We start from the raw sequence: 115343 nt of genomic DNA on the forward strand, positions 1-115343 counted from the left end.
ATCGATGCCGCCCTAGGTGCGCTTCAAGGCGCGTTGGGGGATTGGGGCGCGTAGGGGAATTGCAGGGCTCAAACGAATCTCGTCGGAACGTATGAAAGAAGTCGCTGTTACGCTTCAAGTCTCGCGGCAAAGGTCGCCAGCCCGGCCTTTTTCAGTCCAGCATATTCTTCGGTCATAATGCGCGGTGGATGCTTCTTGCGCGCTGCCATCCGTGTTATTGCGCGACGAACGGCTTCGGGTGATTCGTCGTAGACTCGTGAGAGGAACGCGTCGGGATGCTCTGCTCTGATGCCGTACTTTTCCAGTGTTTTCGGTGGAAAATCGGCAAGGTTGATGGTGGCGATAATCGTAGCTCCTCCCGCTCGTGCCGCAGCGAGCACATGCCTGTCATCCGGGTCGGGAAGAGCGAGGTCGTCCAGGTGATTTCGCCAATCCGGTACTTGGGCATAAGGATAGGCTTCATTCACTGTACCGAGGAACGCGTCAATCTCGGATGTTGTCGCGTGCTTCCACGCTTTGGGCAGATTGCGTCTGATTTCCGCCATGATTTCATCCGACCAGAGCGGCTCGAGCAGGCTGTCGTCGGCTACGGTGAGCAGCGCGTCCAGAATCCATATATGGAAGAAGATGTTGGCATCGAGCACGGCGGTTTTCATGCGAATGATTCCTTAGTCGCTATGAGGCGTGCCGTACAGACCCATGTCTTCGGCCAGGTCACGCATGGCGTCAAGGGCCTTGCGCCGGTCAGAGCGCATGGCATCGCGATAGGCGATGACGTCGGACTCGCGCATCATATGATTGCCTGCCTCGCCGTTGCGGCGGAACGGGATCTTGCCGTCGTCAAGCATGCGCTGGACCGTCTTGCGTGAAACGCCGAGAATGCGGGCCGCCTCGCCGGTGCCTATAGTGCGGCTGTGCCCGGATGCGGCCATGGCAGCATCTACGGCCGCATTGAACGCCGCCTCATCCAATTGGTAGGTTCGTCCGTTGCCCTGCAGAATGAACGATGCGTCGTCAGCCACCGGCCTTGCCTCAATCATCGCGATGCTCATCATTGGCCTCCTCTACAGAAATGTCCAATATGACCAATTCTATCATTATTTGGTTGTGTTGTCAGACTATAGTTTGAACGGCTTAAATCCCGCGCGTCTTATGAGAAATTTGGTGAAGGCATGATTTTGTTGAATGATCCGCGTGTGCGCGAGGTGCCGGTCAACGATTGCGGCGAGCAGATGGTTTCGGTGGACGGAATCGATGAGCGGATTGCGGTTGACCGGTCGCGCAGCGAGATCGCCAGCAATTATGATCGCTTCTGCTATGCCCGCGAATCCGTTACAGGTATGTTGCGCCGAGCTGTTGCGTTCTTGCCTAGGGACGTCGACTTTCTTGTCAAGGAAATCTATCGGCCATATTCTAGGCAGGTTCGTTCGTTCGAAGAGGGCCTTGAGTTCTATCGTGAATCAAATCCGGAGTTAAACGAAGAGGCGCTGCGGGAGCTGGCCTGCCAGTATGTCGCTCCGCCCGAAGTCGCTGGTCACCCAACTGGCGGCGCAGTCGATATCGTGCTGATTCAGGACGGCAAAGAGCTTGACATGGGCACGAAGTTCAACGATGAACCAGTTGCGCCGGAGAACCTGACCTATACGGATTGCCCGTTCATCGCACCAGAGCAACGGGCGAACCGTCAGATGCTGTCGCGGGCAATGGAATCCGCCGGATTTGTGAACTATCCGGCCGAATGATGGCATTTCTCGTATGGCGATCCCTACTGGGCACTGATCACTGGCAATGCTGCTTGCTATGCGCCGGTTGGAGACGAATAAATTGCAGACTCTGCACTAAGCAGGGTTGTCGTGTTGCGGTTTTTGATGGATTTTCCGATAAATGCATGTATCTCGCTTATGTGTGGCGTTATTTGCAGGCCGCAGAGGTCTATCTGCGTTATGTGAGGCGCTATTTCTTGGAGAGTCGGGTATCAGGTGGCCTAAAACCGCCGTTTTTGGTCAACGCTACTTGGAGTGATATGGGATTGGTGCCTCACATAACGCAGATAGACCTCCGCGAGACCAATTTAGCGCCTCACATAACGCAGCTACATGATTATTCCAACCACTTTTACGCAGTTTCCGTGCTGTGGGCAGGGAAAGAGGCCGGGAGCTTCATCGCGCATACCCAAGCACAATGAAGCTCATGCGCAAGAGGGGTTTGTTGCGGCGGCTGCGAGGAATCCGCCTACCCGTGCGGCGCGAATGCTGTCCACTAGAGAACACCATCAGCTTGGTGTCAGCCCAAGATTTGCTCGTCGGGCGCAACGAATCTTAGTCTTATTGTTAGCTTTCCAGTCCGAGTCCGCGACGGGCGGCGACGTGGGCGAGCAGACGAGTCGTGTCGACGAATGGCAGGGGCGACTCGGCCTCGCTCGTAATCACCACCGGAATCTCGGTGCAGCCGGCGATGAAGCTGTCGCAGCCGGCGTCCACTAGGTCGCTGATGAGATTGACCATGTGCTCATGTGTTGTCGGGGTCTGCGGACCGTTGATGACCTCGTCATGCAGCAACGTATCCAGCTCGTGTTGACGCTCGGTCGAGAGCCGCACTGGTGCCATGCCTGCTGCGCGCAGCGGTGCCTCATACAGACCATCTTCGACCGTCGTGTTCACGCCCAGCACGCCTACGGTGCGGAAACCGCGACGCACGCACTCGGCAACCGTCACCGCCACGATGCTCACCACGGGAATCGTCGCCGCCTGCTGAATGCGGTCGATGGCGAAATGCGGCGCATTCGACGGGATTACCACGAAGTCGGCGCCTGCCCGTGCCAGCACATCCACGGATTCGAGCATCAGCGCGGCTAGGCCATCCCAGTCGTGGGCAAGCATCAGCTCTTCGTTGCGCTCGTGCTCCGGGTTCGTCATCGTGATGCGCGGGTGTGCGCCCGGGCGGCTCTGCAGGCGCACGCACTCGGCCACGATCTCCTGCACGCACAGCAGCGTGCCCGGAATCGTCACGCCCGCTACGCCGATATGCCCGAGGGCGGTGTCGTCCGCTGTAGATGCAGGTGTGGTTGAGGTCAGTTGCGAATCGCCATCATTCATGCGGCCAGTGTATCACCGTGCGCGTTTTGTCCAATCGCACCTTTCGGTTCTTAACAGAAGCTGGTGGGAGCGGACCGGACCATGTGCTTAGGCAAAAAATGTTATTGATCTTTGTCAACAGACTGTGCAGCGTCTTTCTGTCTGTTATCCCGTGGTATTCGACGTCTTAGAGTTCTCGGGAGATTGCCTTGAAACGCGGCTTAAGCGCCCTTGCCTCTATCGGTGAGGGAAACGATGGTGATGTGGCTGCCCCGCTCGTCTTTGCGGCTCTGCGCAAAACCCCGCTGCTTGAGCTTGTTCACTAGTGTCGGCCCGTCGAGGGATCGCGGAAAACGGCGCTGGAAAGCTGGTCAATCGAGATTTCCTTACATCTGAACAGATTGGCGATAACGTCGCCGTGCGAAGGCGCTAGGCTGGCCAAGCCGATTTTGCTCATCTTCCGCATGAGATATCGGTTTGGCTTCTCGCTGATTCTGTCTATCAGGAAGATAGTGTTATCCGTCTGCGTACCTGCAATATACTTTGATGTCAATGCTATGCAGAGAGAATTGCGGGTATAAACGTGGCATGGGCAGAGGGCTTAACAATCGGGCATTGCTTCAATGCAATACGCATGCGTCAAAAATAATCTTTTGCGATATGCGTTTGCCATGCTGAGATACCGACGCATATGGGGCACTTGGGATCGATATGTGAAGACGTGTCCATTCCGGTGAGTTATCCACATTGCGTTACTTGCGGCACGCCGGAGACCCAAGCGTTCGACCACATAGCCCTGTTTCGCTTGCATGGGCACAAACCCGGCCAATAGCGTAGATGGCAACTATCACCTATGCTTGGAAGCATACGAAAGGAACCCGGCCATGAACACGCTCATCAATAGCATCCCCACCATCGCGGCATTTCTCGCTGTCAGCGCGGTTTTGGCCAGGCTCGTCCTGACCGGCAACCGAAGCTTGCCAAGCGCATCGATGACACGAATATCCGTATTGACGGCGTTGAAAGCGGCCTCACTGGGCAGATTGACGGTGTCGAGAACAGTCTTACTAGGCGTATCGATGGTGTTGAGAAGAGCCTGACCGCTCGTATCGACGGCGTTGAAAAGAACCTCACTGCTCGTATTGATAGTGTCGAGACTAATCTTGGCAAACGCATCGACAGTGTTGAGACTAATCTTGGCAAACGCATTGACGAGAACAGCAGCGAGATACGGGCTATGGATGCTAAATTCAGCAACGAGTTCATCGCCGTCAATCAACGCTTTGATTCCGTCAATCAGCGTATCGACAAGGCGCTCGACCTCGCGATTCGATGACGGTTCTTCCGTCAGGAAGCCACGTTTAGCCGTGAATAAGGAGACTCCTCGTCGTCTGCCGGGAGAGTGCCGCATTCATTCGTCGCCGTCTTCATGAAATTTGGCGGAAGAAGGGGTGACGTTGCTGATTAATGCCTGAACAAGCGGACTCCAAGGGCGGTTTGATGGCCCGCTGAAGATCAGCTTTCGCTCCTTGGCCGGAGCGAGCGGAACCATTCTGGTGTTGGCCGCGAGCATGCCCATGCCGATCGAGGGGAAAACCGTCACTCCCAATCCGGCTGCGACGAAATTGAGCAGTGCGGCGTTGTCATACACTCGTTGCGCCGGGACGAAACGCTGATCCTCGGCTCGGAACATCGCGGTGACATCGGAGCCGCATCCGCCGCCGGAAATCAGAATCGGATCGTCAAGGAGATCGCGAGCGGTGACGCTCTCGGCTGCGGCCAGCGGGTGGTCGTCGCGCAAAACTGCGCAATAGCGGTCTTCGCCGACCGTCACGGCTCCGGCGGGGACATGGTTCGGGTTAACGAGAATGGCGGCATCCGCAGCACCGTCGTCAAGCCATTCGACCAGTTCCGGGTCATCGCCCTCGAAGACGCTTACCGTGATGGCTGGGAACGCCTGTTGCCAATCGGCGAGAAGCTTCGGCAGCAATCCGAAACAGACCGTAGAAGGGGCTGCCAATCGCACTGTTCCGGTGAGATTGCCTGCTGCGCGCGCTGCCGTAGCCACGAGGGCGTCGGCTGAGGAAAGCGTCGAACGCGCGTAGGGGAGGAGTTCGGAGCCAAGCGCGGTGAGTGCGATTGCCGGCCTGCGAATGACCAATGTCGCTTCAAGCTCGGCTTCCAAGGTAGTGATGGCATGCGAAACCGCCGATTGGGAGACTCCCATTTCATCCGCTGCTGCGGCGAAACCCTCGAAATCATGCACGGCAACGAGCGCACGGAGCTGTGCAAGCGTGACTGCCATGAGCATCCTTCATGTTTAGGTGAATTCGATTGATTTGATTCATGTCAATAATACGCGCAATCTGAAACACATGAAGAACCATATGAAAAACCGTATGAAGCGCCATAAAACACCTACTGTCATAGTGTTCGGCCTGCTCGGGCTGCTGTGGGGCGCGAGTTTTCTGCTGATCAAGATCAGTCTGCGAGGGCTCAACCCGGCCCAAGTGGGGCTGTGTCGCCTGGCGCTTGGCGCTGCGACGCTGACCGTTGTCATGCTGGTGACGCATCGCCCTTGGCCTCGGGACGCGAATATTTTCAAGCATCTTGCGGTCATCGCGGTGTTCATGTTCGTGCTTCCAGTCGCGCTCTACTCTTGGACCGGGCAGTTTCTCTCGCCCAGTCTTTCCGCGGTGCTCAACGCGACCACGCCGTTGATGACGCTTATCATCGGCGCAATCGCATTGCGCAGCGAGCGTCTTACCGCCAGGCAGATAGGGGGTGTCCTGCTCGGGGCGGCCGGAATTATTCTGGTGCTGGCGCCGTGGGAAAAACAGCCCGGCGGAGAACGGCTGACGGTGGCAGCCGGTAGCCCCCGGTTCTGGCTTGCGGCGTTGGCATGCCTCGCTGCCACATGCTGCTATGGATGCGCATACGTGTGGATGCGTCGTTTTCTCGTGCCGACCGGCGAGGCGCGCGATCCCGTCGGGCTCACCGCCATGCAGCTGCTCATCGCCGCAGCGCTGGCCGCAGCAATCTCGCCGTGGAACGGCGTGTTTGGCTCAATCCCTCGGCTCAGTATTCCGGTAATCATCGCAATACTCATACTTGGCGTATTTTCCACTGGCCTCGGCTATCTGTGGAATACCGACATCACCGCGCAATGGGGTTCGCTGCGCGCCTCGCAGGTCACCTACCTGACGCCGCTCGTGGGAATCGCCCTCGGAGCCATCATCCTGCACGAACCCATCGCACTTCATCATCTCGCGGGAACGGCAGTCGTGCTGATAGCCATTGCCTGCAGCCGGTAATGAATATTAGCCCTGTGCTCCCTCAGCCTAGCGACTGGGTGTGCCGGCCGAGGCGCAGAATGAGCAGGACTCCGGTCATGCTCAGGAGGAAGCCGGCGATCTCGAAGGGGCGGGGTGTGGTGGCGGTGAGCAGGTGTGCCAGGACGAGGTCGCCGCCCGGTCCCGGGCATGCAGACGCGGAAACCCGCCCCAGAGCAGGAGGAGCGCCGAGATGCAGCCCAGCAGCAGGTAGCGCCCTGCCGTCAGCATGGGCACGTCCAAATTCGGCAGCAGAATCGGCACGGCCACAGCCAGTGTCCAGCACAGGTTCGCGCCGACTCCCGCGATCAGCCCGTCGGTCAGCGGGAGGCGTAAGACGAGTGCATCTGCATGGGTTCCCCTCATGTAACTGTCATATAGGCAACCATAACGTTACACCACTCCTGTATCGCGTCTTGCATGATGTGCTTCGTCGGGAAGCATACCAATATGCGGCTTGAACGGCTTTGACGATTCTGGTGATTACTGGGATGATGGTGATGGCCCCGAACGCGATGAATGCGACGGCGCTGGCGGCCTCGATCGTGATTGTTGCAAACATGCTGCACCGTGTCGAGGGAAGACAAGGCCTATTCGGCATCGTGAAAGACCTGTGCCAGGAAGAGGTTCGCGCGGGAGGCTGTGGGCTTATGGCCTAAGCAGGAGCATCAGCAGATCTTTCAATTGCGCTCGCTGCTCGGCGGTGAGCTGGCGGCCAAACGCTGCGTCTCCGGAGACGGCTGCCGCCAACCGCGTGCGTAAGGCCACACCGGTGTCCGTGGCGGAGATGAGTTTGACCCGGCGATCGCTCCCTGTTGTGCGAGTGGCGAGGCCGTATTTGGTAAGTTGATCGACCAGCGATGTGACGTACGAGGGGTCGCAGCCAAGCTGCTCGGCGATATGGCGCATCGAGCGCGGCTCGTCAAGCAGCAGGAGTGCGCGGCACAGTGTGATGGGGATGCCGAAGCCGCCCGCTGACTTCGCGAAGCCCTGCCGCGCATTCGTTGCCGCCTGCACGACGAGTCGGGCGAGCTCTCGCGATTCCTGAGGTTTTGGAGCATTTTCCGTGCGTTGCGCAGTTGTCATGTCTTGATACTATTCAAAATATCAATAATTGACTAGTCAAGTTTTGACTTATATAATATTGAGTACTGTTGAGTTCGATATTGCTGAATCAAATCAGGCATTGGCGAATTAAGCGCTGTTGTACGAGGCACTGCTGAAATAAGCACTCTTGAAATAGGCAACATTGAATGTGAACGTGCAGCAGGCGACGGAAGGAATCCACCATGACAGCAAGCACTGCGCCCACGAATTCTCTGACCCCGAAGCGTTCATTCGGCCTGCTTCGGCTTATTGCCGCAGCGGTTATCGCGGCCATCGTCAACCTCATCGTGTTTTTCCTCGCGAGTGCAACCGGCACCACCATTACGACTTTCGGGAAGCCCATGGGTGCCTACGAGCCGATTGTCGCATCCCTTGTTCCCATTGTGATTGTCGGGCTGATCGTCTGGCTTGTGCTGCCTTACTGGCGTTGGATCGGCGGCATTGCCCCGGTGGTCGGAGGCATCGTGGCGGCGCTCACGGCCATTGCGCCGCTGGTTATCGTGGGCGGCGCATCCGGCCTGTGGCTTGCGCCGATGCACATCATCGCCGCAGTCGCTTGGTACTTCGGCACACGCTCGCGGCGCCTCAGCCTCAAGTAGGGCTTGACATTTGCGGACACGGTTCTGATCGACCTGCGCGGCGTATCCCTTCATTTCCCAATCGTGCACGCAACCGTCTTTGCACCACGGCCACCACGGCATTGTGACTTGACTCTCGCTCGTAACCACACCGACGCATTTGTCTTGCGCTGCGAAATTCTTCGATCGCATCTTCATGAGCTGAATGGGCGAGCGCTCTCTCTGAGCGCCGCTAGCTTTCCCAATACATCGGTGCTCGAGTCAGAGACGAATGCGCCAGCAGCCGCCATCAGAGCATTGACACGATCCATTACTTGGCTTAGTCCGGCACGGTCTGCATCACCAGATGTTATGTGAGCGTACTCGTATTCCATCCAGGCGAGAATCACAGCAGTCGTGGCTCGCGCATCCAATGAATCGTCGCAGTATTCGGCAATCATCTGGTCCAGGTATGTGACGCTTGACACGACGGTGCGCCTGACTTCGTCGACATCGGCATCGAACCTTGCCTGCCCATTGCGAAGAGCATCATAGGCATCTGCCGCTCTTCCCCACAGTTCGTCGCCCCGAACGCACGGAAATGTCAGCACTCCAGACCTCAGTTGCAAACCGGTCGGTGTCACCTCAACCGGTTTGCTACCATTCAGATGGAACAGTGCAAAGTCAGCATTTGCAAAACCCGCATCCGCTGTGGGATATCTGCGCGCGAACACGCCGAAGACGATGGCTGTCGCCGGAGTGAGGATGAGGGCGGCCCCCAATATCAATATGAGGATAAACGCCACGACTTTCCTGGCATTATCGGGTAGTTGCTGCGGGATGCTGTAAAGAACGAGCAGGACGAGGGTCGGGAGGCAATAGCAAATGATCGCTGCAATGAATAATGCCATGGAGATGCGCGACCACCGACGCCTGACCATCATGCCGCTGAAGCTCCCAGCAGCGGCATCAATGTCTGGGGCGTATGACTTCGGATATGAGACTTCCCCGATGTAATAGGGTGCGAGCCAGTCCTCCTCGTCGGCTTGGTACTCCCACGTCACCGGCCAGTTGATGTGATTGTCAGATCTCTCGATTTCGCAATTCTCCATCAAATCCTCTGTTCTCCTTATGCATGGCCAGATCACGTTAGCTACCTAGGCGAATTAAGACTGCTGATGAAGTCTGACTTCCGTCAAGAAACACAGAATCATGCGGCTTTTGCAGTGCATCGTGTGTGCTGCTGCAGCTTTGCCGACGGCATTGAGCGGTTGCGGGTTGAGGGATCCTTGCAGTACGGATGATTAAGACGCTAGAGCCTCACTGCGTCGTGAGTTGCGATATCGCAGATCTGCCCGGGGTAGCGCAAGCCGCTGAAGTACCGGTTGGTGTGCGCCACGATCTGTTCACCTGTGATTGTGACGCCATCCCATTCAGTGCTGGTCGTGGTATGGGCGTCGCTGACAAGGGTGGTATCGTATCCTTCTGCTGCTGCGCGTTGCACCGTGGTTCGGATGCAGTAGTCCGACTGCGCCCCTGCGACCACCAGTCTGGTTGCTCCCAAGCCGTCAAGCACGCTTTTCAGATTGGTGCCTGCAAAAGCGTCGCGGTAGGTCTTACGTACTAGTGGCTCGTCATCGTTTCGGCTCAATGGCGCGGCCAATTCCCAGTCGGAAGTGCCGAGTGCGACACCGTCGTCCTGCACCCATACGATAGCTGTACCATTTTCGCGTGCCCGGGCGACGAGGTCCGCTGCGCGCGTTAGCACATGGCTGGCGTCAAAGCATTCAGCCATCACGCCACGTTGCAAGTCAATGACCAGTACCACGGTCCGCGCGCCTATCGTCATTGCGTTGCTTTTCTCTACGAAGGCCCTCATGCCCGGAATGTATCGCGATTGTCAGACCTGGCTGATGCCTGCTCGTCGGGGTTCGCAGTAACGTCGATGGAATGGTTTTTGCGACACGCCTGAAACTTGACTCTCACGCTGCGTCAGGCGGAAGGCTGAGGTGTATGAGCAATTACTACAACGCCTTTGACATGAGTCCAGTCCCTGCGCCCGGCGTGGATGCGGTTGCGCCTGAGTCGTTCCGCGGCATCTATGGGATGCCGATGTTCGTCGCCGTGCCTGCTCGCGATCTTGCTGCATCGGAACGGTTCTGGCGAGATGGTATGGCAACATGGCTGCGCGAGATCATCGAAGCAAACGCCCTCGTCCACAGTGTGGCCCACAGTGTGAATCTCGAAATGGTCACCTGGTCCTAGGCGAGATGCCTCTCACTGATTGTCATTCGGCAATAGATGCGGACCAACCCTGAAGTCACCGCAACGATGTGGGGCATAGAAGGTATGGACAGAGGAAAGGTCTCTAGCTGTATTCGTCTGCACTCGATTGCACGAGTCTGCCCCATTCCTCGCCAACCGAGGACCCTTCTGCAACTTGCGAGAGAGCAATCTGATGTTTGCCCACTGGATTATCGGACAGTTTATCGGACATTTATCCGACATGTCGGATAAATGTCCGATAAATAGTCCCAATAGTGTTCTAGAAGTCCCAGTCATCGTCGTCGGTTTCGACGGCGGTGCCCATGACGTAGGACGAGCCGGAGCCGGAGAAGAAATCGTGGTTCTCGTCGGCGTTGGGGCTCAGGGATGTCAGGATGGCCGGGTCGACCTGCGTGTCCTCGGCGGTGAACAGCGCGGGGTAGCCAAGGTTCATGAGCGCCTTGTTGCCGTTGTAGCGTACGAAGGCCAACACTTTGTCGACCAAGCCGACGCCCTTGTACAGGTCCTCAGTGTACTCGACCTCGTTATCGTAGAGATCCTGCAGCAGCTCGTACGTGTAGTCCTGCAGCTCGTCGCGGCGCTCCTGGCTCAAGTTTTCAAGCCCGATCTGGTACTTGTAGCCGATGTAGTAGCCGTGCACGGCCTCGTCGCGCAGAATCAGGCGGATGATATCCGCCGTGTTGGTGAGCTTCGCGTGCGCGGAGAGCCAGAAGGGCAGGAAGAATCCCGAATAAAACAGGAAGGATTCGAGCAGCACCGAGACGATCTTCACCTTGAGCGGGTCGTCGCCGTTGTAGTAGTCGAGCACGATCTGCGCCTTCTTCTGCAGATTCGGGTTCATCTCGGACCAGTCGAAGGCCTCGTCCACCTGCTTCGAGGAACACAGCGTCTCGAAAATCGAGGAATACGACTTGGCATGCACCTCCTCCATGAAGGTGATGTTGCAGAACACGGCCTTCTCATGCGGGGTGATGGCATCCTGAATCAGCCTCGGCGCGCCCGCCACGCCCTGAATGGTGTCGAGCAACGTCAGCCCGGTGAACACGCGCATGGTAAGCGTCTGCTCATCATCGCTCAGCGTGCTCCACGAAGGGATATCGTTGCTCAGCGGCACCTTCTCAGGCAGCCAGAAGTTGCCCGTCAGCCGATCCCAGACCTCTTTATCCTTCGGATCGATGATCTTGTTCCAGTTAATCGCCTGAACGCGCGTCACCGGATGGTACGTCAGCCGCGGGAACCGCTCCATCGGATCCACAGTAGACGTAGCCTCAAGCGTCTCGTCCTTCGCGGTGCTATCAGCCATGATTGCTTCCTTTCGTATGTTCTCTCTCATGTTTTATGTTTTTATGCGCTCAACAAGGGCCTCTGCGCTCTGATGCATGCTGAGATGAGCGTCTTTAGCGTGAGTGGTGGGAAAGGGAGGCATGTTGTCCGACCGTATGACCGGCCGAGCGGCCTTGGAGCGTGTCGGATAATATGCCTCCCTTTCCCACCACGACAATCCCTACACGCTCATCACAGCATGCAGCTGACGCAGCCTTGGACTTCTGTTCCTTCTAGCGCCTGCTGCCGGATGCGGATGTAGTACAGGGTTTTGATGCCTTTGCGCCATGCGTAGATCTGGGCCTTGTTCAGGTCGCGCGTGGTGACGGTGTCGGGGAAGAAGAGCGTCAACGACAAGCCTTGGTCGACGTGCTGCGTGGCTTCGGCGTAGGTGTCGACGATGGGCTTCCAGCCGATTTCGTAGGCGTCCTTGAAGTACTCGAGGTTGTCGTTGGTCATGTACGGCGCGGGGTAGTAGACGCGCCCGATCTTGCCTTCCTTGCGAATCTCGATCTTCGAGGCGATCGGGTGAATCGAGCTCGTGGAATGGTTGATGTACGAGATCGAGCCGGTCGGCGGCACGGCCTGCAGATTCTGGTTGTAGATGCCGTCGCGCAGGATCGCGTCGCGCAGCTCCTCCCAGTCCTGCACGGTCGGGATGTGCACCTCGAAGCGTTCGAAGAGCTCCTTGACGCGCTGGGTGCGCGGTTCGAGGGAGCGGCGGCCGTCCGTGTACTTGTCGAAGTAGTTGCCTTGGCCTGCCGGCTTCGCGTAATCGCTGGTCGGGAAGCTCTTGAAGGCGTGGCCGCGTTCGACGGCGAGCTCGTGCGAGGTCTTGTAGGCGTTGAACGCCACCGTCATGAAGTACATGTCGGTGAAGTCCAGGCCTTCTTCGGAGCCGTAATGAATGTGCTCGCGGGCGAGGAAGCCGTGCAGGTTCATCTCGCCCAGGCCGATGGCGTGGCCTTCGTCGTTGCCGCGCCTGATTGAAGGCACGCTGTTCATCTGCGTGTGCTCGGAAACGGCGTTCAGCGCGCGGATGGCGGTCGAAACGGTGCCGGTCAGGCCGCCGTCCATCGCCTTGGCGATGTTGAGCGAGCCGAGGTTGCACGAGATGTCGCGGCCGACGTGGGCGTACGTGAGGTCTTCGTTCAGCACGCTGGGCTCCTGGACCTGCAGGATTTCGGAGCATAGGTTGCTCATCGTGATGCGGCCTTCGATGGGGTTGGCGCGGTTCACGGTGTCCTCGAAGAGGATGTAGGGGTAGCCGGATTCGAACTGGATTTCGGCGATGGTCATGAAGAATTCGCGCGCGTCGATGTAGGTCTTGCGGATGCGGTCGTCGGCCACCATCTCGTCGTAATGCTCGGTCACGGAGATGTCGGCGAAGGGCTTGCCGTAGACGCGCTCAACGTCGTAGGGGCTGAACAGGGCCATCGGGGCCTTGCGCTTGGCCAGCTCGAAGGTGATGTCGGGGATGACGACGCCCAGCGACAGCGATTTGATGCGGATCTTCTCGTCGGCGTTCTCGCGCTTGGTGTCGAGGAAGCGCAGAATATCAGGGTGATGCGCGTTGAGGTACACCGCGCCGGCGCCCTGGCGCGCGCCCAGCTGGTTGGCGTAGGAGAAGGAGTCTTCGAGCAGCTTCATCACCGGGATGACGCCGCTGGACTGGTTTTCGATGTGCTTAATCGGCGCGCCGAGCTCTCGCAGGTTGCTCAGCAGCAGCGCCACGCCGCCGCCGCGCTTGGAGAGCTGCAGTGCCGCGTTGATGCCGCGCGAGATGGATTCCATATTGTCTTCGATGCGCACGAGGAAGCAGCTGACCGGCTCGCCGCGCTGCGCCTTGCCGAGGTTCAGGAAGGTCGGCGTGGCGGGCTGGAAGCGGCCGGAGATGATCTCATCGGCGTACTTGACGGCGAGGTTTTCGTCGCCGGAGGCCAGTTCCAGGGCCACTGCGGCGGAGCGCTGCGGGAAGTCCTCAAGGTACTGCTTGCCGTCGAAGCTTTTGAGCGCGTAGGACGTGTAGAACTTGAACGCGCCGAGGAAGGTGTCGAATTCGAAACCTTCGGACTCGATGTGCTCGTAGAACGAGTCCAGGAATTCCGGGCTGTACTGGTCGAAAACAGCCTTGTCGTAGTACTGGTTGTCGATGAGATAGGCGAGCCGCTCGGCGGTGGAGCCGAACTTCACGGTGTTCTCGGCGACATGGCCGGTCATGTAAACGCGCTCGGCCTGCTTGTCCTTGTCGAACTGGATGTTGCCGTTCGCGTCGTACAGGTTGAGCATGGCGTTGAGCGAGTGGAAGTCGTGCGCGGGATCGTATTGGTCCGCGGTGTCGCTGGTGTTGTCCATGACCAGCGCGGTGCTGTCGGTGATTGCCATGAGGCTGTCCTCCGGTGTGGTGTGGTGGATGTAGTGCGTGTTATGTATGTGATGAGGTGTGACTGTGGTGTTATCGTATGGCGCTTGCGGCGATATGCGTTGGGAGAAATGGGGTCGCGGCGGTTTTCAGCTATTGTCTGCGGGCCATGGATTCTGCATGGCATCCGCAGTCCTGCACGTTCTGCGAAAACGGTTTAAATACGGTCTGTGTACGCTCTACATCTCTATATATAAGGACTTCGCCAGTCCGCATTCAGTTGTATCGGCCAACCAGTCTCATCGGTCCCATTGGGGCCTATAAGCCGAAACGGCTCTCAGAGCCTCAGACGGTCGCTGCTACCGGCTCTCGCGCCTTCGTGTAGAAATCGAGCAATCCTTGGCGCACTGCCGTCCGATCTTCCGGGGTGCCCATGAGCTCGAAGCGATACATGAACGGCACCTTGCACTTCGCCGAGATGATGTCGCCGGCGATGCAGTAGGCCTCGCCGAAGTTGGAGTTGCCCGAGGCGATGACCCCGCGGATGTACTGCCGATTATCTGGATTGTTGAGAAACTGCTTGACTTGGGTCGGCACGGCCTTGTGGGCGCTTCCGCCGCCATAGGTCGGCACGATGAGGACGTAGGGTTCGCGCACGTTGAGCGCTGGGTCCTTGGGGCGCAGAGGGATGCGGTAGACGTTGATGCCCTCGTCTTGAAAATCACAGTTGTCGACGAAACGCGCGGTGTTCTCCGAAGCGGAAGAGAAGAAGACGACCGCTCCGATCGCCGCTCCTTCCGCCTTGTACAACGGCTCGCTCAGTGCGTCGGTCTGCGATTCGCTCATGCCAGTACACTCATTGAAGGAACACTGGTCTTGGTGAGCTGCTTGATGAGGTCGGGGCGGTATCCGCTCCACGAGGCGTCGGGGGTGATGACGATCGGGGCCTGACGGAAGCCGGCCTGCTGCAGCTGCTCAAGCGTGGAGGGGTTCTCGGCCAGATCGACGACCTCGAAGTCGATGCCCTGCTTGGTGAGCTGGCGCTTGGTGGCCTCGCACTGCGGGCAGCGATACTTGGTGAAGACGGTGACGGTCATGGCTTTCCTCCGGTTGACTGATGTAAGTGTGTCTGGGTAGATAGATTACATGGATGTGATTTAGAAATAAACACCATGTCTAGTGGCGTGTCGGGGTATCGGCCACTAGATATAGTGCTTCACACTCTCGGATGCCTACAGCGGCAAGAGATTTCGGGCATACGGTCTGCTCGCCCATAAATGTGTAAATGTTGCATTAATCACATTGATGTAATTCGGCTGACGATTTCGGCCACCGTGGGGTGATGATGAGGTAGCGGCAAAAGCGCTAACGGTGCCCTGACACTACAAAACGGTCTATAGGGCTTGGTTATCGTCCGGATTGTAGCGGTGGCCTTGAGTTAGCGCTACAAAACTGCCGCTAACGAGGGCTTATCGTCCGGATTGTAGCGATAGCCCCAAGTGAGCGCTACAAAACGGACGCTAACGGGCGGTGAGCGTCCGCGCTGCAGTGTCAGCATGGGCGATGCTTTTGATGCTTCCGATGCCGACTGTGCCATGGAAACCTGCGGATGTCCGTGGACGGCACATCGGTCAGCGCTCGTTACGGTTGACCCCGCGCCCGCCCTTGCTGCCGCTCTCCCCGCCGTCTTCGCGCATGGACTGGGCCACGGCTCGTGCGGCCTGCTCGACCTGGGCGATGATGGCCCGAGCCTGATCGTCGTCGTGCGCGGACTCAAGCAGCCGCATGCCGCTGGACACCAGGCCTCTGGTGATGGTGGCCCCGACGCGGGGTGAGTGCGGGCACAGCTGTCGCCAGGCGCGGGCGACCGGCATGGCGATCGTGGCGTGGAAATCCGGCTTGTCGTCAGATCCGTCATGGTTGACATCAGGCTTGGTGTCCGGCTTGGGCTTACGCGCCGCGGCGCTGCTAGTCGGATGCAATTTCATCATCCAGCCGTGGCCGTGGATTGAGGTCTGCTCAAGATTGATGCGTACCCAGATGGCGATGGTCTCAACCGGGTCGTTCACGCCGGCCAGCCCATCCTCGAGCGCCTTGCGCCAGCCGGGCAGATGGCGCTGCAGCAGCTTGTGGCGCAGATCGTCCATATTATCGACATAGCGGTAGATGGAGTTGCGTGCGATCCCCGCGCCTTGGCTCACCGCAGCGGGGGTGAGCGCGTCGTTGCCCTGGGTTTTCACGATGTGCTCCGCGCAGTCGAGCAGGGCGTTCATCGTGTTGCGACGGTGCTCTTCGAGGTTCGCTTCGCTGATACGTGGCATCGCATTCCGGTCCTTGTGCTTCGAGTCGTGTGTGAACTTGTGTGAAAATTCTGGTGGCTGTTCAATTCTGGCCAACTGGCTGCTGATATCGCACGCAGCCTTGGCTGGTTCGCCAAGTGCGCCAAGCGTGGCAACACAACCGAGCGGATGCGCCGCACCCTCGCCTGCGCGGATTCGTTGTATATTGTACCGCTGCATTCCTGAGCTGCCGCGTCTCCGGCCGTTGTGCTTGCGCCATGTCGGATCATTGCGGATGAAGAGCCGATATATACATGTATGCGGCATAACGCTGGCTGCGAAGCGAGTCGTTGGGGATTGAGCCTCAGAATCTCCGTGCCCGAGGTTCTTTGCGTCATTTGCGAACTCTGCGTGCTGGAACGAGTGAATATTGTCGTGTTGCATGTGTATCTGCGTTATCTGTGGCGTTAACTGGGTGCTGCAGGGGTCTATCTGCGTTGTGTGAGGCGCTATTTTTCGGAAGGTCGAGTATCAGGCGGCTACAAACCGCCATTTTCAGCCGTCAATACTCGAGGTACCAAGGAATTAGCGCCTCACACAACGCAGATAGACCTCCGCAGGGGTGAATTAACGCTACAGATAACGCAGATAGCCGGTTTTTGACCAGCGCAAGCTTTGTTGCAACGATGGTAAGGCGCGAATTTTCCGCAAGCCATTGTTCTCTGTAGAGAATATGCGCGGCGAAACCGGCGGGCGGCGACTACCATATTTCGGTAAGGGGCGTCGGCGATGTGGGGGCGCTCGCAAGGAAAGGTGTGCCAGGATGAGAACGCTTACCGCAAGGGCTTCCGGCTATTCGATGGATGAGATCAGCGCGCTGGATGCCGAGGATGTGTATCGGGCGCTGAAAACGAGCGAGGACGGTCTGTCGCAGTCGCAGGCGGAGATTCTGCTCGCCAGCCACGGCAAGAACGTGATCGAAGAAGAGGAGAAGACGCCGGTCATATTTGTCTTTCTGCGCTGTTTCACGCACTTGATGGCGCTGCTGCTGTGGGCCGCGGGGGCGGTCGCGTTTCTGGCGAATATGCGCGAGCTGGGAATCGCCGTGTGGATGGTCAACATCATCAACGGCGTGTTCAGTTTCTGGCAGGAGTACAAGGCGGGCAAGGCGGCGGAGGCGCTGCGCAAGATGCTGCCGCAGTATGCCACGGTGATTCGCGAGGGGCAGGAATGCAAGGTGCCGGCCGAGGAGCTGGTGCCCGGCGACGTGTTCGTGCTCGAAGAGGGCGATAGCATTTCCGCCGATGCCCGGCTTGTGCAGTGCAGCGACTTGCAGGTGAATCAGTCCACGCTCAACGGCGAATCGACGCCGGTGCGCAAGAGCGCCGAGGCGATTGACGCGGATGGCGCAGCGGGCCAGCCTGCCGCGCAGATTCCCAATCTCGTGTTCGCCGGTACTTCGGTCGTGCGGGGCAATGCGCGCGCGGTGGTCGTGTACACCGGTATGAACACGAAATTCGGCACCATCGCGCGGCTCACGCAGAATGTCGAGGACACGGGCAGCCCGCTGCAGCACGAGCTCAACCGGCTGACCCGGCAGATCACGATTCTGGCCATGTGCATTGGAGCCGTGTTCTTCACGCTTGATGTGGTGTTCGTCCACAGTCAGCTCGCCGTGGCATTCATCTTCGCGCTCGGCATGATGGTGGCGTTCATCCCCGAAGGGCTGCTGCCGACGGTCACGCTGGCGCTCGCGATGGCCGTGCAGCGCATGAGCAAGCGCAATGCGCTCGTCAAGAAGCTGTCGAGTGTGGAATCGCTCGGCTCCACGTCGGTCATCTGCACCGACAAGACCGGCACGCTGACGCAGAACGAGATGACGGTCGAATACCTGTGGACGCCCGACCGGGAATATCAGGTGACCGGAGGCGGGTACGCGCCGCAAGGCGAGATCCGCAGCGAAGGCCGCCGCTGGTTGGCCGCTGATGACGAGGGCCTGCGCCGACTCGTGACTGCTGCGGCATTGTGCAACGATGCGCGGCTGGGGCCTGCTGCGGTGCCGGTTGCAGATGGTGTGGAGGCGGCGGGCAATAGTGCGGATTCGACGAGCAGCAGAAAAGGTGACGTCGACGATAACGCCGACAGCAGAGACGATGGCGATGACGGTAACACAGGCAGGAGTGTCGGCGTCGGAGATGACGGCAATAAGTCCGATGAGATGAATGGCAATGCTGGTCATAACGTCAACGCCACTGATGCTCATACCAACGTTGACAATGGTGGCGAGGATAGCAAAATTGAAACCGTCAAGGTCGCCGGCGCCGTCGATGCTGCTGCTGCTGCTGTAGCTGGCAATATCGGTGATGATGACGGTGATACTAATGAGGACGGCGATGGAACTGCCGAAGCCGATGACAATGGCAATGGTGTTCAAGGGGGCGCCGCCAATACTGGTCCTGCCGAAGGCAAAACAGATAATGAATCTGCCGTTTCTACCGCCCGCAGGCAGGTCTACGGCGATCCGACTGAAGCCTGTTTGCTGGTGGCGTGCGAGAAGGCGGGTCTGAGCCCCGAGCGCGAGGCGAAGCGGATGCCGCGCAAGCACGAGCTACCCTTTGATCCGCAGCGCAAACGCATGACTGTCATCTGCGCAGACGCCGATACCGATGCCAGGGGTGATGGCGGCGATGGTGCAGGGCTGATCGCGTTCACCAAGGGCGCGCCGAATGAGATCGTTGCGCTCGCCACCCGCGTGCGCATTGGCGGCAAGGATGTCGCGATGAGCGACGAGCAGCGCACCGCGATCATGGCCGCGAACGACGCCTACGCCGACCGAGGGCTGCGCGTGCTGGCAGTGGCCTGCCGCGCGGTGAGCGAGCAGGAGATGGATGACAATAACAGAGACAGCGGCAACAGCAACAAGAAAAGAGGCACAGGCGACGGTGTCAGTGTCAGCAACGACGGCAACAGCAACAAGATATGTGCCGCTGATGCCGCTGACCTCACTGGTATCGGCAGCAGCGGCACCGTAAAAACCGGTGATAAGGGCGACGGTGCCGAAACCAAAAACGCTGGCAAGAGCGATGCTGCCAATGCCTTAGGTACCAATGCCTCCGTCGCCGCCGATGACGCAGGCATCGCCGCACTCTGCACGCCCGAACGCATCGAACGCGACCTGACCTTCCTGGGCCTCGAAGTCATGGTGGACCCGCCGCGCCCCGAAGTCGCGCAGGCCGTGCAGACCTGCCATCGCGCGGGAATCCGCATCATCATGATCACCGGCGACTACGGGCGCACCGCTTTGGCGATCGCCCGCCGCATCGGCATCGTGCGCGACAAGCATGCCCGCGTCGTCTCCGGCACCGAGCTTGAAGCGATGAGCGATGACGAACTCACAGCAGCACTGCGCGGGGAGATCATCTTCGCGCGCATGGCCCCGGAGCAGAAGCTGCGCATCGTCGGCTGCCTGCAGGATATGGGCGATATCGTGGCCGTCACAGGCGATGGCGTCAACGACGCGCCCGCGCTCAAGAAGGCCGATGTCGGCGTGGCGATGGGCATCACCGGCACCGATGTGGCGAAGGAGGCGGCGGATATCATCTTGACCGACGACAACTTTGCCTCGATCGTCGATGCCATCGAGGAAGGCCGTGCGGTGTATGCGAATATCCGGCGCTTCCTGCTCTATATTCTCAACTCGAACGTGCCCGAAGCCGTGCCGAGCGCGGTCTACCTGTTCTCCGGCGGCCTCGTGCCGCTGCCGATGACGACGATGCAGATCCTGACCATCGACCTGGGCACCGATATGATTCCGGCGCTGGGCCTGGGCACCGAGCCGCCCGAGGACGATATCATGCGCCAGCCACCGCGCAACCCGAACGAACGCCTGCTCAACCGTGCCATCGTGCTCAAGGCTTTTTTCTGGTATGGGCTGCTGGGCACGGCGGCGTCGATGCTCGGCTACTTCTTCGTCAACATGCTCAACGGCTGGCCCGGCGTGCCGCTGGCGGGGCTGGGCAACGACCTCGACCCGGTGTATGTGGCGGCGACCACGATGACGCTCGCCTCGATCGTTTTCGCGCAGATCGGCATGGTCTGGAATTGCCGCAGCGACACGCGCTCGGTGTTCTCGATCGGGCCGTTCTCGAACACGACCATCACCATCGGCATCGCGGTCGAAATCGTGCTGATTCTTGCGATTATCAACGTGCCGATACTGCAAGGCGTGTTCCACACCGCACCGCTGCATGGCGCGGAGTATCTGTATCTGGTGGTGATCCCGGTCGTGGTCGTAGGGCTTGAGGAATTGCGCAGGCTTATCGTCAGGCGCGTGGGTGCCGGCACGGGTGCCAGCGTAAGCGCCAACGCAGGTGCCACCGCGGACGGTGCGTAACCGCGCTCCAACGTACCGTATCCAACGTAACCACGCCCTAACATAACCGCGCCTCAGCGCGGACGCACCTGCGCGACTTGTGTGAATGATATCTCACTGCCCAGCGTGAATCGTGGCCGCGCGGGTGCAGGGCGGGGGATAGACTGAAAAGCGTTGTGATCATGCGCTTGCGTGGCAGGCGCAATCGACTCGAAAGGCGAGGCATATGGCCGAGGCAACAGCAAACATCGGAGTTATCGGGCTGGCAGCTATGGGCTCCAACCTGGCGCGTAACCTGGCGCATCACGGCAACACCGTGGCTCTGTACAACCGTCATTACGACCGCACGGAAAAGCTCATGGCCGAGCATGGCAGCGAAGGCAAGTTCGTGCCATCCAAGACGGTCGAGGAGTTCGTCGCGTCGCTGAGCAAGCCGCGCACCGCCATCATCATGGTCAAGGCCGGAGCGCCGACCGATGCGGTGATCAACGAGCTGGCCGATGCGATGGAGCCGGGCGACATCATCGTCGACGGCGGCAACTCCTACTTCATGGATACAATCCGGCGCGAGAAGGACATCCGCGCGCGCGGCTTCCACTATGTGGGCTGCGGCGTCTCGGGTGGCGAGGAGGGCGCGCTCAACGGCCCGTCCATGATGCCCGGCGGCACCGAGGAATCGTGGCAGACGCTTGGGCCGATCTTGAAGTCCATCGCGGCGGTCGCCGAGGGCGAGCCCTGCGTGACCCACATCGGCGAGAACGGCGCGGGCCATTTCGTCAAGATGGTACACAACGGCATCGAATACGCCGACATGCAGCTGATCGCCGAAAGCTACGACCTCATGCGCCGCGGCCTGGGCCTTGATCCGGGCGAGATCGCGGATGTGTTCGGCCAGTGGAACACCACCGAGCTCAACTCCTACCTCATCGAGATCACGGCCGAAGTGCTGCACCAGACCGATGCGAAGACCGGCAAGCCGCTCGTGGATCTCATCGTCGACCACGCGGGCATGAAGGGCACCGGCACCTGGACCGTGCAGACCGCCCTGTCGCTGGCCATTCCGGTCACTGGCATCGCCGAGGCGGTGTTCGCCCGAGGCCTGTCCAGCCAGGCCGAGCAGCGCGAAGAGGCCGCCAAGCAGCAGCTGACCGGTCCCAGCGGCTCGCTGGATATCCCCGCCGATGAGCGCGAGGCCTTCATCGAGGACATCCGCCATGCGCTCTACGCCTCGAAGATCGTCGCCTACGCGCAGGGCTTCGACGAGATCAACGCCGGCGCGAAGGAATACGACTGGAAGATCGATCTGGCCGCCGTCGCCCGCATCTGGCGTGGCGGGTGCATCATCCGCGCCCAGTTCCTCAACGTCGTCTCTGATGCCTTCGAGTCCGGCGAGGCCAATGTTTCGCTGCTTTTCGCGCCGTACTTCAAGACCGCCATCGAAGAGGCGCAGGAGTCCTGGCGCCGCGTCGTGGCCCGCGCCGCCACTTACGGCATCCCGGTCCCGGCCTTCTCCAGCTCGCTGTCGTATTACGACGGCCTGCGCTCGAAGCGCCTGCCTGCCGCCCTCATCCAGGGCCAGCGCGACTTCTTCGGTGCGCACACCTACGGCCGCGTCGACGCCTCCGGCGCCTTCCACACCCTGTGGGCCGAGGACGGCCGCCCCGAGATCGAGGCGTAGTGGGTCTCGCCTTTGGCTAGACGCGATGAATAAGGAATAGGGCAGTATCCCGACTCTGATGCCCCTTTCGTGACGCTAATCCGAACTGTCCGTCACGAAAGGGGCACGGGTCAGGAGACACTGCCCTTTTCGTGACTATGAACGCAAGTTAGCGTCACGAAAGGGGCAGGGCGGTCACCCACGCTGTCTCGTTTACGACACTTGCCGCTGATAACTGTCACAAACGAGATAGAGCACAGCAGCCAACCTGTCGAAAGCAGCCTGCGGGTTTTGCACGTTGCACATGCCCCCGCATCACACGTCACCGATTCGCCCCGACAATGTGGGCCGGCACGCCTACTGCCGTCGCGTCAGCGGGCACATCGTGCAGCACGACCGCATTCGCTCCGATTTTCGCATTGTCACCGATGATGATGGCACCGAGAATCTTCGCCCCGGCCCCGACGAATACGCCACTGCCCAGCTGCGGATGCCGCCGCCCCGCGTGGTTCTCCACGCTGCCCAGCGTCACCCCTTGATACAGCACGACGTCATCACCGATAACAGCTGTTTCCCCGATGACGATGCCGGTGCCGTGATCGATGAGCAGGCGCTTGCCTAGGGTGGCGGCAGGATGTATTTCGACTCCGGTCACCATGCGACCAAGCTGGCATACGATCTGCGCCGCCAGCTCGTGGCCTCGGATCCACAACCGATGCGAAATCCGATAGCACCATACCGCGTGAAGCCCGGAATAGGTGAGGGCAGCCTGAGAATTCGAGGTTATGGACGGATCGTATCGCCGCACCCCCGCCACGCCTTCATGTATGCTTCCGCCAATTTGCGCGAGCATGCGGGCAAATCGAGAAAGACGGGCAAAATTGGCAAATCGGGCAAAGCAAGCGCAGCACCGCTGAGCGCACCGGAGCATCGTCCGGCGCTGCTGCTTGAAGCGGGTGCTGCTTGGCGGCTGTTTGGCGGGTGCTGCGGAACGGCCCATTGCTTATAGATTCCCTTCGATATCCGATATGGCCTGGTCGAGAATCGCCATGCCTTCGTCGATTTCATCATAGGACACGGTAAGTGGCGGGGCGATGCGGAACACGCCGCCCATGCCGGGCAGGCAGACGATGTTCATGTGCAGGCCCAGCTCGAAGCAGCGCTGCGTGATGAGATCTGCGAGACGCTCGGAGCGCTTCTTGCCCTGCTTGTCCTCCACGATTTCGATGCCTTGCAGCAAACCCCTGCCTCGGGCATCTCCGACGACGCCGTGGGTCTCCACGAGCTGTTCGAGCTTGTCATGCAGATAGTCGCCCTTGGCCTTCGAGGTGCCGACCAGTCCGTCTCGCTCGATGACATTGAGCACAGTGCACCCCACTGAGGCGACCATAGGGTCGTTGACATGCGACGTGAAGAAGGTGAAACCGCGGTCGAAGGCCTCCTGTTCGATGCGCTCGCTGGTGACCAGAGCGGCCAGCGGCAGCCCTGCGCCCAGCGTTTTCGAAAGCGTGAGAATATCGGGCACCACGCCGTCATGCTCAAAGCCGTACCACAGGCCGGTGCGGCCCAGCGCCGTCTGCGCCTCGTCGATGATGAGCAGCATGCCGCGCTCATGGCATTTCTCCTTCAACGCCGCCAGATACCCGGGCGGTGGTACTAGGATGCCGCCGCCGGACAGCACCGGTTCGATGATGCAGGCCGCGAGGCTTCCCACCGACTGCGCGTCGATCAGGTCAAAGCCGAAATCCAGCTCGCGCCGCCAGTCCAAGCGGCCTTCGGAGTCCACGAAATCGGGCCGGTACTCGTACGGCGTCGGAATCGCGTACTGGCCGGGAGAGCCGGGCACACCGAGCTTACGCGCCGAGGAGTAGGTGGCTCCGCCGCTCGCCTCGGTCACCCCGTGCCAGGAGCGGCTGAACGAGACGACCTCGAACTTGCCGGTGACAGTCTTCGCCATGCGCAGCGCCGCCTCGTTCACCTCGGAACCCGTCGACAGCGGGATCACCTTGGTCAGCGGCTCCGGGAGCGTCTGCGCGATGTGGGTCGCCAGATTGATGGCCGGCCGGGAGAGCATGCCGCTGAACAGATGATCGAGGCGTGTCGAAGCGGTGTGGATGGCCGAGACGATATCTGGGTTGGAATGGCCCAGAATCGCGCTCATCTGCCCCGAAGTGAAGTCGAGGATCTTCCTGCCGCTTTCCGTGTAGATGTAGCTGCCCTGCGCATGGTCGATGACTTCGGGGACGAAGTATGGTGCCCCGTACCGGCCGACATGGCGTTCAACATCCTGCCACGGGTCGTCTCTGCGTTCGAATGGATCAATGATCATGTGCATTTCCTTATCTTGTGGTTATCCTGTGTGGTCGTTCGCGGTGTCTGTTCATATCCCGGTAATATCAGTATGTTTATTCTTTTGAAACGATGTAATTACATTTGTATGGAATTCCTAAACAATATATTCGGAAAGTATGAAGTGACAGACGATGTTCAATACATGGCGATTGCAGCTTCTGGTCCAATTCGAGGTGCTGGGCACGATGCACCGCGTGGCCGAGGTAATGAATGTCAGTGCGTCCACGGTCTCCCAGCAGCTGTCGTTGCTGGAACGCGAGACCAACACCGTGCTGTTCGAGCGTGCCGGGCGCAGGGTGCGCCTCACCTTGGCGGGGCATGAATTCGCTCGGCAGGTGCATTCCGTGTTGGGTGAGCTGGAGCTTATCGAGAACTCGATGAACGGCAAAAGCTCGATTATGCAAGGTACCGTTCGCGTCGCCGCGTTCGCCAGCGCATTGCGTTCGATTGTCATCCCTGCCGCCGCCGACATCCGAGAGCAGTATCCTTCGCTGGAAACCAAGATGTTCGAGATGGAACCGGGGCAGAGCATTCCCGCGCTCGACCTGCACCAGACCGATATCGCAATCGTCGCGTATTTCGGCAAGCCGACGCTCGACAAAAGAGACCGCAAGCTTGTCGCGCTGGGCAGCGATGCGCTGAAAATCGTCGTCGGGCAACATAATGAGCTGGCTCAGCGCACTTCCACAGCCATAGACGCGCTCGACAAGCAGCGCTGGGCGATGGAATTCGACAGCGCATATCTGTCCGACTATCTCAAGCACCTGTGTCGAGAGTCCGGGTTCGCTCCGCAGATCGGCGGCGTTTTCGCCAGCTACGCCGCCATGCAGGAGGCGGTACGCAGGGACCTGATGATCTGCGGATTGCCCGAGCTTGCAATACTTTCCGACGAAGGGGTGTCATTGCTCGATTTCGCTCCGGCAAGGCACCGGAACATATTCATGGTGACGCGAGCCTCCCAGCGCAATGTGAAAGCGGTGCAAGCCGTCTACTCAGCGATACAGGCTTCAGCGAAGCAAGTGCTGGACGATGCTGCCGCAACTGCTGGGGACGGTCAATCCGGTCAATCCGGCCAATCAGCATAGTCTGTCGCCCCCGGCAGCGTGCAGCGTGTGAGCCGTCCGTTATTTGCCGTTGCTATCGTTGCTGCCGCTACTCGGTTTTGCCCTGCTGCGCGTGGTCGAAGACCGGCCTGTTATCGCCGTCGAAGGCATAGATGCCGATGTAGGCGGAGCTCGGATCGTTCTTCTTGTTGAACGGCCCCACTCCTGACTGCCCGTGATAGGCGATCTCCTTGCCATCCTTGAGCAGAGCAAGGCAGTCCGCATACGATCCGCACTGCTGGCCGCCCTGTGAACCGGATACTGCAGGCAGGTTCTTGTGCACGGTCGCTGGGTCGCTGGCTCCGCCCTTTTGCGCGGCAAGTGCCGAAAGCACTACTGCGTCATAGGTTTCAGCGGTATAGGTGAAGCTCGTCAGCGAGGAATCGATGGCTTTGAGCCGCTTCTGGAACTGTGCGGAGGCATGGGCGCCCGGAATCGTGCCCTTGTTGCCTTTGAGAGTGCCGGCTGCGAAATCCTTGGAATAATCCGCGGTGTTGCCGTCGAAGAAATACAGCTTGTGCGGATCGATGCCAGCCGAAATCAGCTGCTTGACCAGAGGAATGGTCTGGACGAACGCGATGACGAGCACTGCGTCCGGCTTGCTCGCCTTGATGGTGGCGGCCAGCGGCGCGAAGTCGGTTTCCACGGGATCGAAGGATTCGCTCTTGCCATATACGACATCCACGCCGTCGCTGGCGATGCGCTGCGACACGACATCGCGCATGCCGTTGCCGGCCTCGTCATTGAATGATGCGATGGCGAGCTTCCTCACACCGTCCTGCGCGATGGTGTCGGCGAGCACTGCGCCCTGCACGGAATCGGGCGGCACGGTGCGGAAGAAGTAGGGGCTGATGCCCGAGAGCGAAGTGGCCGTGGCGCCGACGGAAATCAGCGGCACTTGGGCGGCCGCTATCGTACTGTACGTGTTCTTCACGACGCCGCTCGATGGGTTGCCGACGATGACGCTTGGATTCTTGGAGAGCAGCGAATTCGTCGCTGATTGGTTCTGGTCGGCGTGGTCGGCATCGTTGACGTCGGCTGTGGCCGTTTTGATTGGCGTGCCGAGTACGCCGCCGGCCTTGTTGATATCCTGTTCGGCCAGCTTGAAAGCGGCAGTTTCCGGCGGACCGAAATAGCTCAGGGAGCCGGTCTGTGGGAAGAGGCCGCCAACGAGGAAGGGGGCTTTCCCGCCTGATGAGGAGTCTCCTGACGAGGATGCCCCGCATCCGAACAGTGAGAGGGCGAGGGACAGCGAAACGCCTGCCGCCGCCCACTTTCGCCAAAGGTGTTGGCTGCGGTTGTGTCGTTGATGATGGGCATGTGAAGTGTTCATGATGCTCCTTTATTCCTCTGATTCCTCTATGCGATGTGTGCGCGATGGTTGATGGTCTTGTTATTGGTCATCGCGAGGTGGGTGTGGGTGTGGATATGAATGTGAATGGTGGTGATCCGCAGGCACGATGCGCGGATTCCGCGGATTCGTATTTCACGCTAGAGGGGAAAGAAACCGCCACATGTCGGGCATATATCGAAGCGTTTGCCAAACGACGACAGGCAGATGACAAACCATTGCTTATCGCGAACATGCCATACAGAAAACATGAATAGCGCATGGCGGTGCGCGGTGCGCAACCCTTTTTCAGCCCCGATGCCCCTTTCGTGACGCTAATCCGAACTATCCGTCACGAAAGGGGCACCGGTCAAGAGGCACTGCCCCTTTCGTGACTCTGAACGCAAGTTAGCGTCACGAAAGGGGCGGAGCGGTCACCCACTCTGTCTCGTTTACGACGTTTGCCGCTGGTAACTGTCACAAACGAGACAGAGCCCAGCAGCCAGCCTGTCGAAAACAGTCTGCGGGTTTTGCGCGTTGCGCACGCATCTGCATTGCTCATGGCTTTTCGGGCACAGAGCAACAGCCGCTACGGCTCTAGCTGCAGAAACAGCTCGCAGCCCTTGCCGGACTGTGCATAATGGATCGGTCTGGCTCCATGCGTGCTGATGATTCCATCGGATTCCAGTTTTCGTGTGGGCTCATTGCTGATATCAGATATTTCCCACTGTTGAAGCTCTCGTGATTTACCGCTAAAGGCGGGTTTTGCCAAAATCAGACTATAGGGAGCCCAAAACCATCTAGCGACGGCGTCCGTCTGCATACTGCGGGCCGACGGTGAGCGTTTGCTGCGGCCAGGGGTCGTCGAACTTCTCGCCGCGCTGCCAGGCGGCCACCTCGTCGGACGTGCACAGACACTCTTGGAGCCGGGTGAGAAACGCCCGCGTATCGGCCTCCTCTCCCAATAGGGTGATGCTCGTGCGGCGATCGCCGAAAATCGGGTCGATTGCGTTGACCTCGCGGGTGAGCCCCGCTATCTCGACGGGCAGCAGCCGCCGTTGCACAGGCCCTTCTCCGGGCGTCGATTCACCGATCTCGGCACGGCGTTCGCGCTGCAGCACGCCAGCCTTCCAGTAGCCGAAGAACCCAAGATCCACGCCGCCCGCCGCCTGATTCCACAGCAGCACTTTGTCGTCGCGGGTGGGAATCCATGTCATGCCCTTGCTGCGATAAAGCGTCTGCGGTAGCGCGGTCGTGTAGGCATCCCATAACCGTTGGGGATGGAATGGCCGCGGATCGTCAAGCACCAGCGAGACCAGCCGCCCGGTCTCAGGATGCGCGGTGTCGAACGCTTCGATTTCACTCCCGAGCTGCCGAACCCGGTCCAGCGGGAACCGTGGCTGCCTCAGCACCGTGTCGAGTTGCACGCTGCCGAAGCGCACGCCGGTGATGCCGGCGAAGGGATTCAGCTGGTGCAGCGCAGCCGCCGTGCGCGTGACCTGCTCGGGCTGCAGTTTGTCGAGTTTGGTTAGGTAGATTTTAGAGGCGAACATCACCTGCTCGGCGATCAGGGTCTCGACGCCAAGTGTTCCGGCATCGAGCTGACGGCCCACCTGTGCCGCGATCGACTCGCCGTAGTCGAAATCGTCGCGGAGCATCGCCGCGTCGACCAGCGAGAGAAAGCCGTGCAGCTGCAGTCGCGGATGATTGGTGAGCGCTTTGATCAGGGGCCAAGGTCGGGTGCTTCCCGAGGTCTCGATGAAGATGTGCTCGATGTCGCATGTGTCGAGCATGGTCTCGGCTATGCCGATCAGCTTGGGCAGCAGCTCGTCGCTGTGCACGCTGCCCCCGCTGATACTGGCGAAGTTGCCTTGCTGTTCGCTCACAATTTCGGTTTCCTCGACGACAATGCCATCGACATCGAGCGAACTCATGTCGTTGACGATCACGGCGGGACGCAGGCGCGGCGTGCGCTTCCCTGCCTGCAGCAGCAAGTTCTGCAGCATGGTGGTCTTGCCCGAGCCGAGAAAGCCGTTCAGCACGGTAACCGGAACAGGCCGGTTCCGGCGATGTTGCTGCGCACGCTTGCGCGGATCTCCGCTGCGTGAAAGAGATTTCTTATTGCGAACTATTTGCAATATGATACGCGCCTGATTCGTGCGCAGTCAATGGCCCTGTCTTTGGCCCTAAGCTTGATGGCCGCGAGCTCGATGGCCTCGAAACTGAATCGAAGTTCCTCCGTCTGTACGACTGCTTACAGCACCTTCTCGACGGCGTCAGCCGTGGTGAACCAGATGAATTCTTCGGTGCCGGCAGCGAATGACGAGGGGTAGGCGGGGTTGTCGGGCTTAGCGAAGACCTGCGCGATGGCGTCGGCCTTGGCGGCTCCGGCGGTGAAGAACCAGGTACGGCGGCTGCGGGCCAGCAGCGGTGCGGTGAGCGAGAGCCGCAGCGGGGGCATTTTCGGCGAATGATTGACGCCGACGGTGAGTCGATCGGTGATGTTGATTTCGGTGTGGCCGGGGAAGAGCGAGGCGTAATGTCCGTCCGGCCCCATGCCGAGGATCAGCAGATTGAACACCGGCTGCTCGCCGAGTTCGGCAACGAGTTCCCGCTCGTACTGCTGCGCGGCGGCATCCAGCAGGGCGTCATTGGCTGTGTCGTCACCCGCGTCGCTGGCGGCGGCATCGGCAGCGACCTGCTCGGGGGAGCGGGTGTCGGCGGGCATCTCGTGGATATTCGCCGCAGGAAGGCGACCATCGCTGATCAGCGCATCCAGGAACCTGCGCCGGGCCTGCAAGGCGTTGCGATCCTCGTCATCGGCGGCGACGAAGCGCTCGTCGCCCCACCAGATGTGGACGCGCGACCAGTCGATGACCTCTGTCAGCGGGTTCGAGGCCATATAGCTCAAGGCTTTCAGACTGTCGGAACCGCCGGTGAGCGCAAGATCGAAGCGCGCGGGCTGTGGCTGCGCACTGAGCGCGTCGAGTATCGCGAGCAAAGTGCGTTGCGCACCCGCCTGGGCGATGGTGTCGCTGTCGCGATACACCACAAGTTGGCGTTCGGCCATAATCGAATTCTCCTTCACCGCCTTGAATAAAGGCTCTTCCTACTTGGTTGTGCATGGCAGAGGGGTAATCTCTCGTTCGCGATTACTTGTGACTATCTGCGACCGCGCAATGGGTTGTGACTGCCTTATTCGTGGCACTGTTGAGGTGCTGCAGAGATCTATCGAACTTATTTAGCGGCACTGATCTCGCGTCATCTCGTGTATTGCCGCTCGCATATGGCGGTTTTGCTGTCATGCATCTGAGTTTACTGCGTGGCGGTGTCACAGATAAGCCAGATAAGATGGACTCCGCGAGATCACGGTAATGCCTCAAATAAGGCACATGCACGCAAAACATAAGGAATTACACAGTACAACATGAAAACCTGAGTGCATTCCTTCAAACTGCTGCTTCGAGATGTCGACCAAGCGTCGATCATGCATCAACGCACCGTGTACCAGCCAAGCGTGGCACTGCATCGACGCGCCAACGTATGCGAGTGGCTGCGAACCGACAAACGCGGTTGCAGCCACTCGCATAAGCCAAGCACTCGGCTAAGTCAGTTATGCTCAGCCATAGCTATGCCTAGCTGTACATCAGATCCCAGCCGGAGCTGATGACCTCGGTGTAGACCTCATCGGGCTCAAGACGGCGCAATTCCTCGCTCAGGCAGTCCTCGTCGGTGCGGATGGGCATCGAAATCGGCTGTGGCGCCTGATTCGGCTGCCGCACGACCGTCTGATCCTCGGCGGGCCGTTCGAGTGAAATGACGCCGTCCTCGCGGGTCAGGTATACGCCGGTTATCGCGACCGCATCCTCCACGATTTCCAGCTCAACCGGCACGTCGAGGCGAAGCCGCAGCCAGGCGCGCAGCAGATCGAGCGACAGGAAGTTCTTCGGGCCGCTCACCTTCGCCTTGAGAATCGGCAGGTATGGCGGCTGGTCAAGCATCGAGGCGAGCATCGCGCGCCAGACCGTCAGTCGAGTCCACGACAGATCGACGTCCTCGGCGCACAGATTGCGTCGCAGCCGCTCCATCGTCGCCTCCGGATTGTCAGAGTTCGCAGCATCGGTGATGCGGCTGCGGGCCATTGCGCCGAGCAAGTCCTTGGCAGGATTGGCGGGCGGATCGGTCGGCCACCACGCCACGATGGGCGCGTCGGGCACGAGCAGCGGGATCACGAGCGTGTCCTGATGGCGAATCAGGCCGTTGCGCGGGTGCAGAATGATGATCTCGCCAGCGCCGGCGTCCGCGCCGAAGCGCACCTGGGCGTTGAGGTTCGAATCGTCCTGCTGCGGGTCGATGTCGGAAGCGGTGTCCGGCACGATGGCGATGACGCGGCACGGATGCTCGCGGCTGGCCGCATTCGCGACTTCCAGCGCATGCTCAAGATCGGTGGTTTCCGTGGAGATGAGCAGCGTGAGCACGCGGCCGGTCGCGGCCTCGCCGCGCTCCTCGTGCAGCTCGTCGATCTTGCGGGCGATCTCGCTGGTGTGGGTGTTGGGCATATCGATGATCATGGCATCCTCCAATAACGCCCTTCGCGGGCCAGCATCTCATCCGCTTCGGCCGGACCCCAAGTGCCCGAGCGATACGGCTGCGGGCGGCCCTGGGTGGACCAGAATTCTTCAATCGGGTCGAGGATCTTCCAGCTGAGGTTGACCTCCTCGGTGGTCGGGAACAGCGGCGGGTCGCCGAGCAGCACGTCGAGTATCAGGCGTTCGTAGGCCTCCGGCGAGCTTTCGGTGAAGGAACGGCCGTAGCTGAAGTCCATCGACACGTCGCGCAGCTCCATCGAGGAGCCGCCCGGCACCTTGGAGCCGAAGCGCATGGTCACGCCTTCGTCGGGCTGCACGCGGATGACGATGGCGTTCTTGCCCAGCTCCTGCACCGCCGTGTTCTCGAACGGCAGGTGCGGGGCGCGCTTGAAGACGACCGCGATCTCGGTGACGCGCTTGCCCAGCCGTTTGCCGGTACGCAGGTAGAAGGGCACGCCAGCCCAGCGGCGCGTATCCACATCAAGGCGGATGGCCGCGTAGGTTTCGGTGATGCTGTCGGGCGAGACGCCCTTCTCATCGAAGTAGCCACCGACGCGGGTGGAACCCTGCCAGCCTTCGGAATACTGCCCGCGCGCGGTATTCGCCGCGAGATCCTTGGGCAGACGAACAGCCGAAAGGACCTTGGACTTCTCAGTGGCCAGGTCGTCCGCCGAGAAGCTCACCGGCTCCTCCATAGCGGTCAGGGCCATGAGCTGCAGCAGGTGGTTCTGGATCACATCGCGCGCGGCGCCGATGCCGTCATAGTATCCGGCGCGGCCGCCGATGCCGATGTCCTCGGCCATCGTGATCTGCACATGATCGACGTAGTTCGAATTCCAGATCGGCTCGTACATCGTGTTCGCAAAGCGCAGCGCGAGCAGGTTCTGCACGGTTTCCTTGCCGAGATAATGGTCGATGCGGAAGACCGAGCTGGGGTCGAAGACCTCGGAGACCACGCGGTCGAGCTCCTTGGCGCTGGCCAGGTCGCGGCCGAAGGGCTTCTCGATAATGACCCTGCGCCATGCGCCCTCGCCTGATTTCGACAGGCCGGAGGCGGCGAGCTGCTTGGAGACGACCGGGAAGGCGCTCGGCGGCACGGACATGTAGAAGGCGTGGTTGCCGCGCGTGCCACGGTCGCGGTCGAGCTCCTGCACGGTGTCGCTCAGGCGCGTGAAAGCCTCGGAATCATCGAAAGTGCCCTGCACGAAGCGGATGCCCTTGGCAAGGTTCTCCCATGTGGAGTCCTTGAATGGGGTACGTGAGCGTTTTTCAACGGCGGCTTTGACGAAGTCGATGAAATTCTCGTTGGTCCAGTCGCGGCGGGCGAAGCCGATGAGGCTGAAGCTCGGTGGCAGCAGGCCGCGGTTGGCCAGATCGTAGATGGCGGGAAGCAGTTTTTTCTGAGCCAGATCACCGGTGACGCCGAAGATCACGAGACTGCATGGGCCGGCGATGCGCGGCAGACGCAGGTCGCGCGGATCGCGCAGCGGATTGACCCAGGATGTGGAATCGTTCATAGGGACCATAGTAGTGTCGTCACGTTTCTTTGGCACGGCTGTATCGCCACTAACGATATGCAATCCATGTATGGAATATCACACTTGAGCGCACTTGGGCCGCATTGATGCCGTTGGACGGACGTTGGATGAATGCTGGGCGGGTGCTTGGTGAGTGCTGGGCGGGGCGGAATGTGAAGGAATGCGGGAGAAACGTCGCCTTTTGACCGCTAACGCGACCCTGACGTAGCAAACGTCACGTTAATTTGCCCCCGAACGTAGCATTTTGTACGTCAGGGTCGCGTTAGCGGTCAAAAGACGACGCAAGTGCCACGAAGCCCGCACCACCTTCGAAATGGTACGGGCCTTATGACGGTTCAAACGGGATGATGGGACACGGAGCAACGGGATGCAGCCAAGATGCGCCGCAAGACGCGCCCGGGTTGCACCCAGCCGCTCTTACAGCACCTTCGAGAGGAAGGACTTCAGGCGCTCGCTCTGCGGATTGCCGAAGATCTCGTCGGGGGTGCCTTCCTCGTCAATCACGCCGGCGTCGGTGAAGATGACGCGGCTGGCGACCTCGCGCGCGAAGCCCATCTCGTGCGTCACGAGAATCATCGTCATGCCTCGTTCGGCCAGGCGCTCGATGACGCCGAGCACGTCGCCGACCATCTCCGGGTCGAGCGCCGAGGTGGCCTCGTCGAAGAGCATCACGGCCGGGTTCATCGCCAGTGCGCGGGCGATGGCGACGCGCTGCTTCTGGCCGCCGGAAAGCGAGGCGGGCCGGGCGTCGATTTTCTCTTCGAGCCCGACGAGCTTGAGCAGCCGCAGCGCGGTCTCGTGCGCCTCGGCCTTGGGAACCTTGCGCACCATAGTCGGCGCGAGCGTGATATTCTCCTCGACGCTCATGTTGGGGAAGAGGTTGAAGTGCTGGAAGACCATGCCGATCTGCTCGCGCACCTTGTCGATGTTGGTGGCCTTGTCGCTCAAATCGTGCCCGTTGACGACGATGCTGCCCGAGGTGGGGGTCTCCAGGCCGTTCAGGCAGCGCAGCAGCGTCGATTTGCCCGCGCCCGAGGGGCCGATGATGCAGACCACTTCGCCTTTCGTGACGGTCAGATCGATGCCTTTGAGCACTTCGGTGCTGCCGAAGTTCTTGCGCAGGTCGTGCGCGTCGACGACGATTTCGGCGCTATCGGTTGTGGTGGTGACGGTGGTTGCCGGGGCCACAGCGGTTGCAGTAAGCCCGGTGGCAGGTGTTGTTGCGTTCATTACTTGTTCAGCCTCCTATCGGCGATGTTCGCGACCCAGGTGAGCAGCGTGATCGCCACGAAGTAGATGATGCCGACCATCAGCAGCGTCTCGGTGACGCGGAAGTTGGAGGCGTAGAGCTGTTGCGCCTGATAGAGCAGGTCGGCGAAGCCGATGGTCAGCAGCAGCGAGGAATCCTTGAGCATGATGACCAGCTGGTTGATGATCGACGGCGTGCCGATCTTCACGGCCTGCGGCAGCACGACCTTGCGCAGCTTCTGGCTGCTGGTCATGCCCAGCGAACGTGCGCCCTCGGTCTGGCCCACATCGACCGACTGGATCGCGCCGCGAATGATTTCGGTCAGGTACGAGCCCGAGTTGAGCGAGAGCGTGAGCAGGCCGGATATCCACAGCCAGTTGGGCAGCGCATGCCCCGCGAGCTGCGGGATGCCGAAGTAGAAGAAGAAGGCCCAGACCAGCACAGGCGTACCGCGGAACACTGCTACATAGATCTTGGCAATCCAGCCCAGCACCTTGTTCGTGCCTACGCGCATCAGGCCGAAGCCCAGGCCGAGAATCAGCGCGATGATGAATGACAGCGCCGTGATGATAAGCGTGTTGCGCAAACCGGTCATCAGCGCGGGGAAGGACTGCTTGGCCAAGTCCCAGAAGCTCGTCTTCTTGACGGTTTTCACCGCGTTGGTGTCTGCGGACGCGGAGGCGTTATTGCCAAGGTACTTTGTGAGAATCTTGTCATACTGTCCGGAATCCCGCAGCTCCTTGAGGCCGACGTTGAAGGCGGCCAGCAGCTCAGGGTTCTTGGCCCTATTCACTGCGAAGCCGTAGGACCCTTCGGGCACCTTGGGCGTCACGGCCTTGAGGCCGTTGTTCTGCGAGATGCCGTAGGCCAGCACCGGGTAGTCGTCGAAGACGGCGGCGGCGTTGCCCGACTTGACCATCTCGTACATGGTGGCGGACTGGTCGACCGATTTGACGGTGAAGCCGTATTTGCCGGCGACGGATTTGGCGTAGCTTTCGCCTTCGGAGCCGGTTTTCACGGTGACGGTCTTGCCTTTGAGATCAGCGTATTTCGTGATGCTGGTGTCGTTCTTCGCCACCGCCATCTGCACGCCTGACTGGAAGTACGGGTCGGAGAAGTCGTAGATCTGCTTGCGTTCGTCGGTGATGGACATGCCGGCGATGACGCCGCTGGCCTGGGGAGGCCGCCGGATGACTTGGACACCAGGGTTACAAGAACAGGTTCGCACCCTGCGCACCGCCGGGGTGACGTATTCGAAGATCAGCGAGTTCTTGAACCTAAATGCGAACTCGGTGAAATCGTGGTGCCGCCGCAACAACGTCGAACCGGATATTAACGCTGTGAGGGCTGATGACCCGGAGGGTGTGTGGTGCCGATCCTGCGGCACCGTCCTCACCCCTGGGCGGCGCGCCAAATTCTGCAGCGAAGCGTGCCGCCGCTCCTGGTGGCATGCGCACTCCGAACTGATCAACCGGCGCGCGTTCTACACGTTCACCTGCGCCCACTGCGGCGGCGAGTTCGAAGCGTATGGGAACTCGACGCGCAGGTACTGCACGCACTCGTGCTACATCCAGCATCGTTTCGGTACTCGCGGCGGCAGGCGATGACCAGTGAAGAACTCACCGCCGAAGCCCGCTACGCGGCCACCCTCACCAGGCTCGAATACCTTGTCACTGCGGGCGTGATCACCGAGGTGCAAGCCGCTCGTATTGCCGTGCGGGTCGCTGATCGAACCGGCGCGATGTTGGGCGGGTTGAACGCTCGGGTGCGCGTTGACTTATCTGCCGCGCCGAGTGATCTATAGACATGCAAAGGATACAAACCCGCAAACAGTGAGAGGGAAACCCGTGGCGCGAATGCAGCGAATCATGGCACCAGAGAAAGCCACTAGGCCGCTGAGGGTGGCGGCGTATGCGCGTATCTCGTTCGAGACCGACCGTTCACCCAAATCACTCTCACTCCAGGTATCGCACTACTCGCATCTAATTCAGACCACGCCGGGCTGGGAGTACGCGGGCGTCTACGCGGACTCCGGGATCTCTGGCACCACCACCAACCGACCCGAGTTCCAAGCGATGCTCGCCTCCGCACGAGCGGGCGAGATCGACCTGATCCTCACGAAGTCGATCTCCCGGTTCGCCCGCAACACCGTTGACCTCCTCGAAGTCGTGCGCGAACTCAACGGCCTCGGCGTTGAGGTCAGATTCGAGAAGGAGGGCATCTCCACCGCGACCGCTGATGGGGAGTTCATGCTGACCCTGCTGGCGTCCTTCGCGCAAGCAGAATCCGAACAGCTCTCCGCGAACGTGAAGTGGCGAGTACACCAACAGTTCGAACAAGGTCTGGCCAACGGGTTCCACCTGTACGGGTACACCGACTCACCCGACGCCAGCGACGTACAGGTCATCGAACATGAGGCCGTGCTCATCCGTAGGGCTTTCGACGCCTACCTCGCGAAAGTCTCGATGGAGCAGTTCACCGCAGATCTCACACGTGAAGGAATCCTGACCCGAGAGGGCAAACCCTTCTCACCAGAAGCACCCAGATCATGGCTTTCCCGCGAGGCATACACCGGCACGCTCACCCTCGGACGCTGGCACACCCCCACCCTGGGAGAGCGCGCCGTGGCGAACACCGGCGAGGTGCCCATGTATCGGGTCGAGAACGCCATCCCCGCGATCATCCCTGCTGAAACATTCGCGGCAGTGCAGGCCGAGCGGCAACGTCGCCGCGATGAAGGAGCACACGCGAACTGGGCGATCCCCACCAGTTGCTTCACCTCGAAAATCAAATGCGGGATCTGCGGGATGAGCTACTCGCGGTCAGGGAAACGTTCCACCAACGGCCAGGTGAAGTACATCTGGATATGCCGCACCAAACGCGACGGACACAAGCGATCCGGTGGGCGCTCCTGCACCAACAAGAACATCCCCGAACCCACCTTGAAAGATCTCTGCGCCGAAGTACTTGGCACCGACACCTTCGACGCGGGAGAATTCGAACGCCGCGTTGACCATGTCGTGATGCCAGCACCCAACCGCGCCACATTCCACCTCAGCGACGGAGAGGTCATCGACCGTGAATGGTACTCACAACAACGACTCAGAGCGTGGAGTGATACGCGCCGGGCGGCATGGGGTCAGTATCAACGCACCCAATGGGATCAAGACCGCCGCGAAGAAACTGCAGAGCGGATGCGCAAGCGCGCAACCCCCGAGCGCCGTGAATCCCACTCCAAGAAAATGAAAGCGTGGTGGGCTGACCCCGCCAACGCCGAACGCATGGCTTCCCTACGTCAAAGCCGAGGCGCAAGCTCATGACCCGCACCGTCACCACGATCCCAGCGACCCGCCGCCTCCACACCGGCGCTCCGCTCAGCCAAACCCGCGCGAAGAACGTCGCCGGATACGCAAGGGTCTCAACCGACCACGATGACCAAGTCTCCTCCTACCAGGCGCAGGTTGACTACTACACCAGGTACATCACCGACCACTCCGGGTGGGAACTCGCAGGCATCTACACCGACGAAGGCATCACCGGCACCTCAACAAAGAAACGTGCCGGGTTCCAGGCGATGGTCACTGACGCGCTGGCCGGGAAGATCGACCTCATCGTCACCAAAAGCGTCTCAAGGTTCGCCCGCAACACCGTCGACTCGTTGACCACCGTGCGTACCCTCAAAGAGCACGGCGTCGAGGTGTACTTCGAGAAAGAGAACATTTGAACGTTCGACGCCAAGGGTGAACTCATCATCACCATCATGAGTTCCCTCGCGCAAGAAGAAGCACGCTCCATCTCAGAAAACGTGACCTGGGGGCACCGCAAACGCTTCGCCGACGGGAAAGTCACCCTCCCGTTCAGCAGATTCCTCGGCTACGACCGAGGAGAAGACGGCAACCTCGTCATCAACGAGCTAGAGGCCGTCACCGTCCGCTACATCTACTCAATGTTCCTAGAAGGTCTCTCACTCACCGCCATCGCCAAACACCTCAAGGCTGAAGGGCACCTCTCACCCGGCGGGAACCAGAACTGGCCGCTCGGCACGCTACGCAGCATCCTCACCAACGAGAAATACAAAGGTGATGCGCTCCTGCAAAAGAGCTACGTCGCAGACTTCCTCACCAAACGCCAGATCGCGAACCAAGGTGAAGTGCCCCAGTACTACGTGACCGGCAACCACGAAGCGATCATCAACCCCGCCGTGTGGGACTTCGTCCAAGCAGAACTCGCAGCCATCAAGAAAGGCCGCCGCTCCGCCTCCCGCCAACGCACCTTCTCAGGCAAAATCCGGTGCGGCCAGTGTGGCTCCTGGTACGGATCGAAAACCTGGCACGCCGGATCAAAATACGAGAAACGCGTCTGGCGGTGCAACCACAAATACGATGGCGGCTCGGTTTGCACCACCCCGCACCTGAGCGACCAGCAACTACAAGTAGCGTTCGTGGAAGCCGTACGCGAGATGCTCGCTGAGCGCGGCGGCGTTGATGGCGTACTCGAAGCCGAGCTACTTGCAGAACTCGACACCACTGACCTGCGACTTCAAGCCGACCGGATCAGTGCCCAAGCCGCGACAGTTGGTGACGCGATTGAGAAACTGATCGCCACGAACGCCCGAGTCGCACAGAACCAGGCTGACTACCAGCACCGTTTCGACACACTCTCCGCCGAGCACACGGACCTACTCCAGCAGCACGGCATCATCCTCGCTGAGATCACCGACCTGCAAAACAGGCTCAGCGCCTACCAGCACTACAAACTCAACCTCGCCGAACTAGAGACGAGCCGGATCGAGTTCACTCCCTACCTCTGGCACACCCTCACCGACCACGCCCAAGTGACCGCCGACGGCATGATCACCTTCGTGTTCAGGGACGGGAGTGAAACTGCGTTGAAAATGAGTGACCTGGCTTCCCGGTAAAGACGTTAGGAGAGCTGCCATTCCTTGATGAGGAGTGCTTTCAGGTCAGCCTGTCGCCTCTCGATCACTTCAGGAGTCCACACCGGTTCTTGGAGTACCTGGGTCGTCAGCGCAAAGACCGCGACACCTGAATTGGACGTGAAGTACGCTTCCTTCTTCTTCTCGAAGTCGTAGTTCTGCGCCTGCGAGTTCTTTCTGCGGTTCAACAACAGAAGATTTCCCAAGCGGTGAGTCCAATACTCACGCTCATCCTCGGTGAAATCCTGCAGCCAATCGCTACCTTCACTTGGCGTTTGTGGAAGGACATGCTCCACCGTGATCAAGTTGTGGTCGTATGAAGCACCTGGATCGTTAGCGAGTGCCGAATCAAGGCGCAACAGCACGTACTTGCGGATCCGCGTGTAGGTGTATAGCTCACCGTCGAGAGTGTGGATGCTCTCTTCCTTCTCGCGGTCGCTCAGTTCAAAGGCGGGCGAGTCAATACCGGTGCCCTCGACAAGTTGACTCAGTAGTTCCATGTAGCGTTGCGCACGCGGAGTCGCGTACAAGCGGCGCAACAACATGCTTGCTGCCAAGCGTTCCAGTTTCTGCAGGAATGCCTCAAGGAACACCGGATCGTCACCGTGGTGTTTGAGTGCCCATAGTGCAACCGGTCGCCAGTCATCGTTGTCCAACTGGCCGAGGCGCTTCAACCAGGCGTTGACTCCAGCCCAATCGGCTCCTGCGAAGTCGGCAGAGTTCAGGCGCACATCCGCACGTGCATACGGTTCGAGTACTTCTTTGATGAAGCCCTTACCGTCGTCGGCGAGCAGGTACTTATTCAGCACCTGTTCCGGGAACTCAGTCAGCAGGCTTCGCACCGCACGCGTCTGGCTGGAGACTGCTCGAATATAGAGGAACAGGTTTGCGAACTCGTCACGCCCCAAGTCTTCTTCGAGCTTCTCCCACAAGTCAGCGTAATGTTGCTTGTCTGAATCAGGGATCGCACCAATCACCTGCGACTTGAAAATATCGGAGGGCGCAAGAGGCATGCCACGCGAGTTCATCACCGAGAAGATGCGATAGGCCGAGTTCAGGTCAGGGGTAGAGACGGTGACCATGAAGGTTCTCGCACCCATCATCTTGAACAGAGCTTTCAACTGTTCCTGATCCCAGCCTTCAAGTTCAGCGCGCAGAGCCTTCGCGTTGTCTCGGATGGCGCGTTGGGAATCAGTCTCGGTGACGTTGTTGCTGATGTCCACCAGCTGCGCAGTCCCATCCACTGTTTGGACGTACTCATTGAAGAAACGTTTGTCGCGAGGTCGCAGGGCAAGCCGTGGAGTCGCGGGTTGGTCATCGTCCCACTCGACAGCTGGCTTCTCGAGGAACTCATGTATAGCTCGACTCATGTTCGGGTTATCAACCAGATCGCGCAAGACACCCAGAATTAGCGAGAGCGTCGTCAAACGCTGCTGACCGTCGATCACCTCTGACTTCGTGTCACCTTCCTCCTTGACGAGCACTACCGACCCCAAGAAGTAAGGCTCATCCGTGTCACGCTCCAGGGCGCTCTGCAAGTCAGACAGCAGTTGCATCGTCTCGTCAGTACCCCAGGTATAGGGACGCTGGTACTCCGGAATCACGAAGTCGAAGTCGTTCGAGAATAGCTTCCCGAGAGGAATTTCAGCGGCCTTGAGAGGCTGTCGCGTTGTCGCCATACCTTTAATCACCTATCGAATGAACGTTGCACCAGCATTATCCCAAATGCACCAATCAAGCAGCGAGTCGGTAGCCGCCGCTGAAATGTATCCAATCCGCTCGGAAAGTTTCTAGGTTGAAAAACACGTCCAGTTTACGATCGCCGTTCACATATACGGTCACATCTATGCCACCCATGGGGTTGTGTCTGATAGTGCCGTCATCGATGGTGTACGAATGGATGACGTCCCTGTCGGTGAATGCGAGGGGGTCATAGCCTTGCAAGGTTTCCCTGAAGGCTTTATCGGCTTCCTTGCTGTGTACGATCTGGCGCATGTCATTCTGCTGGCTTTGCTGCATGGCGAATACTCCTCCTGCGATGGCCGCGATGATCGCGATGATAATGCCGATGACGATGAGCGCGATCTTCCAGCCCTTGCGCTGTTTCGGCTGCAGTGCCGGCTGAAACGGTGACTGCGGCATGGACTGGAACGGCGGCTGCTGCGCCGGGCCGGGCATCGGCCCGAGTTCCTGCTGCGCTGGCGCTGGTGCAGCCCATGTCTGACTTGGAACCTGGTTTTGCGTCGGCTGCTGTGCCGATTCCTCTGCTGACATTTGGTTCAAGGCGCGTCTCCCCTCAACTACTCCCCTTAATTTACACCTCCGGGAAGGGCAGCGCTATCTCTCGCCCGGCGACGAAACGATGCGTGATGCTGCGGTCGTCGCCGGTGTAGATGTAGCGTTCGAGGCGTTCCTGCGGAGAGAGGCTGAGCGGATTGTCGTCTTCGCGGATGACGAGCGCATCGAAATCATAGCCCGGCTCGAAAGAACCGACTCGGCCGAAGAAGGCGCCGCTGGCCTTGGTGGCCATAGCGAAGGCCTCGGGCAGGCGCAGCGGGCGCTCGCCCTGATGCTCGGGCAGCATGCTGAGCATTTTCGACGCCTCGATCGACTGCACAATGTGATGGTTGATGTCGGGCACATGGCCGGCTCCGACATCGCTCGCGATGCTGATATTCAGGCCGTAGTCGAGGTCGCGGCGCACCGGCATGATGCCGCTGGTCAGATTCATATTCGACTGCGCACAATGCGCCAGGTACACGCGGCGTGCCTTGAGCAGTGCGCGCTCGCGCTCGCTCGTATGCACGCAGTGGGCCATGATCGTCCTGCCCTCAGGCATCAGGCCATAATGTTCGTAGACTTCGGCGTAGCTGGGGATGTCCGGATGCAGCTCGCGCACCCAGTCGATCTCGCCGAGGTTCTCGTCCAGATGCGACTGCACTGGCAGATCGTAGTGCTCGGCCAACTCGCCCAGGCCCTGCATCAGCTCGGGCGTGGTGGAGGGCACGAAGCGCGGCGTGATGATGAAGCCGATGTCTGGCGTGAGTTCGCGGGACTCTTCGATAAGTTCCTGCGTGGTGGCGAGGCTGTCGTCGGTGCTTTCAATGAGGCTTTCCGGCGCATTGCGATCCATGTTGACCTTGCCGATGACCGGGCGCAGGCCGGATTGCTGACTCAGGCGCATCAGCTCAAGCGTGGAGCCTGCGTGCAGCGTCGCAAACGCGCTGAATCGCAGGGTTCCCACGGACCAGAGCTTGTTCAGGAAGCGCTTGTACCAGCGCTGCGTTATCTCCGGGTCGGCGAAATTCGCCTCGGCCGGGAAGGTGTAGCGCTCAAGCCAGGGGAGCAGCTCGTAATCGAAGCCCAGCCCGGCTATCGGATACTGTGGCGCATGGATATGCAGGTCGTTGAACCCGGGGATGATGAGCGAGCCGCTGTAGTCGCTCACCGGCAGGTCTGCGTACTCGCTTGGCAGGTTTGAGGTGACCTGTTGCACCGTGCCGTTGGCGACAATGATGTAGCCGTCTTCGCATACTTCGAAGGCGTCCGGCGTGGGAGTGTGCAGGATGTCGCCTTTGATGATGCGGATGGCGGCGTGCGCAGCGGCGGGGATGTCCGGGATGCCGGTTGCGGCGTCGATGTCATTTTGGTGTGCGTCGTGCCGCGTTATGTTATCCATAAGTTCCGTCCCCTGTCGTGCGTTCCGCGTGTCGCCTGCGTGGTTCATCCGACGCCAAACCACAAGCTGCAAGCAAATGTCCAAAAGCTGGGAAAGAAGATATCACACGCATATGTTGCCTTGGAAAATCGAGAGTCGAAAAGGCTGAGTTATTACAATGCCATTCGGGCAGAAGATGACGACGTGCCAGACTTGCACGCGTTTTCTGCTCTACGCTGCAATGAGGCATATATCTGCTCCTTATCCGTGGTGCAATACGCAGGTCTTTTCAGGCCTATCTGCCTTATCTGTAGTGTAGATATCGTGGCATCGCTAATACAGGCGTCCGAGAATGGTGATTTCCTGCCATAAATACCTGGTGGATCAGGGGAAACGGCACTACAGGTAAGGCAGATGCATCTCTGCAAGTTCGGGATTGCACTACAGATGAAAGATAAGGTAGATAGCCCGTGCGCGATCTGCCCAAAGGGAAGGCAGGAGGGCGTTCAGGAAACTGGCACATCAGCGGTGCCATTCATGAAGGCGATTGCACTTGCAAGTTCATCAGCGGTATGGCGATACGCATCGTGGTGCCCTGATCGCTGGTCTGCGCCACGTCGATCCAGCCGTTGTAGCGCATGGCGATATCGCGGGCTAAGGCCAGCCCCAAGCCGTAGCCCTGATGCGAGGAGCCGGAATCGGCGCGGGAAAAGCGCTGGAAGAGCCGTTCGGGGTCGTTGCCGATGCCTTTGCCGTGGTCGCGCACGAGGATTTCGGCCTGATTCGACGGGCGTTCCTTCCGCGTGAAGCTGCCTCTGCTCGCTGCTTTGGACGCGTCGCCTATGCTGGTGGCATTACGCGCATTGCCTGGACCGACCGCTTCTGTCGCTTCGCTTGCTTGCATGGTTCGCACGCGCACGTCGATGGAGGAGCCGCGCGGCGAATGGGCGATGGCGTTGTCCAGCACGGCGACGATGCACCGCTCGATGCCGGTTTCGCCACCGCGCACGATGACCGGATGCGCAGGAGCAGCAAAATCGATGCGAACCGCTGCCTTGTCGGCCAGCAGCGCGACCGAATGAATCGCGCGACGGGCTGCTGCGATGACGTCGGTGGGAACATCCTGCCGGGCGCCCTGCGCCGCGAGCAGCAGGTCGTTGATCACGCTGTCCATACGGGAAACGTCGTCGCGCAGGTCGTTGATGACCGGGTCGAGCGCCTTGCCCTGCTGCAACCGGTGGTCGAGCAGCTCGGTGCGGGCGCCGATGACCGCGAGCGGCGTTTTGAGCTCATGGCTGGCGTCGGCCACGAAATTGCGCTGCAGTCGAAGCGCCTCCTGCATGGGGCGGATCTCCTGACGGGAGAAGAACCAGCCGACCGCTCCGGCGGCGAGGATGATGCCGATGGCGAAGAAAACGATGAGCAGCAGCGCCTTGCGGCTGTCGATGACCGAGGCCCCGTGGAATGCGGCCGGCAGATTCACGTCGTTGGGATTGATGTCATGCTCGCTGAGCTCGCGCCGCGACCCCCAAATGACGCCGATGATAAGCAGAATCGTGCCAATGAAAGTGATGACGCTCATCGTCAGCACGATGCGCAGGCTGATCGACCACGACGCCTTGTTGCCGGCGAGCGGGCTGGTAATGTGCGGCCTGCCGGCTGCGTGGATGCCAATTGCCTTGCTACTCGCGGAATCATCTGGTACTTCGGGTGCAGCCTTGGCGCTGCCATCGTGATCGTCTGGAGTTGCTATCGCACGTTTGATGTTGTCGCCATGCCCCGGGACCGATGCCCCCGACTCCCGTATCTTCATGATTCCTGAGCATTTTGGCGATTTCGCCGATTGCTGTAACCGCCCAGCCGTCTGCGATTCCGTTGTTTTCCAAGGCCCGCCATCCTTGGGTCCACCATCTCCAGCCGTACCATGCCCACGCTCGCTCATTCCTCCGGCCTTCCCAAGACATAGCCCTTTCCACGCACCGTGAGAATAATATCCCGGGTCGTTTTCTGGCGGATGTACGACACATAGGTGTCCACCGTGCCTTCCACCGCGTCGGGGCGAAAGGCGGTGCCCAGCAGTTCGGCGCGGCTGAACACGTGATCGGGCGAATCGCACATCACCTTGAGCAAGGCCGCTTCGGCGGCGGTGAGCGGCACCAGATCGCCTTGTGGGCTTTCCGCCATGGCGGTATGCGCGTGGAAGACCCAGTCGCCGATGCCGTACGAATCGCCGCGCTCGGCGTCGTACCCGCGCAGCATGGCCCGGAGCCGGGCGTCCAATTCCTTGAAGCTGAACGGTTTCGTGAGGTAGTCGTTCGCTCCGCCGTCTAAACCGTCGACAATGTCCCCGACCGCGCCCAGCGCGGTGAGGATCAGCACCGGCGTGGTGACGCCGCTGGCCCGCAGCGACCGCACGAGTTCCAGACCATCCATGTCGGGCAGCCGCCGGTCGACGATGGCCGCGTCGAAGGAGCCAGCCGCAAAGCGCGACTTCGCTTGAGCGCCCGACGTCACCCATTCCACGCGATACTCGTCATCGAGCAGTTCCTTGGTGATCTGCCCCAGCCGCTCGTCGTCCTCCAGCAGCAACAGCCGCGGCTGCAGCAGCTTCGCCGGGTCGTTCAGCGCGTATGAAGTCATCTGCTGCGTATCGTCCGTCATCGTCGCCTCGTCCTTCCATTGCCGGGTAATCGGTAAAATATGCTGTCGGTGCTGTCGGTGCTGTCGGTGCTGTCGGTGCTGTCGGCTGTGTCGACTGCACCGGTGCTATACGTATGTCCGCCGCCTACTGGCCTTGATGCCTGAGCACGATCACCGCTCTCGTCACTTTCGTCTCGTTCCGCGAGTCTGCCCCGTATAGCAAGTATAAAAAACATTGGTGATTCCATCATGCCAGCAGCATGCTGAGCGAATGCTAAGAAACCCGATGCTGTGTATGTTTCCATGTATCTATCGCCGTTATTTCGGGAGCGTGATTTTTCAACTGTAGGTCTCTCGGACGTTCGATGCCTGCTGGATTGCGCTATGCGTGTCAGGGCTACGTGTGGATATGGACTACGATGTGTGCAATTGTGCGATTTCGTGGCTCATGGAACCCGTCTGTGTGCGCCTCTTGGCTCCTTTGAAATCTATTCAGCAGATTTGGATGAATCATGTTGTTGCATACGCTGAGGCTCGTGAATTCTGGAACCTGTAAACGTTGGTATTCCGGCAAAACGCTATGTGCGATACTCGTGGTCTACTTCGGCAAGTGCTTAATAGACGAAAAAAGTGCTGAATAGGTGTTTGATGCCGGACATCAATCGTCTGCCAGTCGCGAATGTATGTAGAGCAACGGCTGCAGCGCCCGGTTGCACATCTATTAAGCACTTTTTCGACTATTAAGCAGATGCGAAAGTAGATGCTCAATATGCGTGCAACAGAATCGTTGAAATTCTGCCATTCTGCGAAATAGGACAATGCCGGTTACAGCCCCATGCAGGTTATAGTGCCCGGCAATCTGCTTAATTGATGAATGACGGATGATTGTCTAGGTGAGGAATCAGTGCGGGAACGATACCACGTCGACGCATTCGCAGAAATGAGTCCGCCGAGGCAAAGCCACGTATGAGATCTTCATAATTCTTGGATATAAAGAGTTGCAAGGCTTTGCATCATGGTGCAGTGCTGCTAGTGACGGACCGGAAGTGGTCTCAAGATGAACGACAGCGATATCCTTAGTGAACATTAAGGGTCATGACCCCATACTGGCGACGTGATGAATACGTCGAATGCATCGAATGACGTGCTGGGCAATCTGCGTCGCCGCGCCGCGCGCCCTGCTATCCGGCTACTGCTGATTGCCGCGCTTGCCGCCCTGATTGCAGTTGTGCCGCTTGGCCTGATGCTCAAGCGCAGCGCTTCGGATTACGCGGCGGAGATGGCGATGCTTGCGGAGATTCAGCGAGTGCCCGCTTGGCTTGTGGTGGTTTCCAAGGCTTGCGCGGCGCTCTATGCGCCGATGGTCATGGGGCCGGTGATGGCCGTGCTCGTCGGGGTAGTGCTGTGGCGATCGCGTAACGTGCGGGCGGCAGTGTGCGTGGCGCTAGTCGCTGCCACGCCCCTCGCCATGACGTTCGCCGTCAAGCTGATCGTACGGCGCAATAGACCGGCCACGCCCTTGGGCGTGCTGGCTCATGATCCAAGTTTTCCCAGCGGCCATGTCGCTACTGCGGTGGCATTGAGCGCTCTGCTGTTCGCTATCATGCGTATGCGTGCCAATGTGCGAAAGGCGCACGGCGTCGAGCTTTCGCCGCGCGGCCAATGGGTTTTGAGTGGCTTCGCCGCCGTTCTCCTTGTGCTGCCCGTCGTGGTCGCCGCCTCGCGACTCATCCTCGGCGTGCACTACCCGACCGACGTTCTCACATCACTGGTGCTGTGCTCGCTGATCAGCGCCAGCGCTTACTGCCTGTTCGCCCCGGAGAACGCCATGCAGATCGCGTAGCTGAAGTGCCGTTTTGCGGGGAGATGGCTTTCCGTGGAGAGACGACTTGCATTGGGGTAGGAGGTCCGACTGCACAATTCGTGCGCCGTCGCCTATTTTTTCGTGTCGTGGCGTGGGCGCATCGCGACGTGTGCATGTATCTGCGTTGTGTGTGGCGTTAACCTGGCCTTGCGGAGGTCTATCTGCGTTATGTGAGGCGTTACATCTGCGACACCCCGAGTAGTGCTGGCTGGAAATGGCGGTTTTGGAACGTCTGATACTTGGGTCTCTTCGAAATAGCGCCTCACATAACGCAGATAGACCTCCGCAGCACCCCAATAACGCTACACATAACGTTGATAGCCGATTTGGAGGACTTGGCGTCTCGCCGACTCTTCAACTTCTGAGGGGTTGGAATGATTGTTCTGCGTTGCGGCCATGCCGGATGCGCATTGCCTCGTTGCGTAGGATTCCAGCGCTGCGCGGAGATTGCGGGTTGGACGGCACAGGCAAATCCGACGGGCGTCCAAATGACTCGCTAAGAATTTGCTGAGAATCGCCGTTGAGTCGGCAGAGGGCAAGCGGCTTCGTAGGATGGTTCTTATGACTTCAGCAAGCGTGCCTCCTGCTACTGGGCCCTTCATAGCTGCGTCCTGCGCCGCGGCATCTTCCACGGCTGCGTCTTCTACGCCGACAGTGCTTCCAAAAGCAGCGCATCCGACAGCGCCGACACCCGCAGCCGCTGCTGCAACGACAGTACCTCCTGCTGCTATCAGGCTCGTGGTCGAGCATGCGAGCTGCCGGGTTCCGCAGCATACGACTGACGTTCATGCGCCACATTATGACGGGGCGAACGCGCTGCGCCGATTCTGGCTGTGGCTGCCGGGCAAGAGGCATGTTGAACATGGTGAGGCCAGTGCCAAGAGCGCCGGCGCCGAGGCCAACGCCGCAGCCGAGGCTAATGCGGTTGCCGAAGCCAATGCGGACGACCGCGCAACCATCTTCTGCGACCTCTCATTCGAACTGCACGCTGGGCAGATCGTCGATTTCATCGGACCTTCGGGCTCGGGCAAAAGCACGCTGCTCACTGCAATCGCCCGGCTCAACCCGTATGCCGTGGCCGAGATGACGCTCGACGGCGAAGACGTCGTGAGCATGACCCCGGAGCGATGGCGGAGGCTGGTGGCCTACGTGCCGCAACGGCCGACGCTGATTGGCGACACCGTGCGTGAGGCCATCATGATGCCGTATCGTCTGCGGGTGCATCAGCGTACCGATGACGACAGCACATCCGAGCGCCGTCCGAGCGAGGCGACCCTGCGCCGCACGCTCGATGAGGTCGGATGCGGTGACATCGAGCTTGACCGACCGCCGCAGGAGCTTTCGGTGGGCCAGCAGGCGCGGGTCTGCCTACTGCGGACCTTGCTGACCGACCCGAAGGTACTGCTTGCGGATGAGGTCGACGCTGGGCTGGACGACGAGAACGCCGACAAGGTGGGCGAAATGCTTGCCCATGCGGCGGGCAGGAATATGGCGATCATGCGCGTGCGGCACCGCGCCGCCGACGGACGGGCCTACCGCACGCTGCGGCTGCGCGACGGCGTGCTGAGCGAGGTGACCTTGACCCGCGAAGCGCAGCGCGGCAATTCGGACAAACCAAGTCCCGAGCCCGCTCATGCACAAGCCTCGCAATTCTCACAAATTTCACAGACTGCGCAAACTACACAGGCCTCACACAACGCGCAGGAAGGCGAGGATACGCGATGAGTACTGGAGCCATCACGGTCGCGTCAGCCCTTTCCTCAGCTGCTACGGCTACCACGGCCACTGCAGCAGCAGTCACCCCTACCGCAGCGGAGAGCTATCCCATCGACGTATGGGGCCTCGTCATTACCGTCGTCTTGGTCGCCATAGCGGCCGGGATGTCGATTGTCGTGCGGCTGGGTGTCGGCCGGCAGATGCTATGGGCGACGTTGCGCTCGCTGATTCAGCTGCTGGCGATGGGCTACGTCATCAAATTCGTTATCGAGGCGAATAATCCGTGGCTCGTGTTCGCGCTCGTCGCGGTGATGATTCTGGCGGCCATCCAGATCACGTTGAGCCGCGCTTCCAACATCCCCAAGGGCCTGGCGCTGGACGTGTTCCTGACGCTGCTGGTCGGCGCGCTGCTGCAGTTCGTCTTCGCCACTCAGCTGATTGTCCGTCCGCACCCGTGGTACGCGCCGCAGATCGTGGTGACGATGACGGGCATGCTGCTGGGCAATATGGTCGCCGCGATAGCCGTGGCGATGAGCCGTTTCTTCGACGATATGGCCTCGCGCCGGTACGAGATCGAGATGCTGCTCAGCCTCGGCGCCACACCCTTCGAGGCCGCGAAGCCGTCGATCATCTCCTCCGTGAAGCTCGGCATGATTCCCACGATTTCACAGCTGGCGTCCAGCGGCATCGTGCTGATTCCCGGCATGATGGCCGGTCAGGTCATCGCCGGAGCCGATCCGCTGACCGCAGCAAAATACCAGTTCGTAGTGCTGGCCATCATCAGTGCGCTGACGCTGCTGGCTGATTCGCTGATCATGCTGCTCGTCTACCGCAAGCCGTTCACCGCGCTGCACCAATACGTTCAGACGGCATAGCGTGCAAGTGTGTTGTCTTGGGGCATAGTTGACAGGCGTCTTGGGGCATGCCTTACACCGTTCGGCGGCGTCAAAGCCTCCGGCATTCGGACATCGACAGACCTTGACCGTATTCAGGACAAAAGGGCCTGCAAGGCACCGGCACACGCCGGCAGGCCATCAAAGGCCCGATCCGACGGGCGAAATGCGAGACCGGGCCCGCCCGGCCGCCGCAGGGATCGCAGCCGGCCACTGCACGAGAAACCGCGCAGACCCATCCCGACAGACGCACGCCCGACAGCCCACAGTTGTCAACCACTCCCCAAAACACCTGTCAACCATCCACCCGAACAAGACACGGCATAGCGTGCAGGTTTCTTAGGGTCTAAAGGTCATAGCGTCCCAAAGTCATAGCGCTCACAAGTCATAAGGTTCATCCGTCATACCATTCACTCCCCATCGCCTCCCGATTTCTTAGCATCGGCTCAGCCGCAGCCGGTTAGCATGAACATCGTCATGCGCACGGCGGGTTTCTGCATAGCACAGGTGTCCGCCGCGTGCAAGCGCCTGTTGATGGCCACTGTTTGATGGATACTGTTATATAGCCACCGAGCCGACTGGTTGACAACGATTGACTTATGGAGACTGATTGATGGACACTGACGCAATAGCAAACGCGACGCCGAATGGCGCTGGCACTGCACACGGCAAACCGCCTGTCGTGGGACTCGCCGGCTGGGAGGTCGAGGAGCGGCGGCAGCGCGGCGAGGGGGAGACCGGCGCGCAGAGCATCACCAAATCGGTGGGCGCGATTCTGCGTGAGAATATCTTCACGCTGTTCAACGCGCTCAACCTCGCCATCGCGATTATGCTGTTCGCGGTTGGTGCCTACTCGAATATGCTGTTTTTCGGCATTATTCTGCTCAATGTCATCATCGGCATCGCGCAGGAGCTCAAGGCCAAGAAGCTGGTCGACGAGCTGGCGATCCTCAACCAGCCGCATGCCATCGTCCTGCGCGACGGCGTGGAGACGAAGATTCCGGCCTCGCACATCGTCAAGGACGATATCCTCGTGCTCGACTCGGGGCAGCAGATCTGCAATGACGCCGTGGTGGTTTCCGGCACGCTGGAAGCCAACGAATCGCTGTTGACCGGGGAAAGCGATTCGGTCGACAAAGTCGCCGGCGACGAGCTGTTCTCCGGCAGTTCGGTGGTGTCGGGCCGCTGCTACGCGCGCGTGACCCATGTGGGCGACGACAATTACGCCAATTCGCTCATCAACGAGGTGCGGCGCGAGAAGCGCGTGCATTCCGAGCTGCTCGACTCGATGAACAAGGTCACGCGTTTCACCAGCTGGCTCATCATCCCGCTGGGCATCGCGCTGTTCTTGGAATCGACGCTGCTGCGGCACGGCGGCATGTACGATTCGGTCGTCTCGTCGTCCGCCGCGCTGCTGGGCATGCTGCCCAAGGGGCTGGTGCTGCTGATTTCCGTTTCGCTGGCCACGGGTGTCATCAGGCTGGCGAAGATGCGCATTCTCGTGCAGAACATCTATTCCTTGGAGACGCTGGCCCATGTGGATGTGCTGTGCCTCGACAAAACCGGCACGCTGACCGACGGCAATATGACCGTGGAGTCGGTGGTTGCGCTGAGTGGTGCAGATACGCTGAGTGGCATAGCCGTATTGAGCGCTGCCGACTCCGATAATGCAACGAATGCACTGAATGCTGCGGGTACGGCTGGAAGCGATGCCGGCACTGATACTGATACAGGTTCTCGGAACACGACAGGCGTGGCGGCGACTGCGGCTGCGGCAGGCAAGGGTGCAGCCGCGTTGGATGGGGATTTGCTGATGATATCCTATCTGACCGCGAGCGACGACAACAATGCCACGATATCCGCGCTGCGAAGCCACTGGCTTGGCGACGAGGCCGCAGCAGACAAGCCTATCGGCAAAAGCGGGGATGATGACGATGAGAAGGGCAGCGCCGGCATTAGCGATGTGCCTGCAGACGCAGTCGATGGCGGTGCCGAGCTGCGCACCCAGCCATCGGCGGATATCGCAGGCCAAGGCATCATGCTGCCCGAGTTGCCCGACGATGAAGCGCCGCAGGCTTCCGCTGCTTCACCGCAGGTACGCAATACATCCCAGCCGCTTCAGGCCAGCGGCAGCATCGCCTTCTCCTCGAAACGCAAATGGGGCGCCATCAGCTTTGCCGATGCGGGCACGGTGTTCCTGGGCGCTCCCGAGCGCATCCTCGGCGAGCTGCCGCAGGAAGCTCAGAACCTGATGCGCCAAGGCCTGCGAATCATCGCAGTTGGCTACCTGCCCGGCCAATGGAGTGACGAGGAGCAGCTCCCCAGCAATCTGCAGCCGCTGTATCTGATTGCGCTGAGCGACAACATCCGCACGCGCACCAAGGAGACGCTGCGGTATTTCCGCACCGAAGGCGTCGATGTGAAGGTCATCTCCGGCGACCATCCCGACACGGTCAGCGCCGTCGCCAAGCAGGCGGGGCTGGAACGCTGGAACGACGCGGTCGACATGTCCACGGTCGACGCCGATGCGCCGGATGAGGTCTTTGACGATTTATGCACGCAATATGCAGTATTCGCCCGCGTGACGCCCAAGCAGAAGCGCCTGCTCGTCCAAGCCCTGCAGCGGGCCGGGCATCAGGTCGCCATGACCGGCGACGGCGTCAACGACCTGCTGGCCCTGCGCGAGGCCGATTGTTCGATCGCGATCGCCTCCGGCTCTGATGCGGCCCGCCAGATCTCGCAGGTCGTGCTACTGGACTCGGATTTCACCTATCTGCCGCATGTCGTGCTGGAAGGCCGCAAGGTCGTCAACAATGTGACGCGCACGGCCGCAGTGTTCTTCATCAAGACGACCTACTCGGTACTGGTGTCGCTGTTCTGCCTCGCGCTCAACATGCCCTTCCCCTTCATCCCGATTCAGATCACGCTCGTTGACGCATTCATCGAGGCATGGCCGTCGTTCCTGACGATCTTCGAATCGAGCACCGCGCGCATCCGGGGCAGGTTCCTGCCCACCGCGCTGCGTTCAGCGGCTCCATTCGCCGTAGCCGTCACCGGCATCATCGTCGTCACGAGCCTGATCGCGCCCTTCGGCGCGCTGCAGAACCAGACCACCATGTTCGTGCTGCTCATTGCCACTTCTATGGTCGCGGTCGTCCGAAGCTGTATCCCCTTCACCCGCCTGCGCGCCTTCGTCTGCGTGACGATGGCCCTCGGTGCGCCTGCCGCGCTGCTCGTGCTGCCGAAGCTGTTCCAGGTCGTCGCGATCACCGCGCCGATGTGGGCGTACATCGCCGTGGCTTTCGCCGCAGCGATGGTGTTTCTGCTTGTGGTCAGCTTGGTGCAGCGTGCTATGTCTTCTCGATGATTGCGTTTTCCAAATACTGTGTCTTCTCGGTAATCGTGTCTTCCCAATACTGTGCTTCCTCAATACTGTGCTTCCTCAATACTGTGCTTCCTCAATGATTATGGCTTCAGGTCACGAGTCTGCACGATGAGTGCGGGTAGGGCGCATTGCGATTCTTCTCATGGGCAAGACGTCTTTTGGCAGGGTTGCCTAGGATCGCCGGTGTGCGGCAGTCCATCGGCGATCGGTAATACGACAATGCCGCGAGGAGTAACGACATTGCGCGAGGGAAGCTCCCCGCCAGAAGCTCGATATCCGCTTATTCCACAGGGGTGAACGGATATCGAGCATTCTTGTGACTTGGTTATGGTCTGCTTTCGCCGGCCCTACCAGTAGCGGTAGCTGGCCGATTCGGCCGAGGATGCTGACGATTGCTGTCGCATTTTCGCGTTGAATGCTCGCTGCTGCTGGTTAGCACCGTGTAGGTTAACGCTGTGTAGATCAAACAGATGATCGACCGGGCCGTGGCCGGTTTCCGGATGCCGGCTCAGCCGCCAATCGGCACCGGCTTCGATGGCCCGATGCAGGTAATCGCGCGCATTGGCGACGGCTGCTGGCGAAACGCCGGTAGCCCTGGTGTCGCCATGCAGAGCGGCGCTGGCTGCGATGGCCGAGCTGAGCGTGCAGCCGGTGCCGTGCGTGTTGCGCGTACGAATTCTCGGACTGGCGAATCGCGCGACGCCCTCCGCACTTGCCAGCACATCGGTAAGCACGTCGTCATTCAGATGCCCGCCTTTGACCAGTGCCGAACGAGCTCCGGCCGACACCAGTGCGCGGGCCTGCTGCTCCAAGTCATCGGCATTGTGCGCCGTGGGCACATCGTCGCCCAGCAGCACAGCCGTTTCGGGCAGGTTGGGCGTAACGATGTCGGCAAGGCGCATAAGCCGCGTGCGGATGACAGCCACCGCATCCTCTTCGAGCAGCCGGTCGCCGGAGGTCGCCACCATGACCGGGTCGAGCACCACAAGTCCGAACTCCTCGCGACGCTCTTCAATCACGTCCGCGACAGCGTTGGCCACAGCAGCATTGGACAGCATGCCCAGTTTGGTCGCAGCGATTGGCAGATCGTCCAATACTGCATCGATCTGGTCACGCACGAGCTGCGGATTGACAGCTATCGCCTGGCGCACGCCCTGCGTGTTCTGCACGGTGAGGCCCGCCAGTGCCGCCGCGCCGTAGACGCCAAGCGCGCTGAATGTTTTGAGGTCCGCCTGCGTGCCTGCGCCGCCGCTGGGGTCGGAGCCTGCGATGCTGAAGGTGACGGGTGGCTGCTGGACCGTGTGTTGCATGACTGTGTGTTGCATGATTGCTTCTTTCTTCATTAATAAGGGATGCCATTGTTCCCCGATTTGGGGGCGATCGGCTGAACAATGACCGGCTGGTTGGTTGTGCTGCAATGGGCCGAATCCGAAGCGTGCAGACTTCGTGATACCGACCGTTGAATATGAATATGTATGCGATTCGGTCAGACGGAAGCGCTGGAATCGTCCCATGCTTTCAGCAGCTCGGCAGCGGCCTGCTGCGGATCGGGACGCGCGGCGATTGCCGAAACGACGCAGATGCCATCGACTCCGGTGCCGATAACCGAGCGAACATTGCCGTGGCTGATGCCGCCAATGGCAACCGTTTTCGCTCGTCTATTGGTCTGCTGCACAAGCGTTGCGGCTCCGTCAAGGCCCAAGGCCGCTTCGGTGTCGGTTTTGGTGGGCGTGTCCCAGATAGGAGACAGCCCCAGCACATCGGCGCTCTGGGCGGCAAACTCGGCGTCGAGTTCTGTCTGGTTGGAGATCGACAGGCCGATGAGCAGCCCGTCGCCAAGCCTGCGACGCGCCTCGCGAATGTCGCCGTCGGACTGGCCCATATGCACATTGAGCCCAAGCTCTTCGGCCACCTCAAGCCGGTCGTTGACCACCAGCGCCGCCTGCCTGCCGCAGCGCTCATATGCCCGCTGATTGGCCGTGACGCAGGCTTTCGTAAGCGCAAGAAAATCATCGTGCGGCAGCGTTTTGTCGCGAATTTGCACAACGCCCGCGCCCCCAATTACCGCCTGCTCCACGAACCACGGCACCCGCTCAGGGCCGCCCGCAAGCGGCGTATCGGTCACGAAATACAATCGCCAGTCCACGCTGTCAGCGAGGCCGGGCTTCGCCGTCGTCATGATTCCTCGATTGCCGCGAGCCGGACGACTTCGTCGGGCTTCACGGTGTACAGCGCATCAATCCATGCGGTGCGGAAGCTGGCCGGGGCGCTCGCCTGACGATCGGCCAGCGTGCCTGCCGCTGCGAACAGCGCGTGCGCTGCCACGACGCCGTCATGGTCGGTCAGCTGCGCCGATCGGGCTGCGGCTATGCAGGCGGCGACCACTGCGCCGAGCGAGCAGCCAGTGCCTACGACAAGCGGCATCAGCGGGCTTCCGCCGGTGATGCGCGTGGTGCGGTCGGGCGAGATCACGACATCGGTCGGGCCGGAAATCGCCACGACAGCGCCGCTGGATTGTGTCAACGAGCGGGCTGCGCCAAGAGCGGCCTCGACCTCATCCGTGGCGTCGACGCCACGGCCGCCCGCGCTTTCGCCGGTCAGTCCCAGAATCTCCGAGGCGTTGGCGCGTACGGCGGCGGGATGGTGCTGCAGCACTTCCCGCGCCAGTGCGGTGCGTACCGGCAGGCCGCCCACGGCCACCGGATCCAAAATCCACGGCGTATGCGCGGACTCAGCGGCATCGACCGCGAGCCGCATGCCCTGATGCTGCTCGCCCAAGCCGTTGCCGACGTTGATGAGCAGGGCGGACGCGAGACCGGCGAAAACCCGCGCATCCTCCGGCAGATCGATCATGGCGGGCGCGGCGCCTATCGCCAGCAATACGTTGGCGGTGATTTCGGGCACAACGCTGTTCGTCATGCAATGGACGAGCGGCGTCGTCGCGCGGACGTTTTCGAGTATGCGGATGACCTGAGTCATATGGCTCCCTTCGCTAGCACTGTCTAGATCAGGTGTTGCGGGTGTGTTCTCAGCCCTTGCGGGCACCCCGGCACTTCGGGAGCCATACTAGCACGCGCACGGCCCGTTCCCAAGGCCGCTGCAGTGCACGATGCGGCTTTTCATGGTGTGCTATGTGCGGAGTCAAGTGGAGGCGTGCATTTTCGCGGTGCTCGGGTGCTCGAAATCCTGTAATGCCTCGTGAACAATCGGGTATCTCACTTATGTGTGGCGTTATTCCAAGCCCGCGGAGGTCTATCTGCGTTATGTGAGGCGCTATTTCTCGGGGAGTCGGGTATCGGGTGGCTTAGAACCGCCGTTTTCGGCCAGCGGTACTCGGGGTGCCAAGGTATTAACGCCTCACACAACGCAGATAGATCTGGGCGAGGTCAACTTAACGCCTCACATAACGCAGATACCTGCATAAACTGGAAAATTAAACATGCTGCAGCATGAAAACACATAAGTAATTGTGCGGTTCGCTTGGGTTCGTGCGTGCAAGCCGATAGATATGGTTCTGCGGCCCTTGCTTGAAACGCAAGGGCCGCAGAACTCGGATGTGCTGCGCGGGGGCGGGGAGAAGCGGAATATCGCTACTATCTACCGCCGCTACCGTCTACCGCGCCCGCACGATGGATGTGATCTTGGCGATCGCGTAGATGCAGGCGCAGGTCAGCGCGACGAAGAACCCGACCGGCATATCGGTGACGACAGACAGCGCAATCGACAGCCACATGCACAGCAGCGAGAACACGCAGGACAGGATGCCTGCACGCACTGGCCGCGAGCATAGCAGGCAGGCGGCGGCGGGCGGCGCCACGAGCAGACTGAATAGCAGCATGGCGCCGACGACCGGCACGCTGGCCGTGGTGACGGCGGCGATGACCAAGGTGAACACGAATTCGATGACGCCGTTGTGGATGCCACGCGCCTCGGCAAGCTCCGGCATAACCGAGCTGAGCAACAGCGGCCGGGCGATAATCGCCACGACGATGATGCCAAAAATGGCGAGCGCGGTCATAAGCACCAGATCAGAGTCCGCGACCGCGAGCACTTGGCCGAAGAGCAACGCATAGACCTGATTCGTATAGTTGCCGCCGAGACTGAGCAGGAACGCGCCGCCGGCGAGCAGAAAGACGAGCGTCGGCGCGATGACGGTGTCACGACGTTGCCTCTTCCTGCCGAGCAAGGAGATGCCAACTGCTGCGGCGAGGGCGGCCAAGCCCATGCCGACGACTGAACTGACGCCAAGGTATATGGCTGCGGCAGCCCCGGCGAACGAGCCATGCGGTATCGCATGCGCAAGAAACGAGTCGCCGCGCAGCACGACGAATATGCCGATGATGCCGGCGCTCAGCGCTACGACGGTTCCGGCGATCCAGGTATTGGCAAGATATGCGTCAAACATTGGCGACCGCCGCCTTCTGGCTGCGGCCGCCGGCCGTATGATCGTGCTTGCGATCGCGGCCGAGGCTGCGGCGACTGCGTTGGTCGCGCAACCAGCTCGCCAGCCGCGAGAGCAGATAGCAGACCGTGACCAGCGCCACGATGCAGAAGCTCACCGACCATGAATGCCCGTGCATCCACGAATAGCTTTCATATGAGATCACAATGCCGCCCCACACGCAGAACAGGCCCGATGCGCAGGCGATAATCATCGAGTTCTTCACGCGCTTGGCCAGCAGCAGCCCGCAGGATGCCGGGCCGATCAGCAAAGCCGTGGACAGCACGGCGCCGACGGATATGGAACTCAGCGCGACGCTGAGCGCCAGCACGACCATGAATGCGGCATTGGTCGCGCCGGTTGCGACGCCGCGCGCGTGAGCCAGCTGCGGCGCGACGGTGGAGAACAATGCCGGACGCCAGATGATCACCAGCATCAGCAGGCACAGAGCCGACAATATGATGACCACCGGCACGACGCCCGGGCTGATGGCGAAGAGCGATCCGAACAGCACGTTGACCGAGGCGCTTGCACCTGAAGGACGCATGGTGGACAGGCTCAGGAACAGCGAGGTGAGGCCCATGCCAGTGGCGAGCATGATGCCAGTGGATATGTCGCGTCCGCGCAGGCGTTCGATGCCTATGGCATGCATGCCCAGCGCCGCGATGATGCTGGCCACCACGAAACCCCACAGTTGATTGACTCCCAGCAGGAAAGCGGCGGAGCCGCCCACCGAGGCGAGGTCGGTCAGCGAGTGCCCGGCGAAGGATTGCCCGCGCAGCACGGTCAGCACGCCGACCAGCGCGGTCGCGATCACCACGACGGAGCCGACGATCAGGGCCGTGCGCACCTCCGGAACCGCCCAAAGCGCACTGAAGCCGCTTGCCGACAACGTGGACGATGCTGATGAGGCGGACGATGCGGGCGATGAGGTCCGTGTGGGTAAAGATTGTGCAAGCATGATAGGCGATACGTTAGAGACGGCCATCTGGCGAACCGCCTTCCTGCGTTTCGGCGCTTTCGGAATTTTCAGCGCCGCTGTATTCCGCAGCGTGGTGACCTGGCTCGCCGCCCTCATCGGCCAGCACCACAATGCGGCCCTGCGTGCGCAGCACGGTGATCGGGTGCTGATACAAATCGCTGAGCGCGTCGGTGCGAATCACCTCATCGGTGCGCCCGAACGCTGAGCGGCCCTGCGCGAGATACACCACGCGATCCAGCACCCCGAGCAGCGGATTGATATCGTGCGCGGAAAGAATGATGCCAATGCCGTTTGCGTTGCGGATATGGTCGAGCAATACGACGATATCCGCGCTGTTGGCCGGATCGAGGTTCGCCAAGGGCTCATCGAGCAGCAGCAGGGCGGGGTCGGCGACGATGGCGGCTGCGATCATGATGCGCTGCTGCTGGCCGCCGGAGAGCCTGCCCACAGGCCGGTCGGCGTATTCCAGCGCTCCGACCCCCTCCAGCGCGTGCTCGACCCGCTCCCAGAAATGGCGGCCGCGCAGCGAGACGCCAAGTCTGTGCCCATCAAGTCCCAGCGCGACGAAGTCTTTGGCCAGCAGCGGCAGATCCGGGTCCAGCGCTATTTTCTGCGGCACGTAGCCGATTTCACCGGTACGCGTGCCCTTGTGGCCAAGCACGTCGACGCTGCCTTCAAGCGGCGTGATATCGCCGAGAATGGTTTTGAGCAGCGTGGTTTTGCCGGCGCCGTTTGAGCCGATCAGTCCCACGAACTCGCCTCGGGCCACGTTCAAGTCAATGCCGTTGAGAATGCTCCGGCCTCCGAGCGATACTCGGAGGCCGGAGATGTTCAGCAACGGGCGATTGGTATCGTCAGTTGGCTTCATGGGTGACTATTCGATGCTGTCGGTCGACGTCTTGTCGGCGGCGGCTTTGGTGAGCGCGTTGAGCTCCGCCAGCATCCAGTCGACGTAGTGCATCTTGGTCGGCATGGTCTCATAGGCGGCGACGATCGGGATGCCGTTGGTCTTGGCGGCGGCCAAGTACTTCTTGGTCAGGTCGGAGACGACCTGCTCGTTGTAGACGAAAGCGGTGACCTCCTTGCCGTTGAACAGTTGCATCTGAGTGGCGGAATCCTGCGCCGAGGGGTCTTGGCCGTTCATGATGTCGGCCTGCAGGCTCCACGGGGTCTTGATGGTCACCTTGGCATTGTCGAGCAGATAGTTCGCCACCGGCTCGGTCGCCGCGACGGAGACGTCCGGATACTTGTCCTTGAAGGTGTCGAGCGCCTTCCAATACTTCTGCACGGAGGTGTCGAAGGTCTGGAGATTGTCTGCGTAGTCCTTGGCGTTCGAAGGATCGAGGCGCGTGAGGTTGGCTGCGAGCGTGGCCGCGACGGCGGGCATCGTCTCGGGCTTGTACCACAGGTGCGGGTTCTTGGTGTCGTCGGGCAGGCCGAGCACCTGCTGCGCGCTGATGACGGTGCGATCGGAGCTGGAGTGGCTCTTGAGCATCTTGTCGAGCCAGTCGTCGTAGCCGACGCCGTTCGCGATGACGATCTTGGCGTTGGCGATCTGCTTGGCGTCCGAAGGCTTGGCTTCGAAGTCATGCGGATCGGCGTTCGGATCGCTGATGATCGAGGTCACCGAGACGTGCGAGCCACCGATCTGCTGCGCGACATCGCCGTATTCGTTCTCGGCGGCCAGCACGGCGATCTTTCCGTTCGATGAGCCGGTTGCTCCAGAATTCGAGTTCGAAGCGCCGCATCCTCCGGCGAGTCCAAGCGCCGCCACCAGCACTGCGCCGACCGCAGCCCTTGCCACATGTTTCAACTGCATGACTGATTCATCCCTTTCACGGCCGTCGCCTGGATTTCTAGGTGGTCATTCGGGCGCACGGCATTATGTAATGAAAACGGTTATCATTTTAATAGGGTTGGGGTACAGCGGGGCGACGCAGGGGAATTGGGGGCGCGTTGCGTATGGTCTCCGCGGTGGTTGCTGCGGTGCTCAGCATCCGCGGCATTGCTGCGGTTGCGCGGTGAACAGGCGGGGAAGCGGTCGTATAGCACAAGCATGTGAGCGCACACATGCGTATCTGCCTTTCGATGTTCGCTGATGAAGTCTGGTGGTGGTCGGCGCAAACGTATTCGGCATGGCGTTGCACGATGGCACTACGCAATCATGGAGTTGCGCGATGGGCATGCACCGTGGCATTGCAGAATAATGGCGCGAGTGCGTTGGCTGGGCGTTGCGGCTCCGCGAACCACGGCGGTACCAAGGTGCCGCAACGCTGATTGCGCGACATGCCCGGGTTTCCATACGCAAGTCGCCTATTACGAATTTTCGGTGGCGGGATTGTGCCATTCGTCACAGCTATCCGGTGACTTGTGCGCAGCATTCCGGGCGCGTCGTTCCGGCGGGCCCGGAGTATGGCTCAGAGCGTGAATGGCGGGGTATGACTACGTCGTGCTGGACCGGCTATGTTGCCTGAACCGCCTGCATTGTCTATGCCGCTTATGCCGTCTATGTTGTCTATACCACGAGGTTCGTCGGCGTGCCGTCGTGCAGGTAGGCGCGGATGTTGGCGAACAGCTCGTGCAGGCGCTTACCGAGTGCTTCGTCGGTGGCGTAGCCGATATGCGGCGTGAGGATCGTGTGCGGGGCGTGCAGCAGCGGTTCGTCCGCTGGCAGCGGCGGCTCCTCGTCGAACACATCGATGCCGGCTCCTGCGATTTGCCCGGCGTTCAGCGCCTCGGCGAGCGCCGCGTTGTCGACGACCGGCCCGCGAGCCGTGTTGATCAGCACCGCGTTCGGCTTCATCAGGCCGATGAGCTGCCTGCTGACCAGCTGCGCCGTCTGCGGCGTGGAACTCACATGCACGGTAATGATGTCCGCCTGACGCATCACATCGTCCAGCGGCAGGAATTCGACGCCCGTGATGTCGCGTGGCGTGCGGTTCCATGCCACAATCCGCGCCCCGAACGCCTGAGCCAGTTCCGCCACGCGGCGGCCGATATTGCCGGTGCCGATGATGCCGAAGGTCTTGCCCGCGATTTCGTTCCGGCGCAGCCCCGCGCTGGTCTGTGCCGAACGCGCGGCTACATCATTGGCCTTCACGTCACGCAGGAGTGCGAGCGTGAGCAGCATGACGAGTTCGGCCACGGCCTCGTTCGAATACCCCGGGCAGTTGCTCACGGTGATGCCATGCTCGCGGCAGTAGTCGAGGTCGATATGGTCGAAGCCGACGAAGGCCACTGCGATGGTGCGCAGCTTCGGGCAACGTTCCAGCACGGCGCGGCGCAGCGGAAGGTTCGTCACGACCAGAGCCTCAGCGTCCTTGACGCGCTCGATAAGCTCGTCGTCATCGCGTGGCCGCGTGTCGTAGGAGCGCACCGTGACGTGCTCCGGCAGCGTGCCCAGCTCGGCCTGCAGCGCGGCGTCCGGCACTCCTAGCGGTTCCAGAATCGAGATGACTGCGTGTGGGGTAGCGGTGTCTGATCCAGCAGTGCCTGACGCGGCAGTATCTGCATTGTTTAGGTCAATCGCCATAATTCATCCCCATCGCGTCCGAAAGCAGCTTTTCAACCACAGTGTACGCTTTGCCATATTCCATTCTTATATTCTTGCGTCTTGCATTGTCGAGCCGTATCCCATGCTGACCGGAGCTGCCGGATACGCCATCGAATAAACCGCCGAATAAGACGCAACGCCGTATTTGTTTTGTCCGTCAGCCGCGTGTATCGTTAAAGAGTTGCCCCTTTAGCTCAACGGTTAGAGCAGCGTCCTTTTAAGTCGTGGGTTGTGGGTTCGAATCCCACAGGGGGCACTTCTGAGTTGCGATGTCGAGGACAGTCGGGTCGTGACATATATGGCCTGAGTTCTCATTACAGTTGCGACAATGCGGCGCTGCTAATATTTGATATTGGATGCAACATATTACGGATTTTTGAATTGGCAACGTGGCTATATCGATGCTGAGCGAGAAACTACGAAGATTTGCTGTGTTGAAGTGCTGGTATTTCTTTGAGACAAAGAGATGTTGGAAACGGCTGGGAGCACTAGGATTTAGACCTTTTTGTTGAACCCAACAAAAAGGTCTGGAAGGATGAAAGCAATGGACAGAACGATGATTGAGAGACATATCGGCGAACTCGATGCCAGATCCAACAACGATGAGACTGGCGTGGAATTCTGGTATGCACGCGATGTCATGAGGTTCATGGGCTATACGGAATGGCGAAATTTTTCCAAGGTCATAGGAAAGGCAAAGGATGCCTGCAGGAACTCTGGAATCCGCATCGAGTCTCATTTCCAAGACACTGCGCGCGAAGTGGCGTTAGGCAGTGGCGCAGTACGCTCAATAGACGACGTGAAGCTCACCAGATATGCGTGTTACCTGATTGCTCAGAACGGCGACCCGCACAAAGAGGAAGTCGCCCTCTTGCAGAGCTATTTCGCTGTGCAGACACGGAACGCGGAACTCATTGGTAAACGCATGGGCGAGCTGAGCCGCATAGCGACAAGGCAGGCGTTAGCAGACGAGGAGAAGCAGCTCCATGCTCTCGGATATCAGCGAGGCGTAGATGACAAGGGATTCAGGCAGATTCATCTGCACGGGGATCGCGCCCTGTTCGGCATGGATACCAGAGAAATGAAGATGCACCTCGGGGTCTCACAGCGAGAGCCATTGGCCGATCGGCTTCATCCGATCGCTGTCACGGCAAAACAGTTGGCTACGCAGATGACCAATCATGGCATCGAAGACAGGGATCTGCATGGCACGTACTCCATCGACCGTGAGCATTCAGACAACAACAAGAGCCTTCGTAAAGCATTGGTGGAGCGCGGAGTGGCCCCTGAAGACCTGCCCGCAGCTGAGGATATTAAGCGCGTCAAGCGCCGTGCCAAGGATGACGAACGGCAAATCGAGGGCCGTGGATTCGACGATGGGCGAGGCGTCGACTAGGAGTCTGAGATGAGACGGAGTTTGGCCTTGTCTGCGTTTGAGGCCCGGTGCAGGAAATTGAGCATGCTGAAAATTTCAGAGCTTGAGCGCCGCCGTGGTGCTCAATATTGATGGTAATCTGTCGGGAATTCCGACAGATTCATAAAGAATAGCGATATAACTGAGGTGAATCTTCATATATATTGCGGCAAGTCAACTCGTAAGCATTCCTTGCATATTCGTAAGAGCAAGAAGGAGAATAAAAGGGTCGACACGCATCTCGAATGTTCTTCTGCCTCCTAACGCTGGTTTACAAACAACAGATGCGGCATGCAACGTGTGCGAAGAAGACTGACATAACCCGCATAACCCCCTATAACTAACGACGATAACCCAACGGTGGCGTTGGGCAGCGACCCGTTTTAGAGTGGGTGCAGTTTTGCAGAACGTGCGGAACAATCGCAGATTTGGCAAAATTGCCAAAAGGGGAGTGATCATGTCGGATTTGGCATGGAACTGGTTGGCCTTGGCGGTCACCGTCGTGCTGTTCGCAGGCTTGGCATGGCTGAGCCGCAAGAGGCGCGTGAATTTCAGCATCAGAGTGATCGTGGCGACGGTGCTCGGCATTGCGGTCGGCGTGGCGTTCAAGGGTCATGTGGAGTATGTCGCGGCGTTCGGCGAGGTGTGGGCGCATGCGATCAGTGCGATTGTGGTGCCGCTGCTCGTGTTCAGCGTGATTTCGAGCATCACCGGCTTGGGGGAGTCGGTCAGGCTGCGCAGCATCGGTCTGAAGACCGTGTTCTTCCTACTGCTCAACACCCTGACTGCGGCCGCGATCACCTTGGGCTTGGCGATAGCGTTCAAGGTCGGCTCAGGCTTTAGCGGCTCGCAGTCTTCCGGCGGGCATGCGCACGAGGTGCCCGGCGTTCTTGACACGCTGATCGGCCTGTTCCCCTCGAATTTCGTGCTCAACTGGTCGCAGAACCAAGTGGTCCCCATTGTCGTCTTCGCGCTGATTCTGGCCATCGCGTTCAATGAGGCGTCCCGCACGAAACGCGGCGCGCAAGCGGTGCAGCCATTCAAGGTCTTTGCCGACGCCGGCAACGTCGTGCTGTCGAAGGCTACGCAGATCATCGTGGGATTCACGCCGTATGCGACGCTGTCGCTGATCGCCGCTGCGGTGAGCAACAGCGTGGTTTCGGCGCTTGTGCCGCTGGTGTCGGTGCTGGTTGTCGCCTACATCGCCTTGGTGTTGCAGCTGTTCATCGTCCAGCCGGTGATTCTGAGCGCTGCGGCGCATTTCAACCCGATTCATTTCTTCAAGGCCTTCGGACCCGCCGGCGTCGTCGCCTTCACTTCGGAAAGCAGCATCAGCACCATTCCGGTCACAGTTCGTCAGCTCAAGCGCGGCGGCGTTCCTGACGATGTCGCCTCATTCGTCGCCAGCTTGGGCGCCAATCTCGGCATGCCGGGATGCGCCGGCGTGTGGCCGGTGCTGCTCGCCGTGTTTGCGGTGAACGCGCAAGGTCTGAACTACTCCTTCGGGCAGTACCTGCTGCTGATCGTCCTGGCGCTGCTGGTGTCCATCGGCACGGTCGGCGTGCCGGGCACCGCAACGGTGACCGCGACCGCATTATTCGCCTCGGCAGGTCTTCCCGTGTCCTTCATCGCCGTCACCCAGCCGATTTCGCAGATCGTGGACATGGGCCGCACCGCGGTCAACGTCGCGGGAGCAGCGAACACGGCCTTCATCGTCGCCGCCTCCGAACATGAACTCGACAAGGACCTGTACTACCAGCGCAAGCCCTGGGATGACGAAGACGATCTCGGCAGTCGGCCTGTCGCATCGGCTGTCGAAACCAATGCTCAGGCTGTTTCCGCCTCTGCTGCCACTGTCCCCGTCGCTAGTACAAGCGCAGCCGACGAGTCGTCCGCAAATGCGGCTGCGTCCGCTGTCGCGGCGCCCGTCCCATCTTCGAGCAATCTGCTGTCGCTGTCGTCCAGCGCTGCTCTTGAAGGCACCGGCGGAGAAGCCTGCGGCGTGTCCGATCGCGGGCCCTCGGAGCGGTAGAAACCGCGCGGCATCACGCGACTATTCATGCGGCCGTCCGAAGCAGCGGCATGTTTCGGACGGCTATTGTATGTTCGACATGATTGATATGCATGCGTATGCCATCTATTAGGCAGATTTCGCGTGCGACTGCTGCGGCAAGGCCTTGCGTGGCTTGTTCACGCATGTAAAGATTGGCGAAATTCCAAGGATTCCGCGAAGAGCGTGACGCGCACATACTTTACCTATGTGCCTAATAGACGAAAAAAGTGCTTAATAGACGTTCGCAGAGGATATGCACCCTTGGCAAAGCCAGATTTTTCGTTGATTAAGCACTTTTTTCGTCTATTAGGCACATGTCAAAGTAGGCACCAAGTCAGGCGTGCAGCATTGTGGCGGAATACCGCCATTCTTGAGGATTTGTGTGTGGGCGTTTGCATGTATGAGACCGCATGATTCTCTCGAATCTGCCTAATAAATCGAGAGAAGCTGCTATGCGCTGCTCAAGTGCCTAGCATCCGCCCATACTGCCTGTGCGGATAAGCGCACAGATAAATGCATATGCTTAATGTTTTGGATTTCAGTTGTTTCTTCTGGCAAAGACATAGGATTCAACGATTCGTGGAGGTGCCATACACCGGTTGGCGAATTCGGGGATGGCAGGCATCGTGTCGTGAAACCTCTGGCACGCCATAAATTCGCCCAAGGTCCCGGCCTAAGCTTGGGTAAACACAGGTAAGATGAGGCGATGGTTCCTAACGAGCATGGCGGCGAAGGGATGCGTCGGGCGTATCGTTGCAATACAATTGGTGCAGAACGAAAACGAGGGGGCGGCATGGCGGACCGGATCGCTGGCGGTGTGGAATCCGAACGAATCGCTATGGCGGAAACGGGCGGCGCGGATGCTGTTGGCGATGCGAATGCCGCCGGCGCTGCAAACACCCGTCCTTCCCAGGTTCCGCAGGCCCCTCAGGCATCCACCGCCAACACCGCCATCGAGATCATCGACGGCGCCATTGCCACGGTTGACGTATCCAAGCATCCGGTGGCGTCGATACCCGAATCCGATCTCTCCCTTGCCGATATCGAGCGCAGCCGATCAAGGCCGCTGCAGTTGGGCCTGTACATCGCTGTCATTCTGGTTGCGTTGATCGCGCCGTATTGGCTGGGCCGCACGCTCGCGGCGAATCGGACCGCATGGCTGGTCTCGCACCTGAATCTGCTCAATGCGCAGGGCGTGGCCTTCGTCTCGTGGACCGTCACTTTGCTCGCCGTCACCGGGCTTGGGCTCATGATCGTCGACGTGCACAAATGGCTATGGCGCACCGTGTTCGCGGTCAGCCTTGCCGCCGAGCAGTTCATTGCGGGCTTGTGCCTACTCAGGTTCAACTTCTGGTATTCGACCTACGTCGTGTATGGAGAGTCGGCAGGACTCGCGAACGCCGCGAACCTCGGCATCATTGCAGCGGGCTTTGGCGTAGCCGTTTTCGCAGTGCTCTGGGTCGGGCTGCTGGTGCTGGTCAGGAAGGATTCGCCGCTTAACGTGCTTACGCGCAGCTGGGCCTCGTTCATATTGTTCTTCGTGATTGAGCTGATCGCTTTGGCCGTCGTGCTTGGAGCCTTGCTGTACATGTTCTAGGCAAAGTATCCCTTACAAGAATGCTTGCTGCGCCGAATCCCTTCGGCATCCTGCGCTCCCTGCGACACCCAGTATGTTCCTTGCGATATTCGGTCGCGGGATGTTTGTATGCTGGTCGATTGGCGTGTTTCGCCCGCGGATACAGAGCGCTTGCGGCATTGGGTTGCAGGCACCGCGCAGTGACTACAAGGAGGATGCCGTGGCACTTACGGCTGAAGACAAGCAGGGTATTATTTCGCAGTATGCGACGCACGAAGGCGACACGGGTTCCCCGGAGGTCCAGGTCGCGCTGCTCACCCGTCGTATCAACGATTTGACCGGGCATCTCAAGGAGCACAGGCACGATCACCATTCGCGTCGTGGTCTGCTGCTGATGGTCGGCGACCGTCGTCGTCTGCTTGATTATCTCAAGCGCGTCGACATCGATCGTTACCGTTCCCTGATCGAGCGACTCGGCTTGCGCCGATAACCAACTGTTGCCCGGACGACTCGTCGTCCGGGCGTTTTTGCATCGCGGACTTGTGCCGCGGGGCACCGGCTGCGGCGTGGATATGGGATATAACGGCCGAAACCGCGCAGCGAAAGATAACAGACGTGGCGGCAGACAGTAACGAAACTGGACGGATACACCGGATATAACCGGTCCAGGTTCTTCAATGGCAGTGCAACGAGTGGTATAACGAAAGATGACAGGCGAATCGAATGCTCAACGGGCGGTCAATGCGCCTGAGGGCATTTGTGAGGACGCGACGAACGCATATGCCGCCGCTGCAGGGACTGCGGCGGATCTACGGCGTAGATGCCTGCGCTTGCAGGCGCGGCGAAACATGAACGGCTTTCGGTCTAGGCGGACGGCTCAAGCAGCCGCAGACGAAGGCCGACGAGAATAACAGAACAGCACAATACTCAAGACATAAGTGAACAATGAGATCCGAATGAGGATGCGCGGCCAGGTATGCCGCGTCGGATTGGGCGCATGGGCGCCAGACAAACGGATTGGCTTATTTGGTTATGTTGCGTAGGAAATAGAAACAAAACAGAAGGAGGAACCCGTGGAGGGTCCCGAAATCAAGGCCGCTGAGGCCGTTATTGACAATGGTTCATTTGGCAAGCGCACATTGCGCTTCGAGACGGGTCGCTTGGCCCAGCAGGCGGACGGCGCAGTAGCCGCCTACCTCGACGACGATTCGATGGTGCTTTCCACCACGACCGCCGGATCCAGCCCCAAGGAGAACTACGACTTCTTCCCGCTGACCGTCGACGTCGAAGAGAAGATGTACGCCGCGGGCAAAATCCCCGGCTCGTTCTTCCGCCGCGAAGGCCGCCCGTCGACCGAGGCCATCCTGGCTTGCCGCATCATCGATCGCCCGCTGCGCCCCCTGTTCCCGCACACGCTGCGCAACGAGGTGCAGGTTGTGGAGACCGTGCTCGCCGTCAACCCGGACGACGCCTATGACATGATCGCGCTGAACGCCGCTTCGGCATCCACGCTGATCTCCGGCCTGCCCTTCGGTGGCCCGGTCTCCGGCGTGCGCTTGGCGCTCGTCGACGGCCAGTGGGTCGCCTTCCCGCGTTGGAGTGAGCGCGATCGCGCCGTCTTCGAGATCGTGGTCGCAGGCCGCGTCATCGAGAACGGTGACGTCGCCATCGCCATGATCGAGGCCGGCGCCGGCAAGAACGCCTGGACCCTCATCTACGACGAGGGCCAGACCAAGCCCGACGAGGAAGTAGTCGCTGGCGGTCTGGAAGCCGCGAAGCCCTTCATCAAGGCTATCTGCGAGGCGCAGAACGAGCTGAAGGCTCAGGTCTCCAAGGAGACCAAGGACTTCCCGCTCTTCCCGGAGTACACCGACGCGCTGTATGCGCGCATCGACGAGATTGCCCACGAGCAGCTTAACGAGGCGCTTTCCATCGCGGAGAAGCTGCCGCGCCAGGAGCGTCTGCACGAGATCAAGAACTCCGTGCGCGAGACGCTTGCCGGCGAATTCACCGAGATGGATCCGGCCGAGAAGGACAAGGAGCTGGGCAACGCCTTCAAGGAGCTGCAGCGCCAGATCGTCCGCCGCCGCATCCTGACCGAGGACTACCGCATCGACGGCCGCGGCCTGCGCGACATCCGCACGCTGTCCGCCGAGGTCGACATCGTGCCGCGCGTCCACGGCTCCGCGCTCTTCCAGCGCGGCGAGACCCAGATTCTGGGCGTCACGACGCTGAACATGCTCAAGATGGAGCAGCAGATCGACGCCATCTCCGGACCGCAGACCAAGCGCTACATGCACAATTACGAAATGCCGCCGTATTCGACCGGTGAGACCGGTCGCGTCGGCTCACCCAAGCGCCGCGAAGTCGGCCACGGCGCGCTCGCCGAGAAGGCGCTGGTGCCGGTGCTCCCGGACCGCGAGGAGTTCCCCTACGCCATCCGTCAGGTCTCCGAGGCCATCGGCTCCAACGGCTCCACCTCGATGGGCTCCGTGTGCGCTTCGACCATGTCGCTGCTTGCCTCCGGCGTGCCGCTCAAGGCCCCGGTCGCGGGCATCGCGATGGGTCTGGTCTCCGGTGATGTCGACGGACAGCATATCTTCAAGACACTGACCGACATCCTGGGCGCGGAAGACGCCTTCGGCGACATGGACTTCAAGGTGGCGGGAACCTCCGAGTTCATCACCGCCCTGCAGCTTGATACCAAGCTCGACGGCATCCCCGCCGACGTGCTGGCTTCGGCGCTGAACCAGGCCAAGGAAGCCCGCACGACGATCCTCGAAGTCATCAACGAGTGCATCGACTGCCCGGCCGAGATGAGCCCGACCGCGCCGCGCATCATCACCACGACCGTTCCGGTCGACAAGATCGGCGAGATTATCGGGCCCAAGGGCAAGATGATCAACCAGATCCAGGAAGACACCGGCGCCAGCATCGCCATCGAGGATGACGGCACGGTCTACATCTCCTCCGAAGGCGGCGAGGCCGCGGAAAAGGCGAAGGGCATCATCGATTCCATCGCCAACCCGCATGTGCCGCAAGCCGGAGAGACCTTCAATGGCAAGGTCGTCAAGACGACGAGCTTTGGTGCGTTCGTGAACCTGACGCCCGGCACCGACGGCCTGCTGCATATCTCGCAGATCCGCAACCTGACTGACGGCGAGCGCGTTGAAGCGGTCGAGGACGTGCTCAAGGAAGGCGACACCGTCGAGGTGATCGTGCAGAGCGTTGACGATCGCGGCAAGATCTCGCTGGCCATCCCCGGCTTCGAAAGCCAGGAATCCTCGGCTCCGCGCCGTTCGCGCGACGATCGTGACGACCGCCGTGGCGGACGTGACGACCGTGGCTATCGTGGACGTCGCGATGATCGCGACTACGATGACCGTCCGCGTCGTTCGCATGACGACCGTGGAGATCGCGGCGACCGCTATGAGCGTCGTGACGATCGCCATGATGACCGTCGTGACGACCGTCACGACGACCGCGGTGGCTATGGCGATCGTCCGCGTCGTTCGCATGACGACCGCTCGGATCGTGATGATCGCCGTGGCGGCTACCGTGGTGGCCGTCGCAACGACCGCAACCCGCGCTACGCCGCCGACGATCACTACGACGAGTACAGCGCCGACCGCGCCGAGCGTTCGGAGCGTCCGCGCCGTCGCGTACGTCGCGACTTCGATCCCTTCGAGGACTGATTATCCGACTGATTGTCGAGATGCTGAGCTGATCTGAGTCGAATCGACTCGATAAGCGCAGCTTTACAGCACAAGAGGCCCGCCCTGGTTCATAGCCGGGGCGGGCCTCTCGCATACTCTCATCTTCACGTCATTTGTTGTCGCGCGGATTGATTATCGGTTCTCTTTGCCCGGGCATAGTCGATATTCGCGCGTGCATCTGCCCTCTGCCGTGCATCTGCGTTATGTGAGGCGTTAACTTGGCTTTGCTGAGGTCTATCTGCGTTGTGTGCGGCGTTACTTCCTTGGCACCCAAAGTAGCGCTGGCCGAAAATGGCGGTTCTGGGCCGTCTGCTACTCAACGCTCCGCGAGTTAGCGCCTCACATAACGCTGATAGACCTCTGCAGCACCTCAATAACGCCTCACATAAGCGAGATAGCCAAGATGTCCCAAAGATATCCAGTACCATTCTTCTCGTTTGTGTCGGCAGCTTGGCTGCAAGCCACTTGCTGGCGAATGATGTAGGAGTGACCTGTTGCTGCAGCTGTGCTTTTACAGCTGTGCTTTTTACAACTCTGCCTCGGCCAATGCGTGATCGATGTCGCGGATGAGGTCATCGGTGTCTTCCAGCCCCACGGCCAGGCGGAAGAAGCCGCGATGAAACTCCTGCGGGTAGAGGTATTGGCGCTCGTCGTCCTCGCCGAGGAACACGATAAGACTTTCGTCATGGCCGAGCGAGACGGCCGAGGTGATCACGCTGAGCTTGGAGACGAAGCGGTTGTGCCCGTCGTGGTCGGTGTCAAGGCCAAAGGCGAGCACGCCGCCGAAGCCTGCATCGGACCGGGCGATCTGCCTCGCTGCCACCTCGTGATGCGAGTGCGATTGCAGCCCTGGATAGGCGACGAACCGCACCTGCGATAATGATTCCAAGTGTTTGGCGACGGCCAGTGCAGAGGCGTTGTGCTGTTTGATGCGCAGTGGCAGCGTCACCGAGCCACGATTGATGAGCCAAGCGTTGAACGGCGAGATGACGCCGCCGTAGTTCACCTGATACGTGAAGCGTATCTGGTCGGTGACCTCTTTGCGCGTGGCGATGACGCCGCCCAGCGCGTCGCCGTGGCCATTGATGTATTTCGTAAGGCTTTCGATCACGATGTCTGCGCCGAGGTCGGCCGGGCGCACATTGAACGGCGAATTGAAGGTGTTATCGACGCTGAGGAGCGCGCCCGCGTCATGCGCAATCGTCGCAGCCGCTTCGATATCGGTCACCTTGAGCGTGGGATTGGCAGGTGTCTCGATATGCACGAGCTTCGTGTTCGGCCTGATGGCATTCGCGATGTTGCGTGCATCCGAGGAATCGACGATTGAGGTTTCGATGCCGTATTTCTCCGGCAGAATCTGATTGAGCAAGCGGTACGCGGCGACATACGTCGTGTCGGAGAAAACCGCATGGTCGCCGCGGTTCAGCACCGTGGTGAAGGTGGCGGCGAGTGCGGCCACGCCGGAGGCGAGCACGACCGCGTCCTCGGTGTTTTCGAGGTTCGCGAGCTTCGCCTCAAGGTAGCGCTGGTTGGGGTGGCCGTTGCGGGCGTACAGGTTCGTGTCCGAGCTGGACCAGTTGATGTCGGAGGGGTCGTAGGGCAGCGCGTAGGCGTTCGCCAGCGTGATCGGCCGGCGGATCGCCCCGGTTTCGGCGTCTACGCCGTTGCCGAGATGGATGGATTTGGTCGCGAAGCCGAGCGGCGTGCCGTCGAAGGATTCGCCATGATGTACGAGATCTGAAGTCATGATTCCAGTCTGCCAGCATCGCGTTATGTGCGCATGTTCTCCAAAACTTTCAGAACCGCAAGATTCCGCCGTTTGATAGCCGCTCATAGAAAGAATCGAAGGCCTTGCGGCGGATGGTTGCGGAGGCGTTTGCATCGATGGGCGCTGTGGTGGGCATGCAGAGGTTCGTGTGATTTACGCGGGTTCAGCAGAGCCATGCGAGTCCATAATGCCTATGCTTGTGCGATTGCATGCCGTGCGCGACACACGGCGCCGCACAAGAACAGAAAATCTGCAGTTTTCTGCAGATGACCTTGCATTGCGGACAATGCAGTGCATTAATAGTGAAATTGTAGCCAATTACGGGGGAGGACTCATGGAGAATAAGGGGATTCGCCGTGCGAAGACGCGCGGCACAGTCAGGCGGGTATCCGCTGCCGCGACATGCGCTGCAGCCGCAGCGTCGCTGTGTCTGACCCTGATGCCAGAGGCGGCATTCGCCGATGCGGCGGATCCGTTGTCTTCGCCGCCCACGGTCTCGCTGCTCTACCCTCGGTGCCCGCCGTGGTTGCAATGGCTGTGTGGCGAGGGTTTCTAGCGGTTATTTCGAAAACTATGGTCTCTTAAGACTCATTCAGCTCGCGGCGTCGTCTTGGAATCCCACGGAATGCGTGTTTCCAGCGTCCAGCTGTCCGCGGTCTGTTCGATATGCCACTGCCCGTGCAGCGCCTCGATCTGCTCGCGGTAGTGCCGCATACCCGAGCCGAGGCCTTTCGCATCGCCCTGTCCTTGAGGCTGCCGCTGAATGCCAGCCGGCGTATCGGACAAGCTCAGATCGCATTCCTCGTCGCTGGCGCATATCGTCATCACATAGCCGCCGTCAGGCGCGGCATGCCGGGCGATGTTGCCGAACAGCTCCTTGACCAGGCCCATGATCAACGGCGCGTGCTGCGTGTCGGTCTCAGGGAACGGCGAGGGAACGAACACGGTTCCGGTGAACCCCAGCCGATCCAGCATTTCCTGCTGCTCGTCGACGAGCTGAATCAGATGCGTGCGCAGATCTGAGGGTTTTCCGGCCATATGCGACGGGCATTGCGCCTCGCCGTCGTCGCGCAGCGCGAGAATCGCCTGCCTGGTCTGCGTCAGGGCGTTCAGCGCATTGCTGCGGATCAGCTGTATCGTCTCGGCCGAGTCATGATCGGAATCGCCGTCGAGCGTGAGGTCGGCGAGCATGATGATGTTGTTCATGTCATTGGTCGTATAGTCATGCAGCCGCTGCGCAATCAACGCGTTGCGGCGCAGCGCGAGATTCTGCAGCTCCTGCGCCCGATGCCGCGTATTCAGTCTTGTGAGCAGGCCGGCGCCAAACGCGATCAGCACGAACGCGACGAACGACAGGATGCCTCCCCGATGCATGGCTGAATCATGGTGAATGATCATGCCGGCCAGCGCCGCGGCTACCAAGAGCGCACCCAGCGCCCCGCCGAGCCGAGCGTCCAGAAAGCTTGCGACGCCTACGGCTATCAGCGAGGTGATGAGCATGGTGGTCGGCGTCGACACGGAGGTGAGCAGGTCGAGGATCTGCGAGACGACGACTAGGCAGGATCCGGGTTTCGGCCGCAGCACGAAACTGACGATGGCGGCGAATCGCAGCGCCAGCAGCATCGTGCCGAGCATCTCGACAGGTGAGGTGCTGGCCCAGTACACGCTTTCGATCAGCGTGAAGGTGCCGGCGGCTGCGGCCAGCAGTGAGATGTGGGGATGAATGAAATACCGTGAGATGTATGCCTGCAGCCGGTGCGAGGCGCTTGCCGCGGCCGGCTGCCGTTGCTGACGGCTGGCTCCCTCTTGGCTGTTGCCGTCAGCTCGGCCGTCATCAGGCGGGTTGCGCCTGTCCGGGCTCGTGGAGGTGCTGGCGGTCATAGCGGTTTGCCTGCCTTATGCGATATGCAGTTCGCGGCAGCGGTCGACCGCATCGTACCAAGTGCTGGCATGGAATTTCTTCTTGATATTGCGCCGATGCGAGAATACGGTGTCCGCCGAGACGCTCAGCTCCGTGGCGATCTCCTTCGTGCTCATATGGCTCAGGCTCAAGGTGATGATCTGCTGCTCGGTGGCTGTCAGATGCACGCTCGCAGCAGAGGATTCGTCCAGCGCAAGCGTCGCGTAGGCGTTGCGGATCGACGGGAATCCGCTGCCAGCAGGATAGGGCAGACCTTGCGACACCGCATCAAGCGCCTCGGCGAGCGAGTGTTTCAGCGTGCTTTTGTCCAGCAGCGCCTGAGCGCCCGCCGCACGCATATCCTCGGCATAGAGTTCCGGCGCATATGAAGTGATGCCTATGATGGCAATGCCCGGCGCGTGCTTGCGTATTTCCATGGCGACCTGTGCCCCGGTCAGCCCGTTCAACGCCATATCGATGAACATGACATCCGTGGGATGCGTCCCGAAGCGGCAGTGCTGCATAGCCTTGGCGGGGTTGTCGCTCGACCACACTTCGAGCCTCCGGCCCGCGCGGTTGTTGAGATGGGCGATCATCGCGACGATGCATTCCAGTGCGCAGCAGTCATTGTCCAGCACGCCGATGCGCAGCTGGCGTTGCCTGGGACCTTGCGGATTCATCATGTCACAAGCTTAGCGAGAGGATGTGAACCTTGTCGTGAAAGGTCCATAATTCGCACCTGCCTTTCGGCAAGATGGATTTTCGTCGTGATGCTCCGGCTGCGACGTTGCCAGCGATGTGCGCTGGCGCATGGGCGGCGCACGGAAACGCGCAGGATGGTGCGCAGGCTCGCGATGAGCTTCGCCGGACACGGCGCGTTGCGTTGCGGCCTGGTGTTTTCTGCGCGTGCCGCGAAACGACCATCCCTACCTTTTGCGAGAATGGGGATGCAAGCAAAACGTAAAGGAGCGAATATGAGTGCCGGTCTTATCATCCTCATTGTCGTCATCGTGCTCGTCATCCTGCTGCTGTGGGGCATGGGAGCCTACAACGCGCTGGTCGCGCTGCGCAACCGCGTCGGCAACGGCTGGGCGCAGATCGATGTGCAGCTCAAGCAGCGCGCCGATCTGATTCCCAACCTCGTCGAAACGGTCAAGGGATATGCCACGCATGAATCCGAAGTCTTCACCCAAGTGACGCAGGCCCGCGCCAAGGCCCTGTCAGTGGCGGGCGATCCCACCGCTACGACGGCCGATCGCGCTCAGGCGGAGAATGCGCTGTCGCGCACGCTGGTCAATCTTCAGGCGACGGCGGAAGCCTATCCGCAGCTGCAGGCCAACCAGAACTTCATGGATCTGCAGGCCCAGCTCAGCGCGCTGGAGCAGAAAATCGCCTATGCGCGGCAGTTCTACAACGACGTCGTGCTCAAGTACAACACCAAGATTGAAACGGTCCCGAGCAACATCATCGCCGGACTCTTCCGATTCACCCAGGCGCAGTACTTCCAAACGGATGAAGCCGATCGGCAGGTACCGCAGGTCAAGTTCTGATCCTGCAGGTTCGCGTCGGCCGCAAACCAGCCACAAACCAGCCACAGGATTGCCGAGGTAGGTTCTTATGACAGCGAAACATGCAGTGCGTTCCATCGTCATAGCGCTGATCGCCGCCGTGATCAGCGCCATGGTGGTGCTGGCGGCGGCTGTAGGCTTGGGGAATTCGTCTGACCAGAGCTACCGCAGTCTGGACTATGATGTCACGGTGCTCAGGAACGGCGATCTCAAGGTCACCCAGCGTATCGACATGAAGCTCAAGGAGCGCGACGGAGACCGCCCGTGGCGGCAGCTTTACCAGCAATATGCGCTTAAGGCTTCGAATCTGACGAACATCGCCGACGTTTCGGTGAAGAACCTGACCACGGGGGAGCGCTACGGCGAAACCGCGCCGCAATCGCCCGAGGGAATAGATGAATCGGCATGGAACGAACGCTATGCCAGGCATTGGTACATTGCCGACGTGACCGGCGGCGACGACGATCCCCAGCCCTACTCGCGCGACGACCCCGCGACGGGAAAGCCCTATGATTCCGACCGGACCGCGGAAATCGGCTGGAACATCCCATATACCAACAAGGCGAACAGTCTCAAATTCGAGGTGACCATGACGCTTGAGGGGGTGTCGACCGCCTACAGCGACGTGGCGAAATTCCAGTGGGAGCCCTTCGGCGACCGCAATCAGATTCCGATCGGCACCGTGAACGGCACAGTGCGGTTCCCCGAGGGCGTCACCGCCCGCAACTCTTGGGCCTGGCTGCATTTCTCAGGTACTTCGACGACTTCGCGAGACGATGACGGCACCCTGCATTTCACGGCCTACGATGCCCGCAATGGGCAGCATCTCGATCTTGTCGCGATGTTCGATGCCAGCCAATCGCATGGCGTGCAAAGAACCAGTCCGGATGCGGCGAAGGAGGCCACCATTCGCGATGAGGACCGCCAGGAGACGCAGTGGCGGCAGGATCAGCAGCGTCGTGCCCGGCGACTGCTCGCACTGGCGATCGGGCTGTCTCTCGTGGGATTGATAGTGATCGTCGGCGGTGTGGCGGCCTCGATTCGCAGCAACAGACAGTCGCAGTACCATGGCGATATCGAATACTGGCGCGATCCGCCGAATATGAGTCCGGCCAGTGCCGCTGGCCTGCTTTCGGTGCTGCAGAAGGTCTCGGCCAGCACCCTGAGCTCGCGGCAGATGGCATCCACGGTGCTGTCGCTGGCGTCGAAGAAGGCCATTGCCATCTACCCGGGCGCGTCGAGCGATTACCGTGGCATCGACATGAGCCGCGCGTCGGCATCGCAGATCTCGGCGATGTTCCAGAACGACATGAGGCTGTCCGGTCGCATGAACGACACCAGCACGATCATGATCATGCCGGTATGCGTGAATAATCGCAAATCGCTGCGGCTGAGCCAGAGCGAGGAGGGCGCGTTGCAATTGCTTGAGGCCGGGGCCGAGCGGGTCGGCTCGGCGGTATTCGACCTACGTGAGATGAAGGCCGCCTTCAAGGGCTGGGACGATGGCTACAAAGTGCAGAACCGCTATGTGACCGGTTTCAAGAACGAGTTCGCCAGGCTCGGCGCTACCAGCTCTTCGGGCGGCGTGGCCAAGGGATTGGGCGTGATCGCCGTGATCCTTGGATTCGTAGGTCTCGTCGGACTGTCCGCGAACGGCCAGCTGGCGTTGAGCCTGATCGTCGGCGGGCTGACCCTATTCGGCGGGTTCTTCGTACTATTCAGCTCCAAGGGCACCGGGCTGACTGAGAAAGGCCAAAATCTGGCCGGGCAGGTCCTAGGATTGAAACGCTATCTTGAGCATTTCAGCGATTTCTCCGATCGTGGCCCCGCCGACCTAGTGCTGTGGGACCGCTATCTGGTCTATGCCGCGGCATTCGGCATCTCCAAAAAGGCCGTGAAGGAGCTTGCTGCGGCCTATCCGGAGCTTCGCGACCCCCGGTGGCTGGATGCCAATGCCGGCGGATCGCTGCTCTACTGGCAGTACCGTCCGTTCTTCTGGGGCATGGCAGCCGGTCAGCTGGGCGGCGCCGGACCGAATGCAGGCGCTGGCTTCGCCGGTGGATTCGATCCCAGCTCGCTCAGCGCCAATGTGGGCGACATCGGTGCGCAGCTCACTGCAAGCTTTGCCGATCTGAGCAGCACCATTCAGGCCGCAAGGCCATCCTCATCGGGCGGTTCGGGCGGATCGTTCTCCTCGGGCGGCTTCGGCGGCGTGGGCGGCGGTTCGGGCGGCGGCTCCTTCGGCGGCCGGTGACGTGGCGCGATAGCACGCCGAAACGTTTCAGGACGCCGGACCTGCCTCCGGCCCGTTGTATGGCTATTTCCCTCGTTGCGGCGACTGCTTGCGCTTTGCGCTCAACGCGGCCTGATTAGACTTGGATACTGGATAATCCACATGCCATTGAAATCCACTGGAAGGAAGAACATCATGGTGCTGCACCGCAATTTAGGACCATACGATACGACTGCCATCGGCCTAGGAGAAATGCCGCTGACCTTGGAAAACAACCTTGGCGAGGCCAAGGGCCTGGAAACGATCCACGCGGCGCTGGATGCCGGCTGCCGTCATATCGACACCGCGTGGGCCTACTACTGCTCAGGCGGCGAGGAGCAGACCGGCGAAAAACTGGTGCGCAAGGCCCTTGAGACCTGGGACGGTCCGCGCGATGAGGTCAGCGTCGCCACCAAGGTCGGGCACTTCCGCAACTTCACCGACGGTGTGCCGACCTGGGACGTTGACGGCAGGCCGGAGACCCTGATTCGCAACGGCAAGCTGTCGGCCCAGGCGCTCGGCGTAGATTCCATCGACCTGCTGTACATGCACCGCCCGGATCCGAAGGTGCTCTACAACGAGTCCATCGAAGCCATCAAGCAGCTGGTCGACGAGGGCGTTGCCAAGCGCGCCGGCATCTCCAATGCCTCGATCGAGCAGATCGACGCTGCGCGTGCGATTCTCGGGGATTCGCTCATCGCCGTGCAGAATCAGTATTCGCCGATCTACCGCGACACGCAGGACACGCTCGACTACACGGCCAAGGTCGGCCTGGCCTTCGTCTGCTGGAGCCCGCTCGGCGGCTACCGCAAGGCCAAGGACGATAGCAAGTTCGATCCCTTCCGGGCTGTGGCCGAGGCCCATGGCGTCAGCTATCAGCAGGTCGTGCTGGCGTGGGAGCTGGCGAAAGGCGACCATGTCTTCGTCATCCCCGGTGCGCACCGCCCAGAAACGATTCTCGACAGTCTCAAGGCCGGCGACCTGAAGCTCACGCCCGAAGAGCTCGCCACCCTCGGCTGAGGCTGCACTGGCTAGGTCCGCATTGGATAAACCGCACTGGGTAAGCCCGCGCTGGCTGTAACGTCACAACTCCCGCACTATCCCGACCCTTGTGCGGGCCTTGTTGCGTTTCAACGCAGTCATACGTCACATTTCCCGCACTAACCCGTAGTAGGTGCGGGGAATGTGTCATTTCAGGCTGGTTATACGTCACAACTCCCGCAGTGCCCCGGCGGATAGTGCGGGAGTTGTGACATTGCGGCGGCTCAGCGTCGCCTTTTGACCGCTAAGTTGAGGCTGCCGTACACAATGCAACGTTTCGCAGCCTGATTGCGTTGCGTTTTGTACGGCAGCCTTACGTTAGTGTGCATAATGTAACATTTTCGGTTGATTGTGCAGCCGGGCGCTTGGGTAATCGGGCGATTGGTACTTCGTGCCATCAGACTGGCAGGCGTTCGGCTATTCGCCGACGGTGCAAAGCACCGTCCTTCGCGCCCTTCGCGGGCGCTCACCTCGCCTACGGACTGACGGCGCAAAACACGCCGTCCTTCGGCCCCTTGGCGGGGCCTCACTTCACCTACAGACAGCACACCGTGCTGTCTGTTTTACGGTTCAGCTGGACTGTGCGCTTCACGGCTCAGCACAGCGAGGCGCGGTAATCCGGGCTTCATACCATGATTGGGGCTATGACCGATTTCTCTTCCGCCATGCATAATGCTTCGCAATTCGATGACGCGATTCTCGACAGCAGCGCGATGTCGCCGACCGATAGCGCGGGCAATCCGATTCCTGTCACCATCCCGATCGATCTGGCGCCAGGCATCAAAGTCGTATATACCACGCGGCTGGGCGGCGTAAGCCAAGGCGATTGGGGCAATTGCAACTACGGCGGCAAGGGCGGGGAATCGCCGAAGCGCGTCGCAGCCAATCGCATCGCCCTAGCCAAGGAGCTGAACGCCGACCTGTCGTTGGTGGACCAGATTCATTCCGGCATCGCCGTGGACATGGACGAGCTAGCTGACGGTCGCAATGCGCCCTTTGGCATCGACCTGTCGGGAACGGTTAAATCGCGCGATGGCCGATTGGAACTATCGAGCTTGCCGGGTAACGGTTCAGCTGCTCAGCACAGCGCGCAAACCGGTGTCGTTGGCCTATCTGGTGCCACTGATCAATTCAATGACACAGCGCAATCCAACGACTCAGCGCAAGCCGATACCGTTATCGAAGCCGATGCGCAGGTCACCTCCCGCACCGGCCTCGCCCTTGGCATGTTCGCTGCGGATTGCATGCCGGTGCTGCTCGCGGACCCCGAACACGGCATCATCGGTGCGGCGCATTGCGGCCGGGGCGGCCTGATGCGCGGCGTCATCGGCGCATGCGTTGAGCTGATGGTGCGCAAAGGTGCGCAGCCGCAGCATATCGTCGCCACGTTGGGCCCGTGCATCTGCGCGGATTGCTATGAGGTCGGCGGCGAGATCGCCGATGATTTCGATGCACATTTCCCGGGCAGCTATTCCCTGACGCGTTTCTCGGGGCCGGGCGTCGACCTCGTGGCTGCCACGATGCAGGAGCTGGCCGCCGCTGGCATCCCGCGCGACAACGTCATCGACTCCCGACCGCGTGTCGCTGCCGCAACCCAGTATCTGAGCGAAGACGAAGAGCTGATCGGCCTGTGTCTGCGCGATGACGAGGATTCCCCGCGCCTGAGCGAGCGCATCGGCAAACTGCGCCATCCCATGTGCACCTTCGAAAATCCGCTGTGGTACTCGCATCGCCGCAGCTCGCGGGCGAACAAGGCGCACGAAGGCCGCATGCTCGCGCTGATCATGCGAAACTGATACGCCGGATGATGCTGCCCCTTTCGTGACGGATATTGCCGCTAAACGTCACGAAAGGGGCATAGCTCGAGGGACGCTGCTCCTTTCGTGCCTCTTACGGCCGATTAGCGTCACGAAAGGGGCATAGCTCCGCAGACGTTGCCTCATTGGAGCCGTTCAGCCCGACTGAGAGTCATCAATGACGTATAACTGCGGCAGTGCCAATATCGAGTCTTAGCTGATTGCGCAGCCACTCCTTGCCAGCTTCGGTAACCGCGAGCGCCCGGCGAGGCTGCGTGCGGCGGAGCGCCCCGGTGCTGATCAAATAGGAGCATAGCGCGGTGCCGTAGCTTCCGGCCAGATGCATGCGTCGCTGCGTCCAATCGAGACATGCGCGCACATGCGGCGCGCGAAGGGTTCGGCCTTGCAGGATGCCGTTGCTGCGGAACCATGATTCGCCTTCACCGCTCAGCGAGAAGGACTCGTCAGCAGCGATCAGTAGCGAACGCTTGACCATCGTCTCGGCGATGGCGACGCCGAGTCCGCCAGCGATGTGGGAGTAGCAGGTGCGCGCCGTGCGCAGCCGCTGATCTGCCTGCACCTGCCGATAGCCGATCGGTTTGGCGGGCGGTTCGCCGGAGACATTGCCCAGAAATTCGACGACCGATGCGACATGATCGCCGGCGAGCATGACATAGCGATGGCGCCCTTGCCGCACGCTGCGCACGGCTCCGGCAGTTTCGAGGCGATCTAGGCAGGCGCTCATCGCCGGAGCGCTGACGCCAGCCGCTTGGCGCAGCTCGCCGGGAGTCCACGCGCATCCGTCCATCAGCGCATCGCAGACCGCAGCCCGGGTCGCATCCGCGAACAACGCCGCCGTTGCACTGATTGAACTGCCAAGGCTCGGCTCGCCCGCATCTGATGCACTCATGCGCTCTATCCTAGGCGAAGCATGCTTCCATCACGATGGAAGGTTTGGCGTGCCATCATGACGGCATGATCGACAACGACTGCGTGGCAAACCGCACTAGTGCAACGAACCGTGCCATTGATGCTATTGACACCAACGACACCAGCGACACGCATAGAACCATAGCCCCGAGCATTCTGTATTACAGCACGTCCGTCGCCCTGCTGAGCACTACGAATCCGGACGGCTCCACGAATCTCGCCCCGATGAGCAGCTCGTGGGCGCTCGGGGACGCAATCGTACTGGGCATGGCGCTAGGCAGCCGGACTGCGAGCAATCTCGAAGCCGGCAGCGACGTGGTCGTGAACCTGCCGGATGCTGGCCTCTGGCGGCAGGTGGAGACGCTGGGCGACTTGACTGGCAATGCCGAAGCCCGTCCCGGCCACCAGCACGGCGCTGCGCCATGCCACGACAAGTTCGCTGCTGTCGGCTTCACATCCGAGCCATCCGAGCTGATATGCCCTGAACGCGTGTCGCAATGCCCCTTGCAACTCGAATGTCGGACGGTGAGTGTCGAGCATGATGCGCTGCGCGACGGATTCCTCATCGTCCAGGCGCGCGTGATCCGAGTCCATGCCGACGCCAGCCTGATCGTTCCCGGCACTGATCATATCGATCCCAAGCGCTGGAAACCGCTGATCTACAATTTCCGCCATTACTTCACCTTGGGCGGCCAGCTCGGCGAAAGCCGCATCAGCGAGACTCCTGCCCCACAACGCTGAGTCAGCCGTGTGTTGCCCATGCGCAGCTCCGAACGCTAGACTTAGAGCTATGGAGCATATCAGCGTCGTGATTTCTGGTTTCGGACCGTACGAGGGCGTCGAGACCAATCCCGCCTATGAGGTGCCCGCCGCATTGGCGGGGCAGGGCCTGGGCGAAAGCGGTGATGGACGGGACGATGCGCTGCGCGACGTCGAGGTGTCGATCACGGCGACGAGGCTGCCGATTAGCTTCGGGGGCGCCTGGCCTACGCTGCTCAAAACCATCGAAGCCGTCAACCCCGATATCGTCATTGCCACAGGCCTCAAACGGGCTTCGCACGGCATTCTGCTCGAGCGCTGCGCCACCAACGTCATGGATGCGAGCCGGCCTGATGCCGATAACGCGTTGCCGACTCGCCTGCCCATTGATGCGCAAGGACCCGCTGCCTACTGGACCAGATTGCCGCTGCGCTCGATTCTCGCTGACTTCACCCGGCACGGCATCCCGGCGTCGCTGAGTTCCGACGCCGGGACCTTCGTATGCAATTCGCTGTTCTACAATCTGCTTAACTGGTCCTCGGCGCAGCCGCGCGTGCTGTCGGGTTTCGTCAATTTCCCGATGCTGGCGAGTGCCGACAGCGCACAGCTCGGCCTGCCGATGGATCAGCAGATCGAAGCGGGGCGAGACGTGGTGCGCGAAGCCGTCCGGTACTATCTGCAGCCGTCGTCCAGCGACATCCTGCTTGAGTAGATGCGGGGGTATTGCCAAACCCATTGTGCCCGGCGCAAGTCGCAGATCGGTCGCATATCAACCTCATATCAGCGCGGGCGACTTCGCCTTCAACGCCTTGTAACTGCACAGTGGTGCTGTTTCTTGTAGCGGTATCGCTAAGGATTGCGCGAGTCTGTGGCAAATGCGCGGTTTCGCGCGCTACAGTGCAAGCGGTGATGTGTTTTATGGCACGCTACAGTGCCGGCGGTGAAAGGAAACAACAATGGTGGAGGGCTTCCCAATCGTCCTGCGGGGATATGACAAGGACAGGGTCGATGAGGTATTCGCGCAATCCCGCGAGACGCTGAACAGTCTGCGCGAACAGGTCAAGTCGAGCGACGATACGATTCTGCAGCTTCAGGCCCAACTGCAGGAGGAGAAGAACAATGCCAAGAAGGCGTCGCAGGGCAACTCCTTCGCCTCGTTGGGCGCGAACGCCCAGCAGATGCTCGCATCGGCGGAGCAGACCAGCACCGAACTGCTCGAACGCGCCAAGCAGGATGCCGCTGCCACGCGTGCCAGTGCGCAGGCGCAGGCGCAGACTCTGCTCAATAACGCGAAGCTGGATGCGCAGCGCATGCTCGACGATGCCGATGCGAAGGCCGAGTCCACGCTGGGCAAGGCGAAGAACGAGGCTGACACGCTGAGCAAAAGCACCCGCGCCGATGCCGACCAGCTCACTTCGCAGACGGCCAAAACCGTGGCCGAGCAGCGTGACGCGCTGGAAATAGAGCTGAGCAACGCGCGTGAGGAGCACAATAAGCGACTCGCATCCGAACGGGCGACTCAGGAGCGGGAGATCGCCGAAATGAAGGCGCAGGCGACCAAAGAAGTCGCTGAGCAGCGCAAAACGGCGAATGACGAGATCGCGCGGCTCAAAAGCGAGGCGAATGATCAGATCGAAACCGCGCTCGCCGAGGCGAACAAGAAGCTTGCGGATGTGCGCGAGCAGGTCTCGCATATGATGACCGAAGCCAAGCGGCAGGCCGGGGAGATCACCGACTCCGCGAACGCAAAGGCCCGTGAGATTCTTGATGAGGCGCAGGTGCAGCGCACGCAGATGATCAGCCAGGTCAATGCGGAATCCGAGCAGATTCGCAATGACATCACCGCGCAGCAGGACGAGGCGACCGCCAAGGTCAACGAGTTGCTCGACCATCTCGAGCAGCGCCGCGCCGAGGCCAAGCAGGAGGCGGACGAACTGGTCGGCCAGGCCAAGGCCACGCGCGAGCAGGCTGACGCCTATGCTGCCGCCAGGCGCGAGGAGGCCGATCAGGAGGCTGCCGGCATCCTCGACAAGGCGGGACAGGACGCCGATCGGCAGGTTGAGGAACGCCGTGCGGCTGCCCAGTCCGAGCTGGATGGTCTGACGATGCATATCAAGGAGCTGCAGGAGCGCGAATCCGCAATCACGCAGCGGGTGGCGGAACTGCGTTCGCTATTTGCGAACGCATTCTCAGGCTTCGACTTCGCCGGACCGCAGGCATCCGGCGCTGACAACGTCCCGGTGCTCAATGCGGTTGCATCTGAAGCTCACGCCGAGCAGCCTGAGCAAGCCGATGCCGCCGAGCCGAGTGCAGAGGCAGGCGCAACGCCGAATAGCGGGCAGGATGCCGAGACGGCGGGCGAAGCGCTTCCGGCGCAGGACGAACCGGCGCATGATGACGCCGCTGCTGCCTCGGACGGCAACGGTTCAAACGGCGAATCCGCACAGCTCGGACACGATCAGGCTGGGCAAGATCCAACTAACCAGGAAACGCAGGAGATCGCATTGACTAACTGAATGCGGTAGTCACTGCCAGAACCAAACAGGACGGCTGAATCTGACGGGATGCGTTGGATTCAGCCGTTTTCGTTGCGCATGTCGCTGTTGTGCGCAGCCATGCCTTATCTGTAGCCCATGTTCGGCGATAGCGAGTGATGAGCTGCGCGGAACCGCCATTCCCGGGCGATGATGCGTGAGATAGCGCGGGATGAACGATACGGCTAAAAGGGAGATAGGCATCGGCGGGCTGCTAGGAACCCTGCAGATAGGGCAGATGCAATATGATTTTGGCGAAATTCATGACGTTTTACATGTCGTATGGTGCCTTGTTCCGTTGCGCAGCGACGCTCTTCAGTCCCAATGGGCTAGACTCGTGGTGGAATTCCGGCGGCATGAGCGGCGATTCGCCGTCGCCATGCCGCGTTGTGCGGAGTCGGCATCGGCCGGGTTTCGTGTCAAACGGCACCTGACACGGCATGTTGCTGACTCATTGACTAGAATCAAGGAGCAGTATGACTGAAATCAAGCCGCTGAATGAAACCAGGCTGGAAGAGCTGCGCGAGGGCTTCGAGTCCGGGGCTTCCAACCGCCTCGCCATGAACGCCGTCACGACATCCGGCATCGATAAGGTGGCGCGCAACTACGACCGTTCGCGCCTGTTGCAGCGTCACTTCTCGGTGACCGTCGATAACGGCGAGGTCACGAATCAGAATCGCTCCGGCCGCTGCTGGCTGTTCAGCTCGCTCAACGCAGCGCGTTTCATCGCCAAGAAGTCGATGGATATGGATCAGTTCGAGCTGTCGCAGAACTACGCGATGTACTACGACAAGCTTGAGCGCGTCAACTATTTCCTGCGGGATGTGGCGGCGTTGGTCCGCGCCGGCGAACCTGCCGATTCCCAGCTAATGCTGCACTTGCTGGCGGATGTGATGGGCGACGGCGGCCAATGGACGATGGCCATGAACATCTACAAGAAGTACGGTGCGGTGCCCAAGCCGCTGTTCCCGGAGACGCAATCCTCGGCGAATACCAGCCAGATGAACTACGAGCTGCGCTCCATGCTGCATACGCAGGTCGCGCGGATGTACGCCGAGCCTGCGCGCATCGACGAGATCGTCGACGAGGGCGTGGAGGCCGGGCATCGCATGCTGACGATTCATCTGGGCGAGCCGCCGAAGAGCTTCGACTGGGAGTGGACCGACAAGGATGGTACGTTCCATCGCGATGGCGAGATCACGCCGGTCGAGTTCTGGAACAAGTACATCAACGCCGGGTTCGAGGATTATGTGTGCCTGGTCGACGACCCGCGTGCCGAGCACCCGAAGGGCAGGAAGATCGGCATCGAGCATTTGGGCAATGTCGCCGGCGGCGACCCGACCGAATATCTCAACGTTCCCAACCAGTTCATGAAGGACTGCGCACGCAAAATCATGACCGAGCAGGGCATTCCGGTGTGGTTTGGCGCGGACTGCCATCCGATGATGGATCGCGACAACGGTGCCTGGGCCACGGACCTGTTCGAGTACGGCAGCGTCTACGACTTCGATTTCGACCTCGACAAGGAGCAGCGCGTGCGCTTCGGCGATTCCGCGATGAACCATGCGATGGCCTTCTGCGGCGTCGATGTGGCCGACGACGGCACGACGACCCGCCGCTGGCGCGTCGAGAACTCGTGGGGCGACAAGATCGCCGACAAGGGCTATTTCACTATGAGCGACGACTGGTTCAGCGAATACGTCTACGAGATCGCCGTCCCCAAGTCCATGCTCCCCGAAGAGTACCTCCAAGCCCTAGCCGAACCAGCCCAAATGCTCCCAGCCTGGGACCCAATGGGCGCATTGGCCTAAAAGAAACAGCCCTGTGGGCTGTTTCCGGCCAATACGCGCCGAGGGCCGGCCTACGCCGGTCCTCGGTACTCCTCGTAGACTACTCAACGTAACTGTTATTTACCAAACGTAACCACCGGCGCATTGGCCTAAAAGAAGCAGCTCTGTGGGCTGTTTCCGGCCAATACGCGCCGAGGGCCGGCCTACGCCGGTCCTCGGTACTCCTCGTAGACTACTCAACGTAACTGTTATTTACCAAACGTAACCACCGGCGCATTGGCCTAAAAGAAACAGCCCTGCCGAACCGTTAAACAGGCAGCACAGTGTTGCTGCCTGTAGGTGAGGTGAGGCCCCGCCAAGGGGCCGAAGGACGGCGTGCTTTGCGCCGTCAGTCCGTAGGCGAAGTGAGCAGCCGCTAAGGGACGCGAAGGACGATGCGGAGCATCGTCAGTTTCCGGCCAATACGCGCCGAGGGCCGGCCTGCGCCGCCCTCCGGTACTCCGCAAACACTGCAAAACTCAAGCCTTTCCGCGCTAACCCAACCCCAGACGCGTTGGCTTTATCTCAAGGCCCAGTGGACTTTTCCGCGAGAGCCCTGAGAGCCAGCCTCCCCCGCAATCCCACCATGCAACCACCCGTTGTGCATATATGGCAGTTTCCATATACTGTGAAGGTTCGTTACGCGTATGGCGACAAGGAGAGAAAAGACAATGGCAGGTCTTCGTGGTCCGGACAGTTCCGAGGATAGGCGGCGGTTTGACGATCGTGCGGTGCTTCCGGAGACCGTGGATGTGAATATCCGGCAGCTCGACCCCATTCCTGCGCCGCGTGCCTTCCTGAAGGAGCTGCCGCTGCGCGATACGATGAGGGATCTTGTGCTTTCCTCGCGCCAGGCGATTCGCGATGTGCTGGATGGGCGCGACGACCGGTTGCTGGTGATCGTCGGGCCGTGTTCGATTCACGATCCCAAGGCGGCGCACGAGTATGCCCAGCGCCTCGCGGCGGTCAACAAGGAGCTGGATGATCGGCTGCTTATCGTGATGCGGGTATACTTCGAGAAGCCGCGCACGACCATCGGCTGGAAGGGCCTGATCAACGACCCGGATCTCGATGGGCAGTTCAACATCCGCAAGGGCATGTGGCTGGCGCGCAAGGTGCTCACCGATGTGCTCTCGATGGGCCTGCCCACGGCGACCGAGTGGCTGGACCCGATCACGCCGCAGTACCTGTGCGATCTGATCAGCTGGGGTGCCATCGGCGCGCGCAACACGGAGAGCCAGGTCCATCGCGAGCTGGCGAGCGGCCTGTCGATGCCGGTCGGCTTCAAGAACTCCACTGACGGCTCGATCAAGGCGGCGGCTGATTCCTGCTACGCCGCGTCCTGCGAGCATCATTTCCTCTCCATCAACCTGGACGGACGCGTCATCGCGGCGGAGACCAAGGGCAACCCCGACTGCCATCTGGTGCTGCGCGGCTCAAGCCACGGGCCGAATTATGATGCGCAATCCGTGGCCGATGCCATGACTGCGCTCAAGGCTTCGAAGGCCGGAGGGCCGAGCGAACACGGTCTTGTCATCGACGCCGCGCATGGCAACTGCGGCAAGGACGAAACTCGCGAGGCGCAGGTCGTGGAGGAGATCGCGGCGCGCATCGCCACTGGCGAGCCGGGAATATCAGGCATCATGATGGAAAGCTTCCTCGAAGGCGGGCATCAGAAGCCGGCCCCGCTGAGCCAATTGGTCTACGGGCAGTCCGTGACCGACGCCTGCGTGCCGTGGGCTCGGACCGAGGAGCTGCTGCACACCTTGGCCGCCGCGGTGGCCTCGCGCAGGGCGGCCTGACGCGCACTACTCCGAGCGGCTCGGGAGTAATGCGCATCAAACGAACACATCGTGTTCGCTTCGTTATGGCAGTGCGCGTTGAGATTGCGCCATTGATGCGATAAAAACCTATCAGGGTGTCTGTTCGTTTCGCTCGCACTACTCGTAGTGACTCGCGAGTAGTGCGAGCCGCTTCTCGTTCATGCATGGCCTTATCCTTGGCAGCAGTATGAATGTCAAGGAGAATGTGATGCCTGCTGTCCCAACGCCTCGGCCGTTGAATACCCCCGAGGAGCTGCATGCCATCCGCACCGCCGTGCGCGAGGGCAAGAACCCGCTGATCGCCACTGACGTGCCTCGCTGGGAGGATGAGGTCGGCGTCAGCCGGATCATCAATCGCAGGGTTTTGGAGCTCGAACCGCTGCCGACTCCGGCGCAGGTGCTCGGCGAGCTGTCGATGTCGCAGCAGTCGCAGGACCTGGTGGCGACGTCGCGCGACGAGATTCGCGCCTGCCTGTACGGCCAGGACGATCGGCTGTTGGTGATCGTGGGCCCATGCTCGGTGCATGATCCGTCGGCGGCGCTCGATTACGCGCATCGGCTGGCTGCGCTTTCTCGCGAGTTGTCGGGCGAGCTGCTCATCGTGATGCGGGTCTACTTCGAGAAGCCGCGCACCACCGTTGGCTGGAAGGGCCTCATCAATGACCCCGACATCGACGGCACCAATCAGATTCGCAAAGGGCTGCTGCTGGCGCGCAAAACCCTGCTCGGCGTGCTGGACGAGGGACTGCCTGCTGCCACCGAGTTCCTGGAGCCCACTTCGCCGCAGTACCTCGCCGATGCGGTGAGCTGGAGCGCGATCGGGGCGCGCAACACCGAATCGCAGATCCACCGCCAATTGGCGAGCGGCCTGTCGATGCCGGTCGGCTTCAAGAACGCCACCGATGGATCGGTGGGCGCGGCGGTCAACGGCTGCTTCGCGGCGGCGCAATGCCACACCTTCTTCGGCGTGGATCATATGGGTCGTGCCTGCGCCGTCGAGACGCTGGGCAATCCGGACTGTCATGTGGTGCTGCGCGGTTCGAGCCACGGCCCGAACTACGATGCCGACTCGGTGGCGCAGGCGATGCGCGATATCCGAAAGACGATGCCTGCGGACAGCGCAGCGGCGCAAGGCCTGATCATCGATGCGGCCCACGGCAATTGCGGCAAGGACGAGAAACGCGAGGCGCAGGTGGTGCGCGAGATCGCCCAGCGTCTGGCGGCAGGGGAGCGCGGCATCGTCGGCGTGATGATGGAAAGCTTCATCGAAGGCGGCCATCAGAGCGCGGCCCCCTTAAGCGAACTGGTCTATGGCAAGTCGATCACCGACCGCTGCATCGCGTGGCCCGACACGCGCGACCTGCTGCGTGAACTTGCCCGCGCAGTCGGCGCACGACGCTGGAGCTAAGCCGCGCCGGAAGCGGAAAGACGATGCAAACATGCTGGGCGGAAAATGCGGCTTTCCGAAGCCGGCATCAAGGCCGTAGGCGTTACGCCATGCGCACTCCGCCTGCCAGCGGAAAGCCACGACGTCCTTCGCACGCCCGATCGTCGTGTAGACGGCCCGACGAGTACTTTATGGATATGAGGGACCTTGCAGCCAGGAGGCAGCGGAAGGAGTCGAACCTATGACAACGATAGCCATCATCGGGGCGCTTGAGGAGGAGGTCGCGCATATCGCGGACTCGCTCGGCAACGTGCGGCATGACCGTGGCGCGAGCCTGGACGTCGTGTATGGCACGACCGAGGCATTGTCCAACGGGCAGCCGGGCAGGCAGATCGCCGTCGCCGCAACCGTCGGCGGCATGGGGCTGGTGAACGCGGCCGCGACCGTGCAGCGTCTGCTCGACGTCTACCATCCCGATGCGATCATCTTCTCTGGCATTGCCGGCAGTCTGAACAAAAGCCTGCATATCAACGATGTCGTGCTTGGCGGCACCTTGCGCTACTTGGACAGCGACATGCGCCTGATCGCCCAGTGGAAGCCGCAGACCGAGGAGTTCCACAGCGACCCGCGGCTGCTGGAACTCGCCGAGAGAGCGCTGGACGAGATAGGCATCGCGCATATCACGGGCACCATCGCATCCGGCAACTACTTCGTCGACACGCCGGAGAAAATCACGCAGGTCATCGCGCAGACCGGCGCCGACGCCGTCGAGATGGAGGGCGCTGCCGTGGCGCATGTCGCCGCGCGCAATGACGTGCCGGCACTGGTCATCCGGGCGCTGAGCGACAATGCCGACACCGATTACGAGGTGTTCAAGGATTTCGATATCAGCGAATACGCCGACACCGCCGCTCGGCTCGCGCTCAACATCGTCAAGCGGCTGTAAGGCTATGCCATGATGGCCGACATCACTGCGATGCAGCTCGTCGTTCTCGCCGCCCTGATCGCCATGGTCGCCTCGATTGCGCTCACGTGGCTTGTCGTCTCCGTACGGGACCGCAGCAGCGAGCGCGCCGACGGGGCGCCCTGGCGCTCGGAGCAAGGGCTGCTCGCCGATGAGCCGCTTTCGCCGCAGGTCGTGCGCCGGCTGATCGAGACGATGCCCAACGCGCTTATCGTGTGCAGCTCCCAGGGGTTGGTCAGCTATGTGAGCCCTGGGGCGGCGCAGCTGGGTCTGGTCGAGCATGCCCGCCTGATGCCGTCTGAGTTCATGGATCTGCTTGCGCAGGTGGTTTCGGACGGCGTGCTGCGCGAGCGGGAGATCGCAACGGATTCCGGCGAGCAGGCCACGCATATGCGCGTGCGCATAGGGGGCATCGACGACGATTCGTATGCTGTGTTCCTCGACGATGTCAGCGAGCAGCGGCGGTTCGAGGAGGTGCGTCGCGATTTCGTCACGAATGTCTCCCACGAGCTCAAAACGCCGTCCGGGGCCATCGCCCTGCTTGCGGAGACGATCGGCGACGCGTCCGACGACCCCGAGGCCGTGCGGTATTTCGCCGGTCGGATCATGAAGGAATCGGAGCGGCTCAGCCAGCTGGTGCACCATCTCATCGACCTGCAGCATGTGCAGGATATGAGCGCCATCCAAGTCACGCAGCGGGTTGACGCGCTTGCCGCAGTGCGCGAGGCGATTGCGCTCGACGCCACGCAGGCGCAGGCCAAATCCATCGCCGTGCAACTGACTGCCGATCGCCGAGTGCTGCCGCTTGACGCCGCATCCGAGGCCCATGGCGAAGCCGGGCCGCACGCTGAGGCATTCGAGGTGCTGGCCGATCGCGAATCGCTGACGACGGCGGTCAGGAATCTCGTCGAGAACGCGATCCGCTATTCGCCGCAGCACGGGTCGGTCGCCGTCACGCTCGAACGGGCCGGATCCGTGGTGCGCATCCGCGTGGTCGATCAGGGCATCGGCATCCCCAAGGAGGCGCAGCAGCGCATTTTCGAACGCTTCTACCGGGTCGACGCCGCCCGTTCGCGTGCGACGGGGGGTTCGGGGCTGGGCCTTTCCATCGCCAAGCACGGCATCGAAGAGCACGGCGGCACGCTGGGCGTATGGTCCCATGAGGGCTTCGGCTCGACCTTCACCATCGAAATGCCTCTCGCTCCTGAAAATGCCGCGACATGAGAAGTCCAACTGGCCGAATCGTCCACCGTGCCTGTATAACTGGCTTGTGGAATGGTTCGCCACTCACGGAAGGCATCAGGCATGACGCGAATTCTTATCGTTGAGGATGAGGAATCCTACAGGGAGCCGCTGGTCTACCAGCTCACTCGCGAAGGCTATGCGGTGAGCGCGGCGGCGACCGGCGAAGAGGGCCTGCTCCTGTTCACGCGCGGCGGCATAGATCTGGTGCTGCTTGATCTCATGCTGCCCGGCATCGACGGGGTCGAACTGTGCCGGCGCATCCGCGAGCAGAGCCGGGTGCCGATCATCATGGTCACGGCCAAAAGCGCGGAGATCGACACTGTGGTCGGGCTGGAGATCGGCGCGGACGACTATGTGACCAAGCCCTATTCATTCCGCGAGCTGCTGGCTCGCATACATGCGGTGCTGCGTCGCAACCAGATCGACGAGGAAGACGCGCAGGCGCACGACGACGGCGTGACGCTGCGCTGCGGCGAGGTCGCGATGCATGTGGGCAAGCACGAGGTCACCGTGCGCGGGGAGCAGACCTTCTTCCCGCTCAAGGAATTCGAGCTGCTGCAATACCTGATGCAGAACAAGGGCCGGGTCATGACGCGCCACCAGCTGATCGACCGCGTATGGGGCTCGGACTACGTCGGCGACACGAAAACGCTCGATGTGCATGTCAAGCGCATCCGCAGCAAAATCGAGGAGGATCCGGCGCATCCGCGCTATCTGACCACCGTGCGCGGGCTGGGATATAAACTCTCCGACGAAGACCGTTAAGCAGACAGCACGGTGTGCTGTCTGTAGGTGAAGTGAGGCCCCGCTAAGGGGCCGAAGGACGGCGTATTTTGCGCCGTCGGTCAGTAGGCGAGGTGAGCGGCCTCTAAGGCCGCGAAGGACAATTGTTTCTATGCTCTGCGCCCAGCACCCACGCCTGATTCCCAAGAATTCATCTTCCGTTCACCCAGTTCGGCTGCGGACTCCCGTGAGGCGTTTTACGCTAGAGATGTCATGAAAAACACCGTGCGAATCGGATGACGACGTGGCAACACGAAGGCGATTCGCGCACGTTGGCGGCATATGCCGCCGGTTGATGAGGGAAAAAGAAATGCGCAAGAATGCACTTACCCGTGTCCTAGCCGTAGGATGCGGCCTGACTGTGATGGCCGCGCTCGCGGCCTGCGGCGACAACACTGCCGCCAATACCTCCGGCAGCTCGTCCAGCGAAGGCGCTGCCAAGCTCTCGGGGCAGTTCCAAGGCGCGGGCGCCTCCTCGCAGCAGTCCGCGGTCGAGGCCTGGATCGCCAGCTACCAGCAGAAGAACCCGGATGCTCAGATCGCCTACAATCCTACGGGTTCCGGTGCGGGCGTCACCACCTTCCTGACCGGTGCAACCGCTTGGGCCGGCTCGGATGCCGCGCTGAGCGCCGACGAAGTCAAGCAGTCCGCAAGCGTCTGCGCTTCGGGCACCGCCTTCGACATCCCGGTCTACATCTCCCCGATCGCCATCGTGTTCAACCTCAAGGGCGTCTCGGGAAAAGACAAGCACATCAATCTTGACGGCCAGACGATCGCGAAGATCTTCGACGGCAAGATCACCACGTGGAACGACGACGCCATCAAGAGCCAGAACCCGAAGGTCGATCTGCCGAGCACGCCGATCACCGTCGTGCACCGTTCCGACAAGTCCGGCACCACCAAGAACTTCCTGAGCTACGTCAAGGACACCGCAGGCAGCGACTGGAACTATGAGCTTGGCGAGAACTGGCCCAATGAGGTCGGTCAGGGTGCCAAGGGCACCGACGGCGTGATCAACACCGTCTCGCAGGCCGATGGCACGATCGGCTATGCCGATGCCTCCAAGGCCGGCGAACTGGGCACGGCCGCCGTCAAGGTCGGCGACGCCTATGTGCCGTACTCGGCCGATGCCGCAGCGAAGGTCGTCGACGCTTCGCCGCTCGACAAGACCGCCACGGAGAAGAACCGCGTGGTCGTCGCGCTGGACCACAACATCAAGGAGGCGAACGCCTACCCGGTCGTCCTGGTCTCCTACGACATCGCATGCCCGGCCTACAAGGACGCCAAGACGGCTCAGTTCGTCAAGTCCTGGCTCACCTACGTGGTGAGCGATGAAGGCCAGAAGGTCGCCGCCGACTCCGCCGGCTCCGCTCCGATGAGCGACGCTCTGCGCCAGAAGGTGACCGCCTCCATCAACGCCATCGCCACCAAGTAGGCAAAGTTCCTGCCCGATGCTGATCGACATCATAGCGAATCCGCCGGTGGCACGGGAAGCGTCCGATATTGCTAGAGTGGGACGTGAACCGTGCCGGGCGCAGCGCCTCGTTGCTGCGCCACCGGCGGATTCGCATGCCGATGCGGGGAAATAAGGAGAACTGGTGAGTTCGCACAACAGCGGCGCCAAGCCGCAAGGCGATGGAAAAATCGCCGACAATGTCTTCAAGGTCATCGTCTACGCCTGCGGCATTCTGATACTCGTCGCGCTTGCCGCCGTGACGCTGTTCCTGTTATTCCGCGCCTGGCCGCTGATCGGAGGGGATCAGAAGGCGAACGTCGCGACCATCGAGTCGTTCACCGGCGGCGGCGCCCACAACTTCTGGCAATATGTCGGACCGCTGGTATTCGGCACTGTTCTCGTCGCCGCGCTAGCGCTGGTCATCGCTTTCTTCATCGCCATCGGCATCGCCCTGTTCATCTCGCATTATGCGCCCAAGCGCGTGGCCACGGTGCTCAACTACGTCGTGGATCTGCTCGCTGCGATCCCCTCGGTCATCTACGGCCTGTGGGGCGGCATCGTGCTGGTGCCCGCGATCCACCCCTTCTGGAACTGGGTGGCGACGTATCTTGGCTGGATTCCGATCTTCTCCGGTCCTGCCGCCAACCCGTCGCGCACCGTGGCCTCGGTCGCCGTGGTGCTCGCCGTGATGATCCTGCCGATCATCACCTCGATGTCGCGCGACATCTTCGTGCAGACCCCGCGGCTGCAGCAGGAGGCGGCGCTGGCGCTGGGAGCCACGAAATGGGAGATGATCAAGCTCGCCGTGCTGCCCTTCGGTCGCTCGGGCATCGTCTCCGCCTCCATGCTGGGCTTGGGCCGCGCGCTCGGCGAGACGATGGCCGTGCTCATGATTCTCTCGCCCGGTCTCAAGTACTCGGTCAAGATCCTGCAGGCCTCGCAGAACCAGACCATTGCGGCTAACATCGCCGCGCAATACCCCGAGGCGAACGGCCTTGGCGTTTCCACGCTGATCGGCACCGGCCTGGTGCTCTTCGTGATCACCTTCGCCGTCAATGCGCTCGCGCGGGTCGTCACGCGAAAGGTGGTCGCATAAATGTCACAGCAAATTTCGCAGCCTACGGCTGATCCTTCGTCGCAGGGCGACGCTCCGGCCATCGACTTCGACAAGTTCAAGCCCTCGCGCTCATACACGGCGGCACGCAAGCGCAAGGATCTCTTCATGCGCGTGCTGATCTCCGCCGCGTTCATCGTCGCGCTCGTGCCGCTCGTCTCGGTGCTGTGGACGGCCATCGTCAACGGCATCAAGCGACTCGACATCAACTTCCTGTCGTACAACATGTCCGGAGTGATCGGCGGCAACCCCACGCCTTCAGGCGGCTACGGCGGCATCCAGCATGCGATCATCGGCACGCTTGAGGTCACCTTCGGCGCCATGGTGATCTCGGTGCCCATCGGCATCCTGTGCGCGGTCTATCTGGTCGAATACGCGCACAACGGCACGCTCGCGAAATCCATCGCGCTGCTGGTCGACGTCATGAGCGGCATACCGTCCATCGTGGCCGGCCTGTTCGCCTTCTCGATGTTCACGATCGCCTTCGGCCCCGGCACGATCAATGGCTTCGAAGGCTCGGTGGCCTTGTCGCTGCTGATGATCCCGACCGTCGTCAAATCGAGCGAGGAGATGCTCAAAGTCGTTCCCGCCGATCTGCGCGAGGCGGCCTATGCGCTCGGCGTCACCAAGCAGCGCACGATCACCAAGATCGTACTGCGCACCGCTCTTCCGGGCATCGTCTCGGGCGTGATCCTGGCCATCGCCCGCGTGATCGGCGAAACCGCGCCGCTGCTCATGACCGCAGGATTCATCTCCTCGACGAACGTCAACCTGTTCTCTGGGCAGATGACGACCCTGCCGGTGTATGTCTATCAGGAATACAGCAAGCTGTCAGTCACCTGCCCTGCTTCGGCCGGCGTGAAATGCGTCACTTCCATCCCGATGGAACGGGCATGGGCCGCGGCGCTGACGCTGATCGTCATCGTGCTGCTGCTCAATCTTCTGGGCCGCTTGGTAGCCAAGATCTTCGCCGTGCAGACCGAGCGCTGATCGACATGGCGCGAAAAGAAAGCACAGCAGGCCCGCAGGGCCGTTCAGCCGCCGCAGCGGCGAGCCGGCCGCGATAAATACGAAAAGGAATATTATGGGACAACGCATCGATGTCAATCATCTCAACATCTACTACGGCGACTTCCTGGCCGTCGAAGACGTGAATATCGCGATCCAGCCCAACAAAGTCACCGCGTTCATCGGGCCTTCCGGCTGCGGCAAGTCGACGGTGCTGCGCACGCTCGACCGCATGCATGAGATCATCCCCGGCGCGCATGTCAAGGGCGAAGTGAAGCTTGAAGGACGCGATCTGTACGCCAAGGACGTCGACCCGGTCGAGGTGCGTCGCGACGTCGGCATGGTCTTCCAGCGCGCGAACCCCTTCCCGACCATGTCGATTCGCGAGAACGTGCTGGCCGGAGTCAGGCTCAACAACCGCAGGATCAGCAAGTCGGACGCCGACGATCTGGTCGAGTGGGCCCTGCGCGGCGCGAACTTGTGGAACGAGGTCAAGGATCGCCTCGACAATCCCGGCGTGGGTCTTTCCGGCGGTCAGCAGCAGCGTTTGTGCATCGCTCGCGCCGTGGCTGTGCATCCGCAGGTGCTGCTCATGGACGAACCCTGCTCGGCGCTCGACCCGATTTCGACGCTGGCCGTGGAGGACCTCATCAATGAGCTCAAGAACGACTACACGATCGTGATCGTGACCCACAACATGCAGCAGGCCGCCCGCATCGCCGATTACACGGCCTTCTTCAACCTCAAGGCCGTGGGCCAGCCCGGGCATCTGACCTACTTCTCGGATACGAACACGATGTTCAACAACCCGCAGAACGAAGAAGCCGAGCGCTACATATCAGGACGCTTTGGGTGACAGACAGCCCAGTGGGCTGTCTGTAGCCGGGCGCGATGTACGAGCGCCCGCGCAGGGTACAGTCGCCGCCGCAGGTGGCGTCCGTATGTGTTGAAAGCCCTGTGCCGAGCCGTTAGGCGGACAGCCCTGCTGAGCCGTAAAGCAGGCAGCACGGTGTGCTGTCTGTAGGTGAAGTGAGGTCCCGCCAAGGGCGGGGCGAACGATGCTATTGCAGCATCCGTTCGCCCCGCCCTTCGCGTTGCCTGCCATTGCCCAGCTAGGCTGCATACACGCATTCGATGATAAATCGCTGGAATCTGCATGTAATATACCTGACTGCTGCGGGTGGTAAGGTCTCCTCTGTCCGCATCCGGCGGGCGAGTCGCAGTAATCCCGTCACGGTTCAGCCCGTGCGTAAGCCAAGGAGCAGAAAGCAGTAATGGAGCACTTCTTCCATTTGAAGGAGAGCGGCACCACGGTCTCCACTGAGATCATGGCCGGCTTGACCACGTTCTTCGCTATGTCCTACATCATCATCGTCAACCCGCAGATCCTGAGCAAAACCGGCATGCCATGGGGCGGCGTGTTCCTCGCGACCATCATCGCAGCGGTCATCGGCACGCTCGTCATGGGCCTGTTCGCCAATGTGCCTTATGCCCAGGCTGCAGGCATGGGCCTCAACGCCTTCTTCACCTACACGGTCTGCCTCGGTCTGAAGTTCACCTGGCAGGAGACCATGTGCATGGTGTTCCTGTGCGGCATCATCAACATCATCATCACCGTCACCAAAATCCGAAAGATGGTCATCGAGGCCATTCCCGAATCGCTGCAGCAGGCGATCGGCGGCGGCATCGGCCTGTTCATCGCCTATGTCGGCATGCTCAATGTCGGCTTCCTCAACTTCAAAGCCGGCGTCCCCGCGCTTTCGACGCTCAACCAGCCTGTGCTATGGGTCTTCCTCATCGGCCTGGTGCTCGCCATCGTGCTCAACGTACTCAATGTCAAGGGCGCGATGCTCATCACCATCGCGGTGACGGCCATCATCGGCATTCCGCTCGGCGTGACCAATTTCGGCGCCTCCCATTCCTTGGGCCAGACCTTCTCGGAGCTGCCGCAGACCTTCGGCGCGATCTTCACCGATAAGGGCTTCCCTGCGCTGTTCTCCGACCCGGCCAAGCTGCCGCTCGTCATCGTGACGATCTTCGCGTTCTCGATGTCCGACACCTTCGACACCATCGGCACCTTCATCGGCACCGGCCGACGCACCGGCATCTTCTCCGAGGAAGACGAGAAGGCCTTGGAGTCCGGCTCCGGCTTCAGCTCCAAGATGGACAAGGCGCTCTTCTCCGATTCGATCGCGACCTCGGTCGGCGCGATCTTCGGCACGTCGAACACCACGACCTACGTCGAATCCGCCGCGGGCATCGGCGCGGGCGGCCGCACCGGCCTGACCTCCGTGATCGTCGCGATCTGCTTCGTGCTCTCCATCTTCTTCGCTCCGGTCATCTCCGCGATTCCCGCGGCGGCCACCGCAGGCGTGCTCGTCGTGGTTGGCTGCATGATGGCCGCGAGCCTCAAGGACGTCAAGTGGGACGAGCTCTCCGAAGCGGTTCCGGCGTTCTTCGCCGCCGTGTTCATGGCGTTCTCCTACTCCATCTCCTACGGCATCGCCGGCGGCTTCATCATGTACTGCATCGTGATGACCTGCAAGAAGAAGGCCAAGGATGTCCATCCGATCATCTGGATCGTTTCGGCCCTGTTCATCCTCGACTTCGTGACCATGGCCATTCTCGGCTGATCGCTTGCTCGCAACGCTCATTGGGCCTCTTCGACTCGTTCGGGGAGGCCCAATTGGTATATGCCATGCGATATATGCTACGTGCGGTACTATGCGTTTCATATCGGCCATCGTGCGCGGCTAGGCTGGCTCGTCCGCGCTGCGCAAATCCGCATACGCTGCGATGCGCAGGCAAACCTCACTATGCAAGCGCGCCACGCATAATGCTGCAGCGCTCGCCAATGCACAGCGCCCACCAAGGCATCCGGGAGGAAACGTGTCATCGGGAATCGTCGAATACGCCATCAAACCGTGGAAGCGCAAGGATCGCGCATCCTGCGACCAGCCGCAAGGCCGCGTGCTGGTGATGCCGGGGACCGGGTACACCTGCGATCGACCGCTGCTGTACTGGGCCGCGCAGATGCTGGTGCAGTCCGGATGGCATGTCGACCGGCTCAACGTGCGCATCACCAAGGACGATCTCTCCCAAGTGACGCCGGTCATCGAAACCGCCATCGATGAGTGGCATGATTCGGTGGTGGCCCAGGCCGCCGACGCCGGGTTGCCCCGGCCGCGCATGCTGCTCATCGGCAAATCGCTCACCACGCTTGCCTACGCCCATGCCTGCGAGCTCGGCATGCCCATGGCGCTGCTCACGCCGGTGCTCAATCCGGCTCCCTTCGACCTCAGCAGCCAGCGCATCGCCGTGCCTGGCGAGACGACGGCGGCGCATGGGGCACCGAAGCTGATGCAGGCATCCTGCGAAATGCCTTCTGCGGCACCTTCCGGGAACGCCGGCAGCGTGTACGACGCGGCCCGGAAGCCGCTTATCTGCGCTGGGACGGCCGACCCGTATTACGACGCGGACAGGGCGCACGCCCTCACCGACGATGTCCATGAATTCCCGGACGCCAACCATTCGATCGAAGTGCCCGGCGACTGGCGGCGTTCGCTGGGCTATCTCTCCGGCGTTGTGGATGCGATCGCCCGGTATGCTGCCGCGCTGTAGGTCGTTGCCGTAGAAAGTCGTTGCCGTAGGCGACGCAATGGGCCATGGTGCAGCCTGCAGAAGGGGGTTCGCGGATGAGACACGACTGAAATGAACATCACTTTTGCAAATTTCATGATTGGTATTACAGTGATGCTGTAAGGTTCGCGCCAGAGCGCCGCGGGCCGGATGTGCAACAAAGGGGCGATGAGGCTACTTATCACTAATATCACGACATATCTCAATGGAGTTCAGCACGTCGGCATTCCCACGACGGATCTGCAGGGGACCATTGACTACTACGACAAGCTCGGTTTTGAGGTCGCAGGCAAGTATCCCAACGGCGAGAGCACTTGCGCGTTCCTGCGCCTTGCCAATCTGACGCTTGAGGTGTGGACCGTCGACGAAGCTGCCGGCGTGACCGGAGCCATCAACCATTTCGCGCTTGACGTGACCGACATCGACAAGGCCTTCGAGGAGGCGCAGAAGCTGAATCTGGACTTCGTCGAGGGATCGGTCCAATACATCCCGACGTTCTGGCAAAAGGGCATTCGCTACTTCAACGTGCTCGGCCCGAACCACGAGACCATCGAGTTCTGTCAGATTCTCTGATTCGGCAGACGCGAAGTCGGCAGACGCCGATTCGATGCACGCTGATACTACGGTCCTTGGATTCCACGGGCGCAAAGACTCTGTGGATTGCATCTTCGTTCGCCCTCGCCAAAAACGATAGGCGGCGGGGAAGCTGAAGGAACCCGAACGAGTTGCGCGACGCCGCGCAATCCGAACTATTCGGCACTGGTCGTCCAGTGCCGTGCTATCCAATATTTGGTCAGGCGCACCAACGCGGCTCGACGCCGTCATGCGCCTGGGGAAACGACAGACCTCGGACAATCCCGCCCCTCGGTCGTCTCCCAAGAAAAACCGGCAAGAAAGAAGAAGGACAATGTCAGCAAAAGAAGTGCCATGGAAGGAGCAGCCGGACGGATATCTCGACCGCACTCCGGTCCTGCAATTCGTTCTGGTGTCTATTCTGTTCGCCATGTGGGCCATTGCGTCGAGTCTGAACGACATTCTGATCACGCAGTTCAAGGTTGTGTTCAATCTGAGCGATCTGGCTACCGCCTTCGTGCAAAGCGCCTTCTACGGCGGCTACTTCATCATCGCCATCCCCGCTTCGCTGTTCATCAAGAAGTCCAGCTACAAGATGGGCATCATCGCCGGCCTGGCCTGCTTCGCCGCAGGATGCTTCATCTTCTTCCCCGCGTCCCACTTGGCGACGTACGCGCCGTTCCTCTTCGCGATCTTCGTCGAGGCGATCGGCCTGAGCTTCCTGGAGACTTCGGGAGACACCTATGCGACGCTGCTCGGCCCGAAGCGCCTGGGCATGGTCCGATTGAACATCGCGCAGGTGATGAACGCGGTCGGCCTGATCGTCGGCATCCTGCTGGGCAAGTACCTGATCTTCCAGGACTCGAACCTCAAGACGGAAATGGCCAAGATGACGCCTTCCGCAGCTCATGCCTATGGCGTGGCGCAGCTCGGCAGAACGCTTTCGCCGTACAAGTACGTGCTGATCGTGCTGATCGTCCTCATCTTGGCATTCGCCGTCACGAAGTTCCCCTCCGGGCGGCCGAAGACCGCCGAGGGCGCCGATGCGCACGCCGGCTTCCGCGAGACCATCAGCCACTTGATGCATAATCGCCGGTACTGGGGAGGCGTTGCCAGCCAGTTCATCTACATCGGCGCACAGACCGGCATCTGGTCCTTCACCATGCGACTCGCCCTCAACATGTTCCCGCACTTCACCGAACGCGATGCGGCGGACTTCATGCTGTGGAGCTACGGCTTCTTCCTCGTCGGACGCTTCCTGGCGAGCTGGCTGCTCACGAAGTTCCGCGAGACCCGCGTGCTGGCCGTGTACATGCTGATCGGCACCTTGATGCTGATCGGCACCGTCTCCATCCACAGCGTCGTCGCCGTGTGGATGGCCGCCGGCGTCAGCCTCTTCCTCGGACCCGGCTGGCCGACCATCTACTCAAGGACCCTGGAGACCGTCGAGGATCGTCGCTACACCGAGACCGCCGGCGCCATCATCGTGATGGCCATCGTCGGCGGCGCTGTTCTGCCGGCGCTGCAAGGCGCGCTGTCGGACGCCGCAGGAATGCAGTTCTCCTTCATCCTGCCCGCCGCCGAATTGCTCATCGTGGCGATCTACTTTCTCTTCGAGATGCGCCATGACAAGCTCACTCCGAAGCAGAAGCGCGAACTGGCGGCGCAGGGCCAGCTGGTCTGAGTCGAACCATGCTATGCGACTAGTCGCCGCGCCCTGCCAATCGCGACCTTGCCCGCCGAATCCTGACGCATTCGCCTAGGCTGGGAGCCGATTCGCCCCGTTCATGCGCCCGCCCACGGTTTTTCCGCCGCCGGTCTGTGTTCTGCAGACCTGGCGGAACGGAACCGGGGCGGGCGCATGGCGTTGCTGCATGGCCTTCGCGCCGAGGCTGCTGTGAGGCTGCTGCCGCGAGTCGCAGCAGTTGCGATAGCATCATGGCGATGGGAATGCGCTATCGGGGCGACACGCCATGAGAAAAGTCTCCGCGCTCGCGTATAGTATTCATCTTGTAAACCACAGACCGTTGGTTAGAGGCTTCAAGCCTCTCGAAGTTTGGTTCGCCAAGCCAGCGCAGGTTGAGATGAATGGCTCTTGGTTGTGCATTGAGAGTCCGCCGCTTGCGGCCAAGTTCGCTCTGCCTGTGCGCAGAGCTTTTTTATTGCCCTGCGAGGCGAATCGCACCGAACTTCTTAAGTCAATGGTCGACTGTAGGAAGGAACGCCATGAAAAGGCCCGAAAAGGCAGAGGTGATCGCGCAGCTTACGGAGCAATTCCGCAACGCCGATGCGGTCTACCTGACCGAGTACCGCGGGCTTACTGTTCCACAGATCTCCGATCTGCGTGAAAAGCTAGGCCGCGATACTTCCTATTCCGTGGCTAAGAACACGCTGGCTCGCATCGCCGCCAAAGAGGCTGGAATCGAAGGTCTCGATGAGACTCTCGCCGGCCCGACCGCCATCACCTTCGTCAAGGGTGACTACGTCGAGGCTGCGAAGACGCTGCGTGACTTTGCCAAGGTCAACAAGCCCCTCGTGCTCAAGGCCGGTTTCGCTGATGGAACCGTCTACGATGCCGAAGGCGTCCAGAAGCTTGCGGATCTCGAATCCCGCGAAGTGCTTCTGTCCAAGATGGCCGGCGCGCTCAAGGGCACGATGGCCAAGGCCGCTTACATGTTCGCCGCGCTGCCCACCAAGGCCGTGCGTACGTTCGACGCCCTGCGCGAAAAGCAGGAGAAGGCCGCCTGATTGCCTCGCGGCCCATGCCGCGGCACGACGATCAGCATAATAAAACAACAATATTGTTGGCGACGGGCCAACACACTTATCACCCCGCCGCCGTGAAAGAAAGGAAGCCATCATGGCTAAGCTCTCCAACGAGGAGCTCCTCGACGCGTTCAAGGAAATGACCCTGGTCGAACTCTCCGAGTTCGTGAAGTCCTTCGAAGAGGAATTCGACGTCGAGGCCGCCGCCCCGGTCGCCGCCGTTGCCGCCGCTCCGGGCGCTGCCGCTCAGGCCGAGGAAGAGAAGGATGAGTTCGACGTCATCCTCGCTTCCATTGGCGACAAGAAGATCCAGGTCATCAAGGCCGTCCGCGCCATCACTTCGCTCGGCCTGGCCGACGCGAAGGGCCTGGTCGACTCCGCCCCGAAGGCCGTGCTCGAGAAGGCCAAGAAGGAAGACGCCGAGAAGGCCAAGGCTCAGCTCGAAGAGGCTGGCGCCACCGTCGAACTCAAGTAGTCGCCGCGGCTTGTTCTAGCCGCAGCCTGCATAGGACTGGACCCCGTCATCCGCGTATCGTCGCGGGCGGCGGGGTCTGTCATTGTGTATGAGTGTATGAGGCTCGCGCTTTTTTGGCGTGTTCCTGGCAGAGCTAAAAATGCGAGGCAAGCGAACAACGTGTGTTTGCCTTCTCGAAGCAGCGATCGTCGGGATCGCAGCATTCCTGTATGTAAAAGCTGTTATTTTCCATGTGCGTTTCGCTCGTGCCTTTTTCAATGATGATAAAAAGTGCGAGCCGCAGCTACGCTTAAGCATGCCGAATGCGTGAAAGTTGTCAATTCGTGAGGGTAATCCGCGACGCGAGAACGAAAACATGACACAATAGCAGATAGTGTGCGTACATGGAAGGAAGGCCAATACGGTGAGCGAGCAACGGATTGCACGGCGGTGGATCGTCAAGGCCAATGGAATCGAGCAGACCGAAGTGGAGGAGGGCACAAGCGTGGAAATCGGGCGCAAGCCCTTGCGCCCGCTGCCCGACGACGGCTTCGAGCGCATGGAGATTGAAGATTCGTCGCGTTCGATGTCGAAGCGCCATGCCGTATTCTCGGTCGATGAGCACGGTTCCGCCGTGCTGCGCGATCTCAACTCCACGAACGGAAGCTATGTCGTCGGCGACCGTGGCGGTCTGATGAGGCTGCAGGGCGGTGTTGATTTTCCGCTGCCCATGTCGCCCATGCGCATGCAGTTCGGAGATGTTCCCGTGGACTTCGTGCAGATGGAGGAGCCGGGCGACGAGGAGGAGGAAGAGCCGGTCGCGCAGCCGCCGGACCTGTTCTCCTATGCGACTGACGAGGCGAAGCCCGAGCCGGGCATGGCCGATATGTCGGTTGACGACATTCTCAACCTCAGAGCGGGCGAACCGACGACCGCGTTTTCCACCAGAACAGTCGCAGGCAAGGTGAATGCGCTGAAAGCCAGCGCGGCATTCTCCTTCCCGCCGACTGATGAGGCGGGCGCTGATGAAGTAGGCACCGATGAGGCTGACCATGCGGCTGCGGATGGCGTTGCAGGAGGTGAATCCGAGGATCAGGGCGATGCAGCGCACTCGGATGGTGCGCGGCCGGAGGACCGGCAGCCAGACGGCACGATGTTCCCTGATGCGCAATCACCGGCAGGAGCAGAGCGGTCTGCCGAGCAGAATCAGGGCGTATCGGATTACAGTGTGTCGGATAATGGCACGCAACCCGAAAGTGCGCAACCCGCTGGCGTGCAGGCTGACAGTGCACGGGCCGACAGTGCGCAGGCCGGTATCGAACACGCCGAACGATCCGATGACGAAACCCGCGCTTTGCCGCAGGGCAAGGAGCCCGCGCAGAACGGGTCTGAGAGCGATACGCATGCGGCAGCTGCCGTTATGGCCGGGCACGCCTCGGCGCGTATATCGGTGAATATCATGCAGCCCGGGCAGGGCGATGCCGCGCCGCAACGCGATCTCTTCGTCGATGCGCTCAGCGATGGCGGGGAAAATGAGCAGGCGGAAGCCGACGGCGACACGGCTGAAACGCAGCATGGGGCTCAGGCGGACTCGGGGCGCGCGGAGCATCGCGACTATGCCGATCGCTCGGGCCATGCGGGCCACCCGGAATACGCAGGCCGCGAGATTGGCATCGATGAGATTTTCAGTGCTTCGCATCGTGATGACGGCGCTGTCCTGCCGGCGCTGCGGGAATCCGCTGATATCGCTCCGATCGACGTGCATGGCGACACGCATGACACGCATGATGACGCTGTACGTGAAGCCGTCAAGGACGAACGAGCTGCGGACGAAACCAACGTATTTACCCCGGCCTTCGAACCAGGCTCGGTTTTCGAACGGGTGTCCAAGGGCGACTTCGGCAAACGCGAGCCGGCTGTCGACATCGACGGACTGACCTCAGACGATGCGAAGCGCACGGGGGACTTCACTGTGCAATTCGAAATGGCGAAGCATCCGCAATTGCTGCCCTTCCTGGCGATGAACCCGTCGCTCTACGACGATCTCTACGCGTGGCTGGCAGCATTGGGAGACAAAGACATTGACGCGGCGTTGGCGCGTAACGCCGGATATGAGGAATACCGCACAGCGGTAGGGAAGTGAGCGGGGCATGAGCGAAACCACGCAGTCCGGATTCTCCGGAGCAGGCTTGGAACGCATTCGTCGGTGGCATGAGGATTTCCGCACCGGCCTGGGCCCGTCACCGCTTGAGGACGTGAGCCAGCTGACCGCGCAGCTGGATATGACCCATGCGCATCCTTCGGGGATCGCGCAGCTTTTCGCCAGCGGGCAGGCCGCGCTCGAAGCGTTGTTCCGCGACTCGGGCATGCTGCGCGCCGCAGGGCGACGGCTGGAACGCGTGCTGGACGACCGCGCGGCGAAGCGCAGGCTCAGCGGCGTGGCTCCGTTGTCGATGATCGTGGGCGTGGCGACGTGGACGGGCAACAGCGTCCCGGTGCTGATGTATCCCGTCGATGTGGTGCGCAAGCCGAACGGCAAGGAAACCGATGCCACAATAAGGTTTACGGGGCATGTGCGGCTTAATCCGAGCTTCGTGGCCGCCTTGCGCGAGCAGGGCGTCGAGCTCGACGAGGACGAGCTCTTCGACGGCAGCAATTATGACAGCGGGACGCCTGAGACCTCGGCCGTCTTCGAGGCCATCATGCGGCAGGCCACCGGCGTTTTCGCTGATTTCGATATCGAACGCGACATTGTGCTGGGCTGCTTCATCGACCCAGCATCGCAGATACTGCTTGAAACGCGCGCGATCATCGAGCGCCTCGAGCACGGCGGCAGCGGCAGCACCGTGCTGGACGCCCTCGCCGGAGACCAGCAGGCCGCAGCCGCGCTTAAGGGCTCCGAACCATTGCCATACAGTCCTTTTGACGGCGACCCGCATAACGAGTACGAGATCGGCGACGTGGACAATACCGTGCGGTACGCGGCGAATATGGCCGCTGCCGGAAAATCGCTGTTCCTGGACGTTTCGGCTGGGCGCGACACCGCCTTGGAATCCGCGGCCATCGCCTCGCGCTGCGTGATGAATGGCCGTTCGGTGCTCTACGTGCCTTGCGTGGCCGAGCAGAAACGTCGCTTTCTCGCTGCGATAGGCACCAGCGAACTGGAAGGGCAGGTGCTGGACGCCGCCGACGAACACCTCAACCACAGCCTGGACCGGCAGCTGATTGAAGCGGTCGGATTCCAGCCCGGCGTGGCGATCTCGCGCTTCGACCAGCTTGCTGATGAGCTGGTCGGGGTCAGGTCACGGCTGGCGCGCTATTTGGGCGATCTGCATGGGGTGAGCGAGCAGTGGGGCGTTTCCGCCTACCAGACTATCCAGAATCTGGCGACTATCGCCATGCTGCCCACTCATCCGGCGACGCATGTGCGGCTGAGCAAAGCCGCGGCCCACTCGATCGGCGAGCATATGGACGAGTGGAGCGCCAAGCTTCGACAGGCCGGCGAACTGGGCGAATACGCCGTCGGCCCCGAAGACACCTCCTGGTACAAGGCTTCCGTGCTGAGCGAGGAGGAAGCAGTCGCAGCATATCGCCGCGTCGGCGACGTGCTGCGCAAGCTGCTGCCGGCCACGCGCTCGCAGGTCGCCTCCACAGTGCAGACCTGCGGATTCCCGATTCCCACTACTGCGCAGGAGTGGAGCCGCCAGACCATGGTGCTGCGCAATCTGCGCCGTGTGCTCGATGTGTTCCAGCCCGAGATCTTCGAGCGTGACATCGATGCGATGATCGAGGCCAGCAAGCCCAAGTCGCTGCGCAAGTCCGAAGGCACGTCGATGGGTTTCTGGGAGCGTCGTCGGCACGTCAAGGAAGCCAAAAGCCTATTGCGCGTCGGCGCGCAGGTGGAGGATCTGCACGAGGCGCTCAAAGTCGTCGCCAAGCAAGCCGAGCAATGGCATATTTTCGTGCCGCATGGCGGTTGGCCGGTGCTGCCCGCCAAGCTTGATTCGATTCTCGAAACGCAGGAATCGCTTATGGAGAGCATCACGGCCCTTGACGCCGTGCTCGCCACCACGCCGCTTGGCGCGAATCTGGAGACGCTTGACTTCAACACGCTCGAGGAGCGTCTCAAGGCGCTGTATGACGATCATCTGGCGTTGGATACCCTGCCTGGCCGCTGCCGGCTGGAACGCGAATTCCAGACCATAGGATTGGGCGAGCTGGTGGATGATCTACGCAATCGCGCCGTCGACACCGATGCGGTCGAAGGCGAGCTGCAGCTTTCGTGGTGGACGACTGTTTTCGAAGACATCGTGCGCTCCTCGGCCATTATCTCCAACCAGGATGGCTCGGCGATGCAGGCCGCCGCCGATCGCTTCGCGCAGGTCGATATCGAGCATGTGCGCTCGATCGGTCCCATGGTGCGCCAAGAGGCGATGCGCCGCCTGTGCGATCTGCTGTTCTCGCGCACCCAGGAGGCCAACCAGCTGCATACCGTATTGGCCGGCGCCTCGCCCGTGCGGCTGAGCAAGCTGCAGCGCGACCATCCGCAGATTCTCGCCGCGGCCAAGCCCATCATCGTAGGCACGCCATCCACGCTCGCCGCGCTGAGCGACCCGGTTCCGCTATGCGATGTGGCGATTATCGACGCGGGCGCCCACCTGCCTTCCATCCAGTTGTTGTCCGTCGTCAGCCGCGCCCGTCAGATCGTGGTGCTGGCGCACCGCGACACCGTGACCTCCGATGCCTTGGCCGCGCTAATCGACATGCTCCCGGCCGTCAAAACCGCAGCACGCCCGGTACGACGTTCGCCGCAGCTTGCCGCGCTGCTGGAACACCAAGGCTACGGCCCAGCGCCATGCGATCCGACAAGCGAAGCCATGCAAGGCCATGTCGCCTTCCACAAGATCGAGGCGGTCGGCGTTCCGGTGATGTCCAGCGGACTGGTAGAGAGCAGCCAGCAGGAGATCGACGAAGTCATACGCCTCATCACGCAGCGCGCCTCGAGTTTCACGATCGTGCCGGCCGGCTATGTGCTGGGCGTCGTCACGCTGACTTCGGTGTTCAGAACCCGTCTGGGAGCCGAGCTCAAATCGCTGGCGACGAAGAACCCGGCGATGGGCCGCTTCCTTCGCCATGTACGCCTCATCAGCATCACCGATGTGACTGGAGCCCGCGCCAACGATGTGATCATCTCCCTGTGCTACGCCAAAACCTCGCACGGTCGGCTGCTCCAGCAATTCGGCCATCTTGAAGGCGAAGGAGGCCGGGGCCTGCTGCTCGATGCTCTCGCTCTGGCCGATCGCAACGTGGACATCGTCTCCGCCTTCGGGTCCGAGGATCTTGATGACGATCGCCTGCACCAGCCCGGTCCCCAGCTGCTGAAAACCATGCTGGCGTGGGCCGAACAGCAGGAAGACGAGCCGGTGCGCCCCGCAGTCAAGACGACCTCGGACAATGTGCTGCTCAACGATCTGGCTGATCGCATCCGCGCTCGCGGGCTGAACGTGGCCGTGGATTACGGCTTCGCCAACGGCATGCATATTCCGCTGGTCGTGGGGCTGAAGGCCAAGCCTTTCGCACTCGCGGTGATCACGGACGATGCGCGCTTCATGGGCATCCAGTCGACTCGGGAGCGCCACCGCGTCCTCATGCAGGACTTGGAGACGCTTGGCTGGTCGGTCATGAACGTGTGGAGCGTAGGCGCCTTTGTGAACCCCGACAAAGAGGTTGACCGCATAGTCGAACGCATCAGCGAAATCTACCGGGAGGTGCGATGAGCGCCTATGATCCGAGTCGTCGCAAGCCTCGTGCGCATGCCCGCGTCGTGCGGCCCGGATCCGAGCGGTTTGATGCGGACGGCGTCAAACTCGAACCTGGCGATATGCGCGCTGAGGGCCAGCGCGAGGCCGATGACGACAAGCGCATACTGACCGAGCTGCCGCCGCACTGGGGCGTATTCGCCGAACGCGACTGAGATCTTGGCGAGTTTCGAGGCATCGGCTTGCCTGATTCCTTCGACCTGGTCGGACGATGCGCTCGGGCCTTGGCGTGACTGCATCCTTGTGATGATTCACGGGCCTCGCCAGTCTCTTATGCCATCTTCTCTTGTTGATTCAGCGCATCGGTTTCTCCTGCCATGTCGTAGGCGTCATCGATTTCCCTATTTGGCTACAGCCATAATCGCCCCCTGCTCTTGCACGGACAGCATGATGGCGGCATCATGGGGCGGAAGCGCGAGCGGCACGGACACGCCCGCGCCGGTATCATCGCGATGCGCCTCACCCATGACGATGGCGGTGTTGACGATCACGCATGTGGCCTCGCTCCGCTCGGCTGGCGGCGCATCGCCGTCGCTTGGCGTGCCTTCGGGCTGCGCGGCATCGGCATCGGCCGCCGCGTCTCCATCCTGGACGCCGCTGTTTTGGGAGTCGCCGTCTTGGGAGTCGTCGTTAGCTGTAGGGGTTTGCTCCGCGGGGCAGCTGCTGGAGGCCGCCAGCGACACTTCGTCGCCGAGCCGTATGCCAAAGGACGCCCCCGCTAATCGGGCTTCGACCACGGTGAAGCCCTTGGGCACCACAGGCGAGGCTCTGATCATGTTGCCTACAAGCAACTGCCCGGGCTTGATATCGATCTGCGCGATTCGTCCATTCACCTCGGATGGTGTCTGCGCCGCGGACTGCCATGCCGTGGCAGCCGGAACCGTGCGCGTTTCGACATCGGCGGTGCGAATGAGCGCACCCTGCCGCAGCGGCCGGGCGGCCACGAGCACTTCCTGCGTCGCGGTGGCGGAAGCCACGCTGTGCAAGGTGAACAGCACGGCGAGTCCAGCCAGCACAGGTATCAGCACGCGCCTCAGCGCAGCGATGGCGCGTCGCCGTCGCAGACCGAATCGTGGGGGAGGCTGATCGCTCCCACGGCCGCGGAGATGGGAGCGAGCCGCAGCCAACAGGGGTATATGAAATGAAGTAACCATATTGCCATGGTGGCCTCATCGGCTTGCCAAGTCCACACGAATCAGGTCATGTGGTCGAACGCTTGGACTTATCCACATTTCGGGCGTGCCGAGCCGTTAAGCAGAAAGCCCTGTGGGCTTTCAGGTGAGGCCGAGTGGCCGATAAGGCCGCGAAGAACGGTGTCTAATGGCACCGTCGGTCTGTAAACGAAGTGAGGCTTCGTCAAATCATGGACGAAGCCATGGCTTGACGGCCATGCTGGGCCCGGCCTCCGGAATCGGATTTAAGAGACGATGCCGGAGGCCGCAGCTACTTCGAGCTTTTCCCGCTTCCGCTGTCCGTGCGGTAGAAACCGTGCCCCTTGAATTCGATCGGAACCGCCGAGAACACCTTGCGCACCTGTTCTTCATGGCAGCTCGGGCATACGGTGATAGGGTCGTCATCGAACGATTGATGTTCGGTGAAGTCATACCCGCAGTTCTTGCAACGGTAATGATAGGTTGGCAACGGTCTTCCTCCACTGGTTCAAGTCAGATGATCGGCTGAAATTCAGTCCGTTCATATCCTAGTACCAGCCTCGACACGCGCAGTTTCACCAGTCGTGAACGACGCAAGCTCATCGCCGGACGAACTTAATGCGAAATCACAAGTCGCCCAGATCCAATGCCTCATCCACTGCGATATCGTGATCCTCGCGCGGCAACGGCCCGCTCGTCCGCTCCCAAGGCCAGCAGATAGCCACGGTGCGTGTGTGCGGTCCGCATTGAGCAAGGGCGCGGTCGTACCAGCCTCCGCCGCGCCCCAGGCGCATATTGCTGCCGTCGAGTGCCAAAGCCGGTACGAAAACCACGCTGGCGTCGCGCAGAGCCTCGGCCCCGAGCACCTCTCCGCGCGGTTCGCGAGGGCGTATGCCGCCCGAAGCCGTGCGCGGCATGGTCTCAAGCGCACTCGAATCGTCCATTTCGCCCCATCCGATGTCCAATCCGGAGCCGAGGCGGGGAACCAGCACGCGCATGCCGCGCCGCTGCAAAGCCGCGATCATCGGCAATGTCGGAATCTCGCTTCCCATGGAAATATACGCGGCAACCGTGCTGTGCGCCGCGAGCCCTTCGACGCGCCGCAGCGCAGCCTGTGCCAGCAGCTCGCCGGCGCGTTCGAATTCATCGGCTCCGATGGCCCGACGCCGTTCGAGCGCCTTCTTGCGCAAGGCTTTCTTCGTGGCTTTCACTTCGTTCATGATCATCCTCGTTTCCCTCGCTCGCTTCGAAGCATGCGTCATTCGCGGTTCAAAACAATTCCGAACCGCTGCAGCGACGAATGCGCATTCGTCGCGTGCCGCCCTCCAGTCTAGGGGCAAGAGGACTTTCTGCACGATTGCAGCCGAAACGCCTCAGAGCCGTATGGGCCAAAATAGAATGCTGGCGGAGAGGATGATTCCTGTGTAATCCGGTCCGTGGGAGAATAGGGCCGTGTCATTATTACGGTCATTGCGCGAGGCGTTTGCGCCAGAAACTGACGGCGTCCATGTTGGCGTCCACATGCCCGACTCGCTTGCCGCCCCAGCGGGAGCGGTTCCCATCACATTACGAGCGATGGATGCGCAGGATTATGACGAGTGGAACGATCTGCGCTGGCGCAATCGCGAATGGCTCAGGCCTTGGGAATCGGGCGATCCGCAGCATGGCCCGGGCATCAGTTTCAATGCCTGGCTGCAGCGCCAGCATCGCGATGAAAGCAACGGGACGGGTGCGCTGTTCGTGATTGAATACCAGATGCGCATCGTCGGCCAGGTTTCGCTGGGCGCGATCAGCTACGGTTCGATGCGCACCGGGGTGGTGGGCTACTGGGTCGATCATCGGCATGCCGGGCTGAACATCGCTCCGACGGCCGTCGCATTGCTGGCCGATTGGGCGCTGCACGACCCTGACGGCCCCGGCCTGCATCGGCTGGAGATTGCCATGCTGCCGCATAACGCGCGCTCCCGACGCGTGGCCGAAAAGCTCCACGCCCACCATGAGGGCATACGGCCCCGATACATGTACGTCGATGGCGCGTGGCGCGACCACGACACCTTCAGCCTGCTGGCCGAAGACGCTCCGGAAGGGTTCGCGAAACGGCTTATTGGCCGACACGCCCGGGAATAATCATCCCAAAGTGACAAAAAGTCTTCTATTGTTAGGAACCATGGGTTACGAGTCAGTGAGCACTATCGTGGTTCTTGCGATTCTCGTGATCGTGATGGTCGGTTGGCTGCCCGGAAAGACGGTCGACAGCATGAGGCGGGTCATCGAACGCCGACAGGATCGGTTTTCGTCATCGTTGCATCTGGTCGATGAGAACAGCGGCATGCGGTTTTCCGACGGACGTACGCATATGGTGAAAGGGGCGGTTATGCAGCCACAGCAGTCACGAGGCTCGGAGGCGTCCCGCGAGCATATCGCGCAGGTGCGCAAGCTGCGTCGCGAGGCGATTCGCCGCCGCAGAATCCTTGTGATCGCGCTGGTTGCGCTTGTTTTCGCCGTATTCGGGCTTTCGTTCGTATGGCATTATGATCCGCTGTTCGCGCTGATCCCCTTGCTCCTGGTGGCGCTCGTGCTTGGTTTGGGCGTGCGCGCATCGAGACAGGCGCGCGAATGGGAGCAGCGCGTGGCGGCGCGGCGAACAGGTTCGGCTCGGCGCAGGTCCGTTCCTGAGGTTGGGACGTCAACCGCTTCTTCCGAACGCAAGGGCTCGAACGCTGAGCAGAGCGCGCACGCCGAGCCGGACGAGCGAAATCACAGCGATGTTCCGACCGACGTCATGGAGCAGCGTGAGATCCGCCGCGCACTCAGACGTGCTCAGGAGGAGGGCCGGGCCGCGCGCCTGCAGCATCAGGCGCATGCCTCGTCCTCGTCTGCCGGGGCAAAAGCCAAGGCTGCAGCTTCGCAGGTTGCTTCGGGCGAGGTCGGCTCCGCCGAGGCTAAGGCCGAGGGAACCGTGCCGGCTGTCGCTCAGCCGTCAGCAGCTGAGTCGTCTGCGGCTCAGGCAGCTGCGGGGCTCCAAAAACCGGTGGAATCCAAGGTGGATTCCAAGAAGGACGCAGGCGTTGCAGCAGAAGCCGTCTTGGGACAGCCGGAAATCGGCCATGCGCATGATGCCGCTGACGCCACTTCCGAGCTGGAACGAATCCATGCCGCTCCGGCGCTGGACGTCTTCGACATGGCGACGCAGCAGGATCTCATCTCCTTCTCGCTGGGCGCTCCGCGCAACATCGAACAGGAGGCGCCCTCGGCGCCCGAAAGCCTGGAAATTAAATCGATGCGTCAGGTGGCCAAGGCCGTGCCGCAGCACAGTGCGCAGAACGAAGACGCTGCCGCGCGGCACGATGGCGCCGCGGCCAGCGACGCCGCCCCTGCAAATGACGCTGCTCCTACGAACGACTCCGTGCCGACCGGCGATTCCACT

94 protein-coding genes, 1 tRNA gene and 1 riboswitch (1 of these 96 running past the window's edge) are annotated in these 115343 nt (G+C 60.9%); of the genes, 53 read left to right on the plus strand and 42 right to left on the minus strand.

What is annotated here, in order from left to right; genetic code table 11:
• Positions 1–107: 107 nt before the first annotated feature.
• Together BISU_RS00005 and BISU_RS00010 are read right to left on the minus strand one after the other, a co-directional pair.
• On the minus strand, positions 108–656 hold the full coding sequence (locus BISU_RS00005) for a PIN domain-containing protein (RefSeq protein WP_024464135.1): 549 nt from the start codon (positions 654–656) through the stop codon (positions 108–110).
• 12 nt (positions 657–668) lie between these two features.
• A complete protein-coding gene (locus BISU_RS00010) occupies positions 669–1055 on the minus strand; it encodes a helix-turn-helix domain-containing protein (RefSeq protein WP_024464134.1) in 387 nt (128 codons plus the stop codon).
• Between the two features lie 117 nt (positions 1056–1172).
• Here BISU_RS00010 and BISU_RS00015 point away from each other — a divergent pair, with 117 nt between their 5' ends.
• Entirely contained in the window at positions 1173–1742 is a 570-nt protein-coding gene (locus tag BISU_RS00015; RefSeq protein ID WP_051921986.1) for a M15 family metallopeptidase, read from the plus strand.
• A 588-nt stretch (positions 1743–2330) separates the two neighbouring features.
• Here the strand turns inward: BISU_RS00015 and BISU_RS00025 are convergent.
• From BISU_RS00025 to BISU_RS00035, 3 genes are all read right to left on the minus strand, one after another.
• On the minus strand, positions 2331–3095 hold the full coding sequence (locus BISU_RS00025; RefSeq protein ID WP_024464132.1) for an aspartate/glutamate racemase family protein: 765 nt from the start codon (positions 3093–3095) through the stop codon (positions 2331–2333).
• 826 nt (positions 3096–3921) lie between these two features.
• Complete coding sequence (locus tag BISU_RS00030) at positions 3922–4485, minus strand: hypothetical protein (RefSeq protein WP_024464131.1); 564 nt, start codon at positions 4483–4485, stop codon at positions 3922–3924.
• Positions 4486–5379: a LysR family transcriptional regulator gene (locus BISU_RS00035; RefSeq protein ID WP_024464130.1), complete on the minus strand. Its 894-nt coding sequence runs from the start codon at positions 5377–5379 to the stop codon at positions 4486–4488.
• Positions 5380–5473: 94 nt separating this feature from the next.
• Here BISU_RS00035 and BISU_RS00040 point away from each other — a divergent pair, with 94 nt between their 5' ends.
• Together BISU_RS00040 and BISU_RS00045 are read left to right on the plus strand one after the other, a co-directional pair.
• A complete protein-coding gene (locus tag BISU_RS00040) occupies positions 5474–6388 on the plus strand; it encodes a DMT family transporter (RefSeq protein WP_024464129.1) in 915 nt (304 codons plus the stop codon).
• Positions 6389–6873: 485 nt separating this feature from the next.
• The gene (locus tag BISU_RS00045; protein ID WP_024464128.1) at positions 6874–7065 is read left to right on the plus strand and encodes a hypothetical protein; all 192 of its coding nucleotides are present in this window, start codon (positions 6874–6876) and stop codon (positions 7063–7065) included.
• On the opposite strand, the gene BISU_RS00050 is transcribed toward BISU_RS00045, so the two are convergent.
• Positions 7055–7492 (minus strand): MarR family winged helix-turn-helix transcriptional regulator, encoded by a 438-nt coding sequence (locus tag BISU_RS00050; RefSeq protein ID WP_152599115.1) that lies wholly within the window; start codon positions 7490–7492, stop codon positions 7055–7057. The two genes, BISU_RS00045 and BISU_RS00050, sit on opposite strands and share 11 nt — an antisense overlap.
• Before the next feature lie 203 nt (positions 7493–7695).
• Here BISU_RS00050 and BISU_RS00055 point away from each other — a divergent pair, with 203 nt between their 5' ends.
• Positions 7696–8112, plus strand: a complete 417-nt coding sequence (locus BISU_RS00055) for a DUF6069 family protein (RefSeq protein ID WP_024464126.1) — start codon at positions 7696–7698, stop codon at positions 8110–8112.
• A 173-nt stretch (positions 8113–8285) separates the two neighbouring features.
• Here BISU_RS00055 and BISU_RS00060 read toward each other — a convergent pair whose 3' ends face one another.
• Entirely contained in the window at positions 8286–9182 is an 897-nt protein-coding gene (locus BISU_RS00060) for a hypothetical protein (protein ID WP_024464125.1), read from the minus strand.
• A 200-nt stretch (positions 9183–9382) separates the two neighbouring features.
• Positions 9383–9949, minus strand: a complete 567-nt coding sequence (locus tag BISU_RS00065) for an isochorismatase family protein (protein WP_202805526.1) — start codon at positions 9947–9949, stop codon at positions 9383–9385.
• 134 nt (positions 9950–10083) lie between these two features.
• Here BISU_RS00065 and BISU_RS12870 point away from each other — a divergent pair, with 134 nt between their 5' ends.
• Positions 10084–10335, plus strand: a complete 252-nt coding sequence (locus tag BISU_RS12870) for a hypothetical protein (RefSeq protein WP_024464123.1) — start codon at positions 10084–10086, stop codon at positions 10333–10335.
• A gap of 280 nt (positions 10336–10615) precedes the next feature.
• On the opposite strand, the gene nrdF is transcribed toward BISU_RS12870, so the two are convergent.
• The 5 genes from nrdF to BISU_RS11425 form a co-directional block, all read right to left on the minus strand.
• On the minus strand, positions 10616–11602 hold the full coding sequence (nrdF, locus tag BISU_RS00075) for a class 1b ribonucleoside-diphosphate reductase subunit beta (RefSeq protein WP_024464122.1): 987 nt from the start codon (positions 11600–11602) through the stop codon (positions 10616–10618).
• Between the two features lie 269 nt (positions 11603–11871).
• Positions 11872–14064 (minus strand): class 1b ribonucleoside-diphosphate reductase subunit alpha, encoded by a 2193-nt coding sequence (gene nrdE, locus BISU_RS00080; RefSeq protein ID WP_024464121.1) that lies wholly within the window; start codon positions 14062–14064, stop codon positions 11872–11874.
• Positions 14065–14386: 322 nt separating this feature from the next.
• Positions 14387–14887, minus strand: a complete 501-nt coding sequence (gene nrdI, locus BISU_RS00085) for a class Ib ribonucleoside-diphosphate reductase assembly flavoprotein NrdI (RefSeq protein WP_024464120.1) — start codon at positions 14885–14887, stop codon at positions 14387–14389.
• Positions 14884–15138, minus strand: a complete 255-nt coding sequence (nrdH, locus tag BISU_RS00090) for a glutaredoxin-like protein NrdH (protein ID WP_024464119.1) — start codon at positions 15136–15138, stop codon at positions 14884–14886. The genes nrdI and nrdH overlap by 4 nt, the downstream gene beginning before the upstream one ends.
• Positions 15139–15672: 534 nt before the next feature.
• The gene (locus tag BISU_RS11425; RefSeq protein ID WP_024464118.1) at positions 15673–16362 is read right to left on the minus strand and encodes a TetR/AcrR family transcriptional regulator; all 690 of its coding nucleotides are present in this window, start codon (positions 16360–16362) and stop codon (positions 15673–15675) included.
• Positions 16363–17143: 781 nt separating this feature from the next.
• On the opposite strand from BISU_RS11425, the gene BISU_RS11430 reads away from it, so the two are divergent.
• Both BISU_RS11430 and gndA read left to right on the plus strand, forming a co-directional pair.
• On the plus strand, positions 17144–20713 hold the full coding sequence (locus tag BISU_RS11430; protein WP_051921987.1) for a cation-translocating P-type ATPase: 3570 nt from the start codon (positions 17144–17146) through the stop codon (positions 20711–20713).
• Positions 20714–20918: 205 nt separating this feature from the next.
• Positions 20919–22370, plus strand: a complete 1452-nt coding sequence (gene gndA, locus BISU_RS00110) for an NADP-dependent phosphogluconate dehydrogenase (protein WP_024464116.1) — start codon at positions 20919–20921, stop codon at positions 22368–22370.
• A gap of 301 nt (positions 22371–22671) precedes the next feature.
• Here the strand turns inward: gndA and cysE are convergent, their stop codons facing one another.
• Positions 22672–23202, minus strand: a complete 531-nt coding sequence (gene cysE / locus BISU_RS00115; RefSeq protein ID WP_024464115.1) for a serine O-acetyltransferase — start codon at positions 23200–23202, stop codon at positions 22672–22674.
• A gap of 150 nt (positions 23203–23352) precedes the next feature.
• Entirely contained in the window at positions 23353–24678 is a 1326-nt protein-coding gene (locus BISU_RS00120; protein ID WP_051246218.1) for an aspartate aminotransferase family protein, read from the minus strand.
• A 154-nt stretch (positions 24679–24832) separates the two neighbouring features.
• Here BISU_RS00120 and BISU_RS00125 point away from each other — a divergent pair, with 154 nt between their 5' ends.
• Positions 24833–25786: a LysR family transcriptional regulator gene (locus BISU_RS00125; RefSeq protein ID WP_024464113.1), complete on the plus strand. Its 954-nt coding sequence runs from the start codon at positions 24833–24835 to the stop codon at positions 25784–25786.
• A 67-nt stretch (positions 25787–25853) separates the two neighbouring features.
• Here the strand turns inward: BISU_RS00125 and BISU_RS00130 are convergent, their stop codons facing one another.
• A complete protein-coding gene (locus BISU_RS00130) occupies positions 25854–27137 on the minus strand; it encodes an ABC transporter substrate-binding protein (RefSeq protein ID WP_024464112.1) in 1284 nt (427 codons plus the stop codon).
• Positions 27138–27181: 44 nt separating this feature from the next.
• Here BISU_RS00130 and BISU_RS12335 point away from each other — a divergent pair, with 44 nt between their 5' ends.
• Entirely contained in the window at positions 27182–27412 is a 231-nt protein-coding gene (locus BISU_RS12335; protein ID WP_152599114.1) for a hypothetical protein, read from the plus strand.
• Between the two features lie 522 nt (positions 27413–27934).
• Here the strand turns inward: BISU_RS12335 and BISU_RS00135 are convergent.
• The 6 genes from BISU_RS00135 to BISU_RS00160 form a co-directional block, all read right to left on the minus strand.
• The gene (locus BISU_RS00135) at positions 27935–29176 is read right to left on the minus strand and encodes a CobW family GTP-binding protein (protein ID WP_024464111.1); all 1242 of its coding nucleotides are present in this window, start codon (positions 29174–29176) and stop codon (positions 27935–27937) included.
• A gap of 212 nt (positions 29177–29388) precedes the next feature.
• Positions 29389–30204 carry a 6-phosphogluconolactonase gene (pgl, locus tag BISU_RS00140; protein ID WP_024464110.1) on the minus strand — a complete coding sequence of 272 codons (816 nt, stop codon included), beginning with the start codon at positions 30202–30204 and terminating at the stop codon, positions 29389–29391.
• A gap of 565 nt (positions 30205–30769) precedes the next feature.
• Positions 30770–31705: a glucose-6-phosphate dehydrogenase assembly protein OpcA gene (locus BISU_RS00145; RefSeq protein WP_024464109.1), complete on the minus strand. Its 936-nt coding sequence runs from the start codon at positions 31703–31705 to the stop codon at positions 30770–30772.
• Positions 31702–33249: a glucose-6-phosphate dehydrogenase gene (gene zwf / locus BISU_RS00150; RefSeq protein WP_404801796.1), complete on the minus strand. Its 1548-nt coding sequence runs from the start codon at positions 33247–33249 to the stop codon at positions 31702–31704. Before zwf ends, BISU_RS00145 begins: the two co-directional genes overlap by 4 nt.
• 429 nt (positions 33250–33678) lie before the next feature.
• Positions 33679–34491 carry an amino acid ABC transporter ATP-binding protein gene (locus tag BISU_RS00155; RefSeq protein WP_024464107.1) on the minus strand — a complete coding sequence of 271 codons (813 nt, stop codon included), beginning with the start codon at positions 34489–34491 and terminating at the stop codon, positions 33679–33681.
• A complete protein-coding gene (locus tag BISU_RS00160) occupies positions 34491–35663 on the minus strand; it encodes an ABC transporter substrate-binding protein/permease (RefSeq protein WP_051246216.1) in 1173 nt (390 codons plus the stop codon). Before BISU_RS00160 ends, BISU_RS00155 begins: the two co-directional genes overlap by 1 nt.
• Between BISU_RS00160 and BISU_RS00165 the strand changes: the two genes are divergently transcribed.
• The 5 genes from BISU_RS00165 (at position 35662) to BISU_RS00180 (ending at position 39428) form a co-directional block, all read left to right on the plus strand.
• Positions 35662–36117: an RNA polymerase subunit sigma-70 gene (locus tag BISU_RS00165; protein ID WP_202805527.1), complete on the plus strand. Its 456-nt coding sequence runs from the start codon at positions 35662–35664 to the stop codon at positions 36115–36117. The two genes, BISU_RS00160 and BISU_RS00165, sit on opposite strands and share 2 nt — an antisense overlap.
• A complete protein-coding gene (locus BISU_RS00170) occupies positions 36114–36314 on the plus strand; it encodes a hypothetical protein (protein ID WP_024464105.1) in 201 nt (66 codons plus the stop codon). The genes BISU_RS00165 and BISU_RS00170 overlap by 4 nt, the downstream gene beginning before the upstream one ends.
• Positions 36315–36378: 64 nt before the next feature.
• The gene (locus tag BISU_RS00175; RefSeq protein ID WP_051246213.1) at positions 36379–37830 is read left to right on the plus strand and encodes a recombinase family protein; all 1452 of its coding nucleotides are present in this window, start codon (positions 36379–36381) and stop codon (positions 37828–37830) included.
• Complete coding sequence (locus BISU_RS13025) at positions 37827–38234, plus strand: recombinase family protein (protein ID WP_226839123.1); 408 nt, start codon at positions 37827–37829, stop codon at positions 38232–38234. The genes BISU_RS00175 and BISU_RS13025 overlap by 4 nt, the downstream gene beginning before the upstream one ends.
• A gap of 36 nt (positions 38235–38270) precedes the next feature.
• Positions 38271–39428, plus strand: a complete 1158-nt coding sequence (locus BISU_RS00180) for a recombinase family protein (RefSeq protein WP_226839124.1) — start codon at positions 38271–38273, stop codon at positions 39426–39428.
• A gap of 5 nt (positions 39429–39433) precedes the next feature.
• Here BISU_RS00180 and BISU_RS00185 read toward each other — a convergent pair whose 3' ends face one another.
• The 5 genes from BISU_RS00185 to BISU_RS00205 form a co-directional block, all read right to left on the minus strand.
• Positions 39434–41125, minus strand: a complete 1692-nt coding sequence (locus BISU_RS00185; RefSeq protein WP_024464103.1) for a DUF262 domain-containing protein — start codon at positions 41123–41125, stop codon at positions 39434–39436.
• Positions 41126–41180: 55 nt separating this feature from the next.
• Entirely contained in the window at positions 41181–41720 is a 540-nt protein-coding gene (locus tag BISU_RS00190) for a DUF1310 family protein (protein ID WP_081672778.1), read from the minus strand.
• A gap of 40 nt (positions 41721–41760) precedes the next feature.
• Entirely contained in the window at positions 41761–43125 is a 1365-nt protein-coding gene (locus BISU_RS00195; RefSeq protein ID WP_081672777.1) for an amidohydrolase family protein, read from the minus strand.
• Positions 43126–43639: 514 nt separating this feature from the next.
• Positions 43640–44917, minus strand: a complete 1278-nt coding sequence (locus tag BISU_RS00200) for a sensor histidine kinase (protein ID WP_024464100.1) — start codon at positions 44915–44917, stop codon at positions 43640–43642.
• Positions 44918–45042: 125 nt separating this feature from the next.
• Entirely contained in the window at positions 45043–45765 is a 723-nt protein-coding gene (locus BISU_RS00205) for a response regulator transcription factor (protein WP_024464099.1), read from the minus strand.
• A 1096-nt stretch (positions 45766–46861) separates the two neighbouring features.
• Here BISU_RS00205 and BISU_RS00210 point away from each other — a divergent pair.
• The 4 genes from BISU_RS00210 (at position 46862) to BISU_RS11435 (ending at position 53584) form a co-directional block, all read left to right on the plus strand.
• Positions 46862–47587 (plus strand): phosphatase PAP2 family protein, encoded by a 726-nt coding sequence (locus tag BISU_RS00210; protein ID WP_024464098.1) that lies wholly within the window; start codon positions 46862–46864, stop codon positions 47585–47587.
• Between the two features lie 759 nt (positions 47588–48346).
• Positions 48347–49333 (plus strand): ABC transporter ATP-binding protein, encoded by a 987-nt coding sequence (locus tag BISU_RS11835; RefSeq protein WP_024464097.1) that lies wholly within the window; start codon positions 48347–48349, stop codon positions 49331–49333.
• Positions 49330–50199 (plus strand): ABC transporter permease, encoded by an 870-nt coding sequence (locus BISU_RS00220; RefSeq protein ID WP_024464096.1) that lies wholly within the window; start codon positions 49330–49332, stop codon positions 50197–50199. The genes BISU_RS11835 and BISU_RS00220 overlap by 4 nt, the downstream gene beginning before the upstream one ends.
• Before the next feature lie 631 nt (positions 50200–50830).
• Positions 50831–53584, plus strand: coding sequence for a cation-translocating P-type ATPase (locus BISU_RS11435; protein ID WP_024464095.1), 2754 nt, complete (start codon positions 50831–50833; stop codon positions 53582–53584).
• Positions 53585–53949: 365 nt separating this feature from the next.
• On the opposite strand, the gene thiD is transcribed toward BISU_RS11435, so the two are convergent.
• The 8 genes from thiD to BISU_RS00265 form a co-directional block, all read right to left on the minus strand.
• Positions 53950–54927 carry a bifunctional hydroxymethylpyrimidine kinase/phosphomethylpyrimidine kinase gene (gene thiD, locus BISU_RS00230; RefSeq protein ID WP_169472541.1) on the minus strand — a complete coding sequence of 326 codons (978 nt, stop codon included), beginning with the start codon at positions 54925–54927 and terminating at the stop codon, positions 53950–53952.
• Positions 54928–55088: 161 nt separating this feature from the next.
• Positions 55089–55781, minus strand: a complete 693-nt coding sequence (thiE, locus tag BISU_RS00235; RefSeq protein WP_024464093.1) for a thiamine phosphate synthase — start codon at positions 55779–55781, stop codon at positions 55089–55091.
• Positions 55778–56581, minus strand: coding sequence for a hydroxyethylthiazole kinase (gene thiM / locus BISU_RS00240; protein ID WP_024464092.1), 804 nt, complete (start codon positions 56579–56581; stop codon positions 55778–55780). Before thiM ends, thiE begins: the two co-directional genes overlap by 4 nt.
• Positions 56570–56661: riboswitch (TPP riboswitch) on the minus strand. It overlaps the preceding gene by 12 nt.
• A gap of 554 nt (positions 56662–57215) precedes the next feature.
• The gene (locus BISU_RS00245) at positions 57216–58007 is read right to left on the minus strand and encodes a metal ABC transporter permease (RefSeq protein ID WP_024464091.1); all 792 of its coding nucleotides are present in this window, start codon (positions 58005–58007) and stop codon (positions 57216–57218) included.
• Positions 58000–58935 carry a metal ABC transporter permease gene (locus BISU_RS00250; protein WP_202805528.1) on the minus strand — a complete coding sequence of 312 codons (936 nt, stop codon included), beginning with the start codon at positions 58933–58935 and terminating at the stop codon, positions 58000–58002. The genes BISU_RS00245 and BISU_RS00250 overlap by 8 nt, the downstream gene beginning before the upstream one ends.
• An 82-nt stretch (positions 58936–59017) precedes the next feature.
• The gene (locus BISU_RS00255) at positions 59018–59893 is read right to left on the minus strand and encodes a metal ABC transporter ATP-binding protein (protein ID WP_024464089.1); all 876 of its coding nucleotides are present in this window, start codon (positions 59891–59893) and stop codon (positions 59018–59020) included.
• Between the two features lie 6 nt (positions 59894–59899).
• The gene (locus tag BISU_RS00260) at positions 59900–60844 is read right to left on the minus strand and encodes a metal ABC transporter solute-binding protein, Zn/Mn family (RefSeq protein WP_202805529.1); all 945 of its coding nucleotides are present in this window, start codon (positions 60842–60844) and stop codon (positions 59900–59902) included.
• A gap of 696 nt (positions 60845–61540) precedes the next feature.
• Positions 61541–62557, minus strand: coding sequence for an NAD(P)-dependent oxidoreductase (locus BISU_RS00265; protein WP_081672774.1), 1017 nt, complete (start codon positions 62555–62557; stop codon positions 61541–61543).
• A gap of 204 nt (positions 62558–62761) precedes the next feature.
• Between BISU_RS00265 and BISU_RS00270 the strand changes: the two genes are divergently transcribed.
• From BISU_RS00270 to BISU_RS00295, 6 genes are all read left to right on the plus strand, one after another.
• Positions 62762–62834: transfer RNA gene (locus BISU_RS00270), tRNA-Lys, on the plus strand.
• 288 nt (positions 62835–63122) lie between these two features.
• Positions 63123–63974: a DNA damage-inducible protein D gene (gene dinD, locus BISU_RS00275; protein ID WP_024464086.1), complete on the plus strand. Its 852-nt coding sequence runs from the start codon at positions 63123–63125 to the stop codon at positions 63972–63974.
• Positions 63975–64449: 475 nt separating this feature from the next.
• Complete coding sequence (locus tag BISU_RS00280; RefSeq protein WP_024464085.1) at positions 64450–66024, plus strand: dicarboxylate/amino acid:cation symporter; 1575 nt, start codon at positions 64450–64452, stop codon at positions 66022–66024.
• Positions 66025–66838: 814 nt separating this feature from the next.
• Positions 66839–67642 (plus strand): hypothetical protein, encoded by an 804-nt coding sequence (locus tag BISU_RS00285; protein WP_024464084.1) that lies wholly within the window; start codon positions 66839–66841, stop codon positions 67640–67642.
• Between the two features lie 199 nt (positions 67643–67841).
• Entirely contained in the window at positions 67842–68111 is a 270-nt protein-coding gene (gene rpsO / locus BISU_RS00290) for a 30S ribosomal protein S15 (RefSeq protein WP_024464083.1), read from the plus strand.
• A 583-nt stretch (positions 68112–68694) separates the two neighbouring features.
• Positions 68695–71316: a polyribonucleotide nucleotidyltransferase gene (locus BISU_RS00295; RefSeq protein WP_024464082.1), complete on the plus strand. Its 2622-nt coding sequence runs from the start codon at positions 68695–68697 to the stop codon at positions 71314–71316.
• Positions 71317–71863: 547 nt separating this feature from the next.
• On the opposite strand, the gene BISU_RS00300 is transcribed toward BISU_RS00295, so the two are convergent.
• Entirely contained in the window at positions 71864–73084 is a 1221-nt protein-coding gene (locus tag BISU_RS00300) for a trans-sulfuration enzyme family protein (protein WP_024464081.1), read from the minus strand.
• Between the two features lie 355 nt (positions 73085–73439).
• Here BISU_RS00300 and BISU_RS12340 point away from each other — a divergent pair, with 355 nt between their 5' ends.
• Positions 73440–73661 (plus strand): hypothetical protein, encoded by a 222-nt coding sequence (locus BISU_RS12340; protein WP_152599105.1) that lies wholly within the window; start codon positions 73440–73442, stop codon positions 73659–73661.
• Between the two features lie 32 nt (positions 73662–73693).
• Here BISU_RS12340 and BISU_RS00305 read toward each other — a convergent pair whose 3' ends face one another.
• Together BISU_RS00305 and BISU_RS00310 are read right to left on the minus strand one after the other, a co-directional pair.
• On the minus strand, positions 73694–74986 hold the full coding sequence (locus tag BISU_RS00305; RefSeq protein WP_024464080.1) for a sensor histidine kinase: 1293 nt from the start codon (positions 74984–74986) through the stop codon (positions 73694–73696).
• A gap of 15 nt (positions 74987–75001) precedes the next feature.
• The gene (locus BISU_RS00310; protein WP_024464079.1) at positions 75002–75688 is read right to left on the minus strand and encodes a response regulator; all 687 of its coding nucleotides are present in this window, start codon (positions 75686–75688) and stop codon (positions 75002–75004) included.
• Between the two features lie 291 nt (positions 75689–75979).
• Here BISU_RS00310 and BISU_RS00315 point away from each other — a divergent pair, with 291 nt between their 5' ends.
• From BISU_RS00315 to BISU_RS00330, 4 genes are all read left to right on the plus strand, one after another.
• Positions 75980–76555 (plus strand): LemA family protein, encoded by a 576-nt coding sequence (locus tag BISU_RS00315; protein WP_024464078.1) that lies wholly within the window; start codon positions 75980–75982, stop codon positions 76553–76555.
• A 67-nt stretch (positions 76556–76622) separates the two neighbouring features.
• Positions 76623–78827, plus strand: coding sequence for a DUF2207 domain-containing protein (locus tag BISU_RS00320; protein WP_024464077.1), 2205 nt, complete (start codon positions 76623–76625; stop codon positions 78825–78827).
• A gap of 174 nt (positions 78828–79001) precedes the next feature.
• Entirely contained in the window at positions 79002–79865 is an 864-nt protein-coding gene (locus tag BISU_RS00325; RefSeq protein WP_024464076.1) for an aldo/keto reductase, read from the plus strand.
• 665 nt (positions 79866–80530) lie between these two features.
• The gene (locus tag BISU_RS00330; protein ID WP_226839125.1) at positions 80531–81682 is read left to right on the plus strand and encodes a polyphenol oxidase family protein; all 1152 of its coding nucleotides are present in this window, start codon (positions 80531–80533) and stop codon (positions 81680–81682) included.
• 175 nt (positions 81683–81857) lie between these two features.
• Here BISU_RS00330 and BISU_RS00335 read toward each other — a convergent pair whose 3' ends face one another.
• Positions 81858–82592 carry an ArsR/SmtB family transcription factor gene (locus BISU_RS00335; protein WP_024464074.1) on the minus strand — a complete coding sequence of 245 codons (735 nt, stop codon included), beginning with the start codon at positions 82590–82592 and terminating at the stop codon, positions 81858–81860.
• A gap of 65 nt (positions 82593–82657) precedes the next feature.
• On the opposite strand from BISU_RS00335, the gene BISU_RS00340 reads away from it, so the two are divergent.
• The 22 genes from BISU_RS00340 (at position 82658) to BISU_RS11840 (ending at position 110920) form a co-directional block, all read left to right on the plus strand.
• On the plus strand, positions 82658–83353 hold the full coding sequence (locus BISU_RS00340; protein ID WP_024464073.1) for a flavin reductase family protein: 696 nt from the start codon (positions 82658–82660) through the stop codon (positions 83351–83353).
• Between the two features lie 49 nt (positions 83354–83402).
• Positions 83403–84083 (plus strand): pyroglutamyl-peptidase I, encoded by a 681-nt coding sequence (locus tag BISU_RS00345; RefSeq protein WP_024464072.1) that lies wholly within the window; start codon positions 83403–83405, stop codon positions 84081–84083.
• Positions 84084–84327: 244 nt separating this feature from the next.
• Positions 84328–85887: a coiled-coil domain-containing protein gene (locus BISU_RS00350; RefSeq protein ID WP_024464071.1), complete on the plus strand. Its 1560-nt coding sequence runs from the start codon at positions 84328–84330 to the stop codon at positions 85885–85887.
• 494 nt (positions 85888–86381) lie between these two features.
• Positions 86382–87716: a C1 family peptidase gene (locus tag BISU_RS00360; RefSeq protein WP_024464069.1), complete on the plus strand. Its 1335-nt coding sequence runs from the start codon at positions 86382–86384 to the stop codon at positions 87714–87716.
• 689 nt (positions 87717–88405) lie between these two features.
• A complete protein-coding gene (locus BISU_RS00365) occupies positions 88406–89536 on the plus strand; it encodes a 3-deoxy-7-phosphoheptulonate synthase (RefSeq protein WP_024464283.1) in 1131 nt (376 codons plus the stop codon).
• 229 nt (positions 89537–89765) lie between these two features.
• A complete protein-coding gene (locus BISU_RS00370) occupies positions 89766–90965 on the plus strand; it encodes a 3-deoxy-7-phosphoheptulonate synthase (protein ID WP_033502772.1) in 1200 nt (399 codons plus the stop codon).
• 220 nt (positions 90966–91185) lie between these two features.
• Positions 91186–91890: a 5'-methylthioadenosine/S-adenosylhomocysteine nucleosidase gene (mtnN, locus tag BISU_RS00375; protein ID WP_024464285.1), complete on the plus strand. Its 705-nt coding sequence runs from the start codon at positions 91186–91188 to the stop codon at positions 91888–91890.
• Between the two features lie 9 nt (positions 91891–91899).
• Positions 91900–93132 carry a sensor histidine kinase gene (locus BISU_RS00380; protein ID WP_033502758.1) on the plus strand — a complete coding sequence of 411 codons (1233 nt, stop codon included), beginning with the start codon at positions 91900–91902 and terminating at the stop codon, positions 93130–93132.
• Positions 93133–93213: 81 nt separating this feature from the next.
• Complete coding sequence (locus tag BISU_RS00385; protein ID WP_024464287.1) at positions 93214–93918, plus strand: response regulator transcription factor; 705 nt, start codon at positions 93214–93216, stop codon at positions 93916–93918.
• Between the two features lie 328 nt (positions 93919–94246).
• Positions 94247–95371, plus strand: coding sequence for a phosphate ABC transporter substrate-binding protein PstS (gene pstS, locus BISU_RS00390; protein WP_024464288.1), 1125 nt, complete (start codon positions 94247–94249; stop codon positions 95369–95371).
• Between the two features lie 163 nt (positions 95372–95534).
• On the plus strand, positions 95535–96488 hold the full coding sequence (gene pstC / locus BISU_RS00395) for a phosphate ABC transporter permease subunit PstC (protein WP_024464289.1): 954 nt from the start codon (positions 95535–95537) through the stop codon (positions 96486–96488).
• Positions 96489–97496: a phosphate ABC transporter permease PstA gene (pstA, locus tag BISU_RS00400; RefSeq protein WP_024464290.1), complete on the plus strand. Its 1008-nt coding sequence runs from the start codon at positions 96489–96491 to the stop codon at positions 97494–97496.
• A 94-nt stretch (positions 97497–97590) separates the two neighbouring features.
• Complete coding sequence (gene pstB / locus BISU_RS00405; RefSeq protein ID WP_024464291.1) at positions 97591–98370, plus strand: phosphate ABC transporter ATP-binding protein PstB; 780 nt, start codon at positions 97591–97593, stop codon at positions 98368–98370.
• A gap of 418 nt (positions 98371–98788) precedes the next feature.
• Positions 98789–100147, plus strand: a complete 1359-nt coding sequence (locus tag BISU_RS00410; protein WP_024464292.1) for an NCS2 family permease — start codon at positions 98789–98791, stop codon at positions 100145–100147.
• A 256-nt stretch (positions 100148–100403) separates the two neighbouring features.
• Positions 100404–101135 (plus strand): hypothetical protein, encoded by a 732-nt coding sequence (locus tag BISU_RS00415; protein WP_024464293.1) that lies wholly within the window; start codon positions 100404–100406, stop codon positions 101133–101135.
• Between the two features lie 186 nt (positions 101136–101321).
• A complete protein-coding gene (locus BISU_RS00420; protein ID WP_024464294.1) occupies positions 101322–101726 on the plus strand; it encodes a VOC family protein in 405 nt (134 codons plus the stop codon).
• 334 nt (positions 101727–102060) lie between these two features.
• On the plus strand, positions 102061–103410 hold the full coding sequence (gene fucP, locus BISU_RS00425) for an L-fucose:H+ symporter permease (protein WP_024464295.1): 1350 nt from the start codon (positions 102061–102063) through the stop codon (positions 103408–103410).
• 542 nt (positions 103411–103952) lie between these two features.
• The gene (rplJ, locus tag BISU_RS00430; RefSeq protein WP_024464296.1) at positions 103953–104474 is read left to right on the plus strand and encodes a 50S ribosomal protein L10; all 522 of its coding nucleotides are present in this window, start codon (positions 103953–103955) and stop codon (positions 104472–104474) included.
• Between the two features lie 112 nt (positions 104475–104586).
• Positions 104587–104967, plus strand: coding sequence for a 50S ribosomal protein L7/L12 (rplL, locus tag BISU_RS00435; protein ID WP_024464297.1), 381 nt, complete (start codon positions 104587–104589; stop codon positions 104965–104967).
• Positions 104968–105370: 403 nt separating this feature from the next.
• Positions 105371–107089: a variant leucine-rich repeat-containing protein gene (locus BISU_RS13030; protein WP_024464298.1), complete on the plus strand. Its 1719-nt coding sequence runs from the start codon at positions 105371–105373 to the stop codon at positions 107087–107089.
• Between the two features lie 7 nt (positions 107090–107096).
• The gene (locus BISU_RS00445) at positions 107097–110723 is read left to right on the plus strand and encodes a helicase (RefSeq protein WP_024464299.1); all 3627 of its coding nucleotides are present in this window, start codon (positions 107097–107099) and stop codon (positions 110721–110723) included.
• Positions 110720–110920 carry a hypothetical protein gene (locus tag BISU_RS11840; RefSeq protein ID WP_081672800.1) on the plus strand — a complete coding sequence of 67 codons (201 nt, stop codon included), beginning with the start codon at positions 110720–110722 and terminating at the stop codon, positions 110918–110920. The genes BISU_RS00445 and BISU_RS11840 overlap by 4 nt, the downstream gene beginning before the upstream one ends.
• Positions 110921–111106: 186 nt before the next feature.
• Here the strand turns inward: BISU_RS11840 and BISU_RS00455 are convergent, their stop codons facing one another.
• The 3 genes from BISU_RS00455 to BISU_RS00465 all read right to left on the minus strand — a co-directional run bounded on the left by BISU_RS00455 (position 111107) and on the right by BISU_RS00465 (position 113136).
• Positions 111107–111919: an SAF domain-containing protein gene (locus BISU_RS00455; protein ID WP_081672801.1), complete on the minus strand. Its 813-nt coding sequence runs from the start codon at positions 111917–111919 to the stop codon at positions 111107–111109.
• Between the two features lie 289 nt (positions 111920–112208).
• Positions 112209–112406 (minus strand): FmdB family zinc ribbon protein, encoded by a 198-nt coding sequence (locus BISU_RS00460; RefSeq protein ID WP_024464302.1) that lies wholly within the window; start codon positions 112404–112406, stop codon positions 112209–112211.
• 136 nt (positions 112407–112542) lie between these two features.
• Positions 112543–113136 carry a 5-formyltetrahydrofolate cyclo-ligase gene (locus BISU_RS00465; RefSeq protein ID WP_024464303.1) on the minus strand — a complete coding sequence of 198 codons (594 nt, stop codon included), beginning with the start codon at positions 113134–113136 and terminating at the stop codon, positions 112543–112545.
• Between the two features lie 232 nt (positions 113137–113368).
• Between BISU_RS00465 and BISU_RS00470 the strand changes: the two genes are divergently transcribed.
• Positions 113369–114043 carry a GNAT family N-acetyltransferase gene (locus BISU_RS00470; RefSeq protein ID WP_024464305.1) on the plus strand — a complete coding sequence of 225 codons (675 nt, stop codon included), beginning with the start codon at positions 113369–113371 and terminating at the stop codon, positions 114041–114043.
• Positions 114044–114083: 40 nt separating this feature from the next.
• Positions 114084–115343, plus strand: partial view of a hypothetical protein gene (locus BISU_RS00475; protein WP_024464306.1) — the 5' portion only. It continues 249 nt past the right edge of the window; the window shows 1260 of its 1509 coding nt (coding positions 1–1260); the start codon lies at positions 114084–114086; its stop codon lies off the right edge, out of view.

This window comes from Bifidobacterium subtile, assembly GCF_000741775.1.
In the GTDB taxonomy this organism is placed as follows: domain Bacteria; phylum Actinomycetota; class Actinomycetes; order Actinomycetales; family Bifidobacteriaceae; genus Bifidobacterium; species Bifidobacterium subtile.

Bases quoted from the DNA above. Each gene is read 5' to 3' on its own strand.
- BISU_RS00005 (WP_024464135.1), bottom strand. From the start codon at position 656: ATGAAAACCGCCGTGCTCGATGCCAACATCTTCTTCCATATATGGATT.
- BISU_RS00010 (WP_024464134.1), bottom strand. From the start codon at position 1,055: ATGATGAGCATCGCGATGATTGAGGCAAGGCCGGTGGCTGACGACGCA.
- BISU_RS00015 (WP_051921986.1), top strand. From the start codon at position 1,173: ATGATTTTGTTGAATGATCCGCGTGTGCGCGAGGTGCCGGTCAACGAT.
- BISU_RS00025 (WP_024464132.1), bottom strand. From the start codon at position 3,095: ATGAATGATGGCGATTCGCAACTGACCTCAACCACACCTGCATCTACA.
- BISU_RS00030 (WP_024464131.1), bottom strand. From the start codon at position 4,485: ATGCGGCACTCTCCCGGCAGACGACGAGGAGTCTCCTTATTCACGGCT.
- BISU_RS00035 (WP_024464130.1), bottom strand. From the start codon at position 5,379: ATGGCAGTCACGCTTGCACAGCTCCGTGCGCTCGTTGCCGTGCATGAT.
- BISU_RS00040 (WP_024464129.1), top strand. From the start codon at position 5,474: ATGAAGCGCCATAAAACACCTACTGTCATAGTGTTCGGCCTGCTCGGG.
- BISU_RS00050 (WP_152599115.1), bottom strand. From the start codon at position 7,492: ATGACAACTGCGCAACGCACGGAAAATGCTCCAAAACCTCAGGAATCG.
- BISU_RS00055 (WP_024464126.1), top strand. From the start codon at position 7,696: ATGACAGCAAGCACTGCGCCCACGAATTCTCTGACCCCGAAGCGTTCA.
- BISU_RS00060 (WP_024464125.1), bottom strand. From the start codon at position 9,182: ATGGAGAATTGCGAAATCGAGAGATCTGACAATCACATCAACTGGCCG.
- BISU_RS00065 (WP_202805526.1), bottom strand. From the start codon at position 9,949: ATGAGGGCCTTCGTAGAGAAAAGCAACGCAATGACGATAGGCGCGCGG.
- BISU_RS12870 (WP_024464123.1), top strand. From the start codon at position 10,084: ATGAGCAATTACTACAACGCCTTTGACATGAGTCCAGTCCCTGCGCCC.
- nrdF (WP_024464122.1), bottom strand. From the start codon at position 11,602: ATGGAGCGGTTCCCGCGGCTGACGTACCATCCGGTGACGCGCGTTCAG.
- nrdE (WP_024464121.1), bottom strand. From the start codon at position 14,064: ATGGCAATCACCGACAGCACCGCGCTGGTCATGGACAACACCAGCGAC.
- nrdI (WP_024464120.1), bottom strand. From the start codon at position 14,887: ATGAGCGAATCGCAGACCGACGCACTGAGCGAGCCGTTGTACAAGGCG.
- nrdH (WP_024464119.1), bottom strand. From the start codon at position 15,138: ATGACCGTCACCGTCTTCACCAAGTATCGCTGCCCGCAGTGCGAGGCC.
- BISU_RS11425 (WP_024464118.1), bottom strand. From the start codon at position 16,362: ATGCCACGTATCAGCGAAGCGAACCTCGAAGAGCACCGTCGCAACACG.
- BISU_RS11430 (WP_051921987.1), top strand. From the start codon at position 17,144: ATGAGAACGCTTACCGCAAGGGCTTCCGGCTATTCGATGGATGAGATC.
- gndA (WP_024464116.1), top strand. From the start codon at position 20,919: ATGGCCGAGGCAACAGCAAACATCGGAGTTATCGGGCTGGCAGCTATG.
- cysE (WP_024464115.1), bottom strand. From the start codon at position 23,202: ATGCTCGCGCAAATTGGCGGAAGCATACATGAAGGCGTGGCGGGGGTG.
- BISU_RS00120 (WP_051246218.1), bottom strand. From the start codon at position 24,678: ATGATCATTGATCCATTCGAACGCAGAGACGACCCGTGGCAGGATGTT.
- BISU_RS00125 (WP_024464113.1), top strand. From the start codon at position 24,833: ATGTTCAATACATGGCGATTGCAGCTTCTGGTCCAATTCGAGGTGCTG.
- BISU_RS00130 (WP_024464112.1), bottom strand. From the start codon at position 27,137: ATGAACACTTCACATGCCCATCATCAACGACACAACCGCAGCCAACAC.
- BISU_RS12335 (WP_152599114.1), top strand. From the start codon at position 27,182: ATGGTTGATGGTCTTGTTATTGGTCATCGCGAGGTGGGTGTGGGTGTG.
- pgl (WP_024464110.1), bottom strand. From the start codon at position 30,204: ATGGCCGAACGCCAACTTGTGGTGTATCGCGACAGCGACACCATCGCC.
- BISU_RS00145 (WP_024464109.1), bottom strand. From the start codon at position 31,705: ATGATCATCGATATGCCCAACACCCACACCAGCGAGATCGCCCGCAAG.
- zwf (WP_404801796.1), bottom strand. From the start codon at position 33,249: ATGGTCCCTATGAACGATTCCACATCCTGGGTCAATCCGCTGCGCGAT.
- BISU_RS00155 (WP_024464107.1), bottom strand. From the start codon at position 34,491: ATGAACGCAACAACACCTGCCACCGGGCTTACTGCAACCGCTGTGGCC.
- BISU_RS00165 (WP_202805527.1), top strand. From the start codon at position 35,662: ATGCCGGCGATGACGCCGCTGGCCTGGGGAGGCCGCCGGATGACTTGG.
- BISU_RS00160 (WP_051246216.1), bottom strand. From the start codon at position 35,663: ATGTCCATCACCGACGAACGCAAGCAGATCTACGACTTCTCCGACCCG.
- BISU_RS00170 (WP_024464105.1), top strand. From the start codon at position 36,114: ATGACCAGTGAAGAACTCACCGCCGAAGCCCGCTACGCGGCCACCCTC.
- BISU_RS00175 (WP_051246213.1), top strand. From the start codon at position 36,379: ATGGCACCAGAGAAAGCCACTAGGCCGCTGAGGGTGGCGGCGTATGCG.
- BISU_RS13025 (WP_226839123.1), top strand. From the start codon at position 37,827: ATGACCCGCACCGTCACCACGATCCCAGCGACCCGCCGCCTCCACACC.
- BISU_RS00180 (WP_226839124.1), top strand. From the start codon at position 38,271: ATGAGTTCCCTCGCGCAAGAAGAAGCACGCTCCATCTCAGAAAACGTG.
- BISU_RS00185 (WP_024464103.1), bottom strand. From the start codon at position 41,125: ATGGCGACAACGCGACAGCCTCTCAAGGCCGCTGAAATTCCTCTCGGG.
- BISU_RS00190 (WP_081672778.1), bottom strand. From the start codon at position 41,720: ATGTCAGCAGAGGAATCGGCACAGCAGCCGACGCAAAACCAGGTTCCA.
- BISU_RS00195 (WP_081672777.1), bottom strand. From the start codon at position 43,125: ATGGATAACATAACGCGGCACGACGCACACCAAAATGACATCGACGCC.
- BISU_RS00200 (WP_024464100.1), bottom strand. From the start codon at position 44,917: ATGAAGATACGGGAGTCGGGGGCATCGGTCCCGGGGCATGGCGACAAC.
- BISU_RS00205 (WP_024464099.1), bottom strand. From the start codon at position 45,765: ATGACGGACGATACGCAGCAGATGACTTCATACGCGCTGAACGACCCG.
- BISU_RS00210 (WP_024464098.1), top strand. From the start codon at position 46,862: ATGAATACGTCGAATGCATCGAATGACGTGCTGGGCAATCTGCGTCGC.
- BISU_RS00220 (WP_024464096.1), top strand. From the start codon at position 49,330: ATGAGTACTGGAGCCATCACGGTCGCGTCAGCCCTTTCCTCAGCTGCT.
- BISU_RS11435 (WP_024464095.1), top strand. From the start codon at position 50,831: ATGGACACTGACGCAATAGCAAACGCGACGCCGAATGGCGCTGGCACT.
- thiD (WP_169472541.1), bottom strand. From the start codon at position 54,927: ATGCAACACACAGTCATGCAACACACGGTCCAGCAGCCACCCGTCACC.
- thiE (WP_024464093.1), bottom strand. From the start codon at position 55,781: ATGACGACGGCGAAGCCCGGCCTCGCTGACAGCGTGGACTGGCGATTG.
- thiM (WP_024464092.1), bottom strand. From the start codon at position 56,581: ATGACTCAGGTCATCCGCATACTCGAAAACGTCCGCGCGACGACGCCG.
- BISU_RS00245 (WP_024464091.1), bottom strand. From the start codon at position 58,007: ATGTTTGACGCATATCTTGCCAATACCTGGATCGCCGGAACCGTCGTA.
- BISU_RS00255 (WP_024464089.1), bottom strand. From the start codon at position 59,893: ATGAAGCCAACTGACGATACCAATCGCCCGTTGCTGAACATCTCCGGC.
- BISU_RS00260 (WP_202805529.1), bottom strand. From the start codon at position 60,844: ATGCAGTTGAAACATGTGGCAAGGGCTGCGGTCGGCGCAGTGCTGGTG.
- BISU_RS00265 (WP_081672774.1), bottom strand. From the start codon at position 62,557: ATGGCGATTGACCTAAACAATGCAGATACTGCCGCGTCAGGCACTGCT.
- dinD (WP_024464086.1), top strand. From the start codon at position 63,123: ATGGACAGAACGATGATTGAGAGACATATCGGCGAACTCGATGCCAGA.
- BISU_RS00280 (WP_024464085.1), top strand. From the start codon at position 64,450: ATGTCGGATTTGGCATGGAACTGGTTGGCCTTGGCGGTCACCGTCGTG.
- BISU_RS00285 (WP_024464084.1), top strand. From the start codon at position 66,839: ATGGCGGACCGGATCGCTGGCGGTGTGGAATCCGAACGAATCGCTATG.
- BISU_RS00300 (WP_024464081.1), bottom strand. From the start codon at position 73,084: ATGACTTCAGATCTCGTACATCATGGCGAATCCTTCGACGGCACGCCG.
- BISU_RS12340 (WP_152599105.1), top strand. From the start codon at position 73,440: ATGGAGAATAAGGGGATTCGCCGTGCGAAGACGCGCGGCACAGTCAGG.
- BISU_RS00305 (WP_024464080.1), bottom strand. From the start codon at position 74,986: ATGACCGCCAGCACCTCCACGAGCCCGGACAGGCGCAACCCGCCTGAT.
- BISU_RS00310 (WP_024464079.1), bottom strand. From the start codon at position 75,688: ATGATGAATCCGCAAGGTCCCAGGCAACGCCAGCTGCGCATCGGCGTG.
- BISU_RS00315 (WP_024464078.1), top strand. From the start codon at position 75,980: ATGAGTGCCGGTCTTATCATCCTCATTGTCGTCATCGTGCTCGTCATC.
- BISU_RS00320 (WP_024464077.1), top strand. From the start codon at position 76,623: ATGACAGCGAAACATGCAGTGCGTTCCATCGTCATAGCGCTGATCGCC.
- BISU_RS00325 (WP_024464076.1), top strand. From the start codon at position 79,002: ATGGTGCTGCACCGCAATTTAGGACCATACGATACGACTGCCATCGGC.
- BISU_RS00330 (WP_226839125.1), top strand. From the start codon at position 80,531: ATGACCGATTTCTCTTCCGCCATGCATAATGCTTCGCAATTCGATGAC.
- BISU_RS00335 (WP_024464074.1), bottom strand. From the start codon at position 82,592: ATGAGTGCATCAGATGCGGGCGAGCCGAGCCTTGGCAGTTCAATCAGT.
- BISU_RS00340 (WP_024464073.1), top strand. From the start codon at position 82,658: ATGATCGACAACGACTGCGTGGCAAACCGCACTAGTGCAACGAACCGT.
- BISU_RS00345 (WP_024464072.1), top strand. From the start codon at position 83,403: ATGGAGCATATCAGCGTCGTGATTTCTGGTTTCGGACCGTACGAGGGC.
- BISU_RS00350 (WP_024464071.1), top strand. From the start codon at position 84,328: ATGGTGGAGGGCTTCCCAATCGTCCTGCGGGGATATGACAAGGACAGG.
- BISU_RS00360 (WP_024464069.1), top strand. From the start codon at position 86,382: ATGACTGAAATCAAGCCGCTGAATGAAACCAGGCTGGAAGAGCTGCGC.
- BISU_RS00365 (WP_024464283.1), top strand. From the start codon at position 88,406: ATGGCAGGTCTTCGTGGTCCGGACAGTTCCGAGGATAGGCGGCGGTTT.
- BISU_RS00370 (WP_033502772.1), top strand. From the start codon at position 89,766: ATGCCTGCTGTCCCAACGCCTCGGCCGTTGAATACCCCCGAGGAGCTG.
- mtnN (WP_024464285.1), top strand. From the start codon at position 91,186: ATGACAACGATAGCCATCATCGGGGCGCTTGAGGAGGAGGTCGCGCAT.
- BISU_RS00380 (WP_033502758.1), top strand. From the start codon at position 91,900: ATGATGGCCGACATCACTGCGATGCAGCTCGTCGTTCTCGCCGCCCTG.
- BISU_RS00385 (WP_024464287.1), top strand. From the start codon at position 93,214: ATGACGCGAATTCTTATCGTTGAGGATGAGGAATCCTACAGGGAGCCG.
- pstS (WP_024464288.1), top strand. From the start codon at position 94,247: ATGCGCAAGAATGCACTTACCCGTGTCCTAGCCGTAGGATGCGGCCTG.
- pstA (WP_024464290.1), top strand. From the start codon at position 96,489: ATGTCACAGCAAATTTCGCAGCCTACGGCTGATCCTTCGTCGCAGGGC.
- pstB (WP_024464291.1), top strand. From the start codon at position 97,591: ATGGGACAACGCATCGATGTCAATCATCTCAACATCTACTACGGCGAC.
- BISU_RS00410 (WP_024464292.1), top strand. From the start codon at position 98,789: ATGGAGCACTTCTTCCATTTGAAGGAGAGCGGCACCACGGTCTCCACT.
- BISU_RS00420 (WP_024464294.1), top strand. From the start codon at position 101,322: ATGAGGCTACTTATCACTAATATCACGACATATCTCAATGGAGTTCAG.
- fucP (WP_024464295.1), top strand. From the start codon at position 102,061: ATGTCAGCAAAAGAAGTGCCATGGAAGGAGCAGCCGGACGGATATCTC.
- rplJ (WP_024464296.1), top strand. From the start codon at position 103,953: ATGAAAAGGCCCGAAAAGGCAGAGGTGATCGCGCAGCTTACGGAGCAA.
- rplL (WP_024464297.1), top strand. From the start codon at position 104,587: ATGGCTAAGCTCTCCAACGAGGAGCTCCTCGACGCGTTCAAGGAAATG.
- BISU_RS00445 (WP_024464299.1), top strand. From the start codon at position 107,097: ATGAGCGAAACCACGCAGTCCGGATTCTCCGGAGCAGGCTTGGAACGC.
- BISU_RS11840 (WP_081672800.1), top strand. From the start codon at position 110,720: ATGAGCGCCTATGATCCGAGTCGTCGCAAGCCTCGTGCGCATGCCCGC.
- BISU_RS00455 (WP_081672801.1), bottom strand. From the start codon at position 111,919: ATGGTTACTTCATTTCATATACCCCTGTTGGCTGCGGCTCGCTCCCAT.
- BISU_RS00465 (WP_024464303.1), bottom strand. From the start codon at position 113,136: ATGAACGAAGTGAAAGCCACGAAGAAAGCCTTGCGCAAGAAGGCGCTC.